General features: G+C 59.4%; 95 protein-coding genes and 1 pseudogene (1 of these 96 running past the window's edge). 39 read left to right on the forward strand and 57 right to left on the reverse strand.

Annotated elements, in window-relative coordinates; all coding sequences use genetic code 11:
* Window positions 1-185: 185 nt before the first annotated feature.
* Together BK667_RS31400 and tadA are read left to right on the forward strand one after the other, a co-directional pair.
* On the forward strand, window positions 186-1,562 hold the full coding sequence (locus tag BK667_RS31400; RefSeq protein WP_123599924.1) for a multicopper oxidase family protein: 1,377 nt from the start codon (window positions 186-188) through the stop codon (window positions 1,560-1,562).
* Window positions 1,562-2,056: a tRNA adenosine(34) deaminase TadA gene (tadA, locus tag BK667_RS31405; RefSeq protein ID WP_123599925.1), complete on the forward strand. Its 495-nt coding sequence runs from the start codon at window positions 1,562-1,564 to the stop codon at window positions 2,054-2,056. Before BK667_RS31400 ends, tadA begins: the two co-directional genes overlap by 1 nt.
* A gap of 169 nt (window positions 2,057-2,225) precedes the next feature.
* On the opposite strand, the gene cmoB is transcribed toward tadA, so the two are convergent.
* From cmoB to BK667_RS31450, 9 genes are all read right to left on the reverse strand, one after another.
* On the reverse strand, window positions 2,226-3,182 hold the full coding sequence (gene cmoB, locus BK667_RS31410; RefSeq protein ID WP_123599926.1) for a tRNA 5-methoxyuridine(34)/uridine 5-oxyacetic acid(34) synthase CmoB: 957 nt from the start codon (window positions 3,180-3,182) through the stop codon (window positions 2,226-2,228).
* Complete coding sequence (gene cmoA / locus BK667_RS31415; RefSeq protein WP_185058300.1) at window positions 3,179-3,958, reverse strand: carboxy-S-adenosyl-L-methionine synthase CmoA; 780 nt, start codon at window positions 3,956-3,958, stop codon at window positions 3,179-3,181. Before cmoA ends, cmoB begins: the two co-directional genes overlap by 4 nt.
* A gap of 165 nt (window positions 3,959-4,123) precedes the next feature.
* A complete protein-coding gene (locus BK667_RS31420) occupies window positions 4,124-4,765 on the reverse strand; it encodes a lysoplasmalogenase (RefSeq protein ID WP_123599927.1) in 642 nt (213 codons plus the stop codon).
* A 2-nt stretch (window positions 4,766-4,767) separates the two neighbouring features.
* Window positions 4,768-5,160 (reverse strand): protease inhibitor I42 family protein, encoded by a 393-nt coding sequence (locus BK667_RS31425; RefSeq protein WP_123509389.1) that lies wholly within the window; start codon window positions 5,158-5,160, stop codon window positions 4,768-4,770.
* A gap of 219 nt (window positions 5,161-5,379) precedes the next feature.
* The gene (locus BK667_RS31430; protein WP_123599928.1) at window positions 5,380-5,844 is read right to left on the reverse strand and encodes a hypothetical protein; all 465 of its coding nucleotides are present in this window, start codon (window positions 5,842-5,844) and stop codon (window positions 5,380-5,382) included.
* Between the two features lie 52 nt (window positions 5,845-5,896).
* Window positions 5,897-6,334: a hypothetical protein gene (locus BK667_RS31435; RefSeq protein WP_123599929.1), complete on the reverse strand. Its 438-nt coding sequence runs from the start codon at window positions 6,332-6,334 to the stop codon at window positions 5,897-5,899.
* Between the two features lie 192 nt (window positions 6,335-6,526).
* Entirely contained in the window at window positions 6,527-8,944 is a 2,418-nt protein-coding gene (lon, locus tag BK667_RS31440) for an endopeptidase La (protein WP_123509392.1), read from the reverse strand.
* 227 nt (window positions 8,945-9,171) lie between these two features.
* Window positions 9,172-11,583, reverse strand: a complete 2,412-nt coding sequence (locus BK667_RS31445; RefSeq protein WP_123599930.1) for a glucose/quinate/shikimate family membrane-bound PQQ-dependent dehydrogenase — start codon at window positions 11,581-11,583, stop codon at window positions 9,172-9,174.
* A gap of 209 nt (window positions 11,584-11,792) precedes the next feature.
* Window positions 11,793-13,175, reverse strand: coding sequence for a carbohydrate porin (locus BK667_RS31450; protein ID WP_123599931.1), 1,383 nt, complete (start codon window positions 13,173-13,175; stop codon window positions 11,793-11,795).
* A gap of 403 nt (window positions 13,176-13,578) precedes the next feature.
* On the opposite strand from BK667_RS31450, the gene BK667_RS31455 reads away from it, so the two are divergent.
* Both BK667_RS31455 and BK667_RS31460 read left to right on the forward strand, forming a co-directional pair.
* Complete coding sequence (locus tag BK667_RS31455; protein ID WP_123509395.1) at window positions 13,579-13,809, forward strand: VF530 family protein; 231 nt, start codon at window positions 13,579-13,581, stop codon at window positions 13,807-13,809.
* Between the two features lie 2 nt (window positions 13,810-13,811).
* The gene (locus tag BK667_RS31460; RefSeq protein WP_123599932.1) at window positions 13,812-14,456 is read left to right on the forward strand and encodes a Pr6Pr family membrane protein; all 645 of its coding nucleotides are present in this window, start codon (window positions 13,812-13,814) and stop codon (window positions 14,454-14,456) included.
* A 123-nt stretch (window positions 14,457-14,579) separates the two neighbouring features.
* Here BK667_RS31460 and BK667_RS31470 read toward each other — a convergent pair whose 3' ends face one another.
* Window positions 14,580-15,368 (reverse strand): siderophore-interacting protein, encoded by a 789-nt coding sequence (locus BK667_RS31470; protein WP_123599933.1) that lies wholly within the window; start codon window positions 15,366-15,368, stop codon window positions 14,580-14,582.
* The gene (locus BK667_RS31475; protein WP_123509398.1) at window positions 15,365-15,937 is read right to left on the reverse strand and encodes a PadR family transcriptional regulator; all 573 of its coding nucleotides are present in this window, start codon (window positions 15,935-15,937) and stop codon (window positions 15,365-15,367) included. Before BK667_RS31475 ends, BK667_RS31470 begins: the two co-directional genes overlap by 4 nt.
* Window positions 15,938-16,432: 495 nt before the next feature.
* Here BK667_RS31475 and BK667_RS31480 point away from each other — a divergent pair, with 495 nt between their 5' ends.
* The 6 genes from BK667_RS31480 to BK667_RS31505 all read left to right on the forward strand — a co-directional run bounded on the left by BK667_RS31480 (window position 16,433) and on the right by BK667_RS31505 (window position 23,411).
* Window positions 16,433-16,927, forward strand: coding sequence for a CS1 type fimbrial major subunit (locus tag BK667_RS31480; protein ID WP_123509399.1), 495 nt, complete (start codon window positions 16,433-16,435; stop codon window positions 16,925-16,927).
* A gap of 84 nt (window positions 16,928-17,011) precedes the next feature.
* Window positions 17,012-19,534 (forward strand): CS1-pili formation C-terminal domain-containing protein, encoded by a 2,523-nt coding sequence (locus BK667_RS31485; protein ID WP_123599934.1) that lies wholly within the window; start codon window positions 17,012-17,014, stop codon window positions 19,532-19,534.
* 5 nt (window positions 19,535-19,539) lie between these two features.
* Window positions 19,540-20,745 carry a hypothetical protein gene (locus BK667_RS31490; RefSeq protein ID WP_123599935.1) on the forward strand — a complete coding sequence of 402 codons (1,206 nt, stop codon included), beginning with the start codon at window positions 19,540-19,542 and terminating at the stop codon, window positions 20,743-20,745.
* 42 nt (window positions 20,746-20,787) lie between these two features.
* A complete protein-coding gene (locus BK667_RS31495) occupies window positions 20,788-21,531 on the forward strand; it encodes a molecular chaperone (protein WP_123509402.1) in 744 nt (247 codons plus the stop codon).
* 145 nt (window positions 21,532-21,676) lie between these two features.
* The gene (locus BK667_RS31500; RefSeq protein WP_123509403.1) at window positions 21,677-22,177 is read left to right on the forward strand and encodes a CS1 type fimbrial major subunit; all 501 of its coding nucleotides are present in this window, start codon (window positions 21,677-21,679) and stop codon (window positions 22,175-22,177) included.
* 22 nt (window positions 22,178-22,199) lie between these two features.
* Entirely contained in the window at window positions 22,200-23,411 is a 1,212-nt protein-coding gene (locus BK667_RS31505; RefSeq protein WP_123509404.1) for a hypothetical protein, read from the forward strand.
* An 83-nt stretch (window positions 23,412-23,494) separates the two neighbouring features.
* Here the strand turns inward: BK667_RS31505 and BK667_RS31510 are convergent, their stop codons facing one another.
* Window positions 23,495-28,195 (reverse strand): NEL-type E3 ubiquitin ligase domain-containing protein, encoded by a 4,701-nt coding sequence (locus BK667_RS31510; protein ID WP_259698288.1) that lies wholly within the window; start codon window positions 28,193-28,195, stop codon window positions 23,495-23,497.
* Window positions 28,196-28,631: 436 nt separating this feature from the next.
* Entirely contained in the window at window positions 28,632-31,742 is a 3,111-nt protein-coding gene (locus BK667_RS31515) for a transglycosylase domain-containing protein (RefSeq protein ID WP_123599937.1), read from the reverse strand.
* Between the two features lie 572 nt (window positions 31,743-32,314).
* Here BK667_RS31515 and BK667_RS31520 point away from each other — a divergent pair.
* Window positions 32,315-33,736, forward strand: coding sequence for an amino acid permease (locus tag BK667_RS31520; protein WP_123509407.1), 1,422 nt, complete (start codon window positions 32,315-32,317; stop codon window positions 33,734-33,736).
* Window positions 33,737-33,791: 55 nt separating this feature from the next.
* On the opposite strand, the gene BK667_RS31525 is transcribed toward BK667_RS31520, so the two are convergent.
* On the reverse strand, window positions 33,792-34,916 hold the full coding sequence (locus BK667_RS31525; RefSeq protein ID WP_123599938.1) for an OpgC family protein: 1,125 nt from the start codon (window positions 34,914-34,916) through the stop codon (window positions 33,792-33,794).
* Window positions 34,917-35,141: 225 nt separating this feature from the next.
* On the opposite strand from BK667_RS31525, the gene BK667_RS31530 reads away from it, so the two are divergent.
* The 8 genes from BK667_RS31530 to BK667_RS31565 all read left to right on the forward strand — a co-directional run bounded on the left by BK667_RS31530 (window position 35,142) and on the right by BK667_RS31565 (window position 44,513).
* A complete protein-coding gene (locus BK667_RS31530; RefSeq protein WP_375539194.1) occupies window positions 35,142-36,635 on the forward strand; it encodes a glucosyltransferase domain-containing protein in 1,494 nt (497 codons plus the stop codon).
* Between the two features lie 107 nt (window positions 36,636-36,742).
* Entirely contained in the window at window positions 36,743-37,117 is a 375-nt protein-coding gene (locus BK667_RS31535) for a GtrA family protein (protein ID WP_123599940.1), read from the forward strand.
* The gene (locus tag BK667_RS31540) at window positions 37,114-38,583 is read left to right on the forward strand and encodes a UbiA family prenyltransferase (protein WP_259698290.1); all 1,470 of its coding nucleotides are present in this window, start codon (window positions 37,114-37,116) and stop codon (window positions 38,581-38,583) included. The genes BK667_RS31535 and BK667_RS31540 overlap by 4 nt, the downstream gene beginning before the upstream one ends.
* Before the next feature lie 23 nt (window positions 38,584-38,606).
* A complete protein-coding gene (locus BK667_RS31545; RefSeq protein WP_123599941.1) occupies window positions 38,607-40,088 on the forward strand; it encodes a DUF8728 domain-containing protein in 1,482 nt (493 codons plus the stop codon).
* Window positions 40,078-41,397: an FAD-binding oxidoreductase gene (locus BK667_RS31550; protein ID WP_123599942.1), complete on the forward strand. Its 1,320-nt coding sequence runs from the start codon at window positions 40,078-40,080 to the stop codon at window positions 41,395-41,397. Before BK667_RS31545 ends, BK667_RS31550 begins: the two co-directional genes overlap by 11 nt.
* Window positions 41,394-42,134: an SDR family oxidoreductase gene (locus BK667_RS31555; protein WP_123599943.1), complete on the forward strand. Its 741-nt coding sequence runs from the start codon at window positions 41,394-41,396 to the stop codon at window positions 42,132-42,134. Before BK667_RS31550 ends, BK667_RS31555 begins: the two co-directional genes overlap by 4 nt.
* The gene (locus tag BK667_RS31560; protein WP_123599944.1) at window positions 42,131-43,093 is read left to right on the forward strand and encodes a lysylphosphatidylglycerol synthase transmembrane domain-containing protein; all 963 of its coding nucleotides are present in this window, start codon (window positions 42,131-42,133) and stop codon (window positions 43,091-43,093) included. The genes BK667_RS31555 and BK667_RS31560 overlap by 4 nt, the downstream gene beginning before the upstream one ends.
* Window positions 43,083-44,513, forward strand: a complete 1,431-nt coding sequence (locus tag BK667_RS31565; RefSeq protein ID WP_123599945.1) for a glycosyltransferase family 39 protein — start codon at window positions 43,083-43,085, stop codon at window positions 44,511-44,513. The genes BK667_RS31560 and BK667_RS31565 overlap by 11 nt, the downstream gene beginning before the upstream one ends.
* Window positions 44,514-44,555: 42 nt before the next feature.
* On the opposite strand, the gene BK667_RS31570 is transcribed toward BK667_RS31565, so the two are convergent.
* Window positions 44,556-46,175 carry an FMN-binding glutamate synthase family protein gene (locus BK667_RS31570; RefSeq protein ID WP_123599946.1) on the reverse strand — a complete coding sequence of 540 codons (1,620 nt, stop codon included), beginning with the start codon at window positions 46,173-46,175 and terminating at the stop codon, window positions 44,556-44,558.
* Between the two features lie 151 nt (window positions 46,176-46,326).
* Window positions 46,327-47,127, reverse strand: a complete 801-nt coding sequence (locus tag BK667_RS31575) for a helix-turn-helix transcriptional regulator (RefSeq protein WP_123599947.1) — start codon at window positions 47,125-47,127, stop codon at window positions 46,327-46,329.
* A 127-nt stretch (window positions 47,128-47,254) separates the two neighbouring features.
* Here BK667_RS31575 and BK667_RS31580 point away from each other — a divergent pair, with 127 nt between their 5' ends.
* On the forward strand, window positions 47,255-48,076 hold the full coding sequence (locus BK667_RS31580) for a carbon-nitrogen hydrolase family protein (RefSeq protein ID WP_123509418.1): 822 nt from the start codon (window positions 47,255-47,257) through the stop codon (window positions 48,074-48,076).
* Window positions 48,077-48,477: 401 nt separating this feature from the next.
* Window positions 48,478-49,803 carry an APC family permease gene (locus BK667_RS31585; RefSeq protein ID WP_123599948.1) on the forward strand — a complete coding sequence of 442 codons (1,326 nt, stop codon included), beginning with the start codon at window positions 48,478-48,480 and terminating at the stop codon, window positions 49,801-49,803.
* 115 nt (window positions 49,804-49,918) lie between these two features.
* On the opposite strand, the gene BK667_RS31590 is transcribed toward BK667_RS31585, so the two are convergent.
* The 5 genes from BK667_RS31590 to BK667_RS31610 are packed head-to-tail and all read right to left on the reverse strand — an operon-like array spanning window position 49,919 to window position 58,311.
* The gene (locus tag BK667_RS31590; RefSeq protein ID WP_123599949.1) at window positions 49,919-51,325 is read right to left on the reverse strand and encodes an ATP-binding protein; all 1,407 of its coding nucleotides are present in this window, start codon (window positions 51,323-51,325) and stop codon (window positions 49,919-49,921) included.
* Complete coding sequence (locus BK667_RS31595; protein ID WP_123509421.1) at window positions 51,322-53,133, reverse strand: DAHL domain-containing sensor histidine kinase; 1,812 nt, start codon at window positions 53,131-53,133, stop codon at window positions 51,322-51,324. The genes BK667_RS31590 and BK667_RS31595 overlap by 4 nt, the downstream gene beginning before the upstream one ends.
* On the reverse strand, window positions 53,130-54,089 hold the full coding sequence (locus BK667_RS31600) for a cytochrome-c peroxidase (protein WP_123599950.1): 960 nt from the start codon (window positions 54,087-54,089) through the stop codon (window positions 53,130-53,132). Before BK667_RS31600 ends, BK667_RS31595 begins: the two co-directional genes overlap by 4 nt.
* A 44-nt stretch (window positions 54,090-54,133) precedes the next feature.
* The gene (locus tag BK667_RS31605; RefSeq protein WP_123599951.1) at window positions 54,134-56,008 is read right to left on the reverse strand and encodes a putative bifunctional diguanylate cyclase/phosphodiesterase; all 1,875 of its coding nucleotides are present in this window, start codon (window positions 56,006-56,008) and stop codon (window positions 54,134-54,136) included.
* Window positions 56,005-58,311 carry a putative bifunctional diguanylate cyclase/phosphodiesterase gene (locus BK667_RS31610; RefSeq protein WP_123509424.1) on the reverse strand — a complete coding sequence of 769 codons (2,307 nt, stop codon included), beginning with the start codon at window positions 58,309-58,311 and terminating at the stop codon, window positions 56,005-56,007. Before BK667_RS31610 ends, BK667_RS31605 begins: the two co-directional genes overlap by 4 nt.
* 258 nt (window positions 58,312-58,569) lie before the next feature.
* Here BK667_RS31610 and nosR point away from each other — a divergent pair, with 258 nt between their 5' ends.
* From nosR to BK667_RS31630, 4 genes are read left to right on the forward strand one after another with little or no spacing between them, the layout of a single operon-like run.
* Window positions 58,570-59,940 (forward strand): response regulator c-di-GMP phosphodiesterase, NosR family, encoded by a 1,371-nt coding sequence (nosR, locus tag BK667_RS31615; protein ID WP_123599952.1) that lies wholly within the window; start codon window positions 58,570-58,572, stop codon window positions 59,938-59,940.
* Between the two features lie 19 nt (window positions 59,941-59,959).
* Complete coding sequence (locus BK667_RS31620; protein WP_123515146.1) at window positions 59,960-60,382, forward strand: NUDIX hydrolase; 423 nt, start codon at window positions 59,960-59,962, stop codon at window positions 60,380-60,382.
* A 24-nt stretch (window positions 60,383-60,406) separates the two neighbouring features.
* On the forward strand, window positions 60,407-61,045 hold the full coding sequence (locus BK667_RS31625; RefSeq protein WP_123515144.1) for a LysE family translocator: 639 nt from the start codon (window positions 60,407-60,409) through the stop codon (window positions 61,043-61,045).
* 2 nt (window positions 61,046-61,047) lie between these two features.
* Window positions 61,048-61,545, forward strand: coding sequence for a GNAT family N-acetyltransferase (locus tag BK667_RS31630; RefSeq protein ID WP_123599953.1), 498 nt, complete (start codon window positions 61,048-61,050; stop codon window positions 61,543-61,545).
* A 127-nt stretch (window positions 61,546-61,672) separates the two neighbouring features.
* Here the strand turns inward: BK667_RS31630 and metR are convergent, their stop codons facing one another.
* Complete coding sequence (metR, locus tag BK667_RS31635; RefSeq protein ID WP_123515140.1) at window positions 61,673-62,590, reverse strand: transcriptional regulator MetR; 918 nt, start codon at window positions 62,588-62,590, stop codon at window positions 61,673-61,675.
* A 119-nt stretch (window positions 62,591-62,709) separates the two neighbouring features.
* Here metR and metE point away from each other — a divergent pair, with 119 nt between their 5' ends.
* Entirely contained in the window at window positions 62,710-65,022 is a 2,313-nt protein-coding gene (gene metE, locus BK667_RS31640; RefSeq protein WP_123599954.1) for a 5-methyltetrahydropteroyltriglutamate--homocysteine S-methyltransferase, read from the forward strand.
* Window positions 65,023-65,101: 79 nt separating this feature from the next.
* On the opposite strand, the gene BK667_RS31645 is transcribed toward metE, so the two are convergent.
* Window positions 65,102-67,756 carry a hypothetical protein gene (locus BK667_RS31645; protein ID WP_123599955.1) on the reverse strand — a complete coding sequence of 885 codons (2,655 nt, stop codon included), beginning with the start codon at window positions 67,754-67,756 and terminating at the stop codon, window positions 65,102-65,104.
* A gap of 250 nt (window positions 67,757-68,006) precedes the next feature.
* Between BK667_RS31645 and BK667_RS31650 the strand changes: the two genes are divergently transcribed.
* Window positions 68,007-69,038, forward strand: a complete 1,032-nt coding sequence (locus BK667_RS31650) for an alpha/beta fold hydrolase (RefSeq protein WP_123515134.1) — start codon at window positions 68,007-68,009, stop codon at window positions 69,036-69,038.
* Window positions 69,039-69,417: 379 nt separating this feature from the next.
* Window positions 69,418-70,086, forward strand: coding sequence for a DsbA family oxidoreductase (locus BK667_RS31655; protein WP_123515132.1), 669 nt, complete (start codon window positions 69,418-69,420; stop codon window positions 70,084-70,086).
* A 284-nt stretch (window positions 70,087-70,370) separates the two neighbouring features.
* On the opposite strand, the gene BK667_RS31660 is transcribed toward BK667_RS31655, so the two are convergent.
* From BK667_RS31660 to BK667_RS31680, 5 genes are all read right to left on the reverse strand, one after another.
* On the reverse strand, window positions 70,371-71,759 hold the full coding sequence (locus BK667_RS31660) for a sigma-54-dependent transcriptional regulator (RefSeq protein ID WP_123599956.1): 1,389 nt from the start codon (window positions 71,757-71,759) through the stop codon (window positions 70,371-70,373).
* Window positions 71,749-73,518, reverse strand: coding sequence for a sensor histidine kinase (locus tag BK667_RS31665; protein WP_123600022.1), 1,770 nt, complete (start codon window positions 73,516-73,518; stop codon window positions 71,749-71,751). The genes BK667_RS31660 and BK667_RS31665 overlap by 11 nt, the downstream gene beginning before the upstream one ends.
* Window positions 73,519-73,631: 113 nt before the next feature.
* Window positions 73,632-74,510 (reverse strand): alpha/beta hydrolase, encoded by an 879-nt coding sequence (locus tag BK667_RS31670; protein ID WP_123515128.1) that lies wholly within the window; start codon window positions 74,508-74,510, stop codon window positions 73,632-73,634.
* A complete protein-coding gene (locus BK667_RS31675; protein ID WP_123515125.1) occupies window positions 74,507-75,901 on the reverse strand; it encodes an aspartate aminotransferase family protein in 1,395 nt (464 codons plus the stop codon). The genes BK667_RS31670 and BK667_RS31675 overlap by 4 nt, the downstream gene beginning before the upstream one ends.
* The gene (locus tag BK667_RS31680) at window positions 75,894-76,592 is read right to left on the reverse strand and encodes an HAD-IB family phosphatase (RefSeq protein ID WP_123599957.1); all 699 of its coding nucleotides are present in this window, start codon (window positions 76,590-76,592) and stop codon (window positions 75,894-75,896) included. Before BK667_RS31680 ends, BK667_RS31675 begins: the two co-directional genes overlap by 8 nt.
* Window positions 76,593-76,809: 217 nt before the next feature.
* On the opposite strand from BK667_RS31680, the gene BK667_RS31685 reads away from it, so the two are divergent.
* Complete coding sequence (locus BK667_RS31685; protein ID WP_123599958.1) at window positions 76,810-77,562, forward strand: MipA/OmpV family protein; 753 nt, start codon at window positions 76,810-76,812, stop codon at window positions 77,560-77,562.
* A gap of 124 nt (window positions 77,563-77,686) precedes the next feature.
* Here BK667_RS31685 and BK667_RS31690 read toward each other — a convergent pair whose 3' ends face one another.
* The 13 genes from BK667_RS31690 to BK667_RS31760 all read right to left on the reverse strand — a co-directional run bounded on the left by BK667_RS31690 (window position 77,687) and on the right by BK667_RS31760 (window position 91,324).
* The gene (locus tag BK667_RS31690) at window positions 77,687-78,088 is read right to left on the reverse strand and encodes a DMT family transporter (RefSeq protein WP_123599959.1); all 402 of its coding nucleotides are present in this window, start codon (window positions 78,086-78,088) and stop codon (window positions 77,687-77,689) included.
* A complete protein-coding gene (locus BK667_RS31695) occupies window positions 78,081-78,455 on the reverse strand; it encodes a DMT family transporter (RefSeq protein WP_123515150.1) in 375 nt (124 codons plus the stop codon). Before BK667_RS31695 ends, BK667_RS31690 begins: the two co-directional genes overlap by 8 nt.
* Before the next feature lie 343 nt (window positions 78,456-78,798).
* The gene (locus tag BK667_RS31705) at window positions 78,799-79,128 is read right to left on the reverse strand and encodes a GlpM family protein (RefSeq protein ID WP_185058304.1); all 330 of its coding nucleotides are present in this window, start codon (window positions 79,126-79,128) and stop codon (window positions 78,799-78,801) included.
* A gap of 8 nt (window positions 79,129-79,136) precedes the next feature.
* Window positions 79,137-80,465: a two-component response regulator AauR gene (aauR, locus tag BK667_RS31710; protein WP_123410319.1), complete on the reverse strand. Its 1,329-nt coding sequence runs from the start codon at window positions 80,463-80,465 to the stop codon at window positions 79,137-79,139.
* Entirely contained in the window at window positions 80,462-82,363 is a 1,902-nt protein-coding gene (aauS, locus tag BK667_RS31715; protein WP_123515111.1) for a two-component sensor histidine kinase AauS, read from the reverse strand. The genes aauR and aauS overlap by 4 nt, the downstream gene beginning before the upstream one ends.
* Window positions 82,364-82,541: 178 nt before the next feature.
* Complete coding sequence (locus tag BK667_RS31725; RefSeq protein WP_123599961.1) at window positions 82,542-83,276, reverse strand: amino acid ABC transporter ATP-binding protein; 735 nt, start codon at window positions 83,274-83,276, stop codon at window positions 82,542-82,544.
* A complete protein-coding gene (locus BK667_RS31730) occupies window positions 83,273-83,944 on the reverse strand; it encodes an amino acid ABC transporter permease (protein ID WP_123515109.1) in 672 nt (223 codons plus the stop codon). Before BK667_RS31730 ends, BK667_RS31725 begins: the two co-directional genes overlap by 4 nt.
* Complete coding sequence (locus tag BK667_RS31735) at window positions 83,944-84,690, reverse strand: amino acid ABC transporter permease (RefSeq protein ID WP_123515107.1); 747 nt, start codon at window positions 84,688-84,690, stop codon at window positions 83,944-83,946. Before BK667_RS31735 ends, BK667_RS31730 begins: the two co-directional genes overlap by 1 nt.
* Window positions 84,691-84,883: 193 nt before the next feature.
* Window positions 84,884-85,798 carry a glutamate/aspartate ABC transporter substrate-binding protein gene (locus BK667_RS31740; RefSeq protein ID WP_123599962.1) on the reverse strand — a complete coding sequence of 305 codons (915 nt, stop codon included), beginning with the start codon at window positions 85,796-85,798 and terminating at the stop codon, window positions 84,884-84,886.
* Between the two features lie 420 nt (window positions 85,799-86,218).
* Window positions 86,219-87,757, reverse strand: a complete 1,539-nt coding sequence (glpD, locus tag BK667_RS31745; RefSeq protein ID WP_123515103.1) for a glycerol-3-phosphate dehydrogenase — start codon at window positions 87,755-87,757, stop codon at window positions 86,219-86,221.
* A gap of 285 nt (window positions 87,758-88,042) precedes the next feature.
* Window positions 88,043-88,798 (reverse strand): DeoR/GlpR family transcriptional regulator, encoded by a 756-nt coding sequence (locus tag BK667_RS31750; RefSeq protein WP_007916700.1) that lies wholly within the window; start codon window positions 88,796-88,798, stop codon window positions 88,043-88,045.
* Window positions 88,799-88,893: 95 nt separating this feature from the next.
* Entirely contained in the window at window positions 88,894-90,399 is a 1,506-nt protein-coding gene (glpK, locus tag BK667_RS31755) for a glycerol kinase GlpK (RefSeq protein WP_123515101.1), read from the reverse strand.
* Between the two features lie 73 nt (window positions 90,400-90,472).
* The gene (locus BK667_RS31760) at window positions 90,473-91,324 is read right to left on the reverse strand and encodes an MIP/aquaporin family protein (RefSeq protein ID WP_054045218.1); all 852 of its coding nucleotides are present in this window, start codon (window positions 91,322-91,324) and stop codon (window positions 90,473-90,475) included.
* Between the two features lie 370 nt (window positions 91,325-91,694).
* On the opposite strand from BK667_RS31760, the gene ybaK reads away from it, so the two are divergent.
* Both ybaK and BK667_RS31770 read left to right on the forward strand, forming a co-directional pair.
* Window positions 91,695-92,165 (forward strand): Cys-tRNA(Pro) deacylase, encoded by a 471-nt coding sequence (gene ybaK / locus BK667_RS31765; protein ID WP_123599963.1) that lies wholly within the window; start codon window positions 91,695-91,697, stop codon window positions 92,163-92,165.
* A 15-nt stretch (window positions 92,166-92,180) separates the two neighbouring features.
* Window positions 92,181-92,963, forward strand: a complete 783-nt coding sequence (locus BK667_RS31770; protein ID WP_123599964.1) for a PhzF family protein — start codon at window positions 92,181-92,183, stop codon at window positions 92,961-92,963.
* A gap of 114 nt (window positions 92,964-93,077) precedes the next feature.
* On the opposite strand, the gene BK667_RS31775 is transcribed toward BK667_RS31770, so the two are convergent.
* Window positions 93,078-94,187 (reverse strand): ABC transporter ATP-binding protein, encoded by a 1,110-nt coding sequence (locus BK667_RS31775; RefSeq protein ID WP_123599965.1) that lies wholly within the window; start codon window positions 94,185-94,187, stop codon window positions 93,078-93,080.
* On the reverse strand, window positions 94,184-95,104 hold the full coding sequence (gene argF / locus BK667_RS31780) for an ornithine carbamoyltransferase (protein ID WP_123515094.1): 921 nt from the start codon (window positions 95,102-95,104) through the stop codon (window positions 94,184-94,186). Before argF ends, BK667_RS31775 begins: the two co-directional genes overlap by 4 nt.
* Before the next feature lie 406 nt (window positions 95,105-95,510).
* Between argF and plzR the strand changes: the two genes are divergently transcribed.
* The 3 genes from plzR (at window position 95,511) to grxD (ending at window position 98,480) form a co-directional block, all read left to right on the forward strand.
* Entirely contained in the window at window positions 95,511-95,801 is a 291-nt protein-coding gene (plzR, locus tag BK667_RS31785; RefSeq protein ID WP_054045204.1) for a PlzR type 4 pili assembly inhibitor, read from the forward strand.
* Between the two features lie 134 nt (window positions 95,802-95,935).
* Window positions 95,936-98,041, forward strand: a complete 2,106-nt coding sequence (locus tag BK667_RS31790) for a molybdopterin oxidoreductase family protein (RefSeq protein WP_123599966.1) — start codon at window positions 95,936-95,938, stop codon at window positions 98,039-98,041.
* A gap of 97 nt (window positions 98,042-98,138) precedes the next feature.
* Window positions 98,139-98,480, forward strand: a complete 342-nt coding sequence (gene grxD, locus BK667_RS31795; RefSeq protein WP_054045200.1) for a Grx4 family monothiol glutaredoxin — start codon at window positions 98,139-98,141, stop codon at window positions 98,478-98,480.
* A gap of 205 nt (window positions 98,481-98,685) precedes the next feature.
* Here grxD and bfr read toward each other — a convergent pair whose 3' ends face one another.
* Both bfr and BK667_RS31805 read right to left on the reverse strand, forming a co-directional pair.
* Window positions 98,686-99,159, reverse strand: a complete 474-nt coding sequence (bfr, locus tag BK667_RS31800) for a bacterioferritin (protein ID WP_017340571.1) — start codon at window positions 99,157-99,159, stop codon at window positions 98,686-98,688.
* 198 nt (window positions 99,160-99,357) lie between these two features.
* A complete protein-coding gene (locus tag BK667_RS31805) occupies window positions 99,358-99,576 on the reverse strand; it encodes a bacterioferritin-associated ferredoxin (protein ID WP_008057530.1) in 219 nt (72 codons plus the stop codon).
* Between the two features lie 313 nt (window positions 99,577-99,889).
* On the opposite strand from BK667_RS31805, the gene BK667_RS31810 reads away from it, so the two are divergent.
* Window positions 99,890-100,492, forward strand: a complete 603-nt coding sequence (locus BK667_RS31810; RefSeq protein WP_054045198.1) for a peroxiredoxin — start codon at window positions 99,890-99,892, stop codon at window positions 100,490-100,492.
* A 75-nt stretch (window positions 100,493-100,567) separates the two neighbouring features.
* Here BK667_RS31810 and rnt read toward each other — a convergent pair whose 3' ends face one another.
* Window positions 100,568-101,245 carry a ribonuclease T gene (gene rnt / locus BK667_RS31815; RefSeq protein WP_054045196.1) on the reverse strand — a complete coding sequence of 226 codons (678 nt, stop codon included), beginning with the start codon at window positions 101,243-101,245 and terminating at the stop codon, window positions 100,568-100,570.
* The gene (gene pyrC, locus BK667_RS31820) at window positions 101,242-102,288 is read right to left on the reverse strand and encodes a dihydroorotase (protein WP_054045193.1); all 1,047 of its coding nucleotides are present in this window, start codon (window positions 102,286-102,288) and stop codon (window positions 101,242-101,244) included. Before pyrC ends, rnt begins: the two co-directional genes overlap by 4 nt.
* Window positions 102,289-102,445: 157 nt before the next feature.
* On the opposite strand from pyrC, the gene BK667_RS31825 reads away from it, so the two are divergent.
* Window positions 102,446-103,354 (forward strand): flagellar protein MotY, encoded by a 909-nt coding sequence (locus BK667_RS31825; protein WP_123515088.1) that lies wholly within the window; start codon window positions 102,446-102,448, stop codon window positions 103,352-103,354.
* Between the two features lie 128 nt (window positions 103,355-103,482).
* Window positions 103,483-104,700 (forward strand): argininosuccinate synthase, encoded by a 1,218-nt coding sequence (locus BK667_RS31830; protein WP_008155574.1) that lies wholly within the window; start codon window positions 103,483-103,485, stop codon window positions 104,698-104,700.
* Between the two features lie 99 nt (window positions 104,701-104,799).
* Here the strand turns inward: BK667_RS31830 and BK667_RS31835 are convergent, their stop codons facing one another.
* Entirely contained in the window at window positions 104,800-105,459 is a 660-nt protein-coding gene (locus tag BK667_RS31835) for a hypothetical protein (protein WP_123599967.1), read from the reverse strand.
* 556 nt (window positions 105,460-106,015) lie between these two features.
* Here BK667_RS31835 and BK667_RS31840 point away from each other — a divergent pair.
* Entirely contained in the window at window positions 106,016-106,642 is a 627-nt protein-coding gene (locus BK667_RS31840; RefSeq protein ID WP_123515084.1) for a response regulator transcription factor, read from the forward strand.
* A gap of 43 nt (window positions 106,643-106,685) precedes the next feature.
* Here the strand turns inward: BK667_RS31840 and BK667_RS31845 are convergent, their stop codons facing one another.
* The 8 genes and pseudogenes from BK667_RS31845 to metG all read right to left on the reverse strand — a co-directional run bounded on the left by BK667_RS31845 (window position 106,686) and on the right by metG (window position 113,774).
* Window positions 106,686-106,865, reverse strand: a complete 180-nt coding sequence (locus BK667_RS31845; RefSeq protein WP_007898493.1) for a PA3496 family putative envelope integrity protein — start codon at window positions 106,863-106,865, stop codon at window positions 106,686-106,688.
* 106 nt (window positions 106,866-106,971) lie between these two features.
* Window positions 106,972-107,610: an endonuclease III gene (gene nth, locus BK667_RS31850; RefSeq protein ID WP_054613670.1), complete on the reverse strand. Its 639-nt coding sequence runs from the start codon at window positions 107,608-107,610 to the stop codon at window positions 106,972-106,974.
* A gap of 25 nt (window positions 107,611-107,635) precedes the next feature.
* Window positions 107,636-108,214 carry an Rnf-Nqr domain containing protein gene (locus tag BK667_RS31855; RefSeq protein WP_123599968.1) on the reverse strand — a complete coding sequence of 193 codons (579 nt, stop codon included), beginning with the start codon at window positions 108,212-108,214 and terminating at the stop codon, window positions 107,636-107,638.
* On the reverse strand, window positions 108,207-108,818 hold the full coding sequence (locus tag BK667_RS31860) for an RnfABCDGE type electron transport complex subunit G (RefSeq protein WP_123599969.1): 612 nt from the start codon (window positions 108,816-108,818) through the stop codon (window positions 108,207-108,209). The genes BK667_RS31855 and BK667_RS31860 overlap by 8 nt, the downstream gene beginning before the upstream one ends.
* On the reverse strand, window positions 108,815-109,807 hold the full coding sequence (locus BK667_RS31865; RefSeq protein ID WP_123599970.1) for an RnfABCDGE type electron transport complex subunit D: 993 nt from the start codon (window positions 109,805-109,807) through the stop codon (window positions 108,815-108,817). The genes BK667_RS31860 and BK667_RS31865 overlap by 4 nt, the downstream gene beginning before the upstream one ends.
* Before the next feature lie 802 nt (window positions 109,808-110,609).
* Window positions 110,610-110,984 (reverse strand): annotated as a pseudogene (gene rsxB / locus BK667_RS34120) (electron transport complex subunit RsxB); the annotation flags it as partial.
* A gap of 17 nt (window positions 110,985-111,001) precedes the next feature.
* Window positions 111,002-111,571, reverse strand: a complete 570-nt coding sequence (locus BK667_RS31875) for an electron transport complex protein RnfA (RefSeq protein WP_123599972.1) — start codon at window positions 111,569-111,571, stop codon at window positions 111,002-111,004.
* A gap of 151 nt (window positions 111,572-111,722) precedes the next feature.
* Window positions 111,723-113,774, reverse strand: a complete 2,052-nt coding sequence (metG, locus tag BK667_RS31880; RefSeq protein WP_123599973.1) for a methionine--tRNA ligase — start codon at window positions 113,772-113,774, stop codon at window positions 111,723-111,725.
* A 320-nt stretch (window positions 113,775-114,094) separates the two neighbouring features.
* Between metG and apbC the strand changes: the two genes are divergently transcribed.
* The gene (apbC, locus tag BK667_RS31890; RefSeq protein WP_123599975.1) at window positions 114,095-115,189 is read left to right on the forward strand and encodes an iron-sulfur cluster carrier protein ApbC; all 1,095 of its coding nucleotides are present in this window, start codon (window positions 114,095-114,097) and stop codon (window positions 115,187-115,189) included.
* A gap of 129 nt (window positions 115,190-115,318) precedes the next feature.
* On the opposite strand, the gene BK667_RS31895 is transcribed toward apbC, so the two are convergent.
* A protein-coding gene (locus BK667_RS31895; protein ID WP_123599976.1) for an SDR family oxidoreductase crosses the window boundary here: on the reverse strand, window positions 115,319-115,343 show its 3' portion. It continues 734 nt past the right edge of the window; 25 of the gene's 759 nt are visible here — the last part of the coding sequence; its start codon lies off the right edge, out of view; it ends in the stop codon at window positions 115,319-115,321.

The raw sequence follows: 115,343 nt of genomic DNA on the forward strand, positions 1-115,343 counted from the left end.
CTCCGCGTCCCATTCAAAGCCGAACGCGGAGCGTCCGTTGAGGCATTCCCACGCAGAGCGTGGGAACGATCACCTCTCCTGCGGCCATCCGCCGCCCCACCCTTACTGTTTCTCAACCGCAGGTGTATCGTATTCGCCTTTTGCGGGCCCCTGGCCTGTCGCTGATACGTGAGGTAGTTGAGTTCATGTCCTTTACCCGTCGACAAATACTCGGTGGTCTGGCCGGTCTTGTGGTGGTTGGCGTGGGGGCCGGTGGCGCGTCGCGTTACTGGCTGGGCAAGATGGCCGACGCCGACGCGGGCCACGACTACGAACTGATCGCCGCCCCGCTGGACGTCGAGCTGGTCGCCGGGCACAAGACCCAAGCCTGGGCCTTCGGCCCGTCGGCACCGGGCACCGAGTTGCGCGTGCGTCAGGGCGAATGGCTGCGGGTGCGCTTCATCAATCACCTGCCGGTCGCGACCACCATTCACTGGCACGGCATCCGCCTGCCGCTGGAAATGGACGGCGTGCCCTACGTCTCGCAACTTCCGGTGTTGCCGGGCGAGTACTTCGACTACAAATTCCGCGTGCCCGACGCCGGCAGCTACTGGTATCACCCTCACGTGAACAGCAGCGAAGAACTCGGTCGTGGCCTGGTCGGCCCGCTGATCATCGAAGAGCGCGAGCCCACCGGTTTCAAGTACGAAAAAACCCTGAGCCTCAAGAGCTGGCACGTCGATGATGAGGGCGCGTTCGTCGCGTTCAGCATTCCCCGTGAAGCGGCTCGTGGTGGCACGGCGGGGCGGCTGTCGACCATCAACGGCGTGCCACAAGCGGTGATTGACTTGCCTGCCGGGCAGATCACCCGCGTGCGCATTCTCAACCTCGACAACACCCTGACCTATCGCCTCAATATCCCCGGCGTCGAAGCGCAGATCTATGCGCTGGATGGCAACCCCATCGAACCGCGTCCGTTGGGCAAGGAATACTGGCTCGGCCCGGGCATGCGCATTTGCCTGGCGATCAAGGCCCCGCCGGCCGGTGAAGAGCTATCCTTGCGCAACGGGCCGGTGCGCGTGGGCACTTTGCGTTCGGTGGCCAACAGCGACGCCCCGACCCAATGGCCGCCCGCGCTGCCCGCCAACCCGGTGGCCGAGCCGGACCTGGCCAATGCCGAGAAACTCAACTTCAATTTCGAATGGGTGGGCTCGGTGTCGGTCAACGTCGATAACGGCAAACCGCCGAGCCTGTGGCAGATCAACGGCAAGGCCTGGGACATCACCGACAAGACCTGCGCCGACCGCCCGATTGCCAAGCTCGAAAAGGGCAAGAGCTACATTTTCGAATTGAAGAACATGACCCAATACCAGCATCCGATTCACTTGCACGGCATGAGTTTCAAGGTGATTGCCTCGAACCGGCACAAGGTCATCCCGTACTTCACCGATACCTACCTGCTGGGCAAGAACGAGCGCGCGCAAGTGGCGCTGGTGGCGGATAACCCGGGCGTCTGGATGTTCCACTGCCATGTGATCGATCACATGGAAACCGGCCTGATGGCCGCCATCGAGGTAGCGTGATGCGTCAGATTCGTCCCGCGGCGATCATCGACCGCAGCCGCGACCGCGATTTCATGCGCGAAGCCTTGGCCCTCGCCGCTAAGGGTGCGGCATTGGGCGAAGTGCCGGTGGGCGCGGTGCTGGTGCAGGACGGGGAAATCATCGGTCGCGGCTTCAACTGCCCGATCAGCGGCCACGACCCCAGCGCCCACGCGGAAATGGTCGCGATCCGCGCCGCCGCCCTGGCCGTCAACAACTATCGCCTGCCCGGCAGCACCCTCTACGTGACCCTGGAGCCGTGCAGCATGTGTGCCGGCCTGATCGTGCATTCACGGATTGCGCGGGTGGTGTACGGCGCCCTGGAGCCCAAGGCCGGGATTGTGCAGAGTCAGGGGGAGTTTTTTACCCAGGGCTTCTTGAATCACCGGGTGTTGTTTGAAGGCGGGGTGTTGGCGCAGGAATGTGGCGCGGTGCTCAGCGAATTCTTCAAGGCCCGAAGAGCCAGCAGAGACTGATCGTTCCCACGCTGATCGTTCCCACGCTCTGCGTGGGAATGCCGCCCGGGACGCTCCGCGTCCCTTCGCTGGCGTGACGCAGAGCGTCACAGGATGCATTCCCACGCGGAGCGTGGGAACGATCAAAGGTGCAGGTGATTTGTAGGAGCGAGGCTTGCCCGCGAAGCTTTTATTTACGGGCGACAATCACCGCGCGCATCGGCGCCGGCAGTCCTTCAACGGTCTTGCTGTGATCTTCCGGATCCAGGAAATCACTCAACGACTGATACTTCATCCATTCCGTCCCGCGCTGTTCCTCGACGGTGGTCACGCTCACATCCACACAACGAACATCGGTGAACCCGGCACGCCGCAACCACAATTCCAGCGCCGGCACCGACGGCAGGAACCACACGTTACGCATCTGCGCATAACGGTCTTCCGGTACCAGCACCTGCTGCTGATCGCCTTCAATCACCAGCGTCTCCAGCACCAATTCGCCGCCCTTGACCAGGCAATCCTTCAGCGCCAGTAAATGCTCGATCGGCGAGCGGCGGTGGTAGAACACGCCCATGGAAAACACCGTGTCGAAGCCTTCCATGTTCGGCGGCAGGTCTTCGAACGGGAACGGCAGGTGCCAGGCGTTGGGTTCGGACAGGTAACGCTGCACGGCCTGGAACTGGCAGAAGAACAGCCAGTTCGGATCGACGCCAATCACGCTGTCGGCCCCGGCGCCGAGCATGCGCCACATGTAGTAGCCATTGCCGCAGCCGACGTCGAGGATGCGTTTGCCCTTCAAGTCCAGATGCGGTGCAACCCGCGACCATTTCCAGTCCGAGCGCCATTCAGTGTCGACGTGCACGCCGAACAAATCGAACGGCCCTTTACGCCACGGCGACAAACCCATCAGCGCGGTACGCATCTGCGCACGGGTTTCATCGTCGCAATCGGTGTCCAGGGTCAGGCCGTTGAGCAAATCAACTTCACTCGGCTGGATCTTCGGCAACGCGTCCAGCGCACTTTGCCAGCGCTCCAGGTCGCCGTGGCCCTTCTCCATTTTTTTGTCGAGTTGCGCTTGCAGGGTGTTGGCCCATTCGGCCAGCGGGGTGCCGGCCAGACGGCGGGCGAGGGGGGACAGATCAATCATGGCAAGGCAATCAACGAGGCAAAGTTAAGACACTGGAACCACGGCACGACTTTCGAGAACCCGGCGGCCAGCAGGCGTTCGCGGTGTTCTTCGAGGCTGTCGGGCTTCATGACGTTTTCGATGGCGCTGCGCTTCTGGGCGATTTCCAGTTCGCTGTAGCCGTTGGCGCGTTTGAACGCGACGTGCAAATCGGTGAGCAACGCGTGTTCTTCGAGATCGTTGAAACGCAGCTTCTCCGACAGAATCAACGCGCCGCCAGGCAGCAACGACTGGCGGATGCGGCTGAGCAACGCGGTGCGCTGGTCAGGGGCGATGAATTGCAGGGTGAAGTTCAGCGCCACCACCGAGGCGGGCTGGAATTCGAGGGCGAGGATGTCGCCTTCGATCACTTCAACCGGCAGCAACTCCTGGAACATCGAGTCCTGGCCGTTGAGGTATTCACGGCAACGCTCGACCATCGCCGCCGAGTTATCCACAGCGATCACCCGGCAACCGTCGGTGCGCACGTGACGGCGCAGGGCTTGAGTGACGGCGCCGAGGGACGAGCCGAGGTCGTAGAGCACGCTGTGGGGCTGGGCGAATTGCGCGGCGAGCACGCCGAGGTTTTCGACGATGGTCGGGTAACCCGGCACCGAGCGCTTGATCATGTCCGGGAACACCCGTACCACGTCCTCGTTAAAGGCGAAGTCAGGCACCTGGGCCAAAGGCTGGGCGAAAAGGCGATCGGGTTCTTTGCTCACGGCGGTTCCAGCGGCGTAGGTGGAAAAGGCCGGCATTTTAGCCAAATTGACCGGGGGATGCGCGGGTTGTCTGATAAACCGCGTTTGCGATGATCGTTCCCTCGCTCTGCGTGGGAATGCCGCCCGGGACGCTCCGCGTCCCATCGCAAGCATGACGCGGAGCGTCACAGGATGCATTCCCACGCAGAGCGTGGGAACGATCTAGGCTAAACGCGGTTTCGGACCGAACGCCGACGCCGTAATCCCCCATTGCCCCACCCAATAACTGAGGATGATCACATAAGGCGCAGCCTCAAACGGCATCACAAACCGACTGATCCCGATCACGCTATCGGAAAACACAAACGCCACCGCGCCCGCCGCCGCCAGCCATGCCGAGCGCCGGGGCACATCGCTACCGAGCCTTGCCAATGCGCGCCAAAGCATCGCACTGATGGCCACGCCATAAACAATCACCGGCACCAGCAACGGCCCCAGTCCGTGGGAAATCAGAATCCCCAACAGCACCGCGCCCACCGCGACGGCCAGGATCAACGGCAACAGCGCCAATCGCCGGCAATCGCTCAAGTACGCTTTCAGATACGCCAGATGCGCCACCAAAAACGCCCCCAGCCCAAACACAAACAAATCTCCCGGCCACGCCAGCAACACGTCACCGAGCAGAGAGAAAATCAGGCCGAGGCTGATCCAGCGGCGGTACTCGGTGGGCGGCGCGTCGTGCAACCAGCCGAGCAGGGCCAATACCGGCAGCGGTTTGACCAACAGGCAAAGCAGCGCGGCATGCACGCTCAACCCATACAGAAAGGTCACCGCGCCCATCAGCGCCAGAATCAGCCAGCCCACGATCAGTTAACCGAAATCGCGCAGTCGAAGGTTTTCACCGCCGGCACTTCCGGCGCCCACGGCTGCGAGTAGGTCAGGCGCAAACGCCCGGTGCCCGTGGCGAAAGACTGGAAACGCCAAGTCGAAATCCCGGCGCTGCCGACGATTCCGGCGTCTTCCGGGTTGCTGTAAACCTCGGGGCTGAGGGCGCGCAACACACCACCGGCGGAATCCTGGACCGCCCAACGATACCCCGTGGTCGGATTGCTCGGCAGAATCAGAATCAGGTTTTGTCCGTTGTTCAGTCTGGCCGGGCATTCGCTTTGTTTTTCCACGGTCACGTTCTGTTTCGACGGCGTGGCGCAAGCGGCCAGCAGGGCGAGGCTGAGAGGGAGTAACAGGCGAGTGGGGGACATAAGGTCAGTGGCTCCGGCGTTCACTACGAACGGCGAGCATAACTGAAGTCGGGGGGAATACTAAATGTGCTGACGGCTTCAAAGGTCGCCGGAGCAACTCCGACGCCTTTGAGGCCAGGGACTATTCAATGGCGAGGTAAATATCGAAGTCAGCTTCAATGATAGTGTTCATCAGTAACTCCTGCTGATGGGGGCCAAAGGAGTAGGTGTAACGCTGTGTCAGATGGGACGGACCTGAAGGTGGATGTCGAAAGTTCCCTCTATGTCGAGATCGGGTTGCCCACTGTTTCGCCCTGTGAACTTGTAGTCCCCACGGTAAAGCTGATCGCTGGTGGCGGCCTGGATGGTGACCAAGCCGTTGATTGCTGCATAGTCGATAACGTCTTCAAGTCCATTTAAATCTGCATATTCAGTATAAGTTATGCGCTGGACCGGAGACTCAGGAGTGCCCACCGAATAAACACCAGGTTGTATGTTTTTCTTCATGCGCAGAGTCAGACGCTTTCGGCTTTGGAGCGTGTCTATGTTTGCCACGGTTGTAATGATGATGTCAGTTTCGGAGAACGCGTAACTTATGGCGTTGCTGGTAAGGAGCACTCTATTCGGTGACGCCTTGATTTCCGTCACGCCACTAACAGAAATCGCCGCTGCCAGTGCGTTGAAATCCTCTGATTCACTACTCATAAAAACCTTCCTTTCACTGGGTGAAAATAGTCGGGCAAGTGTTCAAATTGGGTTAATTCATTTCTTCGACATAGAACGTGAAGCTGCCCTTCAACTCGCGAGTTGCGTTGCCAATCCCGGACTTTACCGCCAGGACGAACTCTTTAACTTCATAGGTGCGTATTGGCGTTCCGGCGCCGGTCACATTTATCTCCAATACACCGGAAATGATGGAGTATTCATTACGTCTCGATTGTGCGCCGTCATAAGTAAGCTCTGTATAGCCGGCAGAGGAAAAAACTGAGCCTTGCTGAAGAGGGTATCTTCCGCTGCTGATGTGGTTAAGGAGCCCAAAAGATATTTGCCTCTCGCTGTTGGGGCGTCCGTGGTTGGTGTGAAACGCAAGCGCATAGTCGGGCAGGTCAATGCGGGCAATGGATAAGTCTGTCGATTCGAAAGTTACTCGATGCGCAGTATTGAAACTGATACTTCCGTTGAGAGTAGTGTCCATGAACTGGTTATTCCTACGGTAGGGCTGACGGGTGCCTGAAGTTTGGCCAATTCAGGTGCCGAGACCTACTGTCAGAGTTGACAGTTTTTTAGAATGATTTGATATAGGTTGGCAAACCTTTCGATTCGGAAATAAAAAATGGCCGGGGTTCAGACCGGCCATTTACTACATCGATACTTCTGTGCAACTGAATCAGAACAATATTTTCGCCACATCCGCAAAACGCTTGGCGAAGTGCACGGTAATCCCTTCCTTCAGATAGTCCGGCAATTCCTCGAAGCTGCCACGGTTCGGCTCTGGCAGGATCAGTTCAAAGATCTTCTGCCGCCGCGCCGCGATCACCTTCTCACGCACCCCGCCAATCGGCAGTACATGCCCGGTCAACGTCAGTTCGCCGGTCATGGCGATGCCTTTTTTCGGTGCCTGGTTACGGGCCAGGGACAGCAGGGCGCTGGCCATGGTCACGCCGGCGCTCGGGCCGTCTTTCGGGGTGGCGCCTTCCGGCACGTGGAGGTGGACGAAGGCTTCGTCGAAGAACTTCGGATCACCGCCAAACGACTTCAGGTTGGAGCTGACGTAGCTGTAGGCGATTTCCGCCGACTCTTTCATCACGTCGCCCAATTGCCCGGTGAGTTTGAAGCCACGGTTGAGCGTGTGAATCCGCGTCGCTTCAATCGGCAGGGTCGCGCCGCCCATGCTGGTCCAGGCCAGCCCGGTGATGACGCCGGTGCCGGACAGCACCTGCTCGTTGCGGAACACCGGATGACCGAGCGAGGCTTCCAGGTCTTTGGGGCCGATCTTGATCACGGCTTTCGGCTCGTCGATCAACTTGACCACGGCTTTGCGCACCAGCTTGCCCAGTTCTTTTTCCAAGTGGCGCACCCCGGCTTCACGGGCATATCCATCGATCAATGCTTTCAACGCGCTGTCGCTGATGCTCAGGCTGCCTTTCGACACGCCGGCCTTCTCCAGTTGCTTGGGCCACAGGTGACGCTTGGCGATGGCGATTTTTTCTTCGGTGATGTATCCCGACAGGCGAATCACTTCCATCCGGTCCAGCAACGGGCCGGGGATCGAGTCCAGGGTGTTGGCGGTGCAGACGAACAGCACTTTCGACAGGTCCAGGCGCAGGTCCAGATAGTGGTCGAGGAATTCGACGTTCTGTTCCGGGTCGAGGGTTTCCAGCAGCGCCGAGGCCGGGTCGCCCTGGTAGCTCTGGCCCATCTTGTCGATCTCGTCGAGCATGATCACCGGGTTCATCACTTCGACGTCTTTCAACGCCTGCACGAGTTTGCCCGGTTGTGCGCCGATGTAGGTGCGGCGATGACCCTTGATCTCGGCCTCGTCGCGCATGCCACCCAGGCTAAAACGGTAGAACGGGCGACCGAGGGATTCGGCGATGGACTTGCCGACGCTGGTCTTGCCCACGCCCGGCGGACCCACCAGCAGCACGATGGAGCCGCTGATCTCGCCTTTATAGGCACCGACCGCGAGGAATTCGAGGATGCGGTCCTTGATGTCATCGAGGCCTGCGTGGTGTTTGTCCAGCACCTTGCGCGCGTGCTTGAGGTCGAGTTTGTCCTCGCCATACACGCCCCACGGCACCGATGTCGCCCAGTCGAGGTAATTGCGGGTGACCGCGTACTCCGGCGAACCGGTTTCGAGGATCGACAGCTTGTTCATTTCCTCTTCGACGCGTTTCTGCGCCTGAGGCGGCAACACTTTGCCTTCCAGGCGTTGCTCGAACTGCTCGATGTCGGCGCTGCGATCATCCTTGGTCAGCCCCAGTTCCTGCTGGATGACCTTGAGCTGTTCCTTGAGGAAGAACTCGCGCTGATGCTCGCCGATCTTGCGGTTCACTTCGGCGGAGATTTCTTTCTGCAGGCGCGCAACTTCGACTTCTTTGCGCAGCATTGGCAGGACTTTTTCCATGCGCTTGAGCATTGGCACGCAGTCGAGCACTTCCTGCAACTCGCCACCGGTGGCGGACGTGAGCGCGGCGGCGAAGTCAGTCAGCGGCGATGGATCGTTGGGGCTGAAGCGGTTGAGGTAATTCTTCAACTCTTCGCTGTACAGCGGGTTGAGCGGCAGCAGTTCCTTGATCGCATTGATCAGCGCCATGCCGTAGGCCTTGACCTCGTCAGTCGGTTCGGTGGGCTGATGCGGGTATTCGACTTCCACCAGATACGGCGGTCGATGGTGCTTGAGCCAGGTCTTGATGCGCACCCGGGTCAGGCCCTGGGCGACGAACTGCAATTTGCCGTTTTCACGACTGGCGTGGTGCACCTTGACCAGGGTGCCGTACTCCGGCAGCGCGGCGGTATCGAAATGGCGCGGATCTTCCTGGGGCGTGTCCATATAGAACAGGGCCAGGGAGTGATGATCGGATTTGCTCACCAGGTCCAGTGTTTCAGCCCACGGTTCTTCATTGACGATCACCGGCAGCACTTGGGCCGGGAAGAACGGGCGATTGTGGATCGGGATGATGTAAACCTTGTCCGGCAGGTTCTGGCCAGGCAGGGCAAGGCCTTTACCGGTGGAATGGTGTTCGATGTGGTCTGTTTCGGCGTATTCGCTCGGGTCTTCAGGAAATTCTTGCTGGTCGCTCATGGGGCACCTGCGCAATGGGGTATGGGTCTTAGATGGGGCAGGTGGGGGGTGGTTTCAATGGCAATGGATATTTCAGGGTGTGTGTTCAGGGTTTTGACAGGTCATTGGCCTGAGGAATACCGCTCCCACAGGGGATCAGTGGTGTATTGAAGATTGCGTTCATTTCGCATCCACAAAAAAAGGCGACCCCCTCACAGGAGTCGCCTTCGTTTAACCGCCGCTAAAACTTACTCGGGCAGTTTGTAAGCGATCACATAGTCGCCCATTTTGGTGCCCAGCGAGCCGTGGCCGCCAACAACGAGCAATACGTACTGTTTGCCGTCCTTGCCGGTGTAGGTCATCGGTGTGGCTTGGCCGCCGGCCGGCAGGCGCGACTTCCACAGTTCCTTGCCGCTATTGACGTCATAGGCGCGCAGGTACTGGTCCAGGGTGCCACTGAGGAAGCCGACGCCGCCCGCGGTGACGATCGAGCCGCCCATGCTTGGCACGCCGATCGGCAGGCCGATAGGCACTGGCGAGCTGTCGCGGCTGGTGCCGTTTTTGCGCTTCCACACCACTTTGTTGGTGGTCAGGTCGATACCGGTGACATAGCCCCAGGCCGGGGCCTGGCACGGTACGCCGAACGGCGACATGAACGGGTGCATGGTCACGGCGTAGGGCGCACCGGTGTTGGGCTGGATGCCAGCGGTTTCGCTTTCGCGCTTGCTGTCAGCCGCCACTTCGGCGCGGGGGATCATTTTCGAGACGAACGCCATGTAGTTCGGGCTGGTGAACAGCAGTTGGCGAACCGGATCGACCGACACGCTGCCCCAGTTGAACACACCGACGTTACCCGGATAGACCAGGCTGCCCTGCAACGACGGCGGGGTGTACTGACCTTCGTAACGCAGTTCCTTGAACTGGATGCGGCAGAGCATCTGGTCGAACGGGCTGGCGCCCCACATGGCTTTTTCGGTCAGTTCCGGGGCCAGCAGGTTGAGGTCCGAACGGGCCTGGGTCGGGGCGGTATGGTCGCCCTTGACCGCGCCTTGTGGCACCGCAATTTCACGAATCGGCACAATCGGCGTGCCATCGCGACGGTCCAGCACATACAGGCTGCCCTGCTTGGTCGGTGCGATCACTGCCGGCTTCACGCCGTCGGCGGTTTTCAGGTCCAGCAGGGTTGGCTGGCTGCCGACGTCCATGTCCCACAGGTCATGGTGAGTGAACTGGTAGTTCCAGCGCACCTTGCCGGTAGCCAAATCGAGAGCAACGAGGCCGGCGCTGAATTTCTCGGCGCCTGGCATGCGGTCGCCACCGTACTGGTCAGGCATCTGGTTGCCCAATGGCAGGTAAACCATGCCGAGTTTCTCGTCGACGCTGGCCAGGGACCACATGTTCGGCGAGTTGCGGGTGTAGGTTTTGCCCGGTGCCAACGGCTCGGTTGCGTCCGGGTTGCCGCTGTCCCAGTTCCAGACCAGATGACCGTCATGCACATCGAACGCACGGATCACGCCGGAAGGCTCGTTGGTCGATTCGTTGTCGGTGACGTGACCGCCCATGATCACCAGGTCGCGGGTAATCGCGGCCGGGGACGTGGCGTAGTAACCACCGGCAGTGAACGGGCCGATGCCCTGAGTCAGGTCAACCACGCCGTTAGTGCCAAAGCCTTCGCAGACCTTGCCGGTGTCAGCGTTGATCGCGATCAGGCGTGCATCGGCGGTCGGCAGGTACAGACGACGCGGGCAGGCCTGGGCGACGGCTTTACCGGCTTCGGAGACAACGGCGGCCGAGGCGTTGCCTGCTTGGGCGTAGGCATTCTCGTCGTAGTAAGAGACGCCGCGGCAGGTCATGTGGGCGAAGCCCTTGAAGCCTACCGGGCTCTTGATCTGCGGGTCGAAGCGCCACAGTTCCTTGCCGGTGTCCGGGTCCAGCGCCAACACTTTGCTGTGAGCAGTGCAGGCATAGATCATGCCGTTGACCTTCAGCGGGGTGTTTTCGTTGGTCAGCTCCACCGGGTCATCGGCGGTCGGCAGGTCGCCGGTCTGGATACGCCAGGCTTCCTGCAACTTGCCGACGTTGGCCGGGGTGATCTGTTTCAGCGGCGAGTAGCGGTCACCGAATTCGGTGCGGCCATAGGCCTGCCAATCGCCGTCGGGCATGGCCGGGGCGGTGCTGGTCAGGTCGGTGGTGTCGCGGCCCAACTCGCCGAAGATTTCATTCGGATGGGTGAATTGACTGGCCACGGCAGTGGCGCCCGCCAACACCACCGCCACGCTCAACGCAGCGGTGCCCAACGGTGCGGCGCCATCGCGCAGCAACGGACGGCGGAACCACGGCAACAACAAAACCACACCCAGCGCAAACCACAGCGACAGACGCGGCACCAGTTGCCACCAATCGAGGCCGATTTCCCACAACGCCCACACGGTACTGGCGAACAGCACCAGTGCGTAGAGGCCCAGCGCCGCGCGACGGGCGGCAATCAACAACACGCCGCTCAGTGCGAAGCCGATACCGGCCAGCAGGTAATACAGCGAGCCGCCAAGCATGCTCAGCTTGATCCCTCCGGCCAGCATGGCCAGGCCCATTAGCAGAAGCAGGATGCCGAGCAGGCTCGGCAGCAGACGGCTTCGACTCAAAGCACCATCAGTGCTCATAGTGTGGTTCTCCGTGACGTTTTAAGTAGTCCCGCGCAAGTTCACTGTAGATGACGATCTGGCGTGGGCATGGTTCAGTTATAAAAGTGAAACTATCCCTGTAGGAGCGAGGCTTGCCCGCGAAGGCGTCGGCACATCCAACATTTATGTCGACTGACACGCCGTCTTCGCGGGCAAGCCTCGCTCCTACAGGGGGTGTGTGGTGTGGGTTAGAACGACGAGGTGATTTTGATCCCGCCAATCAGTGCGTCATCGACCTGGTCCACGCCACCGGGGTGACGGATGTATTGCAGGTTCGGGCGCACGGTCAGCCAATTGGTCACGTGCACGCCGTAATAGAGTTCGGCGCTGTATTCGGTGTCTTGCGGCGGCAGGAACGACGGATCGTCATAGTCGTAGACCGCGCGGGCCTGGTTGGTCGCCTCGGCGTTCTTGCGATAGGCCGGGTTAACGTGGACGCGGGCCAGGGCAAATCCGATATCGTCCTTGGCGCGGGCATCGAACAGGCCTTTGTAGACGACGCCAGCCTGGACGTAGTTGTCGATCGCATTGGTCTTTTTGTCGTGCATCGTGCCGTTGGCGAACACGCTCAAGCCACGGGAGTTGTCGCTGGCGCGGCTGGTGATCTGCTGCTGCACACCGAGCCATACACCGTGCTTGCTCGACGCGCTGCGGTAAGCCTCGCCACTCAGGGCGGCGGGCTGGCCATTACTGTCCTTGTAGGCGTCGGTAGCCTTGGCGTTGCTGTAGTAATAACCGGCGCGGTACTCGCCCGGCAGGCCATTGAGCTTGGGCGTCCACACCAACTCAATCGGCAAAATCGCGCCTTGGGTGCCGCTGCCGCTGAGCTTGAAACCATTGCCGCGATCCAGGTTGGATGGGTTCTGTTCGTAGGCGCCGACCTGCGCGTACAGCTCGGGGGTCAGGTGATATTTGACCCGCATCGCCCACTGACTGACCGGCCAGTTGTACCAGATGCCGCCGACCCAGTTGCCGACTTGCGAGCCGCAGAACGCCAGGTTCTGGAAGTCGCAGGGGAAGCTGTTGAAGTCTTCGCCTTCACCAAAGCGGCCGACCTTGATGTCGAGCTTCTGGTCGAAGAATTTCTGCTGGTACCACATCTGCGTCAGGCGCCAGGTTTGGCCACGGCCCCAGACTTCCTGGGCCGAAGTGAAACCACCGACCCGTGGATCGTTGATCCGGTCGTTGCTGATGTTGTTGCCGTTGCGTTCGGTGATGGTCAGCTGAAATTCAGCATCGTCCCAGCCCAGGATCTTCTGCAAATCCAGGTGCGTGCCGAGGCCGAACTGGTCGCTGTAGCGCGCCGTGCGATCGTGGTCATAGCCGCCGTGCAGGTTGCTGCCCATTTCGCCGGTGTAATCGACTTTGAAGTCATAGCCTTTTTCCGCAAGTTCGGTGCGCGTACCGTTCCAGTCGCCGAACATCCACTTCGAGTCGCTATCGAAGGCCGGGGCCGCGTGTACACAGGTAGCGAGGCCGAAGGCACTGAGGCCGCCGATCAGGTTCAGGGCTTTTCGGTGGGCCACAGGGGTGGAGACAGCGCTGTCTCGCGGAGTTGGAAAGTCGGGCATAAAGTAGAAATTCTTGATCTTTTTCTGGGGGGTGAACTGAACGCAGCGAGATGGAACGGGCAGTGAAGCGTTTCAGCTTAAGGACGGCAGGATAATGATCTGTAACAAAGAGAGAAAGCGCTTTTACTGACATGCAGCTTTTCGGATTTGGTAATAGTCGGCTGCGACCCGTTGCCACAGGAGATTAACCGGTAAACCAATGCACAACCTGTAGGAGCAAAGCTTGCTCGCGATGACGGCTCAACATTCAGCATGGGTGGTGACTGACCCACCGCCATCGCGAGCAAGCTTTGCTCCTACGGGTGGTGGTGATTGGCCTACAGTTAACGGAGCGCTTCCACCCAACCAAACCCTCGGCTAAGGTGCGCGGCTTCTTTATTCTTTCTTCGCGCAAAGGCCCGGCATGACCGAACAAAACACCAACCCGCTACACGGCGTGACCCTGGAACAGATCCTCAACGCCCTGGTTGAGCACTATGAATGGGCGGGGTTGGCCGAGCGTATCGATATTCGCTGTTTCAAGAGCGACCCGAGCATCAAGTCGAGCCTGACGTTCCTGCGCAAAACCCCGTGGGCGCGGGAGAAGGTCGAACGTCTTTACGTGAAGTTGATGCGCACCAAGCGTCCGGTCTGAACATGCTGATCCCCTCTGCTGCGAGGCGTCGTTGTATAGCCGTGACGGCGGTGCTGGGCTGGGTTGGCTTGACGGTGCAGATGTACCTGATTCTCGGCACCCGCTGGGAGATCGGCGCCAGCCTGCTGGGCGGATTGGTGAGTTTCTTCAGCTTCTTTACCGTGCTGAGCAACACGTTGGTCGCAGTCGTGTTGACCTGTGAACTGACCCCGCGCGAGTCGGTGGCGCGCCGCTGGTTTTTGCAGCCGTCGGTGAGCAGCGGCATCGCCGTGAGCATTGTTGTGGTCGCGCTCGCGTACAGCCTGTTGTTGCGCCATTTGTGGCATCCAGAAGGCTGGCAACTGCTGGCCGACGAGTTGCTGCACGACATCATGCCGCTGCTGTTTCTTATTTATTGGTGGTGCTGCGTGCCCAAAGGTACGTTGCGCTGGCGGCATATCGGTTGGTGGGTGATTTACCCGCTGGTGTACTTCGCTTATGTGCTGCTGCGCGGGCATGTGCTGAGTGCTTATCCGTATCCGTTCATTGATGTGGGGGCGCTGGGTTATCCACAGGTGTTTCTCAATGCCGGGGGGATATTGGCGGGGTTTGTTGCGATTGCGGTGTTGGTGGTTGGGCTGGATCGCTGGCGAAAACCGAGTAGGTGAACACTGAAGATCAAATGTGGGAGCGAGCTTGCTCGCGATAGCGGTGGTGCAGTCAACATGAATGTTGAATATCAAACCGCTATCGCGAGCAAGCTCGCTCCCACAGGATTTTCGCAGGGACGATTATTCCTCGTCGCTGCCCTCTGCCCGCCAGTAACCCACCGCTTTAACCAACTGCTCATCCAGCCCATGCTCATCGAGCAACACTCGGCGGATCTGCCGCGACACTTTGGTCTCAGTCGCCACCCAGGCATACAGATTGCCGCTCGGTACCTGCAACTCTTTCACCGCGTTCAGCAGGTTGTTCTGGCCGCCGTCGCGCAAGACCCAGATCACCTGCACCTGCGCCGCGCTTTGCAGCTTCTGTTGTTCACCACCGTTTTCCACCTCGATGATCACCAGCGCGCGGCGATTGGCCGCCAGCCCTTCCAGGCGTCGGGCGATGGCGGGCAGCGCGGTTTCATCGCCGATCAGCAAGTAGCTGTCGAAGATGTCCGGCACGATCATCGAGCCCCGTGGCCCGCCGATGTGCAGGAATTGTCCGGGCTGGGCCTGCTCGGCCCAGGTCGAGGCAGGGCCGTCGCCGTGCAGGACAAAATCGATGTCCAGTTCCAGCGTGTCCAGGTCGTAGCGCCGTGGCGTGTAATCGCGCATGGCCGGCAGCGGTTGATCGGTTTTACCGGCGCCCAGCACTAATGTTTCCAGCGCGGCGGTTTCTGCGGCGTTCTGTGGGAACAGCAGTTTGACGTGGTCGTCGGTGCCAAGGCTGACAAACCCCGCCAGCTCTGGCCCGCCGAGGGTAATGCGGCGCATGCGCGGGGTCAGGTCGACCACCCGCAGCACTTGCAACCGACGGCGTTTGATCTCGTGCATTACGCGGTGAATGGTCTGGTTTTCAAAAACGACATTCATTCGGCGTTCTCCTGTGCGGCTTGAACGGCAGGGCCGTCGACGATGGCTTTGGCGGTGTTATTGAGCAGGGCGGCGACGCGGATGATTTCTTCCGGGCTCCAGCGCCCGTGATGCAGTTGCAGGGCATGGCGCAGGTTGTGCACCGCTTCGTGGATTTCCGCCGGGCGATCATGGCCGCGCAGCGAACGTTTGCTGACGTCGATGCGCATCCGCACACCTTCCAGGGCGATCGCCTGATCGCTCAGGGATTGGCGCCCGGCGTCGGTCACGCTGTAGCGTTTTTTCCCGCCCTCGGCATCGCCGGTGATCATTTCGCTTTCTTCAAGGAAGGTCAGGGTCGGGTAAATCACCCCGGGGCTGGGGCTGTAGGCGCCGTCGAACATGCCTTCAATCTGGCGGATCAGGTCGTAGCCGTGGCAGGGCTGCTCAGCGATCAACGCCAACAACAGCAGCTTCAAATCGCCGGGGGCGAAGACCCGTGGGCCGCGTCCACCGCGTTCGCGGCCGGGGCGTTTCTCGAAGCCGTCGCGGCCGTCACCGTGTTCGCGGTGGGAATGATGGTCTCTCATTTATCAGCTCTCTCGTCATGTTTAGATACAACTTAAGATATATCTTTATCCAAAGGCAAGGCGTTTTCCGTGGGACGCTTCGGCGCACCGACGAGCGGTGAGGTTCGTTGTGCGCAGGGATTCAGCACGGTTGCGAATCTGAAATCGATATTTTCAAGATCAGACAGGTGTAACTTAGAAGTTAAAGTTATCACTCTATTAATACTTCGGTTTATAGTCTGGAAGTGCCTTTCGTGCCCTGTTTGCAGTTAAATAAGCTGTATGGTTTTTTTGATAAAACTGTCTGTAGGCAAGTGCTGACAGTTACCCATCGCTAATTGTCTTTTTTGATCTTTTTTCTGGCCTGTTGCGAGGCATCTAACTACATGTTCGTCGGAAGTTACTTGCTTACTTTCCGAGGGCGGTGGTGGATCATTCGCTGGCGTTGAAAGTTCAAGCCCCAACAGGGTTTGAACTTTCTATGAGCCACTTAATTGACAAGACAGGTACTTAAAGATGTTCAAGAAAATGACTGTTGCTGCACCATTGGCTTTGCTGGCGCTGACCTCTTCCATGGCATTCGCCGCCGGTGAAGCGCGTCACTCGATCAACATTGTCGCCCACGTACCGACCAATGGTTTCTACGTGGTGCCTGTCGATCCTGACCTGGTCAACAAGGACCAGCGCATGGATTTCAGCCCAAGCAGCGGCACCATGGAAGAAGTCCACGGCTTCTTTGATGTGCGCAACAACAACGGTTCGGTACACGCCAGTGTCGTGACCGCTCCCAAGCTGATGGCGGGTGCCAACACCATCGACTTGAAAGTCGAAATGAATGGCAAGGAACTGACCACCACCCCGCAAATGGTCGTGGGTGAGTCGGAGTCCGATGTGAACTATCGCGCGCCACTGCGTATCAGCGCCAAGGGTACGACTTTCCAACCCGGCGATTACACCGGTGTGGTGGCGATGATGTTTGATGCCGTCCCTCCAGTTGGCGGAAGTCGCTAACTTTCCCTTATTGGCATCAACCGGCGGGCAGACAGTTTTTTCTGCCCGCCGGACTTCCATTGTCTGTAATCAGAGTACGTGTTCATGTTCCCGATGACTCCCATCGCGGCTGCGCTTGCGCTGTTGTTTTGTGCCAGCGCAGTCGCGGATCCGGTTTCCGCCGGTACGACACCGAGAAGTCTGCTGGCCCAGGCCAAAGGCTTGCCGGCGGAATTCGAGGAGCACTTTTTCGATGTGCCCCTGGCGGTTCGCGTGGAACTCGATCAGCAGCCCTTGGGGGAGGCGATGATCGTGTTGTCCCGCGATGACCGCGTCACCCTGCTCGAATTTACCGACACCCGTGACAGTCGCTTCAGCGCCGCCGAGCGTGAAACCTGGGCGAGCTATCTCAAACCGGGTGTGGCTTTGGGCGGGTGCACTCGACAATGTCCCGAGCAACTGTTGGCGGTGCACTACAACCTGGAAAATTCGCTGCTGTCGATCCTCACCGAAAACGCTGAGCGTGACACCGAGGTCAAGCGTTACTACGACCAGCCCGAAGGGGGCAGCAGTGGCTTGATGCTGCGCAATCAGCTCAACCTCAACGGTGGTCAGGACCAGGACCTGGGCGGACGTTTCGGCCTGGAGGCCAGCGGCAGCCTGGGCAGTTGGAGCCAGACCCTCAACATGCAACTCGCCCGTCTCGGCGGCCCGGATGATCAGCTTTACCACGCGGTACACGAGCTCTACACCCAGCGCGAATTGCAGGGCACCTTCCTGCGCCTGGGCTATTTCACCCCCACTTCCGAAGGGCTGACCCGCCAACCGCGCACGTTCGGCAACAGCCCCGACACCACCGTCGGCGTCATGTATGGCAGCTCCGACAGCCTGGCGATCAACAACCCGGCGCCCAGCATCTATCCGATCTACGTCACGGCCAATCGCCAGGCGTCGGTTGAGATCTACCGCGATGGCTTGCTGATCAACACCCAATCGGTGCCTGCCGGCCTGCAAACCCTCGACACCCGGCCATTGCCCGGTGGCATCTATGAAGTGGAAGTGCGGCTGATCGAAGACGGCCAGACCACCTCCACCACCCAAGAGCTGGTCTACAAGCCCAGCAACTGGCGCAACCTCGACGAGCGTTGGCGCTACAACCTGTTTGCCGGCGAAGAAACCAAGCTGCTGAGCAACTGGGACCAGCAGGCCAGCGGCAGCGCGACGGCCGGGGCCTCGGTCAATTACCTGCTGCATCCGCGGGTCATCCTCGGGCTGTCGGCGCGCCAGATTCGCGAAAAAATGCAGTACGGCACGTCCATCGACTGGACCCTGGCCAATCAGCTCAGCCTGTTCGCCAACGTCTACCAGACCGAGGACCACGGCACCGGCGTCGATCTGCAAAGCCTGTACAACTACGGTTCCGGCAGTGTGGTAATCAGCCATAACCGCAGTTGGCTCGACACCACCGACACCTACGACGTGCTACCCGATGGCACCCGGGTGCGGCAACGCAATGTGTTTGTCGGCGAAACCAGCAACTCGTCCCTGGCACTCAACCATCGTCTGAGCAGCAAAAGTTCGATCAATGCCCGGGTGTCCCACAGTGAAGGCAACGTTGAAGGCTTCGGCCTGGACCTGGGCTGGACCCAGCGCACCGTGATGTTCGGCAGCGATGCCAATTGGCGCTTGTCGCTGTTTGATCGCCCCGGCAGTTTCAGCAGCGGCGATGATCGCAACCGCGGGGTCGACTTGAGCCTCAACCTGGCCCTGGGCGCGCCCGGCCAGCAGATCACCGGCAGCATCGGTTCGCGCACCGCCCGTGAAGGCGGGCGCGATAACAATGCGTCCCTCGGCTGGCGCAAGGATATGAAAGACCACGTACTGCAAAACGTCTCGGTCACCGCCCTCACCGACACCTACGGCTTGGGGATGTCCAGCCTGGCCAGCTTTCGCACTGACGCGGTCCGTGGCGACGGCTTTGTCCAGCGTTCGTCCTATAACAATAACTTCACCGGTGGCCTGAACCTGGACAGCACGCTGGCCATCGGCGGCGAGCAAATGGTCATGACCAGCCAGAGTGAGGTTCGCGGCGCCGGGCTGATCGTTGATGTGGAATCCGATATCGACGGCATCGCCCTGCGCGCCGATGATTTCAGCGGTGGCAGCGCGGCCTTGCGGGCGGGGCGCAACTTCATCCCGATCACCGCCTACCAGAATAGCTCCGTGAGCTTCGACTTCGAGGGCAACCACGTGCCGGCCGCCAGCATCGAGCCGCCGCGCACGCGCTATCACTTGAACAAGGGCGGCGTGGAGTACCGCAAGGTGCGGGTGATGCGAACCCTGACGGTGCTCGGTCGCCTGGTCAACGCCCAGGGCCAGCCACTCAAGGGCCACCACGTGATCAACCACGCCAGCCGTGGGGTGACCGAGGTCGACGGCTTCTTCTCCATGGAAATGAACGCCGGTTCACCGACCCTGGAAGTGCGTCAGGGCAACCAGCTGCTGTGCCAGTTCCGCCTCGACGCCAATCGTCATCGCAGCGAAAACAACGTGTTGATGATCGGTGACCTGCGCTGCACGCCGGACACCCTGGCCGACGTTACGCCGACTGATCAGAAGGCAGGTTGAGGCTTATGAAATGGTTTATGTACGGGTTGGCACTGGCACTGGTCGCCCCTTCGGCACAGGCGTTCAATCAGGAAATCAGGGCGCGGTTCTCGCCTGATCCGGCGCAGCCGCAAAAAAATGTCTTCATCAACCAGACGCCGAACAGTGGTTACTGCGCCACCTACCCTGAAGAGTGCAGGGTGAACGAAACGTTCAGCATCCGGGCACCGATCAATTTCGGACCCAGAGGCCCCATCTTCGCCACGACGGGCGTTTCAATCAGAGTACCGGCGTACTGGCGCCAAGTGACGGTCACCAACAGGGACACCCTGCACACAGAGACCGTTGAGGTGCGCATCAGCGGTATTGGCTCCAGATACCGCCTCAGTGATACGGCTGCCAACCTGGCGGGGGTCACCGATGATCGCGAAGGGCATCAGAAACTCTGGGGCGGGCAGAGTTGGGTTTACGCGCCCACCAACTGTCTGTACAGCGGCGTCGGTGCCTACAGCGCCGATTCGTACCAGTTTTTCTGGAAAACCCCGAGTGAGGGCAACTGCACCAAGGTGACGTCTTTCCGAATTCCGTCGATGTCTTTCGAGTCACTGGATTTCGCCTATGAACTGCGTACGCCCAACCCGTTGGGCATGTCCGGAGGTCTGTACACCGGTTCGCTCAACTATGTGCTCAACCCGGGCGCAGATTTCAACATCGGCAACATGCAACCCACTGACAGCAACCTGACCCTGGACTTCGTCCTCGACGTGCAACACACCCTGAAAGTCGACCTTCCACCCGGCGGTAATCAAGTGATTCTTGAACCTTTGGGGGGCTGGCAGGGCTGGCTGGACCGGGGGAGCAAACCCACCGCCCTGTTGCGCGACCAGACGTTCCTGATCTCGGCGTCATCGCGGTTCACGATGAAGCTGGAGTGTGAGTGGGAGCTGGTCAACGGTTGCGCAATTATCGATCGGCAGACGGGCATCGGCGGGGTGGTGAATGTCAGCGTCAGCCTGCCCCACGGGTTGGTGAACAGTAGCGGTCAGCCGGTCAGCCACCTGCCTCTCAACCGTACCGTGTCAGCGCCGTTCCAGCCCGGTTTCTACGTCGATCGCAAGCCGGGAACCCTGCATTTCGAGATGTCGGAACACAGCACCAGCCAAGTGGTCGGGGCCTCCGCAGGCCGGCCCTTCAAGGGCAACATCACGGTGGTCTGGGATTCGCAAGTGTGACGCTCGGGTGAGCCACTTTTAACTTTTATGAGGTTCGAAACGATGAAGCGTCTGTTGTTGATGTGGGTGGCCAGTGTGTTTGGTCTGACGGCGCAGGCCGGGCCGCAGATTAATGTCGGCACGGTGTACGACTATCTGGATGGCGATAAAAGTACGTATCTGAAGCGGGTGTTCAACAGCGGTGACAGCACTGCGTTCGTCAAGATCAACGTTTTGGAAATCCTCTACGACGCCGACGGCACGTCTCGGGAAGTGCCGATCCAGAGCACGGCGGACGGCACCTCGCGCCAAGGCGTCATGGCCAGCCCGGCGCGATTGATCGTGCCGGCCAAAGGCATGCAGGGCACACGATTGCTGTTCATGGGCGAGCGCGATAGCGAGCGTTATTTCCGCGTGCGTTTCGTGCCCGTGGTGCCGGAAAAGGAAGACGACTTCGTGATCAGCACCGAGGAGCGCGACGACTATAAAAAGAGTCTGTCAGCCGGGGTCAACGTGATGACCGGGTTCGGCACGATCTTTTTTGTGCGGCCCAAGGACGCCCGTTTCGACACGGCCATCAACGACACCGCCAGCCGTTATGAACTGCGCAACAACGGCAACACCGTGCTGGTGGTCGACGAGTTCAAAAGCTGTTCGCTGAGCGATGAAAACGACTGTGGGCCGACCACCAAGCACCATGTGCTGGCGGGTAAGTCCTTCGGTTTCGACAAGGAAAAGGGTCGTGAGTACCGCTTCATGGTGATCGAGGGCGACAGCAAGAAAGTGCTGAAGATCGCCAGTCGGTAGGCAGTAAAGGTGCAACCCCTGTGGGAGCGAGCCTGCTCGCGAAGAGGCCATCACAGTCGACATTGATGTTGCCTGAGCCACCGTCTTCGCGAGCAGGCTCGCTCCCACAGGGAATTGCAGTGTTAATTTCTTGTGGGTAACAAACATGATCAAGCAATGCATGGTCGCCGCACTGTTGGCTGCAACGGGGGCGGCGAGTTTCTTGGCGATAGCGGCGCGGGAGGAGCACACCTTTGAAGTCTCGGTGTTGATCCCTACGCGCGCGTTTTACGTCATTCCCTCGGAACCTGACTGGATTCAGCGCCAGCAGATTTTGCCTTGGGACGTCGCGACTTCAAGGCTGGGCAGCCTGCGCAAATATTTTGATGTGCGGCACGACACCAGCGCCATCGAGGCACGCCTGGAGTTGCAGCCGTACCTTTCCAATGGCCACGCGCCTGACAATATTGCGCTGCGTGTGCGCTTCAACGGCGTCGAACTGAGCCATGCCGTCGAGCCTCGGCTGGTGGTCTCCGCCGCCGACGCGGCGGTGGGTTCGCGGGTGCTGCTGGAAATCGAACCGCAACAGCCGCCCGGCGGTTATCGGGCCGGCGACTACTACGGCAATGTGCTGCTGTTGTTCAACGCCCGGGCGCCGGGCGGGTAAATCACAAGGCAGGTGAATACTTATGAAATTGTCCACATGTGGGATAGCGCTGTTGGTCGCACTGGCCATGCCTTCAGCGCAGGCGGTGAATAAAGAAATCAGGGCACTGTTCACGCCGGATCCGTCGCAGCCGCAAAAAAACGAATTTATCAATCAAACCCCGAGCAGCGGCTATTGCGCGACGTATCCGGATGAGTGCAGGCAAAACAACACGTTCAGTATCCAGCTACCGATTGTTTTCGGGCCGGGCGGCCCGATCGTGCCCCCTATGGGGATGTGGATCAAAGCGCCCGCCAACTGGCGGCAACTGAACGTGACCAACACCGTTACCCGTGAAACCGAAACCGTTGAAGTGCGCATAACCGGGATGGGCTCCAATTACATCCTGAGCGATACCGCTGCCAATTTGACGGGCGAGGCCACCGCACTCGAAGGGCACCGCAAGCTCTGGGGAGGGCAGAGTTGGGTCTACGCTCCGGCGAATTGTCTTTACAGTGGAGTAGGTGCCTACACCGAGACGACCTATCGCTTCTTCTGGAAAACCCCGGTAGAAGCCAACTGCACCAAGTTGACGTCTTTTCGAATTCCATCCATCTCGTTCAACACCATGGATTTCGCCTACGAATTACGCACGCCAAACCCGCTGGGTATGTCGAGCGGGCTCTACACCGGTTCGATCAATTATTTGGTCGGCCCCGGTGGGGATTTCAACATTGGCAACTTGCTGCCCGATGACAGCAACCTGACCCTGGACTTCGTCCTCGACGTGCAGCACACCCTGAAAGTCGACCTGCCACCGGGCGGCAATCAGGTGATCCTGGAACCCCTGGGGGGCTGGCAGAGTTGGCTGGATCAGGGGCGCACCCCCACTCGCCTGTTGCGCGACCAGACGTTCCTGATCTCGGCGTCATCGCGATTCACGATGAAACTGGAATGCGAGCTCGATCTGGGCCAGCACTGCGGGATCATTGACCGAGATTCCGGTTACGCAAGCCTGGTAAGAGTCAGCGTCAGCCTGCCCAACGGGCTGACGGACAGCAGCGGGCAACCGGTCAGGCGACTGCTGTTGGGCCGCGCGGTATCGGGCACGTTCCAACCGGGGCATTACGTGGATCGAATGCCGGGGACGTTGCATTTCGAAGTGCCGGAACTTGAGACTGCTTTTTTGATTCGCAACTCCAAAGGCCGGCCCTACAAAGGCAACATCACCGTGATCTGGGATTCGGAAGTCTGATCTAAGCAGCAACCCCGGCGGTTATCGCGCCGGGGATGACTGCGCCAATGTGTTGTTGATTAATGCGGTGGCACCCGACGTGTTTACAGCCCGTACTTTTGCAGCAGCATTCGGCTCAGGCTTCGCGCCAACTCGAGTTTCTCGTAGGCCAGTTCAACGGAACGTTGCGCGTAGTCCTTATCGGATATGGGTGCAGGTCGGGCTGAAGGATCGTGCAAGTCTTCGAGACGCTCCAGTCGCTGATTGTAGAGGCGATCATTGGCCTCGAACCGGTCAGGCCAGGTCTCACGCAGATACTCTTCCCAGAACGGTTGTTCGAGCATGCCATTGACCAGCCCGTCGCCGTTCTCTCTCTCCAGCACGGTATCGTAGGCCCGGTCGATGGCTTCCTCCGTCACGCCGGCAATTTCCCTGTAGAGCATGGAGTCCGATTGCCAGGGCAGGCCAAGGCGTTGCGCCAGTGCAGTCTGATAGGCCAGGTAAATTTCCACTTCTTCGGCCCGGCTGGGGCGCAACAGGGAATCGGCCAGGGCGATTTGGTTGACCCGGTCCAGACGTGTCGCGCCTTTGCTCAACGCTACCATCCGGGACTCCCGTTCGCCGGCGGACGTCGAATAGGCGTGCGCCTGGGACACAAGCGCCTGCACGCCCATGCGGTTGAAGATCTCGGAGCTGGCGTCCTCGCAGTTTTCCGGGTTCTCTGCGGTGCGGAACAGTTTTTCACGCAACGGCGTGTCCATGTCCATGGCATCGATCAGTTCCCAGACACGGCGCGACAGTTGCTCTCGTACCCACCCGCCGGCCCGGTAGTCCGCTGAGGTGGTCAAGCTGTCGATCAGTCTGAAAAAGCCATCGCTATTGGTTTCACTCATCAGGTTGTCCCAGGCTTCGGCCCGGTAATTGCCCAAACCGGGGGAGCGATTGCCCCACAGTGACGAGTCATCATTGAGCGGCCATTTGTCCCGTGCGTTTTGCGCCAGCGGCGCATAGAGGTTCTCGCGGGGCAAGCCCACCGAGCGGCGATACTCGTGCAATGCATGGCGGTGGGCATCCAGTAATTTGCTGGAGTCCAGTCGCGCACGCGCGACCGTCCACGCGTTATTCGAGCCTTTGATGGCCCGGGGAATGGTTCTGATCGGGTTGCCCGACAGATCGAGGAAAAATCCCCTGGGACGAAACTTGGCCAACAGCCCCTCGGGCCAGGCGTCGATGCTCGTGTAGGACAGGTTCAGTACCTTAAGGCGTGGCATGCGCTGCACATTCGGCGCCATCACCAGCGGGTTGTATTCAAGCCGCAGGGTTTGCAGTCGGGTCAGACGACCCAATTGCACCAAAGCCTCGTCGGTCAGGCGGATGCGGTTGTCGCTCAGGCGCAGGGTTTCGAGCACGGGCATGTTGCCGACTCCGGCCGGCAGGCCGGTCAGGCCGCAGCGTCGCGCGCTGAATTGGCGAAGCTGGGTGAAGTCCTGGAGCATCCCGTCCGAGCGTTGCGAGATCGTCATGCCATCCACATTCAACGTGGTGATTTGGTCGAGATAATCCTTGAGGTCCGGTAGCTTTTTCCACCAGCGTTCCAGGTTGTAATTGCGTAGATCGCTGGACAGGTCCAGCGCATAACCGCCCGCGAAATGCGTGCTGCGTTCATCGAACACCCACGGCCTGCGCTCGAAGCATTCCACCAGGCCTTCGGCGATGTGCCTGACCGCATCGGGCGCAATCGCAGCGTCGTCAGGCAGGGTCGCCGCCATCTGATCCTTCCAGATGCTGAGCACATTACGCAGTCTGTTCAGTGAGCGTTCGAGGGTTTTGACCACCTCTACCGCATCCGCATCCGCCGGCAGGGAGCGGACAAAGGTCTCAACCTCCCGCTCGTTGAGGTGCGGGTAAAGATCCTGAACCCGTTGCTCAATGGTCTTGGCGCCTTTGGACAGCAAAGGGCCGCGCAACAATAGCATCGTCTCCCACTGCGCCACCGGCCGGATCGGCGGTTCGAGCAGCGCGGTGCGACGTTCGGCCGGCACTTCGGATTTGGCCATCAGCCATTCCTTGAACCAGGCGCCCTGGCCGAACTGGTAACCGAGTTCAAGGCGCGACGCTTCGGGTATGGCGCGCAGGATCGATTCGTACAGGTTGTAGGGGCCGTGCAACTTGCGATTCTCGCGGTCACGTCCTTTGTAGCGTCCGTGCTCGTCTCGCACCAGGATTTTGACGGTGCTGGCGTCATCGGCGCCGACGCTACAGCGCAAGGGGCCATCGTAAGTGCCGAAACGCACTTCGATCCGCAGCCCGTTGAACGTGTCGCTATTAAGGCGCAACACGTTCAGGGCCAGGCGCTCGGTGTCGGGGGTTATTCGGGCCTTTTCATAGAAACCTTCGCAGGCTCTGGCCGCTCGGGTTTCAAACGCGCATTCGCGGGCCAAGGCCCTGAGACGCAGGGGAATGCGCTGCTGTTGGGCCAGTGTGTCCAGCTCGGTTTTTCCGGCGCCGGCCAGCAGCGTATCGGCGATGTCGGCTGGCAGGTCCGGGTAGGCAGTTTGCAAGCGCTGAACGTTTGCCTCGTTGCGGTATTCCCGTGCGCGGTACAGATAGTCCGACAGCTCGGGTTTGCGCTCCTCCACCCGTGCGGCCAGACGATCACGCAATGTTTGTACACGCTGATCCACCGGCAGGTTTGCACCGAGCAGGTCGCTCAGTTTCCCGTCGTCCAGAAAGCCCACTACTCGCTCCGGGAGCTTGCCCGCCGTCACATCGCCCAGACTGATGTTCAATGTCTGGCTGGCGGACGCCCGGGCATGGCCATAGGTGCGAAACATGCCGGTCAGGTCGGATCGCTCATACACGTTTAGCGCGTAATCCATTGGCCAGCCGGGCAGTTCCGTCACCAGTTGTTCAAACCAGACGGAAGACGGATCGAGGGCCGCGCCAGAGCGGATACGTTCGCGGGCCACACCGACATCCTTGAACGCCCTGTAGCGTGTGAGGGTGTCGTCCAGCAGCAACGGAGGCGGGGTTTGCTCGACGTGCATCCGGCGCAACGAACCCTCATCGGTGCCGCTGATGTAACGGATGTTTTCCAGTTGCTCGGCGGTAAAACCATCGGTGCGGTGGCCGAGCCGTTTCATCAGGGTTTCGGCGTCCCAGTCACGTGGATTCTCCCCCTCGAGCAGCCAGGCGCCATGCCCGTTACTGGCCACTTTCGGTGAATAGGCGTCGGCACGCCGGGGATGCAGAATGCGCTGCTCGCCGGTGTCAGGGTGTTTGTTCACCACGTAGAGACCATTTTCCAGCGGCAGGATGTGCCGGCCCTCATGCGCATGCAGGCCCGAGGCATCGGGCGTCGAATCCGCCGCCAAGGTGATGTGACGTTGCTCATACGGGCCAAGGTCAGGGTTCCACAGCACGCTTTTGCCGTCGGGCAGTTGTACCGGCGTCGTGCCTTCGATCAACGGTGACAATTTGAGCTTGAACTCGTTGCCAATGGCGCCACCGACCGCGAACACCGCCAGTTGAATCACATCGGTCACCACACCGATCACATGTTCGGCCGCCTCGGCCCACATGCCTTCGGCCAGGTCCACCACACCTTCAATCACATCGGTGGTCAGTTGATAGGCGGTGTAGGCCAGCATCAACTCGCCCAGACCGGGCACGAACGGTGTCACCACCATCAGGGCAACGTTGAAGATGTCGGAAAGGATTTTCTTGAAGTTGTCCCACCAGGCCCAGCGCGCGCGGCTGTCGGTATCGGCAGTGGAGACGGCAATCGCGCGGCCGTCGTTGAGGATCTTGTTCAGGGCTTTTTGGTACAGGTGCTCCCACAGTGGACGCGTGATCGGCTCGACAGAGAATTGCAGGTCGGGTTTTGACACAGGGATTTCCCGCCAGCTGGGGAGCGGATCGGTCGGTTGCCGCTCATGCCATTTCACCTGGCTCAGGCGTTGCTCCAGCCCGGCGAAAAAATGCCCGCGTTGTTGCTGGTCGACGAACTGGCTGAAGAACTGCTGATAGGTCGTGGCGCTGGACGGCAACAGCGTGTTTTCACGCAATTGCCGTGTGATCTCGGTCATGCAGTCGGTTGCCGACGGGTATTCCTTCAGCGGGTGCTCGGGGTCGTGGGGGACATACACCAGCACTCGACTGACGCCGCGATTCTGCTCAGGGACAGGGGTAAAAACGATGATGCCGGTCAGGGTGGTGTCCATCAGGCGCAAGTCACAGGCCTGCATGACTTTGCCGTCCAGGGTCAGGTTGGTCAGGCCGTGAATAAGACCCAATATCAGGCTGTGGGCGTTGGCGCTGATGTCTTTTTTCTTCAGTGCCACGTGCGCGGCGGCCTTGAGCGCGGCCTTTTGGCTGAGGCCGACCCGATGCTGCAAAGCCCCGGCGGCCACGGGGCTGGCAGGCAGCAGGTAATGTTCAAGATGGCGCTTGTAGCGGTTGCCGATATCCAGTTTGCGACACAGTGTCTGAAACTGTTTGATCGTCATTGTTTGTTTGAGCGGCATTATTTCAAAGCGCCCGTGTTGATCGGGGCGGGTAATAAACTCCGAGTCCGCTTCGAAGTGCTCGTTACGTGCAAAGTTGTGCAGTGCGGCATCCAGCAATGACACCGTTCGAGTGATCACGCCCTGGGATGTATCAATCACATACCAAGGCTGTTCTTTGGAAATATAGAGATGCAGGCAGGTTTCCCGGACGTTCAGGTCAAGTCCGTGTTGAATTCTGATCGCGGCCTTGAGCAAGGGCTCGGCAAAGGAATAAATATCCTTGAGTGACAAGAGCATTTGATCCAGCGCGTTCTGGGTATTCCAGGCCTCTATATTTGCGTCTTTCAGTGGCTGGCTGGCGCTGTCAAACCAAGGTGCTCGCCGCAGTCGGACATTGCCCAGCGCTTGTACTCGCTGCAACGAGGTCTGGGTAAAGCAGTCATTAATGCGGGCTTTGATAAAGGGGTAGTGCCTGCCTTTATTGTTAGATGAGTTGTCCGGATTGGCCAAGTTGTTTACTGTTTGTAACTCAAACATGGTGAATGGTCTTCACGTTTATGGGAGGGCTCTAAGCTAACCATTGACGTAAAGAATAAAAGTTCAAAACTCTGTTTCTATGGGGCGGTTAATAGTCTGTTATTGATTGAAAATGGCAATGTCGAAAGTATTTAAATACCACCATTGTCGTTAGTTCTGTTTTTGCTGTAGGAAAGCTCAATAGCGACGGCCGGCATCATCGCCCCGCGACCGTCGGTACCTGGCATTCGGTATTACGCCCCGGCTGCAGATATGGCGTCAGAATCGGCGCCATTCCTTTAAGCACTTGCACCGGCAACGCCGAAGTGAACTTGAACTGTTCCGCCGAGCGTCCCGGCACGAACGCGGTCAGCGTGCCGAAGTGATGCTCGCCGATGTAGAACACAAAGGTCGCGGTACGGTTGATCGATTTGGAGCTGAGGATCCGCCCGCCAGAGCCAATCGCTTCGATGCGGTTATCCCCGGTGCCGGTCTTGCCGCCCATGGCCAATGGTGTGCCGTCCGGTGTTTTGAAACTGCCGGAGACCCGTTTCGCCGTACCGGCATCCACCACATGGGACAAGGCTTCGCGCATGGCCGCGGCCACCTCGGACGGCATCACCCGTTTGCCGACGTTGGGGTCGTTGATCACCTGGGTTTCATACGGCGTATTGGCAGCGAAATGCAGGCTGTCGATGCGCAGGGTCGGCATGCGTATACCGTCGTTGAGGATGGTGCCGATCAGTTCCGCGAGCGCCGCCGGCCGGTCACCGGAACTGCCGATGGCGGTGGCCAGCGAAGGCACCAGGTGATCGAACGGGTAGCCGACTTTCTGCCAGCGCTGGTGAATATCGAGGAACGCCTCGATCTCCAGCATGGTGCGGATGCGACTGTCCCGGGCGCCCTTGTGTTTGCTCTTGAACAGCCAGCTGTAGACTTCCTGGCGTTCGAACTGACTGGCTTTGACGATCTCGCTCCACTTGGCGTCCGGGTGGCCCAGCAAGTAGCCGATCAGCCACAAATCCAGCGGGTGAACCTTGGCAATAAAGCCTTGGTCCGGCAGATCATAAGAGCCGGGGCCGTAGCTCAGGTAGAGCCGTTCAAGGCGTTCGTCGGTGAGTTTTTCGGTGAGCTTGGCGCCTTTGAGGTGCGCGCGCACGAAGGTGTTGAAGGCCGCCTGTTCGGCGTCCGGGTAGAGATAACGGTGCACGGCGGCCATGCGGATCGGGGTCGGGCGCATGCTGTCGAGGAAGGTATCCAGGCGCGCGTCGGTGTCCTTGTTCCGGTACTTTTTCCAGAACTTCAGCAGGAACGACGTGCCTTCTTTGTCCGCGAACGACGCCAGGTATTCCTGACGACGCGGGTCGCGGTCGTCCTTAAGCAACTCGGCGCTGCTGCTGGGGCCGGAGTAGGTGGTGTAGCGCACGATGTCGCGCATCAGCCGAATGAACGGCAGGTTGATCGACTCACGGATGGCGTCGCGCAGGGTCGGCATGCGGCCGTTGTCTTCGTTGCGGAAGTTGTGGAATACATGCAGGCCGCCACCGGTGAAAAACGCCTCGCCAGGGCTGGCCGAGTATTTGCGATCAAGGGCGGCGCCGAGCATTTTCGGCAGGCTGCGGTCGGTGTTCTGAATCAGGTAATCGACGACCCAACGGCTCAGGCGATCCTGATCGGGGACGTCGGTTTTTTTCAGCTCGGCCACGGTTTTGTCGCCGTACTTGTCATGCAGTTCGGAGATGATCTGCAAGTACGTGGTCAGCACGCGCATCTTGGCGGTGGAGCCCAGTTCCAGTTTGCTGCCTTCGTTGATGTCGAACGGCTGGTCGGTGCTGTCGGTCTGCACCCGTACGCGGGAGCCGTCCGGGGTCAGTTCGAACAGGGTGAAGCTGTAGCGCACCGCCGTGGTACTGGTGGGCGTCAGCAGGCGTTCACCGATCAGGCCGATTTGCCCGGCGAAGACCGGGTCGGCCAAGTGCTTGAGGTATTCGGTGGCCTGGGCCTGCAAGTCGCTTTGCAAGGTGCTGGTCGCGGACAGGTCGAGACGGTCGAGGTCATACAGCGGACGGTTGAGCATCGAGGCCAGGCGACTGCGGGCGGTGCTGATGCCTTTGTTGGTTTCGATCGGCTGGATGGTCGGTTGGGTCTGCCAGTCGCGGTAGGTCACTTTACTGGCCAGTGCGGCGGCGGCGAACTGCGCATCGATGACATTGTTCTGGGCGAGCAGGCGAATGTGGCTGTCAGTGAGGTCGGCCAGTTCTTCGTGGCCTTTGGTCAGGTAATGAGAAGGGCGGCGCTGGGCGATCATCAACGACAGCATTTCACGCAGGGCCAAGCCTTTTGCGGCCATGGTTGTTGGATCCGTGGCGGTGCTGGCCAGGGTTTCATTGGCCTTGTTGAAATCGGCGCCGTACCAGACCCGCAAACCTTCGGCCATGCCATGCACTTCACCGTGGCCGGGAACGGCCGACAGCGGCACGCTATTGAGGTAGTCGCGCACTACGTTCTGCCGTACCTGCAAAGTCTGCGGGCCGGGCTGATAGGCGCGCACGCTGGCGGAAATCATCTGCCGAATCTTCTCCGCGCCCGACACGGTCAAGCCATCGGGGGAGTGGCGGTATTTCTCAAGCTGCGTCGCCAACGTACTGCCGCCCGCCGACTGCCCCGGCAGGTGTATCAGCTTGGCCACCTGGGACCATGCGGCCATGCCGAAGCGAGGCCAATCCACGGCCGGATTCGCCAAAGGCTGTTTGGGATCCAGCAGGAAGCGGTTTTCGATAAACAGCAAGCTATTGACCACCACCGGCGGGATCGAGTCGAAGCTGGAATAGAGCTGCTGCGGGTATTTGAACTGATACAGCGGCGCAGCGCGGCAATCGGTGATCGACAGCCCGGCCTGGATCTTCTCCGAATACGGGACGAAAAAGCCTTTGTCGCTGTAGCTCATCAGCGCCGGTGAAAAGCGGGTTTGCGAGGCAATCACATAGTTGCGCTTGAGCAGCCGAGGCAGAAAATCCCCCATGGAGCTGTAGCCCAGACGCAAATCGAACGGGCCGGCACCGGGGTAGCGAATCGCGTCGCTGGGGCCGGGTTGTACCTCATAGCTCAGGGACGCGGCAAATTTGCTGACTTCCCGGGCCTGAAATTTCGAAGTGCGCATTTCCTTGGCGGCGGCCAGGCCCAGCACGATCAGGATAATCAGCAGCAACAGCCAGAACGCCTTCCAGCCGTGCTTGGTACGACGGGGTTTTTCAGGTAAAGGCGCATCATCCACACGTTCAGTCGGAACCACGGTTTTACTCGAATCGGATTGCCATAACGCGCCCATAGTCGACTGATCCATTCACGCAGATTGATCGGACTTGTCTGAAGCTTAGACGGTGGTTGGCGATGGTGAAAAAATTGTGAATAGAGAAATATCGAAATCGTCGTAGGAGCAAAGCTTGCTCGCGATGGCGGTCTTACATTCGATAAATGCATCGCCTGCCGATCCGTCATCGCGAGCAAGCTTTGCTCCTACAGGGGGTGATGCTTCCAATGTCTGTAATGGCCGGAATAGGCACTCCCAGTGGTAAATCCGACCTTCGTCGCAGCATGACGATGCACCAATGCTGTGCAATACTCAGCGCCGTTTTTACAGTGAATATTCCTACCAAACTCAGGTAATGCCCCTCCGTAAACACGGCTTTTGGCGAGAGTTGTGCCTGAATGTTGTGGTTTATAGAGTGAAAAACCCTGTCGGAAGCTTTTTATACTGCACGCCCCGCTGATCTTGCAGGTTTTGTCCTACAAGACGGGTTTGCCCATAAGGCAGGCCCGGTATCAGGATGCGCTGGCTTACCGGTCCGCGCTTCGTTTACTCGGTGGTCACATCCAATAACAAGACGAGGTTGTACCCCTATGCCAGCAGGCAATCATCTGCCCCAAGGCGAGACCGCTCAGGGCGGCCCGCTTAAACGCGAACTGGGCGAACGGCATATTCGTTTGATGGCACTCGGTGCCTGTATCGGCGTCGGCCTGTTCCTCGGTTCGGCCAAGGCCATCGAAATGGCCGGCCCCGCCATCATGCTGTCCTACATCATCGGCGGTCTGGCGATCCTGGTGATCATGCGCGCCCTCGGCGAAATGGCCGTGCACAACCCGGTCGCCGGCTCCTTCAGTCGATACGCCCAAGACTATCTCGGCCCCTTGGCCGGTTTCCTGACCGGTTGGAACTACTGGTTCCTGTGGCTGGTGACCTGCGTCGCGGAAATCACTGCGGTGGCGGTGTACATGGGCGTCTGGTTCCCCGACGTGCCGCGCTGGATCTGGGCGCTGTCGGCGTTGATCAGCATGGGCACGATCAACCTGATCGCGGTGAAGGCTTTCGGTGAGTTCGAATTCTGGTTCGCCCTGATCAAGATCGTCACCATCATTGCAATGGTCATTGGCGGTATCGGCGTGATCGCGTTTGGCTTCGGCAACGATGGCGTGGCCCTGGGGATTTCCAATCTGTGGGCCCACGGCGGCTTCATGCCCAACGGCGTGCAAGGCGTGTTGATGTCCCTGCAAATGGTGATGTTCGCCTACCTGGGCGTCGAGATGATCGGCCTGACCGCCGGTGAAGCGAAGAACCCGCAGAAGACCATCCCCAATGCGATCGGCTCGGTGTTCTGGCGGATTCTGTTGTTCTACGTCGGTGCGCTGTTTGTGATCCTGTCGATCTACCCGTGGAACGAAATCGGCACCCAGGGCAGCCCGTTCGTGATGACCTTCGAGCGTCTGGGGATCAAGACTGCGGCGGGCATCATCAACTTCGTGGTGATTACTGCGGCGCTGTCCTCCTGCAACGGTGGCATCTTCAGCACCGGCCGTATGCTCTACAGCCTGGCCCAGAACGGTCAGGCTCCCGCCGGTTTCGCCACGACTTCCAGCAATGGCGTGCCCCGTCGCGCGTTGCTGCTGTCGATCTTCGTGCTGTTGCTGGGCGTGCTGCTCAACTACATGGTCCCGGAAAAAGTCTTTGTCTGGGTGACGGCAATTGCCACGTTCGGTGCAATCTGGACCTGGGTGATGATCCTGCTGGCCCAGCTCAAATTCCGCAAAGGCCTGAGCGCCAGCGAACGGGCCGGGCTGAAGTTCAAAATGTGGCTGTACCCGATCAGCTCTTACCTGGCGCTGGCATTTTTGGTGCTGGTGGTGGGGCTGATGGCGTACTTCCCGGACACCCGCGTGGCGCTGTATGTGGGGCCGGCGTTCCTGGTGCTGCTGACGGTGCTGTTCTATGTGTTCAAGCTGCAACCGACCAATGCGACGCAAGGTGCGGTGCGTTCGGCTTCGTAAGGTTTGATGCCTGAAATGCAAAAGCCCCGGTCGTGATGATCGGGGCTTTTTCGTTTCAGGCTGTCGCGGGTATGGGTGATTGGGTCAGCCGCTTATTGAAATCCAGCCAAGCCCCCAACAATCCCATCAGCCCAACCCCCACCAGCGCCGTGAAAATCTGCATGGCAAAGGCGTCGTTGGTCATGGCGTTGATCATGTCCGCCAGGGGCGCCAGCAGCACGCCGAGGCAGAAGATTTCCAGCGAGTAACGACCCATGCGACAGCTTTGCTGCGCCCACCAGTTTTGGGTCCAGCTACGGCCGGGCAGCAACTTGGCGGTGACGTACGCCAGCGCCAGGAAATGCATCAGCCGTACCGGCGACAGGTCGGTCTTGCTGATCGGGTACAACAGGTTGCTCAGCCACGCCGGCATCACCGCGTCGTGAATTTCCGGCCAGCGCCAGGAGATCGTAATCACCCCGGCGAGCACCACGTACACCGCTGCACTGACAAACAATGGCTGGTGCATTAAAGACCGTGTGTCGGGCAATCGCGGACGCTGCCCGTGAATCGCCGCCGCGCCGCCGAGCACAAACAGCAATTGCCACACGACGGGGTTGAAATACCACACGCCATCCTTGATCGCCGCGAGGTTCCAGCCGAACCACGGCGCCAGCAGGTACACCGTCAACGACAGCGCCACCACCGCCCACGCCTTGCGCACCAACAGTGGCAGCACCAGCGGCAAACCGGCCAGCAACACGATGTACAACGGCAGCGGGTCCATGAGGTTCGGTTTGAAGCGCAGCAGCAACTCATCCGTCAACGCTTGCTGAGGGTTGGTGATGAAGTGGTGCATGCCCATTTCTTCCACCAGATCCCGGGTTTCCACATGGCTGTTGGCGAAGAACACAATGCCCATCAGCATCGCCAGCAAAAAGATATGCACCACATAGAGCACCCAGGTACGGCGCAGAATTTTCACACAGGCAATCAGATAGCCGTCGCGCTGGAGAATCTTGCCGTAGGCCAACACCGCCGCGTAGCCGGCCAGAAACACGAAGATTTCGGCGGCGTCACTGAAGCCGAAATTACGCAGGGTGATTTGCCCGAGAGGGTTGTGGGGCACGTGATCCCAGAAAATGAAGATCAGGGCCAGGCCTCGGAAAAAATCGATGCGGTGATCGCGTTCAGATGTCATGACTGAGGGCTCTTGAACGTGTTTTGAAAAGGAGTATTTCGCGGCGCAAAGGGTTGCGGGCCACAGATCGGCGGCGCAGGGTGGCGTGATTGGCCGTTAATTGCAAAGTGGGGGTATTACGGGATATTGCCCGTGATAGCCGTCTATCTTAAACACGGTGATTAACGCCTTGCAGCAGGATCAAAGCTTCACGGATTGAATGCAGTCATCCGAAGGGGCATCGACATGAGGATGGGCGATTGGCTCGACAGAGAACTCGGCGGCCGACGGGTCTGGCTGTGTTTTCTATTGGCGACCTTTGCCTACGTCCTGCCGCTGATCCTCGCGGATTATCCCTACATCGATGACAGCTGGCGCGCACTGGCCGCCGGCATGGGCTGGTCGGGGGAGGGCCGCTTGTTCACCCAGCTGTTCTACAACTGGCTGACGTTCAGCGGAGCGGCGCCGAACATTTTCCCTTTACCCTTGCTGATCGCCATCCTGGCCATGTCGTGGGCACTGACCCGCCTGACCTTCCACTACTTCGCCGAACCGACCCTGACCCACTGCCTGGTGGTGCTCGGCTTCTGGTACAACCCGTTCTTCCTGCAAAACCTGTCCTATCAATACGACGGGCCGGCCATGGCCCTGAGTCTGGTGGCGGTGATTTTCGCGATCACTTTTCGTAGTACTTCGCGGGTCCGGCAATTGGTCGTCCCGGCGTTGCTGATTGCCCTGGCGCTGGGTCTGTATCAGGTCAGCATCAATGTGTTTCTCGGCTTGTGTGCCCTGGAGCTGCTGCGCGCCGCCAGTGCCAGACTGCCCTGGCCCGAGTGCTGGCGGATGATCGGCTGGAAAGCCGCGCAAGTGGCGTTGGCCTGGCTGATCTACTTCGCCACGGCGGGGGCCTATATGAATCAGCAACGCACCTCTTTATTGAATGGGGAGGCGGCGCCACTGCTGCAAGTCGAGACTAACGCGGCCAGGGTGCTGGAAAAGGTCATGTTGCTGTTTCACGGTGGCTTCGGCTGGGTGTTTGCGGCGTTGTTGCTGTGTGCGGTGGCCGGTGGCGTCCTGCTCATCGAACGGCAGGACACGGGACCGAAGAGAGTTGTAATGGCGTGTCTGTGCTTATTGATCGTGCCGGTCGTAGTGTTTCTGGTGCCCGGCGCCGCGCTGTTTTTCCGCGACTTCAACGAAGGCGCCCGCACCCTGATGGGGTTTTCCGTGGTGCTGGTGCTGCTGTTCTACCTCAGCCATTTGGCGCTGGCGTCCGTGCATTCACGGCTGCCGTTGCTGTTGCTGATCCCGCTGCTGGCCATGCTTTCGCTGTCCTTCGCCTATGGCCGGGTGCTGGTAGTGCAGAAGACCTTCGCCAACACCGCGCTCAATGCCTTGAGCTACGACATCGCTTCCCGTCCGGCACTGCGCGATGCCAAACGCATTTACCTGTCGATCAGCTATTCCGATCACTGGCTGACAGGCGCGGCGGGTTCATTCAAGCAACTGCCAGTGCTGCATTACTTGCTGAACACCGACTACTACATGCTCGCCGAGAACTTGCCCAAGGCCGGCATCACCAATGTGGTGGCCGAGCGGGAGCGGCGCAATGCGACCCGGGTCGGGTATCAGGGGTTTGTGCCATTGGTGGATGGCCAGTACTACCGGATTTATCTGCTGGGGGATTACGGGTTTATCGTCATGAAGGAGCCGAGGTCGATTGTTGAACTGCAATGGTGACCGTTGGTCGGGAATAGGGGGCGACCTGTAATTTCTGACAGTAGACGGCACCCGGTAGTGATTTTAGTTTGAAGGCACCTGCAACGGCGACGCGGCAAGGAGCCGGCATGAAAGCCTTCTGGAAGGGGTTCTCCACTTACAGCGTCATCGGCGTGGCCAATGCGATCATCCATTGGCAGATTTTTTTCGTCCTCAGCACCGGTGCTGAACTCACCCAGGCCGCGAGCAACTTCGCGGCGTTTTGCGTTGCCGCCTCTTTTTCCTTTTATGTGAATGCGCTGTACACCTTCGATGCCAAGGTGTCGGTGGGCGTGTATCTGCTGTTCATTGGTCTTATGGGCGCCATGAGCTACGGCATCGGGCGCCTCGGCGATCTGTGGCGGTTTCCCGGTTTGCTGACGGTGACTGTGTTTTCACTGTTGAGCCTGGTGTGCGGGTTTGTCTTCTCGAAGTTCGTGCTGTTTCGTGGGCGTGAAACATGAACACTTCTCAGCGCCCGGCGCGCCCGTTGACACAACTGAACATGCCGTCCCGGCCCTTCGTCGTCGATCTGGACGGAACGTTGCTCAGGTCTGATCTGCTGTTCGAAAGCGCCATGGCCTTTGTTCATAGCCAGCCATTGCACTGGCTGAAGCCTTTGAGTTGGCTCAGTCATGGCAAGGCATATTTAAAAGAACAGTTGGCGCAGGCGACGGATATCGACGTCACCGTGCTGCCCTACGATCCCGATGTACTGGCGCTGATCGAGGCGCAACGCAAGGAAGGGCGCAAAATTGTGTTGGCTACGGCCAGTCATCATTCGCTGGCGACGCGGATTGCCGAGCATTTAAAGGTGTTTGATGACGTCCTGGCCACAAGCCTGGGGTGCAATTTATCGGGCACGAACAAGCGTGATTTGCTGGTGGCGATGTATGGCGAGCGAGGTTTTGATTACGTCGGCAATGCGCTTGAGGACTTGTCGATTTGGCGCGTGGCCGAGCAGGCCTACGTCGTCAATCCTTCGCCAGGCGTCGAGCTCGCCACCCAAAGCCTGGACAACGTGGTGCAAGTGGTTCGCTCGGGGGCGATGAGTGTCAGGGATTGGTACAAGGCGTTTCGCATCCATCAGTGGGCCAAGAACGCGCTGATCTTCGTGCCGCTGCTGGCCGCGCACCAGATTGGCAATCCACTACTGCTCTGGCACGGTCTGCTGGCCTTTGTGTTTTTCGGGTTATGCGCCTCCGGGGTCTATGTCATCAATGACCTTCTGGACCTGGAGGACGATCGAAGACATCCGCGCAAACGCTATCGACCGTTTGCCAGTGGGCAGTTGTCGATCAAGTCCGGCCTGATCGTTTTTCCCTGTCTGCTGCTCACGGCTTTTATCGGGGCCTGGTGGTGGTTGCCCTGGCGGTTCGTCGCCGTGCTAGCCACCTACTACGCGCTGACGCTGGTCTATTCGGCGGTGTTGAAACGGGTTATGGCCCTGGACGTGATTGCCTTGGCGCTGCTTTACACCTTGCGCATCATCGCCGGCGGTGCCGCGTTCGAACTGGAACTGACGGTGTGGATGCTGGCGTTTTCGATGTTCATGTTTTTGAGCCTGGCACTGGTCAAGCGCTACGCCGAACTCCAGGTCGCGTTGTGCAACGGCATCACCGGCAAAACCGGTGGCCGTGATTACTACCCGGCCGATCTGGCGATGCTCTCTTCCCTGGGGGCTGCTTCGGGTTACCTATCGGTGATGGTACTGGCGCTGTACATCCATGACAGTACGACCGTCGTGCTTTACAGCCATCCACAACTGATCTGGCTTGGCTGTCCGTTGTTGCTGTTCTGGATCACTCGTATCTGGATGCTGACCCATCGCGGCAGGATGAATGACGACCCGGTGGTGTTTGCATTGCGGGATCGTTTGAGTCTGGCGCTTGGCGTGATGTTTGGGCTGATTTTTTGGGTGGCGGCATGACGTTCGGGTATCGGGAAGCGGCGATGACTGATCGGTTGTCATCGTCTGATGGCGCTATCTTGCTGGGGATATTTATTTTTCCAGTCATGGTGTTATTCGTTTCAATCCTGCTGACGAATAACGGTGTGTTGATCTACACACTGGATGATCCGTACATCCATATGAAAATGGCCAGGAACATAATGTCTGGCCATTACGGGATTAACCTCGGCGAAAATGCTGCGCCTTCTTCAAGTATTATCTGGCCGTTCTTGTTGGCGCCTTTTTCCGTGTTGGGTAAAGGTTTCTTCTATGTGCCATTAGTGCTGAATGTCATCTTTTCATGGATGACTGTTCGGTTGCTCTTTCAACTATTGAGCAGCGTGGCACCTGGTTACAAAGCGATTATTATTTGTGGGTGGTGTCTGTCCACCAATGTCTATGGCGCAATCTTCAATGGGATGGAGCACAGCCTGCAAGTTTATTTAACGACGCTGATTGCTTGCGAAGTGGTCAGGCGAGAGTTTCTAGGGGCGACAAAGGTATCTTCTGTCTTTTATTTGGCAGCATTTGTTTTGCCATTAGTACGTTATGAGGGGGCTGCGGTTTCCCTGCCCGCGTTGGCTTATTTATGGGTAAACGGTGAGCGGAAGAAGTCGCTGGCATGTGGCGTGATGATACTGTTGGCGGTGGCTTCGTTTAGCCTGTTTTTGAAAGAGTTGGGGCTCGGTCTGTTACCCTCGTCGGTGCTTTCAAAGTCGGATATTTCCGATTTTTCATCACTGGCAGTGCATGCGCTGAATCAATGCAAAATGTATGGATGGGTGATTGTTGTAGTCATTGTTTTTTGTTGTTTTTTCTCAAGCAGAAAGTCATTGGTTATGCTGCTGTTGGGTGTGACCTTGCTTCATACGCTTCTTGGGAAAAGTGGATGGTATGGGCGTTACGAACTGTACTGGCTTTCATTTGTTGGTGTTTTTTTTATCGCGGCGTGTGTCAGGTGTCTAACGGATAAGTGGGTAGCGATATTGTTCGGTTTTATACCTCTGGCATTCAGTGAACTCGCCTATGTGACATTCAGTACGCCTTGGGCTTCGGCAAATATCTACAATCAACAATATAGGATGTCAATGATAGCCGCCCGGTTGGATGAACCGTTGGCGATCAATGATCTAGGGCTCGTTTCATTAATGACGGACCAGTATGTGTTGGACCTTGCAGGGTTGGGAAGCTACGAGGCCTTGCGACTAAGTCGAACGCAGCCGAACGCCCTTTGGGTGGGTGAGTTAATGAAACGTCAAGGTGTGAAATATGCCTTTATCTATGACGAGTGGTTCTCGGGGTTGCCGGATTACTTTATAAAAGTTGCTGAACTAAAGTTGGCTATTCCCAACATTTCGGCTGCGCAAGACAGCGTATCCCTGTACGCAGTAGATGCTCTGTCCGCGAAAAAGCTTAAAGGCGTATTGGTCGATTTTCGTATCAGGAATACCTCCGATCAATTCGAGATTGACTATGTCCAGTAGCCGGTTGGCGTCATGGGGACAATACCCCGCAGCGCAGCAAGCAGGTCATCCCTGCTACTGGCGTGGTGATTTGAAGCATCAGCTGCAGACGTTGGTCAACGATCACGGCACCACCTTGCCGTTTGGTAACGGCCGAAGTTACGGCGACAGCTGCCTCGCCAGCAGTGCGCATGTGTTGCATTTGCGCCCTCTGAATCGATTGATCGAAGCAAACTGGCAAACCGGCCAGATTTGCGCTGAAGCGGGGGTGACCCTCGGCGAGATTCTGCAAGTGTCGATCCCCCATGGCTGGTTTCTGGAGGTCACGCCCGGAACACGCCACGTGACCCTGGGCGGCGCACTGGCCAATGACGTGCATGGCAAGAATCATCACCGGCGCGGTACGTTTGCCCACTCTGTATTGAGCTTTGGCCTGCATCGCTCCACGCAACCGCCAATGACGTGTTCACCTTCGGAAAATCCGCAGTGGTTCGCCGCCACGATGGGCGGGTTGGGCCTGACGGGCATTATTAGTTGGGTGAGCATTCGTCTGCGCAGAATTCAGTCCAGCCGGGTCGAGACGGTTCGGGTGCGGTTTGACCATCTGCGCGAATTCTTCGCGTTGTCGGCGGAGTTGGACCCTTTGCACGAATATAGCGTGGCGTGGATCGATTGCCTGGCCAAGGGTCGCCAGCGAGGGCGCGGGGTGTTTACCGTTGGCGAGCACAGTGAAAACGGGCCGCTTCAGGTGGCGCCGACACGCTCGCTGAGCCTGCCGATCCGGCCACCGGTGTCCTTGATCAATCGGCTCTCAGTGAACCTCTTCAACCGCAGTTATTGGGCAATGCAACCGGCGACTCGGGTACACCAAATCGTCCCCTACAGCCCGTTTTTCTATCCGCTGGATGGCATCGAGCATTGGAATCGGGCCTACGGACGCAAAGGTTTCCAGCAGTTCCAGTGCGTGTTGCCCGAAACGACGGCCGAAGACGCCTTGGCCCAGCTCCTCAACGCGATTGCCCACAGCGGCACCGGGTCTTTTCTCGCGGTGCTCAAGCGCTGTGGCGATTTGACCTCGCCGGGGCTGCTGTCCTTTCCGATGCCTGGAACGTCACTGGCGCTGGATTTTCCTCAGAACACTGCGCTGACGAACACACTGCTGCCACGTCTGGACGCCATCGTCCGGGAGGCCGGTGGTCGGCTCTACCCGGCCAAGGACGCGCACATGAGCGGCCGCGATTTTCGCCAGGCTTACCCAGCCTGGGAACAGGTTGAAGCGCTGCGCGACCCGGCGCTGATGTCCCGTTTTTGGCAGCGAGTCATCCAATGAAAAAAATACTGATCGTGGGGGCCACCTCGGCCATCGCCAGTGCCTGTGCACGGCTCTGGGCGGAGCAGGGCAACGAGTTTTTCCTGGTCGCGCGTGATGTGCAGAAAATCCAGCAAACCAGCGCTGATCTGCTGGTTCGAGGCGCTGGCAGGGTAACGTCTCATGTGATGGACGCCACAGATATCGCCGCACATCCGGTCATGCTGGAGCGTTGCCTTCGCACCTTGCAATCGATCGACATCTGCCTGATCGCCCACGGCACCTTGCCGGATCAATTAGTGTGCGAACAAAACGTCGAGGTAGCGCTGGCGGAGTTTGCCCATAACGGTACGTCGGTGATTGCGCTGTTGACGCTTTTGGCTAATCAAATGGCTGCCCAGCGTTGCGGAACCCTGGCAGTTATTTCCTCGGTCGCTGGCGATCGAGGGCGTTCGTCCAACTATTTGTATGGTTCAGCCAAAGCCGCTGTTTCAGCCTTTTGCGAAGGGTTGCGTGCGCGCCTGTTCAAGTCCGGTGTGCAGGTGCTGACCATCAAGCCCGGTTTCGTCGATACGCCGATGACCCAGGGGCTGGCGTTGCCGGCGCTGTTGGTCACGCAACCGGAGGATGTCGCCCGACGCATCGTCGCCGGCATTGAGCACCAGAAGTCGGTGCTTTACGTGCCGGGGTTCTGGGCCTTGATCATGTGGGTAATTCGCGGGTTGCCGCAGTGGCTGTTCAAGAGGCTGAGCCTGTGAATCAGGAATTGTTCCTGTCCGGTTGGCGTTATCGGGTGTTGATCGGCTCGGTGGTTTGCTCGGCCCTGGCTTATCTCGGTGTTTCCCTGTGGGGCGGCTGGTCGGCGGTGAGCGGCGCAATGAGTCGGGTCGGGTGGCTAATCGCAGCTCAGATCGGTGTGTTGATCCTGACTGGTTACGGCCTGCGTTTCTTGCGTTGGCAGACCTACCTCTATGCCCTGGGACATTCGTTGCCGTGGCGGCCGAGCCTGAAAATCTACCTCGCCGGTTTTGCCTTGACCACGACACCAGGCAAGGCCGGCGAAGCATTGCGTGGGGTGTTGCTCAAACGCTGGGGCGTGCCTTATGCCAACAGCTTCGCGGCGCTGGTCAGTGAGCGTCTGTCGGACCTGTTGGCCATGGTGTTACTGGCCTTGTTCGGCTTGAGCGACCACCCGGAATGGCTCTCGATCATTGTCGTCAGCCTGGTGCTGGTGACCTGTGGTTTTTTGCTGGTTTCCCGACAAGAGCTGATGGACATAGTTGAGCAACGAATATCTCGTGGACGCGGCTGGACGTCCCGGGTATTACGCAGCGTTATTCAAGTATTGCTCCAGTCGCGCCGCTGCCACACCCCGCGACGCCTGATCGGTACAACGCTGTTGAGTCTGTTGGCCTGGAGCCTCGAAGCGCTGGCGTTTTACTGGATATTGAGCGCCATGGGCCTCGACGTCCCGTTGACCTTCGCGATGTTTGTTTATGCCATTTCCATGCTCGCAGGCGCGTTGAGCTTTATGCCGGGTGGGCTTGGCAGTGCGGAAGCGGTGATGGTCGCTTTGTTGATGTCCGGGGAGGTAGCGCTGCCGGATGCGATTGCGGCGACGGTTTTGTTGCGGTTGGTGACGTTGTGGTTGGCGGTTGTCTTGGGTTGTGCGGTGCTGATCAATACCAGCGGCAGGGTGATACAGGATGAAACTTAATCCAGGCAGACAGTGTGTAACGGTCTATGTGTCTTTGGCCGCCGCCTTGATATTTGGCAGTTATTTGCGACTGCGTAATATCACGGTGGACTCGCTGTGGCTCGATGAAGTATTCAGTCTCGCTACCAGTCATCCAGATAACAGCCTCCTTGAAGTTTGCCAGCGCACGCTGGTGGACGTGCATCCCCCTGCATATCAGATTGTTTTATGGGTTTTTTATAAGTTGTTCGGCTTTAGTGAGTGGGGTGGACGGTACCTCTCGGTTGTTTTCGGCGTCTTCTTGATTGCGGCTGTTTTCTGTCTTGGAAAACAACTTTTCAATTGTCGGGCAGGCCTGATATCTGCGTGGCTGGCAGCGATAAATTTTTACTTGATTACTTACTCTCAGGAGACACGTTCGTACGAGTTATTAGCGTTGTTGACGACCGTATCGTTTATCGCCTTCGTCAAGGCGGTGCGCACACGTGATCGGTTTCACATTGCTATCTATTCACTGGTGGCGACACTGTTAGTCAATACGCACTATTTCGGATTTTTGGTGGTGGCTGCTCAAGCGTTTTTAGTAGTCTGTACGTTATTGGAAAGGCCATTGGATAGACGGCTGTTGTACCGCTTTGGTTTGGCGGGGAGTTTTATATTGCTGAGCGTCGCACCCTACGTTTCATACGTATATTTTAATTTTCATCGACAGGGGTTTTGGCTCGCACCACCCAATGACCGGTTCTTCATTGAGCTGTTCAATTTGTATTTCGGAAATTTTACTTTGTCTGTGATCTACGCAGTGCTAGTGGTGGTCGGGGCTACGCGCTTGATCAAAGAAGAGCGAAATCGCGAAGCGCTTAGGTTATTTGTTTTCTGGATTGTGGCCTGTGCCATTATTCCTTACGTACGTTCGTTGTATATTCAACCTGTTTTGACCATGCGCAGTTCGATTGTTTTACTGCCCGCGTTGTTGGTGACCATTGCTTATGCCATCAGTCTCATTGACGATAGATGGACTCAGTTGGGGATTGCGGTGATTGTGCTGTGTTTTTCGATGACGCCATTGTTCACGGATAACAAACCGATATTTACCTACGCGAATCAACTAAAGCCCGTCAGTCAAATGCGCGACCTGGTTCATGAATTTATCGTTCGGCAAATCCAGGAGCCACTGTATGCGAGGCAGGCCATAGAGTTTAATCAGTACTTTAAATTGCTGGGTTCGCCAAAGAATGTCCGAAACGAGGACATGTTGAACAAGGACTTGTTATCGACACACCCTCCCGAAACTTTTTATTTTCTTGCCTCCCGCATAGCTCCGCTAGACGTAAAAACGTTTCTGAGCCGCTATCACATTCAATTACTCAGTGAAACGGAAGTAGGCGATTCACTCGCGCTAGAGTTTCGCTCACTTCCCCTGGAGGCTGAAAAAAAGTGACAGGGCAACAGCCGCATCCGGGTGCGGCTGTCGCTAGATGATCTACGCTGCAACCACTTCCCTCGGCTCAAAACTATCCGCCCGAGCCATCTGCCACATCCGCGAGTAAAACTCGCCATTCACTTCCCCGGTCAACAATTCCCCGGGCTTCAAGAACACATGCAACTGCGAGAACAATTTGATCTCAGTCGCCGACATACGCCGCACCAAATGTTTGGCCGACAATTGCGAAGGGTGCTCCAGCCCAGCAGCGGCAAGCATTTCAGCCAACGCCTTCAAGGTATTGCGATGGAAGTTGAACACCCGCTGAGCCTTGTCCGGCACCACCAATGCGCGTTGGCGCAGGACATCCTGGGTCGCCACGCCGGTCGGGCATTTGTTGGTGTGGCAGCTTTGCGACTGGATGCAGCCGATGGCAAACATGAAGCCACGCGCCGAGTTGGCCCAATCGGCGCCGATGGCCAGGACGCTGGCGATGTCGAAGGCACTGACGATTTTGCCGCTGGCGCCGAGTTTGATTTTGTCCCGCAGGTTCAGACCCACCAACGTGTTGTGGACGAACAACAGGCCTTCGCGCATCGGCACGCCGATGTGGTCGGTAAATTCCACGGGCGCGGCGCCGGTGCCACCTTCTTTGCCGTCGACGACGATAAAGTCCGGGAGGATGCCGGTTTCCAGCATGGCTTTGGCGATGCCCATGAATTCCCACGGGTGGCCGAGGCAGAACTTGAAGCCCACCGGTTTGCCGCCGGACAGTTCACGCAGTTGCTGGATAAAGTGCATCAGTTCGATCGGCGTGGAAAACGCGCTGTGGCGTGACGGCGAGATGCAGTCTTCGCCCATCATGATGCCGCGGGTTTCGGCGATTTCCTTGGTGACTTTGTGCTTGGGCAGGATGCCGCCGTGGCCGGGTTTGGCGCCTTGGCTCATCTTGATTTCGATCATGCGCACTTGCGGCGTCTGAGCCTGGGCGGCGAAGCGTTCCGGGTCGAAGCGGCCGTCGGCGGTGCGACAGCCGAAGTAGCCGCTGCCCAGTTCCCAGGTCAGATCACCGCCGTTTTCCCGGTGATAGGCACTGATGCTGCCTTCGCCGGTGTCGTGGGCGAAGTTGCCGAGCTTGGCGCCCTGGTTCAGCGCGCGGATGGCGTTGGCGCTGAGGGAGCCGAAGCTCATGGCCGATATGTTGAACACCGACGCCGAATACGGCTGGGTGCACTGCGGACCGCCGACCAGCACGCGGAAACCGCTCGGGTCACTCAACGGCGCCGGGCGCATGGAGTGGCCGATGAATTCGAAACCCGACTGATACACATCGATCAGGGTGCCGAACGGTTTGTCGGCGCTTTCATTTTTGGCCCGCGAGTAGACCAGCGAACGCTGGGCGCGGGAGAAGGGCAGGGCGTCGCTGTCGGATTCGAGCAGGTATTGGCGGATTTCCGGGCGAATGCCTTCCACCAGGTAGCGGATATTGCCGAGGATCGGGTAGTTGCGGCGCACCGCGTGGGGGCTTTGCAGCAGGTCGAACAGGCCCACGAGGCTAAGCACGCCGGTGACGGCGGTGATCGGCCAGAGCCAGTCGTGTTGCAGGAAGGGCAGGCTGGCGAGGGTGAAAATCACGCAAGCGGCAAAGAAGGCGTAACGGCTCAGGAGTGACAGGCTCATACGGTTTCCCTGGGTTCGGACTCGGTTGTGTTCAACACACGGTCCCTGTAGGAGCAAAGCTTGCTCGCGATGGCGGCGTGTCAGTCGACATTAGCCGTGACTGACACACCGCCATCGCGAGCAAGCTTTGCTCCTACAGGGCCGTGGTGTTTCAGGCATTTTGGGCCTGGAGGAATATCGAAAACAGCTCCGACTGGGACTTAATCCCCAGTTTGCTGTACATGTGTTTCTTATGGACTTTCACGGTTTCTACGGAGATTTCCAGCTTACGGGCGATTTCTTTACTGGAGCAACCGCTGAGCATCAACCTTCCGACGTCCAGCTCCCGGGCGGTCAATTGCGCGCCTTTGAGTTGCTGCACCGAGGCTTCCAGCTGTACCCGCCAATCGACCTGCGGTGGGGCGGGCACCAGGGCCACAACTTCGTTGATTTCATAGGGCAGGCGTTGGCGCAACAGGCCGAGTACCCACGGCTGGATCAGCGACAGCAGCGCGATCTGCTGACCGCTGAAACGCTGTTTGCTGCCCAGCGACAGGCACAGCGTGCGGTCGCCTTCGAGTTGGCAATTGAACTGGATTTCGTCGGCCACCACATTCAGACGAAAGTAGCGCTGGTAATACTCGGTCAGCTCGAAGTGCTCCGGCGCAACTTCCGACAGGCGATAGAGCCCGGTGCGCGATTGTTCGCGGCAGGCGATGTAGAACGGGTCGAGCAGGTACAAACCGCGCAGGTAATCCTGGAACAGTTGATCGGGACTGCCGTCCTCGCCGGGGCATTCGGCGAAGACCTGCGGGTGCTGGTCGGCGCTGAAAAGCAGCACCACCCAGCTGTCGAAATCCACGTATTGATCCAGTAATCGAACCAGCTGCGTCCAGAAATTCGGCTTGTCCAAGGCGTCGATCAGTTGCCCCACCGAGCGGTGCCAGGCGATGTCATCCAGCGAGAGTGTCATGCGTCTACCCCTATCGGGTTACCCCAGCCGCGTGATTCCCTGGCCGGTTGCTTGCTGCGCATACTGGCGCACAGACACCGACCGGGCAATCTTTCTGCATCCCCGGCGCCCATAACAAGGAATACCCATGAAGGTCGAACTCGCCCAATTGGCAGGCCGTGACAATGACACGGCTTACAACCTCGAACGCGCCCTGGCCGCGATTGCCGCCTGCGCCGCCGACACCCAGCTGATCATGTTCCCGGAAGGCCACTTGATGGGCTTCGCGTCGGAAGAGACCGTGGCCCAGGTTGCCGAGCCGCTGGACGGCCCGACCGTCAGCGCCGTGATCGCCGCCGCCCGTGAACGCAAGATCGCCGTGGTGGTGGGCATGGCCGAGAACGACAACGGTCGTTTCTATAACACCACGCTGCTGATTACCCCTGAAGGTATTGCCCTGCGCTATCGCAAGACTCACTTGTGGGCGTCGGATCGCGGTGTCTACGAGCCCGGCGACCGTTACGCCACGTGCCTGTGGAATGGTGTGCGGGTCGGCCTGTTGATTTGCTACGACATCGAATTCCCCGAAACCGCCCGTGCCCTGGCGCAACTGGGCGCCGAAGTGCTGCTGGTCACCAACGGCAACATGGACCCATACGGCCCGACCCACCGCACCGCGATCATGGCCCGCGCCCAGGAAAACCAGGCGTTCGCGCTGATGGTCAACCGGGTGGAAGCAGGGGATGGCGGCTTGTTGTTTGCCGGCGGCAGTGCGCTGGTGGATCCGCTGGGCACGTTGCTGTTCGAAGCCGGGCGGGAGGAGGGGCAGTTTGCGGTTGAGCTGGATCTGAATCAGCTGACCACGGCGCGGCAGGATTATCGCTACCTGGATGATCAGCGGCTGAAGTTGCCGGGGGAGATTGTTGAACATGCCAATGGATTGCGGGAACTGATTATTCCGGGGCGCTAGATAGTACGCGGGGTGTCAGTTGGAACCGCCCCTCACCCTAACCCTCTCCCCAGGGGGGAGAGGGGACTGACCGAGGTGTCTAGGCTGTTTGCTGCGACCTGGAATACCGAGCCGAACTCAGGTTTGAAATGAGAAATTCGGTCGAACACACATTTGAATGAAACACCCCGTCGAACACAGGATTCGAAACCCATGGAGATCTGCCCCCTTTCCCCTCTCCCCAAGGGGGAGAGGGGACTGACCGAGGTGTCTAGGCTGTTTGCTGCGACCTGGAATANNTGCCCCCTTTCCCCCTCTCCCCTCTGGGGAGAGGGTTGGGGTGAGGGGTGGCTTTTGACGTTGACGTAATTTTTGCCGAACTCGGCTCTGCCATAAATCTAATAAATTCGGAGTAGTCGCTCATGGCTCGTTTACAACGCACCCTGTCATTGGGTTCGGTGGTGCTGTTCGGCATCGCCTACATGACGCCGATCATTGTGCTCGGCACCTTTGGCATCCTCGCTCAATCCACCGCCGGCATGGTCCCGGCCGCTTACCTGGCGGCGCTGGTGGCGATGTTCTTCACCGCCATGAGCTACGGGCGCATGGCCGCCGCGTTCCCGGTCGCCGGTTCGGCCTACAGCTATGTGCGCAAAGCCATCAGCCCGAAACTCGGGTTCATCGCCGGTTGGGCGGTGTTGCTCGATTACCTGTTCCTGCCGATGGCGATCTGGCTGATCGGCGCGGCCTATCTAAACTCCGCGTTCCCGGCGGTGCCGCAGTGGATCTGGGTGCTGGCGTTCATCGGCATCACCAGCGCGATCAACATCATCGGCCTGAAACTGGCCAACGGCATCAACGCCTTGCTGATGCTGGTGCAAGCGCTGGTGCTGATCGCTTTCGTCGTGTTGTGCGTGCATTACATCGGCGGCGATGCAAGTACACCGCTGTGGACGATCAAACCGTTCTTCAACGGCGACATGCAAATGCCGCTGATCATGAGCGGTGCGGCCATCGCTTGTTACTCGTTCCTGGGCTTTGACGCGGTCAGCACCCTGACCGAAGAAACCCGCGACCCACGCCGCACGATCCCCCGGGCGATCATGCTGATTACCCTGATCGGCGGTTTGATTTTTGTCGGTGTGTCGTACTTCGTGCAGATCGCTCATCCGTCGTTCCAGTTCGACAACGTCGACTCGGCGGCCTACGAAATTGCCCGCAACATCGGTGGCGACCTGTTTGTGTCGATCTTCCTGATCGGCCTGATCGTCGGCCAATTTGCTTCGGGGCTGTCGGCCCAGGCCAGTGGTTCGCGGTTGCTCTTTGCGATGGGTCGCGACGGTGTGTTGCCCAAGTCGTTCTTCGGCACCTTGCATGAAAAGTTCGGCACACCGGTCAACAGCATCCTGCTGTGCGCAGTGGTGGCGTTGCTGGCGCTGAAACTGGACGTGACCACCTCGACTTCGTTCATCAACTTCGGCGCGTTCCTGGCCTTCAGCCTGGTGAACCTGTCGGTGATCTTCCATTACTGGATTGCTGGCGAGAAGAAAGGCCCGCGTGAACTGGTGCTGTTCCTGGTGTTCCCGTTCATTGGCCTGGTCGCTGATCTGTGGCTGATGGTCAGCCTCGATCACCTGGCGATTTACCTGGGCCTGAGCTGGCTGGCCATTGGCGTGGTGTACCTGGCGGTGCTGACCGGCGGCTTCCGTCGCCAGCCACCGGAAATGGATTTCCAGGAAGCCACGTAATCCCACGTAACCCTGTAGGAGCAAAGCTTGCTCGCGATGGCGGTATATCGGTCACTGTTAATGTTGATTGGCACACCGCGATCGCGAGCAAGCTTTGCTCCTACAGGGGGGGTGGTTAGCTCGCTAGTTTGGTCTGGTGGACGGGCAACTCAACCCTGAAGGTCGTGCCCGTCCCGACGACGCTGCGCACCGAAATCTCGCCATGATGCTTTTTCACGATCCCGTACGACAGTGACAACCCCAGCCCGGTGCCCTGGCCAATCGGTTTGGTGGTGAAGAACGGGTCGAAGATTTTCTGCAGCGTCTGCGGTTCAATGCCCGAGCCCGTGTCGGCGACTTCGATCCACACCGTTTCGCCTTCAAGCCCGGTGCTGAGGGTGATGGTGCCCCGTTCCGTGCCGATCGCCTGGGACGCGTTGACGATCAGGTTCATGATCACCTGATTGATTTGCGAGGGCAGGCACTCGATTTCCGGCAGCACCTGATATTGCTTCACCACATCGGCTTTGTACTTGAGTTCATTGGCCACGATGTTCAGGGTCGATTCGATGCCCTGTTGCAGATTGGCCCACTGCCATTCCTGGTTGGAGTCCACCCGGGAAAAGTCCTTCAAATCCTTGACGATCTGCCCGACCCGGCTGATGCCGTCCTTGGATTCCTTGATCAGCAGCGGAATGTCCTCGCGCAGGAATTCCAGTTCGACCCGTTCGCGCAGCACATTCAAGCGCTCGATCACTTCGGGTGACGTAATCGCTTCTTCGGCACCCCGATAGGCGTCGAGCATTTCCTGCAATTGCTTGAAATAGCCGTCCAGGCAACCAAGGTTGGACGAAATGAACCCGATGGGGTTGTTGATTTCATGGGCGACGCCGGCCGCCAGTTGCCCCAGCGAGGCGAGTTTTTCCGATTGCACCAGTTGCGACTCAAGCTGTTTGCGCTCGTCGATTTCCCGTTGCAACTCCACGCTGGCTTCCTTGAACTGCCGGGTCCGGCGTTCGACCATCTGCCCCAAATGATCCACCTGCACACTGGCCCGTTCGGTCATGTCCCATTTGGTCAGCAGGGTGTTGGCCATCTGCTGGACTTCAATGTTGTCGAACGGTTTTTTCAGGATCAGCAGCCGGTCATGGGCCTGCAAGCGGTCCAGCAGTTCATCCCACGAATAATCGGAATAGGCGGTGCACACCACCACTTGCAGGCGCGGGTCTTCCTGCCACAGGTGTTCGATGGTTTGCGCACCGTCCCAGCCGTCGGGCATGCGCATGTCGACGAAGGCCATGGCGTAGGGGCGTTGTTCCTTCATGGCGAATTTGAGTTTGCCCAGGCCTTCCTGGCCGCCGAACGCCGAGTCCAGTTCGAACAGCGCACTGGCGGATTTCGCTTCGGCGCCGAACAGCGTGGCCTCCATCTCGTCCAGCTCCACGTGTTGTGGCGGTGTCGGGGTGAGGATCTTGCGGAAATCCACGTGAATGGACGGTGTGTCATCGATCAACAAAATGCGTCGATTCGAAGGACTGCTCATGCGTCACCTGCTACGGTTTTCAGGGGAATTTGCAGCGTGAATTGTGCACCCTTGCCTGGCCCGTCACTGTGGGCGGTGAGGTGGCCGTTCATCTCGATGGCGGCCAGGGCGCAACTGTGCAGGCCGAAACCATGGCCTTCCTTGCGGGTGGTAAACCCGTGGGCAAAGATGCGCGTCATGTTTTCCTCGGGGATGCCTTCGCCGTCATCCTTGACGCTGACTTGCAGAATCGTGTCGTCGACGATTTTGACCCCCAGGGTCATCTGCCGTGGACGGTCGCTGAGATCGGACATCGCGTATTTGGCGTTGCTGATCAGGTTGATCAGGATCAGCAGCAAGCGGTGTTTGTCCCCCATGACCCGGGGGACTTCGCTGTACTCCTTGACCACCGTGACATGGTGCCGGGTCAGGGCGCCGGAGTTCATGCGCAGCGCATCTTCCAGCAGTTCGCTGATGTGCACCGGTTCCATCAGGCTGTTGGCACCGGCATAGGATTGCTGGGTGGCGACGATGTCCTTGATGTGGTCCACGCTTTTGGTCAACTGCGCCAGTTCATCGGTCATGCCCTGTTGTTCGAGGGCGATGGCGTCCACCAGTTGATTGAGGTAGCCGGGCAGCATTTTGCCTTTGGCGTCTTCGCTCAGAAAACTGCCCAGATCTGTGGGGTGTTCGTTGATCAGCTGCATTGCCTTGCCCAGCCCCAGGGCCTTGCTACTGCGCAGTTTGCGGGTCACCAAGTCAGCGGAGATGTTCACGCTGTTGAGCACGTTGCCGACGTTGTGCAACACGTTGGTGGCGATCTCGGCCATGCCGGCCTGGCGCGCGGTGTCGAGCAGCTCACTCTGGGTGTCCTTGAGTTCCCGGGTGCGTTCTTCGACCCGCAGTTCCAGGTCGTCGTTGGCGGTTTGCAGCGCTTTGTTGACGCGACTGATCTCGGTGAAGCTGCGCATCAGCCGAATCGCCAGGTACACCAACACCAATACCAGCAGCACCGAAAACACCAGCATGTAGAAGTGATAGCGCTGATAGATCACGTCGGCCTGCTGCTGATCCTGGTTCAACAGGCTGGTGATGTCGTCCAGGCGTTCAGCCACGGGGATGGCTTCAATGTTTTCCAACAGGCGGTTGACGATCGGTTGCTCGCGCAGGATCAGCGCAATGTGATTGCTCAGGATATCGATGGGCTCATGGAACGCTTCCGGCAGCCGCAGTTTGTTGACTCCGAGTTTGTTCAGGCCCACCAGGATGTCGGCGGCTTTGTCGTCGGAGGTGACCTGGGCGAATTCCAGGGCGCTGAGCAGCAAGTCGTAGGTGTCGGTGGCGATGTTTTGCAATTGCAGTTGATCGCCATCCGCCACTTGGGTCAGGGGTTGCTGGATGTCGTCCTCGGCGGTGGGCAAGAACGCGAGTGAGTTGCGCAGCACCGCGTTATGGGACTTGAACTGTTCCACCAGGCGGGTCTTTTCCTGAATAGCGGCCAGGTACGCATCATGGCTGGTGTTCCAGGCGGGCGAGTCGTTGCGGCCATGGTTCGACTCCATGCTATCGAACCGTTCCCACAACTGGGTCATCTCGGTCAGGGGCGAGACCAGCGGATCGTAGTTATGGCTGAGGGCGACCCGGGCCTTGAGAATCTCGGTTTCCCACTGCGCGTTGAGTTGTTTCATCCGCGCAATCACGTCCCGGGACTCGGTGTAGGTCGAGGTCTGGTCGGAGCTGGATTTGAGGTACAGGAACAGCAGGATCGAGGCCAGGGCCAAGGCCACCAGACTTAGCAGCGCCAGGCTGCGACGACGGGACATTTTCATAAAGGCTTGCCCTCCCACTCACCAGTCAGGGTCTTGAGGAATTGTATGATCAGGGCCTTGTCATCGGTCGAGGGCACGCGGCCGAGCTGGAACTTGAACATCACATCCACGGCCTCTTCGAGGGTTTTCGCCGAGGCGTCGTGGAAGTACGGCCCGGTCACGGCGACGTTACGCAGGCTCGGGACCTTGAACACGTTGCGGTCCTCTTCGTCCTTGGTCACCAGGTAACGCCCAAGGTCGGTTTCGGTGGGGTTGCCGCGGGCCTGGAAGTAATCGCCCATGACCCCGAATTTCTGGAACATGTTGCCGCCGATGTTCACCCCTTGGTGGCAGGAAATGCAGCCGTAGTCCTTGAAGCGCTGATAACCGTATTTTTCTTCGAGGGTCAGGATGTCGGTATTGCCTTGCAGGTACTGATCGAAGCGCGAGTTGCTGCTGAGCAGCGTGCGTTCGTAACTGGCCAGGGCATTTTGCACATTGTTCATGGTGACGCCGTCCGGGTAGGCGTTGGCGAAGGCGGTTTTATAAGTCGGGTCGGTGCTCAGCGTCTGCACCACATGTTCCCAGTTACTGCCCATTTCGCTGGGGCTCTGCACCACTTCGTGGACCTGGGTTTCCAGGGTGTCGGCCCGGCCATTCCAGAACTGCCGGAAGTTCAGGGTGGCGTTGAATACGCTGGGGGTGTTGATGGCCAATGGTTGGCCGTTGAAGCCGATGGAAAACGGCTTGTTGTCGGCGCCGCCACCCTCCAGTCGATGGCAACTGGCACACGACAGGCTGTTGTTGACCGATAAGCGGGTTTCATTGAATAGCTGGCGACCGAGTTCGACCCGCAGGGGATTTTGCTGCGGCACGGCGGGTAACGGTTTGAGCGGCTCGTCCAGCGGGGCGCCACTGGCGGTCAGGCAGATCGCCAACACAAACACCGCTAGGGCAAAGGCAGGGTTAGGCGACATCGGATGATTCCTTGGCGGTTGGCCTGCGTGTCGTTGCGCGTTGCTCATGCCTGGGCTGAGGGCAGGGGTTTCACGGACATCAAATAATGTGCAAAAGCATCCGGCGCCACAGCTTTGCTGAAGTAATAACCCTGGCCTTCCTCGCAGTGGTGAGCCTTGAGGAAATCCAGCTGTTCGAGGGTTTCGATGCCTTCGGCGATAACGGTCAGCTTGAGGCTCTTGCCCAGGCTGATGATGGCGCTGACCAGGGCGGCGTCGCTGCTGTCACGGCTCAAGCCGCGAATGAATGACTGGTCGATTTTCAGCACATCGATGGGGAACCGGCGCAGGTAACTCAGGCTGGAATAACCGGTGCCGAAATCATCGATGGCCAGGCGCACGCCCAAGGCCTTGATCCGGTTCAGGGCGGTCACCGTGGCATCGACGTTCTGCATCAACACGCCTTCGGTGATTTCCAGCTCCAGCTGCGTCGGTTCCATCCCGGTCTGCTTGAGGATCAGCTCGATGCTCTCGACAAAGTCGCGCTGGCGGAAGTCGATGGCCGACACGTTCACCGAGATGCAAATGTTCGGCAATCCGGCGGTCTTCCAGATGCACGCCTGGCGACAGGCCTGGGCCATCACCCATTTGGTCAACGGCACAATCAAACCGCTGTCTTCGGCCACTGCGATGAAATCCGATGGATACACCCAGCCTTGTCCCGGTTTTTTCCAGCGGATCAACGCTTCGGCGCCGACCACCTGGCCATTGCTCAGGTCCATTTTCGGTTGGTAATGCAGCACGAATTCGTTGCGTTCCAGAGCCAGGCGAATACCCGACTCAATGCTCTGCTGCTCCCGGGCGCGCTGGTTCATTTCATCGATGAAAAAACTGTAATCGTTGGGGCCGTTTTCCTTGACGTTGCGCATCGCCGTTTCGGCTTTCTTGATCAGTACGATGGCGTCCAGACCGTCCTCGGGGTAGATGCTGATCCCCAGGCTGGCGGTCACGCTCAGGTCGTGGCCGGCAATGTGTTGCGGTGCGCGGATGGCATTCAAGAGTTTTTCGGCGATGCCCTTGGTCTGCTGCGGGTGGCGCACATCGGCCAGGATCACCACGAATTCGTCAGAGCCGTAGCGAAACACCGAGTCGGATTCGCGCACCGTGGACACCAGGCTCTGGCCGACCCGTTTGAGCATCTCGTCGCCGGCCGGATGCCCCAGGGCATTGTTAATGCGCTTGAAGCGGTCCAGCCCGAGAAACATCACCGCCAGTTGTTTGTCATGACGGCGGGACAAGGCCAGGGATTGATTCAGGCGATCGCCCAGCAAGGTGCTGTTGGGCAATTCGGTGAGGATGTCGTACTGCAACAGGTGCGACACCTTGAGCAGCTCATGCACCCGGGCCTCGATGGTCTGCTCCAGGCTCAGTACTTTCATCGCCGCGTCCTGGGCCATCTGCCATTTCCAGGTCAGGGCGCTGGCCATCTGGCGGATTTCCAGGCTGTCGAAGGGTTTTTTCAGCACCAACAATTGGTCACCGAATTCGAGCCGTTCGGCCATGGCTTCCCAGCTGTAGTCCGAATACGCGGTGCACAGGGCGATTTGCAGGCTGGGATCGGCCTTCCACAACTCTTCGATGGTTTCCAGCCCATCCCAACCTGGTGGCATGCGCATGTCGGTAAACGCCAGGGCATAAGGGCGACCTTCGGCCCGGGCACGCTTGACCAGTTCCAGCGCTTCCTGGCCCTGGTACGCGGAGTCGAGCTGAAAGGTCAGCCGGTCCGGTTGCAGGGTGCCGAACAGCGCTTCTTCAGTGCCGGCCAGGGACTGTTCCTCTTCTGCGTCGGGGTCGAGGATTTTGCGGAAATCCAGATGGATCGACGGTGTGTCGTCGATGATCAGGATGCGCCGGTTGGTCCGCACGAAGGGTGTCTTCATCCGTTGTCCTCCGTGGACCGCGGCAAGTTGCCCAAGGCTGGGCCGGTTTCGCTGCCCGAGGGCACAATGCTCCCGGCTTTCAGCAGTTCGGCGGCTTGTTGGCTGCTGACCGCTTTGCTGAAGAAATACCCTTGGGCGTTCATCGGCGAACCTGTGGCCATCAGCGAACTGCGTTGCTCCTGGGTTTCGACACCTTCGGCAATGATTCCGATCCCTACGTCACGGGCGAAATTGATAATCGCGCGCAATGTATTCGCGCTCGCCGGGTCCTGGGCGGCAGTGTCAATAAAGGCCTGGGCGAGTTTCAGGTGGTTGACCTGATAGGTCTTGAGGTAATCGAACGACGAATATTCAGTGCCGAAGTCGTCGATGGCGATCTTCACCCCCAACTCCCGCAGGCGCGGCAGCACATCGTTGTGGGTCCATTTGGTCTGGGCCAGGGTCGCTTCGGTGACGTCGAAGCGCAGGTCCCACGGGCACAGCTCCCAGCGTGCGGTGGTGCGCAGCACGTCATAAATCAGTTCGGGACCACTCTTGAGCTGGGCCAGGGACAGCTTGATCGCAATCACCGGCGGCGCCATGTCCTCGTCACGCCACTGACGCATCTGCCGGCAGGCCTGGTCCAGCACCCAGTGACCGAGGGCGACAATGGTCCCGGTTTTTTCCGCCGCCGGGAGGAACGCCGGGCCTTCAAGCAAGCCGCGAGTGGGGTGGTTCCAGCTGACCTGGGCTTCCATGCCGAGGATCTTGCCGGTGCTCAGGTCGACTTCCGGCCAGTAATTCAGTTCCAGCTCTTCGTGCTCGATGGCGGATTTCAGGTCGCTGGCGATGGTCATGCGCTCGACCACCTCCTGATTGATCTCCTCGGAATGGAAGTGGTACTGGTTGCGGCCCTGCTCTTTGGAGCGATACAGCGCCATGTCGGCCTGGGTCAACAGGCTGTCGGCACTGAGGATGTCCGGGGTGCAACTGCTGATACCGATGCTGACCGAGGCCCGCACATCGTTGCCGTCCAGGGAGTAGGGCAGTACCAGCGAATCGCGAACCTTGGCCGCCAGCGCCGCAGACTGGGTCGGGTCGTTGACATCGAGTTGCAAGATCGCGAATTCATCACCACCGAGGCGTGCGACCACGTCGTTTTCGCGCACGCAGGCCTTGATCCGCCGCGCGACCTCTTGCAGCAACAGGTCGCCCACCGGGTGGCCGAGGGTGTCGTTGATGCGTTTGAAGTGATCCAGGTCCAGGTAAAAAATCGCGAACGCGGTGGCGCCCCGACGATTGGCCGCGAACGCCTGGTGCAACCGCTCGATCAGGGTCGCGCGGTTGGCCAGCCCGGTCAGCCCGTCGGTGCGGGCCAGCAAGGCGATTTTCTCTTCGGCGAGCCGGCGTTCAGTGATGTCGAGGATGATGCCTTCGACTTCCAGCAACCGACCTTCAGCGTCCCGCACCGGGATGTAGCGGTTTTCCACCCAGCGCCACGCGCCGTCGCCAGTGCGCATACGAAACTCGATGGACGCCCCCTGCGCATGCCGGTCCAGCACCCGTTCCATCGCACTGTCGACTTTCGCCAGGTCGTCCGGGTGAATCAGCTCCTTGGACCAATTGGCCGAGGCCACCAGTTTGGCCGCGATGTGCCCGTATTTGGTGATGTTGTGGGAAATGTACATCAGCGGGAACGACGGTTCGCCCCGCAGCCGATACAGAATCGTCGGGCTGTTCTGCACGATGATGTTGGCGTCGGACAGCTCCAGGGTGCGCGCTTCCACCGCTTGTTCGAGCAGGGACATCTTCAGTTCGGCGTCTTCGGTCATTTGCCATTTGGCGGTGAGCGCGCTGGCCATCTGGCGGATTTCGATGGCATCGAAGGGTTTTTTCAGGATCAGCAGGCGATCGCCCAGTTCCAGGCGTTCGTCGATGTCTTCCCAGGAATAGTCGGAATAGGCCGTGCACAGCGCCACTTGCAGCTTGGGGTCGACCTGCCACAGCCGTTCGATGGTTTCCAGGCCGTCCCAGCCCGGAGGCATGCGCATGTCAATAAAAGCCATGGCGTAGGGCATGTCGTTGGCCAGTGCCGTTTCGACCATGTTCAGGGCTTCAAGACCCTGAAACGCCGATTCGAGGGTGAAACTTTGCAGTGTGATAGCCGCCGTCGATCCGAAAAGGGCTCTTTCGGTGCTGTCCAGATCGTGGTCCTCGATGGTCTGAGGGCTGAGGATCTTCGCGAAATCCTGATGGATCGAAGCTGTATCGTCGACGATGAGGATGCGCCGGTTAACCCGTGCAAGCAGCGCATTCATAGGCATACGCCCCGGGCGACAGCGGTTCGAAACGGTCTGTTCATAGGGGCATCCTTTTCCCTGATCACCTGGCCGAACGGTCACAGAATGTGGATCCGAGTCAGCTCAGCATAGTCCTTTGTCTGGAGTTCGCTTGGGGGATTGGAATGAATGAGTTGAGGGCAGTGTCTGAAAATCATCTAGCCTGTAGATCAGGCTCCGACAAGAGTGGATGTTTGTCGTCGCCTGACACAGCGGTAGACCCGTTTTACTCGAGGTGACGCCATGGAAGAGCAACTCCCCACGACTTTGACCGATAGACCCAAGGTGTTGCTGGTCGACGACGAGGAATCAATCCTCAGCAGCCTGCGTCGTCTGTTGCGCGGCCAGCCCTACGACGTATTGTTGGCGACCAGCGGTGCCCAGGCCCTGGAAATCATGGCGCAACAGCCCATCGATCTGGTGATGAGCGACGCGCGCATGCCCAATATGGATGGCGCCACGTTGCTGGCTCACATCCATCAGCTGTACCCGACGACCACGCGCATCCTGCTGACCGGCTACGCCGACCTGCCGACGATCATCAAGGCGATCAACGACGGGCAGATCCACCGTTACATCAGCAAACCCTGGAACGACGAAGAACTGCTCCTGACCTTGCGTCAGGCGCTGGAACATCATCATTCCGAGCACGAACGCCGGCGCCTGGTGCAGTTGACCCGCCAACAGAACGACCAGTTGAAAACCCTCAACTCGACCCTGGAAAAACACGTCGCGGCGCGCACTTCCGAGCTGCAACAGACCGCCGACATGCTCGACCTGGCCTATGAAGAGCTCAAACACAGCTATGTCACCGGCACCGAAGTGTTCTCGTTGCTGGCCAATTTGCGTCTGCCGCCGGCCAAACAGACTAACCGCCAGATCATCGAACTGGTGCGGGTGTACTGCAAACTCCACGGCCTGGATGAGGGCACCAGCCGCGACCTGACCATGGCCGCCGCGCTCTACAACATCGGCAAGCTGAGCTGGACCGACAGCATGATGATCACGCCGTCGGACATGCTCCATCACATCGACCGCGACCGTTATCGCGAGTATCCGAAGCAGAGTGAGTCGCTGCTGATGACCCTCGACCCGATGAAGGACGCTGCACGGCTGATCCTGCATCACCAGGAACGCTGGGACGGCAGCGGCTTCCCCGACAGGCTCAAGGGCGAGGCGATTCCGTTCGGCGCGCGGTTGCTGAAACTGGCGGTGGACTTCATCGAATTGCAGCGCGGGTTGATCCTCGAACGGCAGATGAACAGTGACGAAGCGCTGGTGTATATCCGCAGCTATTCCGGGCGGCTCTACGATCCGGAGTTGGTGGAGGATTTCATTCAGGTCTGTGCCGCGTACCTCAGTGATGTGACGCTGGCCGACCCGTCGGTCAAAGTGCTGACCACCCGGGACCTGGCGCCGGGCATGATCCTGGCGCGCAACCTCAATGCCGACAACGGCATGCTGCTGCTCAATGCCGGCAAGGTGCTGAACGGTCCGCTGGTGGACAAGTTAATTGCCTTTGAAACCATGGAAGGCGCCAAGTACAGCGTCTTCGTGAAAATCCCTGAAGAAGTCGAAGCCTTGCTCCTACAGGTTATGCTTTTGGCCTTTTGACCTAGGCCAATCCAGATCCATGTCCACGTCCCCTCGCATCATCCACATCGCCGCCGCCCTGTTGATCGGCCCCGACGGTCGCACCTTGCTGGTACGCAAGCGCGGCACCGAAGCCTTCATGCAACCGGGCGGCAAGATCGAAGCCCATGAGCTTCCCGTCCACGCCCTGGCCCGCGAGCTGGAAGAAGAACTGAACCTGGTCATCGATCCAGCGCAGGCCACTTACCTGGGGCATTTTTCGGCACCGGCCGCTAACGAGCCCGGATTTATCGTACGGGCCGAACTCTTTCTGCTGACCATCGACTCAGACGTCTCCCCGGCGGCCGAGATCGAAGAGGTACGCTGGATCGACCCGGCCACCGACGGCCATCTCACGCTGGCGCCATTGACACGGGATGTGATCCTGCCGTTTTATCGAGCCTCGCTGACCACGATCGCCTGATCAAGACACCAAGGACTGCCCCCCATGATCCCGCTTCAAGACTTGTTGATCTTTGCCGCCGCCGCATTGTTGATGGTGCTGACGCCGGGGCCGAACATGATCTACCTGATCTCCCGTTCGATCTGCCAGGGGCGCAAGGCCGGGGTGACTTCGTTGCTCGGTGTGGTGGCGGGGTTTTTCGTGCATTTGTTCGCCGCCGCGGCCGGTTTGACCGCGGTGTTCCTGGCGGTGCCGATGGCCTACGAAATACTGAAATGGGCGGGCGCCTTGTACTTGGTGTGGTTGGCCTGGCAAGCGGTCAAACCCGGCGCGCGTTCACCGTTCGAAGCGCAGCAGTTGCCGCCGGATTCCTCGCGCAAACTGATCACCATGGGCTTTCTCACCAGCGCCTTGAACCCGAAGATTGCGGTGTTCTACCTGTCGGTGTTCCCGCAATTCATCAGCCCGGAACATGGCTCGGTGTTTACCCAGAGCATCATTCTCGGTCTGACCCAGATCAGCGTGAGTTTTTGCGTCAACCTGCTGATTGCGCTGTTCGCCGCGGGCATTGCGTCGTGGTTCGTCAACAACCCGACCTGGCTGGCGGTGCAACGCTACTTCATGGGGTTCGTGCTGTCGGCATTGGCGGTGCGGCTGATGCTTGAACAACGCAGGACGGCGTGATCATGTGGATTGAACGCCTGGACGCCAGCCATGCCCTGGACTATCGGGCATTGATGCTCGAAGCCTATGACCTGCATCCGCAAGCCTTCACCTCCAGCGTGCGCGAACGCGCCGCGATGCCGCTGGGGTGGTGGGAATCACGGTTGACCAGCAAGCTGGACGTGGTGTTTGGCGCGTTCGTGGAAGGCCAGTTATCGGGCATCGTTGGCCTGGCCTTCGAACCCCGGGAAAAGGCCCGGCACAAGGCAACGCTGTTCGGCATGTACGTGTCCGGCAAGGTTCGTCAACACGGGCTCGGCTTTGCGCTGATGCAAGCGGCACTGGCAGAAGCGCAAGACCATCCGGGCCTGAAGCTGATCCAGTTGACCGTCACCGCGGGCAATGACGCAGCGTTCAAGTTGTATCAGCGTTGCGGCTTTATCCAGTACGGGCTGGAGCCGTTGGCGGTGCGAGTGGGCGAGGACTACTTCGACAAAATCCACATGTGGCGCGAACTCTAAAACCACCACAATGATCGTTCCCACGCTCTGCGTGGGAATGCCGCCCGGGACGCTCTGCGTCCCATCCAGAGCCGAACGCGGAGCGTCCGATGAGGCATTCCCACGCAGAGCGTGGGAACGATCGGGGTTAGCGAACTGCGCTAACGCCGTCGAGGGTGGAAAACGACGTGTCCTTCGCCGTCAGCAAGAAATCCCGCATATACGGCGCATCCAGCATGTCCGCGCGAATTCCCGCGTACAGCGTCGCAAACAACCCTTTCTCACCCAGCCGCTTGGCCTTCACGTAACCCCGTGAGCTGTATTCATGCAGCGCCCAATGGGGCATGCCGCACACGCCGCGGCCGCTGGCCACCAGTTGCATCATCATCACCGTCAGTTCCGAGGTGCGGACCTGGGCCGGTTCGACATCCGCCGGTTCCAGGAAACGAGTGAAGATGTCCAACCGATCCCGCTCCACCGGGTAAGTGATCAAGGTTTCCGTGAGCAGGTCTTCCGGGACGATGTAGGCCTTGTTGGCCAAGCGGTGCTGATTGGCCACCGCCAGCATCGCTTCATAGGTGAACAACGGCACGTAAGTGATCCCGGCCAGTTCCAGCGGATCGGAGGTCACCACCAAATCCAGATCGCCCCGGGCCAGGGCCGGCAGCGGGGCGAAGGAGAAGCCTGAGGCCAGGTCGAGTTCAACTTCCGGCCAGGCGTCGCGGAACTGGTCGATGGTCGGCATCAGCCACTGGAAACAACTGTGGCACTCGATCGCCATGTGCAAACGCCCGGCAGTGCCGCCCGCCAGCCGCGCGATGTCGCGCTCGGCGCCACGCAGCAGCGGCAGGGTGGCGTCGGCCAGTTGCAGCAGGCGCAAACCGGCGCTGGTGAAACGCACCGGTTTGGTCTTGCGCACGAACAACGGCATGCCCATGCGTTCCTCCAATTCCTTGAACTGGTGGGACAGGGCCGACTGCGTCAGGTGCAGGCGGTCGGCCGCATCCACCAGGCTATCGGCTTCGCGCAAGGCGTGCAGGGTCTTCAAGTGACGGATTTCAAGCACCGGGGGCTCCATGAGGAAAACTTGTGATCAACACGAAAAGGTTGAGTTTGTCTCATGTTGGCTTGGGTGTCGACAATAGGCCCACGTTTTACACCATCTTTGAAAGGGAGAAATTCACCATGGCCCTGGCCCACACCCTTGGTTTTCCGCGCATCGGCGCTGACCGCGAACTGAAAAAAGCCCTCGAATCCTACTGGAAGGGCGATCTCGATCAGGACGCGTTGAAAGCCGTCGGCCGCCAACTGCGCGCCACCCATTGGCAATTGCAGAAAGATGCCGGCATCGATCTGCTGCCGGTGGGCGACTTCGCCTGGTACGACCAGGTGCTGAGCCATTCCCTGGCCTTCGGCGTGGTGCCCGAGCGTTTCGACAGCACCCTGGATGCCAGCGGCCAGCCGACCCTCGACACTTTGTTCGCCATGGCCCGTGGCGCGACCGCAGCCTGCTGCGGCGGTGAGCACACTAAAGCGCAATACGCCCAAGAGCTGACCAAGTGGTTCGACACCAACTACCACTACCTGGTCCCGGAATTCAGCGCCGATCAACCATTCAAGTTGAGCTGGGAACAGCTGTTCGACGAAGTCGCCGAAGCCAAAGCCCTGGGGCACAACGTCAAACCGGTGATCATCGGCCCGCTGACTTACCTGTGGCTGGGCAAGGCGAAAGGCAACGACTTCGACAAACTTGAATTGCTGGAACGCCTGCTGCCGGTCTACAACGAAATCCTCGGTCGCCTCGCCGAGCAGGGCGTGGAATGGGTACAGATCGATGAACCGATCCTGACCCTCGACCTGCCGCAAGACTGGAAAAGTGCGTTCGAACGCGCTTACCACATCCTGCAATACTCGCCGCTGAAAAAACTCGTGGCGACGTACTTCAGCGGCCTGGAAGACAACCTCGGTCTGGCCGTCAGCCTGCCGGTGCAAGGCCTGCACATCGACGCGGTGCGTGCGCCGGATCAACTCGGCCAAGTGCTGGATCGCCTGCCGACCTACAAGATTCTCTCGGTGGGTCTGGTCAACGGGCGTAACGTCTGGCGCTGCGAACTGGAACACGTGCTGGCGCAACTGCAACCGGCGCAAGAGCGGTTTGGCGACAATCTGTGGGTCAGCAGTTCCTGCTCGTTGCTGCACAGCCCGGTGGACCTGGAACGCGAAGACAAACTCGACCCGGAACTGAAATCCTGGCTGGCCTTCGCCGTGCAAAAGTGCGGTGAAATCGCCGTGCTGCGGGATGCCCTCAACGATCCGCAGTCGCCCAAGGTGCACGCCGCGTTGGCCGAGAGCCGCGCAATTCAGGCCAGCCGTGCGCAATCGCCGCGCATCCATAAAGCTGAAGTCCAGGCCCGCATCAGCGCTATCGGCGCCAAGGACAGCCAACGTCATTCGCCGTTTGCCAAGCGCATCGAGCAGCAACGTGCGCGCCTGCAATTGCCGGCGTTTCCGACCACCACCATCGGCTCGTTCCCGCAGACCGGTTCGATCCGTCTCGCTCGTCAGGCTTTCAAACAAGGCAAGCTGTCGGCCAACGATTACACCGACGCCATGCACAGCGAAATCCGTCATGCGGTGCAAGTCCAGGAACGCCTGGGGCTGGACGTGTTGGTGCACGGTGAAGCCGAGCGCAACGACATGGTCGAGTACTTCGCCGAGCAACTGGATGGCTACCTGTTTACCCGTTTCGGCTGGGTCCAGAGCTACGGTTCCCGTTGCGTGAAACCGGCGATCATCTACGGCGACTTGAGCCGCCCGAACGCCATGACCGTCGACTGGATCACCTACGCACAAAGCCTGACCGACAAGGTCATGAAAGGCATGCTCACCGGTCCCGTGACCATGCTGATGTGGTCGTTCCCGCGTGAAGACGTGTCGCGCAAAATCCAGGCGCAACAACTGGCCCTGGCCCTGCGCGACGAAGTGGTGGACCTGGAAAACGCCGGCATCAAAATCGTGCAAATCGACGAAGCCGCGTTCCGCGAAGGCTTGCCGCTGCGCCGGGCGCAATGGCAGGAATACCTCGACTGGGCGGTGGAAGCGTTCCGCTTGACGGCCTCCGGCGTGCGGGACGAAACCCAGATCCACACCCACATGTGCTACAGCGAATTCAACGACGTGATCGAATCCATCGCGGCCATGGACGCCGATGTGATCACCATCGAAACCTCCCGTTCGGACATGGAATTGCTCGAGGCCTTCAAAGTCTTCGACTACCCGAACGACATCGGCCCAGGCGTGTATGACATCCACTCGCCACGGGTGCCGGACACGGCCGAGATGGTCAAGTTGATGAGCAAAGCGGTGAAGCGTATTCCGGCCGAGCGGTTGTGGGTCAACCCGGACTGCGGCCTGAAGACCCGTGCCTGGCCGGAGACTGAGGCGGCATTGGTGAACATGGTGGCGGCGGCGCGGCAGTTGCGCAGTCAGTTGGCGTAATGACTGACGGTTGTTGATAACGACATGAAAGCCCGCTGAACCGGTGACGGTCAGCGGGCTTTTTTACGCTTATCGGTACTCAGGGCTCCCGGCTCAGAACAATCCATGGAATATCCAGCACATTGCCGCGTCCACCCTCCATGCCGCTTTCGAGGTGCAGCGTGACCTCGGGCGTGGGTGGCACAAAATGCAGGCTAAGCACATCGAGGACCTGATTATTCAATCGCAGGAAATCCGAAGCGTCGCCGGTGCTGGCACGCAGGCGAAGCAGTGGATGGAGGTCGCCGGGCGCCGATTGAACCACGGCGACCTGGAGCCGATAGGTGGCGCCGGGTTCGAGGTTGTTGAATGATTTGGACAAGATGTCGGCGGGTGGCGCGCCGGAGACGGTCTCGATCCTGAGTACGGAATAACGCCCGCCCGGCGCCTGGTAAAAGGCGAAAACACTCTTGAAGTCCGGTTCGTGCGGGGTCCAGCCTTGAAAGTCCGGGTAATCGAACACCGCTCGGTCCCGCGACAGACCTGGCCGGACCGTGAAGACGTACGGCGGTGAGGGTTGCAAGCCATCGATCGAGCGTGCCGTGATGACATGGCGCGCCACCGCAAAGGCTCGCGCAGGCACGATCCAGTTGCCATGCGCATCGACCGTGAACCGTCCGAGATTGCGCGCCCCCTCATACACAACCACCGGTTGCCCCGGTGACGCCTTGCCGCGAATAACGATGTTGTGTTGGTCGTAAGTCTCGCCGTTATGGGGGACCACCTGATCCCGCGCCGTGACGGTGCTGATGATCGGTGTCTGGGTCGGATTGTCTTGCGGGTCATGCACACCGGTGGGGGCGATCAACAGATGGGGGACTTGGCCACAGGCCCGTGCCCTGGTCTTTTTCGGCATCGGCGCGCAACGGCGCACGCCGCTGACATCCGAGTCGAAAACCACGTGCGCCGAGTAGGGCGCCATCGGGTCCGGGCCGTTTTTGAGCTGGTCCTGCACGGTATAGAACGAGGTAAATCGCGGACTGTCGCCAGCCTGCCGAAATTGTTGCGCCGTCAATGTGCGCACGATGCATTGCGGCTCGCCCGTCACGTACGGTAGCAGCTCACTGGGCGAGACCGTGAAGCGCACAATCAGGCTGCCCATTGTCAGTTCGATGACGTCGTACGCGCGGCAATAGGGGTAGCAAAAACTCACCTCGACGCCCAGCGCTGCACGATCGGCGTCCAGGCCGTTATCGATAACGTCTTGTGGCAGTTTCAGTTGCAGTTCCGAGTGCCCGGGATTGCAATCGCGGTCGCGGTTGCCGGGACGGATGGCGTTGTACAAGACCCTCAGCGGCGGGGCGCAGGTGACGGTGTTGTGGCTGACCCGGCTGACCGTGGCCTCCAGCAGGTTGACCCTGTCGTGCCTGAGTTCAAGCTTGGGGATTTTCATCTCAAGCCGACCCTTCACGGTGCCGGGCTGGATGATAAGGGTGTCGACGATGCGCCCATTGAGCAGCAGATCGACCACATCCAACGCCGCGGCCCCTGGCACCGGATTGATAATGACCCTGGCACCGTTGAGGCCGCTGTCATCGTAAATCCGCAGCGAAACCCCACAATCGGCGCCTTCCACCGCTTCAGTCGCGCCCAAAATAATCGGTTGGGCAATCTGCAAGACCGCGTTTTCGGCAGCGGCCGCTGGCTGATGGTGCGCCTCGCGGCCTCTAGGCGTGTGACCGACGATGAGTATTTCCGTGGACGGCAATACGTGCGCAGCGCCGTTGGCGTCGATGCGGGTGAAAAACAGCCGGGCGCTGCCACCGGCCAGAGCCTGCAGGGCATCATTGGCAATCTTGCAATCCAGCTTCGACTGGGTTTCCAGGAGGTGTTCCTGAATCAACACCTTCGACTTGCCCGTGCGATCCACGCCTCGCCAGAACAGTGTCAGCTTGTCTCCGGGGACGAAGCCTTGGGTGTCGAGGCTGACGTTGAGCGATCGGCTGCCCAGCCGGCTCAAATAGAAGGTGTGCTGCTCGTCGGCGCCGTCCACCGTCGGCAGTACCGGTTTTTCGGTGCCGGACTGGATCATTAGCACACGGCCCGGTGAACGATCCGAGGCCCAATTTTTCAGGTCGTCACACACCGTGTAATACAGAATGACCGCGCCGTCGCCGTTCCTGGCAACCTTGTCCCTGGACAGCGTAAATGTCAGGGGCTGTCCCACCTCGTCGACCGTTACGGTATGCCGCAACGCCCAGTCGCCGAACATCAGCGTGACGGCATCGTTCGGGCACATGCCCTCATAGGCCGGCACGATCACCGTTTCATCCTGTTGGCCGTTGAGGGTGGCCGAGGTGATCTGGGGCGGTGCCAACCGCTGATCGATTGCGCCGGGCAGACGGGTTTTGACCCGTACTTTCAGCGGAGCGGATCGCTCAAGGTTCACCCGGTAGGTCAGCGTGATCAGCCCTTCGGGTATCAGCGTCGCCGGGATGCATGGGGTAAGGGGCTGGCCGTCGTAATCCTTCTTGACCGGCAATACCAGAACCAGCCGCGTGTCGAGATACACCAACACACTGTCGCCAGGCTTGATGGCGTCGGGATCAATGGCGATTTGCAAGCCTCGATCCATGACCATGGCCAGATTGACGCCCACATCCGCACCGCTGACCGGAGTGATCGCGCCGGGGATTTCAAGCGCTGGGCGCGTGGTCGGTTCGTGATGGGCTACGAGGCGATTGTAAGTGTTCATGAACGCTGCCTCTGTGTATGCCCGGGTGGGCGATTGAATACACAACAGGGGGAGGCTGCCTACTGTCAGAAATAACAGGTCGGCGGGTGTTTCCGATGAGTGGTTGCAGGGTTTTACCGTGGGGAACACCGCGAGGCCAGGGACGACCGCTCGGCAATCTTCATCAAACTGTCACGCAACTGTGGCAGCGCGCTTGAACAAACTTCATCAGACTCGCGCTCTACTGGGGTTCTGCGTTTCGGTGTTTTTCATGCGTGCTTTTTTATTCAAGGCGGTTTTCTTGACCGCGCTGTTATTCAGCCTGCCGTCCTTGGCGGCTTCGCGATGCGATGTCAATGTTCCGACCGAGCACGTCGATCTGGATCAGGTGAGCCTGGCGTACCAGAGCATCGGTCGTGCGTCCGATCCGGCGTTGCTGTTGGTGATGGGCCTGGGAGGTCAATTGATCCACTGGCCGGACGAGGTGGTGGTTGCGTTGTGTCAGCAGGGCTTTCGGGTGATTCGCTATGACAACCGCGATGTCGGGTTGTCGACCTGGCGCCAGACGCCGGCCAACGCCAACCTGACCTTCGAAGTGCTGCGTTACAAACTCGGTTTGCCGGTGGCGGCGCCTTACACCTTGACCGACATGTCCGAGGACGCGTTGGGGCTGATGGACGCCTTGCACATCGAGCAATTCCACGTGTTGGGGGCGAGCATGGGCGGGATGATCGCCCAGCATATGGCGGCCATGGCACCGCAACGGGTCGAGAGCCTGACGTTGATCATGACCAGTTCCGGCGCCGAAGGTTTGCCGGCGCCGAGTGCGGCGCTGGTGCAATTGTTGTCGCGCCGGGGGGCGCCGAATCGTGAAGTGGCATTGGAGCAACAAGCGGATTTGCTCGCAGCCCTGAGCAGCCCGACCGTGAGCGATGACCGGCAAGTGCTGCTGCAACAGGCAGCGGCCTCGTACGACCGGGCGTTCAACCCCGAAGGTGTGAAACGCCAGATCATGGCAATCCTCGCGGAGCCGAGCCGAGTGGCGCTGCTCAACCAGTTGCGCGTGCCGACATTGGTGGTACACGGCACGGCGGACCCGCTGCTGCCGGTGATGCACGGCATACACCTGGCGGCGCACATTCGCGGCAGCCAGTTGAAACTCATCCCGGGCATGGCCCATCGCTTCCAGGAAGCGTTCAAGGCACCGTTGCTGGCGGCGGTGTTGCCGTACTTGCAATCCCATCGCGAAGACACCTCGCATTGGGCGCAGATTGAGCCGGTGGCAGCCCCCAATCTCCTGTAGGAGCAAAGCTTGCTCGCGATAGCGGTCTGCCTGCCACATCGATGGTGACTGACACACCCCAATCCCCTGTAGGAGCAAAGCTTGCTCGCGATAGCGGTCTGCCTGTCCCATTGATGCTGACTGACACACCCCAATCCCCTGTAGGAGCAAAGCTTGCTCGCGAAAGCGGTCGGCCTGTCCCATTGATGCTGACTGACACACCCCAATCCCCTGTAGGAGCAAAGCTTGCTCGCGAAAGCGGTCTGCCTGCCACATCGATGGTGACTGACACACCGCTATCGCGAGCAAGCTTTGCTCCTACAGGGCGAGGGCTGCAGTCCTGGGCCTGTCGGGTGTATCGTTCAGGTTTTCCGGTGCGATTGAGCCTGCGAGGTATGCGATGAGTAACTCCCTGAAAATCGATTTTGTCAGCGACGTGTCCTGCCCCTGGTGCGTCGTCGGCCTGTACGGCCTGACCAAAGCGTTGGACATATTGCGTGACGAAGTCCAGGCCGAGATCCGCTTCCAACCGTTCGAGCTGAACCCGAACATGGGCCCCGACGGCCAGAACATCACCGAACACATCACCGAAAAATACGGTTCCACCCCCGAGCAATCACAGAAAAACCGCGAGATGATCCGCGCCCGTGGCGCCGAGGTCGGGTTTGCCTTTCGTACCGACGGCAACAGCCGCATCTACAATACCTTCGACGCCCACCGCTTGCTCTACTGGGCCGGGCTGGAAGGGTTGCAGTTCAATCTGAAAGAAGCGCTGTTCAAGGCGTATTTCACCGATGGCGGCAACCCGTCGGACCCTCGGCAATTGGCGCAGATTGCTGAAAGCGTCGGGCTGGACCGGCAGCGGGCCGAGGCGATTCTGGCCAGCGACGAATACGTCAGGGAAGTTAAAGAGGAAGAGCAGTTGTGGCTGTCGCGCGGGGTGAGTTCGGTGCCGACGGTGGTGTTTAACGGCCAGTACGCGGTGACGGGCGGGCAACCGGTGGAAACGTTTGTCGGGGCGATCCGGCAGATCATGAGTGAGGCCAAGGGCGGTACCGTCAGCAACTGACACCGTCCCCGCGATCGTTCCCACGCTCTGCGTGGGAATGCCTCTGGGGACGCTCCGCGTCCAGTGACGCGGAGCGTCACGGGCTGCATTCCCACGCAGAGCGTGGGAACGATCATCAACGCGGTGACGGGTGGGCAACCGGTGGGAACGATCATCAAAGTCCTGAGTTCGACTCGGTCTTTCAGGTCGATGGAGCTCCAAGAACAACTCGGTCAGTCCCCTCGCCCCCTTGGGGAGAGGGTTAGGGAGAGGGGGGGGTTCCCAAGTCGTACACAAACCAGCAATCACCGCACAATCTTGTCCACATGAATCCCCAGTTTCTTCAGTCGATACCAAAAGCTGCGCTCGGAGATTCCGATCAGCTGCGCCGCCGCAGCCTGTACGCCGTTGCTCTGTTGCAGGGCCGCGAGGATGTAGGCCTTTTCAACTTCCGCCAGCGCCGCTTCCAGGTCCGCCGGCACACCGTTGTTTTCAATCAGCACGCCACTGTCGGCGGGCCGTGAGGCGAACAAATAAGCGGGCAGGTCTTCCTCTTCGATCACCGCCTGGGAAGCCACAATCGTCGCGCGTTCCACGCAGTTCTGCAGTTCGCGAATATTCCCCGGCCACGAATAATTGGCCATGGCCTGCAACGCCGCCGCGCTGAAACCACTGAAGCGTTTACCCGCCGCAGCACCCAGCGTGTTAGCGAAATGCCGGGCCAGCGGGGCGATGTCTTCGACCCGTTCGCGCAGGGCCGGCAGCGGGATCGGGAACACGTTGAGGCGGTAATACAGGTCTTCGCGAAACTCCTTGTTGGCCACCGCGTCCAGCAGGTTCTTGTTGGTGGCGGCGATCACCCGCACATCGACCTTGCGCTCACGGGGATCGCCCACCGGTTCGATCACTCGCTCCTGCAACGCGCGCAAGATCTTCGCCTGCAACGCCAACGGCATTTCACCGATTTCATCAAGAAACAGCGTGCCCTTGTCCGCCTGTTGAAAGCGCCCGACCCGGTCCGCCACGGCGCCGGTAAACGCGCCTTTGCGATGGCCGAACATTTCGCTTTCCAGCAAGCCTTCGGGGATCGCCGCGCAGTTCACCGCCACGAATGGCTTGTCGGCGCGGTTGCCATGTTTGTGGATCGCCCGGGCGACCATTTCCTTGCCGGTGCCGCTTTCGCCGGTCAGCAAAATCGTCGCGTTGCTTTCGCGCACCGAATCGATGGCGTGCAGCACCCGCCGAAAACTCGGGCTGTCGCCCACCAGGCTGTCGATCTGCTGGTGTTCGTCGAGTTCGGCGCGCATGCGCTGGTTGTCTTTGAGGATGTCGCGAAATTGCAGGGCCTTGCTGACGGTGATGTCCAGCTCATCGATATCGAACGGCTTGGCGATGTAGTCGAAGGCGCCGTTGCGCATCGACTGCACGGCGTTTTTCACCGTGCTGTAGGCGGTCATGACGATCACCGGCAATTGCGGAAAACGGCTTTTGATTTCCGCGAGCAATTGCGGGCCGTCCATGCCGGGCATGCGCCAGTCGCTGATCACCAGGTCGATGTCTTCGCACTCCAGCACTTTGAGCGCGTGCAGGCCGTTGCCGGCGGTGAACACCGTGATGCCGTTCTGACTCAGGGCCGAGGCCAGCAGGTCGCAGAGCTTGGGCTCGTCGTCGACCACCAGTACGTTATGTGTCATCGCTCGTCTCGTCGAAGTCGTCGCCATGGGTCGGAATGTACAGGCTGAAAGTAGCGCCGGCATCTTTTTCGCTGACGCAGTCGATGTGCCCGTCATGGTTTTCCATGATCGAAAACACCTTGGCCAGACCCAGGCCGGTGCCCGAGGCTTTGGTGGTCACAAACGGTGTGAAGATCCGTTCAAGCATGTCCGGCTCGATGCCCTGGCCGGTGTCCGCGACGCTGATGATGGTGTGGGTGGCATCGCGGTTGATGCCCAGGGTCAGGTGGCCGCCGTCGGGCATGGCGTCGATGGCGTTGACGATCAGGTTCAGCCCGGCCTGCTTGAGCTGGCGCGCATCGGCGTACAGGGTCGCGCCCGGTGCCTGATCGTCGATGTGCACCTCAATGTTATGGCTGGCCAGTTCCGGGGCGCAGAACCCCACCAGTTCATCCACCAACGGTCGCGCCGGTTGGGTCGAGCGCAGTGGCGCACTGGGTTTGGCGAAGTCGAGGAAATCGGTGATCAGGTCGTTGATGCGGCTGACTTCGCTGACCACGTATTCCAGGTGACGCTTGTCGGTCTCGGGCAAATCGGCGCGCCGGTGCAGCAGTTGGGTGGCGGTCTTGATGATGCCCAGCGGGTTGCGGATTTCATGGGCCAGGCCCATCGCGACTTCGCCCAGCGCGTGCAAACGGTCGCGGCGGCGCAGTTGCGATTCCAGGTGTTGCAACTCGCCCAGGCGTTCGCTCATGTGGTTGAAGGTGCTGCTCAGTTCCGCCAGTTCATCGCCGCCGGTGACGGGCAAGCGCTGGCGATAATCCCCGGCAATCACCGCTTGCACGCCTTTGGACAAGCCGCGCAACGGCTTGGTCAGCCGCTGGGACACCAGCCAGCCAACCGCCAGGGAAGCTGCCGAACTGAGCAGGAAAATCAGGATGAACAGGTTGCTCTGATTCACCAGCCCCATCAGGCTGGTATGGCGCAACAGGCCACTGAAAATCACGCCTTGGAGCTCGCCATTCTCATTGAGGATCGGCCGGTAGATACCGCTGAAACGACTGGTGAATTGCTCGGTCGGCTGCTTGGTGGTGCGCAGGATCTGTTCGATCTTCGCCGGGACTGCTGCGGGGTGGTCTTCGAAACGCTGGCTGGAGAAGATCTCCGAGAAGTCATCGCCCTTGGCCAGGTACAAGCGCAAATCCAGCGAATGCACATCGGAGACGCTGGTCAGAAAGCTGTTGTCGAGATAAGTGGCAATCACCAGTTTGTAATCGACGCCGTCCTGTTCGGTTTCAAAGGTCGAGACCACGGTGCCGGTCGCCACACCGCCGATTTGCAGGGTTTGCAGCACGGCTTTGGGCGCGGTGCTGATTTGGCGCACGATGTCATCGGCGGCGGTGCTGAACACCACTTTGTGATCGCTGTTGCGCACCAGGGCGACGACGTCGATGCCCATGGAATCGGCAATGTCGGTGGTCAACCGGTCGTGGCGCACCGACGACCTATCCACCGGCGGTTGGGTATAGCGCAGGAACAATTGCGCGGCCCGGGCGTTGTCCCGCAGGATTTCGCTGATCTCGTCCTCGACGATCTTGGTCGATTCCTGCAGCCAGATGCGCACGTTGCTGTCGAAAATCTGCGACAGCGTGGTGGCGGCCAGTTCCGCGGCGATCATGGTCGGGATCACGCTGACCAGCCAAAAGGCCAGGACCAGTTTGCGTTGCAGGCTCCAGCCGGAGAGGGCGAAGGGTCGGGCGTTGGCGGGTCGTTTGGTCATCAGGTTTCGCTTGTCGAACGCCATGGCGGGATTAATCGTGAGGCCTGGATCAATACAGTAGCCGACATTGCCCCGCCGGTGGCGGCCCGTCTGCAACCGGGTTCGCGACGGGTTCAGGCCAGTTGCCGATATTCCCGGCGCAGGGGTGGCGGGGCGCAGCGCTGCTGGATGAAACGTTGCTGGATAAAGTCCACGCTCAGTTCAATCACGCGCCGGTATTGCAGGTCGACGGTGATCATGTGATAGCAGTCGTCCAGCAACACCTTGACCACCGGCCCGCCGAGCTTGCGTTCCACGTAATCGGCGTTCCAGCGGCTGGTGATGTCGTCTTCGATGGAGTGCAGGACCAGCGTCGGAGTGGTGATCGATGGCATGCATTTTTTCACCACGGCGTTCAGCCGGTGCAGTTCGCGCACGGTGACGCCTTCCATGGTCAGCAAACCGGCGGCGCTGCTTTCGCCTTCTTTCATTTGGCGTTCGACGATGGCGCGCAGGCGTTCATTCTTGATGCCATAAGGCGGCTTTTCTTCAAAACGGCAAATGTGTACGCCAAATGGAATCTTCATTAACAACGGCGTGAGAAACGCCAGTTTGTGGATGCTCCAGCCGTCGTAGCGCAACGTTGTGGAGTACAGCAGCAAGCCTTCGATCTGCCCGGGGTGTTCGGCGGCCAGGTACATCGACAGCACCGCGCCCATCGACAAACCACCGACGAAGACCCGCTCGTGCTTGCGCCGCACGCCAACGAATGTATTGCGCGCGCTCTCGTACCAGTCCCGCCAGCCGGTGGCTTGCAGGTCGGCGTTGCCCCCGCAGTGCCCGGCCAGGGTCGGCACATAGACCGTGTGCCCGGCTTTCGCCAGGCCCATGGCCACCCGACGGAGTTCCGTCGGGGTGCCGGTGAGGCCGTGGATCAACACCACCGCGACCTCACCCGAGCCGAGAACGAAACCGGCGCTGCCTTCGCCCATGTCGATCTCTTGCGGGTTCATCGTTTCATGGCTCGATCAAGCAAACGGTCGAGCAGAGCAATACCCAGGTCGATTTCCGGGTAGCTGATTTCCAGCGACGGGGCCAGGGTGATCACGTTCTTGTAGTAACCGCCCACGTCGAGGATCAGGCCCAGGCGTTTGCCATCGATTTCGATGTCGCCCTTCATGCCTTCGTCGACCATGAAATCCAGGGTGGCCTTGTCCGGGGTGAAACCGTCCGGGCCGCAGATTTCGCAGCGCAGGGCCAGGCCCAGGCCATCGACGTCGCCGATGATCGGGTAGCGCTTCTGCAAGTCTTTCAGGCCTTCAAGGAAGTATTTGCCCTTGGCCATGACCATCGCGCCGTAATCGACTTCGCTGGTCATCTTGAACATTTCCAGACCGACCGCCGTGCCCAGCGGGTTGGACGCGAACGTGGAGTGAGTCGAACCCGGCGGGAAGATTTTCGGGTTGATCAGCTCTTCCTTGGCCCAGATGCCGCCCAGTGGATTGAGGCCGTTGGTCAGTGCTTTACCGAAGACAATCACGTCCGGTTTGACGTCGAAGTGTTCGATCGACCACAGCTTGCCGGTGCGCCAGAAACCCATCTGGATTTCATCGACCACCATCAGGATGCCGTGCTGATCCAGCACATGCTTGAGTTCGCTATAGAAGTTCATCGGCGGAATCACGTAGCCGCCGGTGCCCTGGATCGGCTCGACGTAGAACGCGGCGTATTCGCACTGGTTGGTTTTCGGGTCCCAGACACCGTTGTATTCAGTCTCGAACAGGCGAGCGAAATTCTTCACGCACTCGCTGCCGTACTCTTCCTTGGTCATGCCTTTCGGGCCGCGGAAGTGGTACGGGAACGGGATGAAGTTGGCGCGCTCACCGAAGTGGCCGTAGCGGCGACGATAGCGGAAGCTGGAGGTGATCGACGAGGCGCCGAGGGTACGGCCGTGGTAGCCGCCTTCGAAGGCGAACATCAGGCTCTTGCCGTTGGATGCGTTACGCACGACTTTCAGCGAGTCCTCGATGGACTGCGAACCGCCGACGTTGAAGTGCACGCGACCGTCGAGGCCGAACTTGTTCTTGGCATCGACCGCGATCATTTCCGAGAGCTCGATCTTGCCTTTGTGCAGGTACTGGCTGGCGATCTGCGGCAGGGTGTCGATCTGCTGTTTCAGCGCGTTGTTCAGGCGCGGGTTGGCGTAACCGAAGTTGACCGCCGAGTACCACATTTGCAGGTCGAGGTAGGCCTGGTCTTCGGTGTCCCACACGTAGGAACCTTCGCAGCGGCTGAAAATGCGCGGCGGGTCGATGTAGTGAACGGTGTCGCCGTAGGAGCAGTATTTGGCTTCTTTATCCAGAAGGATCTGGTCTTCGGCGGTAGCGATTCGAATATCAGACATGATGGAAGAGTTCCTGTGATTCGACGTTGAAAGAGGTGGCGTTGGCGCTGCTGGCGGCTGGCAACTTGGCCAGTAAGGCCTGGAGTTCGGCGAAGTTGTCGAAGCGCGCGTAGGCGATGCCGTTGCGCTCGCAGTGTTCGGCCAGGCGATCCTTGGCGAACACGAAATCGGCGCTGGCGGCGACGCACATGTCCGACTGACCGTCGCCGATCACCAGCACCCGTTTGCCCTTGGGCGTGGACTTGCATTTGCAGTTGCCGGAGGCGGCACGGCAGGCGTCGCTGGAGTACGGGAAGTCGATGCGCCAGCTCTCGTGGCCGAGTTGGCGCAAGCGGTTGGCGAGGATCGGCAGCAGGGTCACGTAGTTGCGCGCGAGGATCCGCGCAATGCCTTGCTCGATGCCGTCGCTGACCACTTCCAGGGTGGCGCCGAGGCCGATCACGTGGTCGACGAAGTCGGGGAAGTCCGGGTCTATTTCGATCGTGTCGAAGAACGCGAGCAGTTCGGTCGGCGTGGCCTTGACCAGCGAGAGCTGGCGGCTGAGGCATTCACGTGAACCAATGTCGCCTTGCAGCCACTCGTTTTCGATCGCTTCCCAGCTTGGGTCGGCGAACTGTTGGAGGATGCTGTCGATCACGTCGGTGCGGGTGATGGTCCCGTCGAAATCACACACGATATGCCAATCATTCATCTGATTACCTATTGGGCCGGGTGCGCTGTTTGCGCTTGCCAAAGGGGTAGAGCAGGGACTGTGCCAATCGGGTTTGGCCCCGTATTCGTGGGGTTGTGGCGGGGTTTTGTGTCGGCGAAGCTACAATTTTTGTAGGTTGCTACAAACAACATGAGTGCTTGCGCAGGGAAGGTGAAAAGAGGATTGATGCGCGCATGTCTTGTTAAGGAAATGCCTCATGTCGAGGATTACGGTTGCTCTGTTTGCGGCGCTGACATGCTTGTCAGCCAATGTTCTGGCCGATGGCATCACCGGGGAGGCGGGTGCGGGGTTGAGCTATCAGCCTCACGACCCGACGGGTAGTCGCCATGACATCCGGCCGGTGCCGTATCTCGATCTGGACTGGGGCGATGTCAGCCTCAGCACCGACGACGGGCTGACGTGGAGCGCGTTGAAGACCAACGGTTTCAGCGCCGGGCCGTTTTTGAATTACCTGCCGGGGCGCACCGCCAATGGCAGTTTGCAGGGTTTGCATGATGTGCCGGACATGGGCGTTGTCGGTGGGTTCGTGCAGTACGCACCGGCTGATTTCTGGCGAGTATTTGCTTCGGTTGGCGAGGCGGTCGGTGGGCCTGACGGTGTGGTCGGGCGGTTAGGTGGCGAGATCGGTTATCCACTGGGCGGCGGGGTGATTGGCAGCAGCAATCTGACCGCGCACTTTGCCGATGGGCAGCAGAATCAGGCGTTTTACGGGGTTAGTGCGGCAGCGTCGCAGGCCTCGGGCATTGCCCGCTACAACGCCGGCGGCGGGTTGCAGAACGTGGCGTTGACCCAGAGCTTCGAGTTTCCGCTGGCAGCCCATTGGTCACTGTTGACCAGCGCGAGCTGGATTCACCTGACGGGCTCGGCGGCGGACAGCAGCATCGTCAAACAGGTCGGGCAGCAGGATCAGGGGGAAGTGCAGGCGGCGGTGGCCTACAAATTCGATTGACCCTGACACCCTGACATTGATCGTTCCCACGCTCTGCGTGGGAATGCAGCCCGTGACGCTCCGCGTCACTGGACGCGGAGCGTCCCTTGAGGCATTCCCACGCGGAGCGTGGGAACGATCCGGTTCAGGTTTGTTCGCCCTCGGCCAACAACGCTATCCCGCCAATAATCACCGCCACACCCACCCAGTGCAGCAGGCTGATCTGCTCGCCCAGCCCCAGCCACGACCCCAGTAGCACTCCGACAAACACCAGCGAACTCAGCGGAAACGCCAGGGACAAACTGCTGCGCCGCAAAATCAGCATCCACACAAAAAACGCACCGATGCCGCAGCCCACCGCAAACAGTACGCCGGGGTCGACGATCACCGCTTGCAGCCAGTGAAGCGTGAAGGTCATCTGGCCCAACTGATCGCCGCCCACCTTGGTCGCAATCTGTCCGGCACTTTCCAGAATAATCAGCAGTGCCCAGAGCACCACCGTGCCCAGGCGCCCATGCAGCCAATCCATCGATTTCGAATCACGCATGGCCGGCACACACGAGCATGACGCCCACCGTAATCACCAGCGTGGCGAGCCAGCGTCGGCGGCTGACGGTTTCCCCCAGCACCACTTTGCCCGCCAGCACCACGCCGCAATAGGCCAGGGCCCCGGCCGGGAACAGCAGGCTAAGCGGCGCCCGGGACAAGGCTTCGAGCCAGACGAAAAACTCAAGCGTGTAGGCGCCGATCCCGCACCACAACAGCGGCGCATTGAATACCTGGCCCCAGAACGCGTTCAGCCGGAAACCGCCTTCGAGTTCCGGCAAACGGTCCAGGCCGAGTTTGAAACAGAGCTGGCCGATGACGTCCAGCACGATGGAAAAGGCGACCAGCAGGATGACGGTGAAGGTCAGGTCGGGATCTAGGATATGCACAGTCAGGATTCACCCTTTGGCGGACACTCCCGGACACCGGCGTCATCGAACATGAAGGCCGGCCGGGAGGGCTGCGGGGGTGAATGCAAGGGGCGGGCCAGCACCTGATGATCGTTCCCACGCTCTGCGTGGGAATGCAGCAAGGGACGCTCTGCGTCCCAGAAGCGGACGCGGAGCGTCCGGGGAGGCATTCCCACGCGGAGCGTGGGAACGATCAAACGTCCTGTAGGAGCGAGGCTTGCCCGCGAAGACGGACTATCAGCCGACATCAATGTTGCCTGACACACCGCTTTCGCGGGCAAGCCTCGCTCCTACAGGGGTGTCAGGTGTGCAGGCGAACCCAGACTGACACAAGCACGGTTGCGGCGATCAACCAGCCTACTGCCGCCACCGCCAGCGAAGCCTCCAACCGCATGCGGTCGACCATGACGTACAAGGTCGCCAGGTACACGAAATACGGAATGATCGACCACATGCCAAACACGATGGTGGTCTTCAGATCCTCTACCGAACGGCCCTTGCCGACGATGTAATGCGCGATCAACGCGAAGGTCGGAAACAGCGGCACCAAGCCTGCGATGTAATAGTTTTTGGTCTTGGCCAACGCGGCGAGTATCAACACTACGCCTGCGCCGAGTGCGGCTTTGAGAATCAGATCCATCAGTGGCTCAGCCCGTACTTTTTCACTTTGTCGAACAGCGTGGTCTTGGCCATCCCCAATTCCAGGCTGGCCTGGGTCAGGTTGCCGCCGCTACGCTGCAAGGCATCGTTGAGCAGGTTGCGTTCAAAGGCTTCCACCGCTTCGGCGAAGGCCAGGCCCTGGTTGCTGCCGCTGGCGCCAGACTTCTTGAAGGCCGGTAAACCAAGGGCGAAACGTTCGGCGACGTTGCGCAGTTCGCGCACGTTGCCCGGCCAGTCGTGGCTCATCAGGTTCGACAGCGTCTGGTTGTCCAGCTCCGGCACCGCGCGGTCGAAGCGCAGGGACGACTGCTGCAGGAAGTGTTCGAACAGTTGCAGGATGTCTTCGCGACGTTCGCGCAGCGGCGGCAATTCCAGGGTCACCACGTTGAGGCGGTAATACAAGTCGCTGCGGAATTCGCCCTTTTTGCTCGACTCGTCCAGGTCGGATTTGGTCGCCGCAATCACCCGGCAATCCACCGCCACGCTCTGGTTCGAACCGAGGCGTTCGAGGGTGCGTTCCTGCAACACCCGCAGCAGTTTGATCTGCAACGGCAAGGGCATGCTTTCCACTTCGTCGAGGAACAGCGTGCCGTTGTCCGCGTGTTCGATCTTGCCGATCCGCCGCTTGCCGGCGCCGGTGAAAGCATTGGCTTCGTGGCCGAAGATTTCGCTTTCGAACAGGTTCTCCGGGAGTCCGCCGCAGTTCAGCGCGACGAATTGCTTGGTGTGACGACGACTGAAGTCATGCAGGCAACGGGCGACCAGTTCCTTGCCGGTGCCGGTTTCGCCTTCGATCAGCACGTTGGCCGAGGTATCGGCGACGTTGGCGATCAGTTCACGCAGGTTCTGCATGGCTGGCGAGCGGCCGATGATCCGGCCTTCCAGGGAATCCCGTTCCGCGAGTTGCCGGCGCAACGAAGAGACTTCGCGAGCGAGGCTGCGTTGCTCAAGGGCGCGGCGGGCCACGTCCACCAGCCGTTCCGGAGAGAACGGTTTCTCCATGAAATCGTAGGCGCCTTTTTGCATCGCGCCGACCGCCATGGAGATGTCGCCGTGGCCGGTGATCAGCACTACGGGCAAGCTGCGGTCCCGGGCCTTGAGCCGGGTCAGCAGTTCCAGGCCATCGATGCCCGGCAGGCGAATATCGCTGATGACGATCCCGGCAAAGTTGTCGCCGACCCGCTCCAGGGCTTCTTCGGCGCTGCCCACGCCGACGCAGGGAATGTCTTCCAGGGTCAGCGCCTGTTGGCAGCCGAGCAGCACATGGGGGTCGTCTTCGACGATCAGCACACTAAGGTCGTTGTTCATATTGGCTCGGCGGGGGTGGGGCTTACCAACGGTAAACTGAGGACGAAAGTGGTACCACCGCTGGCCGGGTGCTCGACACCCAAGTGACCGCCGGTGGCCGCGGCCAGGCTGGCGGAGAGGGTCAGGCCGAGGCCCAGACCCTGTTCGCCGGGTTTGGTGGTGAAGAACGGTTCGAACAGATGCTTGCGCGCTTCGGCGTCGATGCCGTGGCCGTTGTCGCGCACCCGCAGGCGATATTTGCCGTCGTATTCCTCACCTTCCAGCCACAGCGCTGGCAATGGCTGCGATTGCATGGCGTCGAGGGCGTTGCCGATCAGGTTGACCAGAATCTGCTCCAGGCGGGTCTGGTCGATTTGCACTTGCGCGTCCTTGAAGTCACGGTACAGGTGCAGATGCGCGCTTTCCATTCGGCTGCCGAGCAGTTGCAACGCCGCGTCCACGGCTTTGCCCAGACTTGCCTGCCCCTTGTCATCGCCGCGCTTGGCGAACGAACGCAGGCTGGCGGTGATGCGGCCCATACGGTCGATCAATTCGTTGATGGTTTTCAGGTTGGTGCTGGCGACATCCAGTTGACCGCGCTCCAGGAAGCGCACGGTGTTGCCGGACAAAGTCCGCAGCGCGGCCAGCGGCTGGTTCAATTCGTGGGCGATGCTGGTCGACATTTGGCCGATGGCCGCCAGTTTGCCGGCCTGGACCAGTTCATCCTGGGCCCGACGCAACGTCTCTTCGGCCTGGCGTCGTTCGCGGATCTGACCCTTGAGCCGTTCGTTGCTGGCGCGCAAATCGGTGGTGCGTTCGGTAATCCGACGCTCCAGTTGATTGTTGGCTTCCTGCAAGGCTTCCCGGGCCGCGAGGCGGGTGGCGATGACCTTGCGCCGCTCGTTCCAGGCGATCAACAGGAACGCCACCAGGGCAAACGCCACCGCCACCAGAATCCCCTGGTTGATCGCTTCACGGCGCAAATCCGCCAGGGGCGTGAGCAGGGTGAAATTCCACGGCGTGTCGCTCAGGGGCCGGGTCTGGGCCAGGTAGGTGATATTTTGTTCGTCGGAAGCCAGTTCGCTGTTGGCGGGGAAGGTCAGTTTCTCCACACCTTCGGCCAGGGTTTCCCGGGCCAGCGGTTGCAATTCGTTCAGCGGGAACCAGTAGTACTGCAGGCTGCGAGCAAGTTTTTCCTTGGTTTCGTCACTCAGCGGCACCACTGATTTGAGTCGGCGCGCCGGATCGCTGGAGAGAATGATGATGCCGTTCTCATCGCTGACGAAGGCTTCCAGGCGTGCCCGCTGCCAGCGTTCTTCCATGGCTTCGAGCCGAACCTTGACCACCGCGACGCCGATGATCTTGCCGTGTTCTTCCAGGCCGTGGGCCAGGTAATAACCGGGTTCGCCGTTGGTGCTGCCGATGCCATAGAAGCGTCCCGGTTGGCCGCGCACGGCGTTCTGGAAGTAAGCGCGGAAGGACAGGTCTTCGCCGAGGTAACTGTCGACGTCGCGCCAGTTGCTGGTGGCGAGCACGCGACCGGTGGTGTCCATGACGTAGATGGCCCGACTGCGGCTACGCCGGTTCAGGCCTTCCAGGTAGTCGTTGACCGTTTGCCGGGTTTCCGGCGTCGGGTCGTCCAGCAACTTCGAAACACTGGATTCGAGTTCCAGCAGGCTGGGCAGGTAGGTGTACTTGCTGATCTCGCTCTCGACGGCGCGGGCGTGCAGTTCCAACTGACGCTGGCCGTTCTCGCTGAGGCTGCGAATCCCGTAGTGTTCACTGACCCAGAAGCCGATATAACCCAACCCGATCATCAGGGCGATGACCAGCGGCGGCAGGAACAGATGGCGTATCAGACGGGGTTTCACGGCGAGTGATGGCGGCGCTGCGCGATAGAGAGTGGGGTCGCATTTCATCACAGATGCCTTGGGTCAACCACAACACTTGTTCATGAGCCACCGCCGTCCCCTGTGGGAGCGAGCTTGCTCGCGATGAGGCCATTCCAGTCAACATCAATGTTGAATGTCAGTCCGCTATCGCGAGCAAGCTCGCTCCCACAGGGGATTGGTGTGGCTTCGGGCAAGCGCCCGGTGCTTAGTGCTGCAAAATCTTCTCAAGGAAGTGCTGCGCACGTTCGGAGCGGGCGCTGATGTCGCCGAAGAACTCCTCTTTCGGGCAGTCTTCGATGATCTTGCCCTGGTCCATGAAGATCACGCGGTCCGCCACTTTGCGGGCGAAGCCCATTTCGTGGGTCACGCACATCATGGTCATGCCTTCGTGGGCCAGTTGCACCATCACGTCGAGCACTTCGTTGACCATTTCCGGGTCCAGCGCCGAGGTCGGTTCGTCGAACAGCATGACGATCGGGTCCATGGCCAGTGCGCGGGCAATCGCCACACGCTGTTGCTGGCCACCGGAGAGTTGGCCGGGGTGCTTGTGGGCGTGGGCCGACAAGCCGACGCGCTCGAGCAGTTGCAGGCCTTTCTTGGTGGCTTCTTCCTTGCTGCGGCCCAAGACCTTGATCTGCGCGATGGTCAGGTTTTCAGTAATGGACAGGTGCGGGAACAGCTCGAAATGCTGGAACACCATGCCAACCCGCGAACGCAGTTTCGGCCGGTCGGTCTTCGGATCGGCGATGGAAGTGCCATCGACCACTACGTCGCCTTTCTGGAACGGTTCCAGGGCATTGACGCATTTGATCAGTGTCGATTTGCCCGAGCCGGACGGCCCGCACACCACGATCACTTCGCCTTTTTTGACCTCGGTGCTGCAATCAGTCAGTACCTGGAAGTCGCCATACCACTTGTTGATGTTCTTGATAGAGATCATACGGCAAACCTTTTTTGCAGACGCTTGACCAGCAGCGAGGCGGCAAAGCTGATTGTGAAGTACGTAAGCCCTGCGAAGATCAGGAACTCGTTGGAGCGACCGATGATGTCGCCACTGGCGCGCGAAGCGTTGAGGAAGTCCACCAGACCGACCGCGTACACCAGCGAGGTGTCCTGGAACAGGATGATGCTCTGTTGCAGCAACAGCGGGGTCATCTTGCGAAACGCCTGGGGCAGGATGATCAAACGCATCATCTGGCCGTACGTCATGCCCAGGGCTTGAGCGGCACCCATCTGGCCCTTGGAAATCGACTGCACACCGGCCCGCACGATTTCGCAGAAGTACGCGGCTTCGAACATCATGAACGCCACGATGCAGGAGGCGAATGCGCCGATCGGGGTGTCTTCGCCGGTGATCCAGCGCAGCACGAACGGCACCGCCAGGTAGAACCAGGTGATGACCAGCAGCAGCGGGATCGAACGGAAGTAGTTAACGTAGGCGCCGGCCACGTTCGACAGCAGTTTGTTGTGGGACAGGCGCATCAGCGCCAGGAGGGTGCCGAGGATGATCCCGCCGACGACGCCAAGCGCCATCAATTGCAGGGTCATGACCATGCCGTTCCACATGCCTGGCAGGGAAGGGATGATGCCCGAGAAGTCGAATTCCATCATTTACCCCCTAGGGAGATCAGGCCCGGGACCGCGACTTTCTTCTCGACCAGGCGCATCAGCAACATCAGGCTCATGTTCAGGGTGAAGTAAATCAGCGTGGCCAGGGTGAAGGCTTCGAACAGGTTGGCGGAGAACTCGGCGGTCTGCTTGGTCTGCGCAAGCAGTTCCATCAGGCCGATCAACGAGGCCACCGACGAGTTCTTGAACACGTTCAGGAATTCCGAGGTAAGCGGCGGAATAATGATGCGGTAGGCCTGGGGCAGCAGCACGTTCCAGTAGATTTGCGGCAGCTTGAAACCCATGGCGCGAGCGGCGGATTCCTGGCCCTTCGGCAAAGCCTGGATGCCGGTGCGCACTTGTTCGCAAACCCGGGCGGCGGTGAACAGACCCAGGCACACGACGACGCTCAGATAGGCCGAGGTGGTCGGGTTCAGGTCTTGCTTGTACCAGTCCTGCAGGTTTTGCGGCAGCAGGTCGGGTACCAGGAAGTACCAGATGAACAGCTGAACCAGCAGCGGCACGTTACGGAAGAGTTCGACGTAGCAGGTCGCGATGCCCGATACGACGCGGTTCGGCACGGTGCGCATGACACCCAGGATCGAGCCCAGCGTCAGCGCGATAATCCAGGCCACGACGGCGATGGCAATGGTCCAGCCCAGCCCGGAGATGAACCAGTCGAGATACGTCTCGCTGCCCACGCCGGTGGACTTGAAGAACACGCCCCAGTCCCAGTTGTAATTCATTAGGGTCTCCCCTCGGATCGATCAATGTACAAGTGCCCGCCTGGGGAAGCTCCGTTCCCGCCTGACTTTGAAAGCCAGGCACACACGAGCGGCTCGACAGCCACCGGTTCGAGTGTTTCCAAAATATGCCAGCAGGGAGTGACAAACCCCTGAAAGGGCAGTGGCCCTTTCAGGAGATAAGGTTAGTCAGGAATCAGGACTTCTTGTCGTCAGCCGCTTTATCGGTCGGATTGGCGATCAGGGCCTTGAGCTCGTCGCTCATCGGGAAGCTCAGGTTCAGGCCTTTAGGCGGGATTGGCTGCATGAACCATTTTTCGTAGATCTTGTTGATCTCGCCCGACTTGTAGGTGGCCACGATGGCGTCGTCTACAGCCTTCTTGAACGGCTCGTCGCCCTTGCGGACCATGCAGCCGTAGATTTCGTAGGACTGTGGAGTGCCGGTAACGGCCCAGTCATCGGCCTTCTTGGCCTTGGCGGCTTCACCGGCCAGCAAGGCGTCGTCCATCATGAACGCAACAGCGCGGCCCGATTCCAGCATCTGGAAGGACTCGCCGTGGTCTTTGGCGGAGATAACGTTCATGCCCATCTGCTTGTCAGCGTTCATCGACTTGAGGATGCGCTCGGACGTGGTGCCGGCGGTGGTCACGACGTTTTTGCCTTTCAGGTCGTCGAAGTCCTTGTACGCGGAGCCTTTCTTGGACAGCAGGCGCGTACCGATTTCGAAGATGCCGACGGAGAAGTCAACTTGCTGCTGACGCTCGACGTTGTTGGTGGTGGAGCCGCACTCGACGTCCACGGTGCCGTTCTGCACCAGCGGGATACGGGTTTGCGAGGTGACCAGGTTGTATTTGACCTGGAGGTTAGGCAGGTCGAGGTCTTTCTTGATGGCTTCGACGATCTTCAGCTGGATGTCGTGAGAGTAGCCCATCGGTTTGCCGGAAGCATCCGCGATGTAGGAAAACGGGATGGAAGCATCACGATGCCCGAGGGTGATCACACCGGACTCTTTGATCTTCTTCAGTGTGCCGGTGAGTTCGGCAGCGAAAACTGGAGTGCTAATCAGAGCGGCAGCAATGGCTGCGCCCAGGATATGGGGAACGATGCGCATCAAATTTTCCTCGACATTGTTTTTTTTATGGAGCCAGTTCGTCGGCCCTTTTGTGCTTCGAATGCGTGGTGGCACCTGAAGGGTGGGCACGACAATACATTCGTCCAAGAGTGTAGAGCATGACTCGTGCCAGGCCAGGCGGTACAGGTCAACCTATTGATTTGTAACGAAAATAAATATTTATGGCGCTGAATTTACGCTCTGGCTATCCGGTAAACCGAATCGGCTGGCGAGTCGTGTTCGGAAAACCGAATGCGCGTACCCCTGTAGGAGCGAGGCTTGCCCGCGAAGAGGGAGTGTCAGCCAACATTAATGCAGCTGACATACCGCTTTCGCGGGCAAGCCTCGCTCCTACAAAGGAGGTACGAAAAAGCCCCTGAATCTCACAATTCAGGGGCTTTCGTTTAACCGGATTCCCGATCAGGCCGCTTCGATCTTGCTGCGATTCTGCTCGACCTTGCTCAGGTAATCCGCCAGTTTCTGCTGCTCGTCCGGGGTAGTGAACAGCCCGAGTTTGCTGCGGCGCCACAGGATGTCGTGTGCCGTGGTGGCCCACTCTTCGCTGCACAGGTAATCGACTTCGCGGGTGTAGAGGCCGCCGCCGATGTGTTCGCCCAGGTCGCTGAGGTTTTGCACGCCTTCGAGCATGCGCCAGGTGCGGCTGCCGTAAGTGGTGGCCCAGCGGCGGGCGATTTCGGTCGGCACCCAGTCGAACGTGTCGCGGATCTTTGCGCACAGGGCTTGCGGGGTGGTCATGTCTTCGCCGCCGGGCAGGGTGGCCGTCGCGGTCCAGCTCGGCTTGATCTGGGTGAAGTACGGGGCCAGTTGCGCCAGCGCCGACTCGGCCAGTTTGCGGTAGGTGGTCAGCTTGCCGCCGAACACCGACAGTAACGGGGCTTCTTCACCGCTGCCGGACAACGCCAGGGTGTAGTCGCGGGTCACGGCCGACGGGTTGTCGGATTCGTCGTTGCACAGCGGACGCACACCGGAATAGCTGTGCAGGATGTCGTCACGGCTGATTTGCTTCTTGAAGTGAGCGTTGACCACTTTGAGCAGGTAATCGGTTTCGCCTTCGGTGATCGCCACTTTGGCCGGATCGCCGGTGTACTCGCGGTCGGTGGTGCCGATCAGGGTGAAGTGGTTCAGGTACGGAATGGTGAACACAATGCGCTGATCTTCGTTTTGCAGAATGTGCGCGTGTTCGCCTTCGTACAGCTTCGGCACGATCAGGTGACTGCCCTGGATCAGGCGGATGCCGTACGGCGAATCCATCTTCAGGTCGTCACGAATGAACTTGGCGACCCAAGGGCCGGCGGCGTTCACCAGCGCTTTGGCGCGGATCGAAAACAGGCTGCCATCGGCGCGTTCCAGGTGCAGGTGCCACAGGCCCTTGGTGCGACGGGCGCTGACGCAACGAGTCTGGGTGTGAACGTGGGCGCCTTTCTCGCGGGCGGCCATGGCGTTCAGCACAACGAGGCGCGCATCGTCGACCCAGCAATCGGAGTATTCGAAACCTTTGGTGATTTCGCTTTTCAGCGGGCTGTTCGGGCCGAACTTCAGGCTTTTCGAGCCTTCCAGTTTTTCCCGCTTGCCCAGGTGGTCATAAAGGAACAGACCGGCGCGGATCATCCACGCTGGGCGCAGGTGCGGGCGGTGCGGCAGCACGAAGCGCATTTGCTTGACGATGTGCGGGGCCTTGGCCAGCAGCACTTCGCGCTCGGCCAGGGCTTCGCGCACCAAGCGGAATTCGTAATGTTCGAGGTAGCGCAGGCCGCCGTGGATCAGCTTGCTGCTGGCTGAGGAGGTGTGGCTGGCCAGGTCATCTTTTTCACAAAGGAACACCGAAAGACCGCGACCGGCGGCATCCGCTGCGATCCCCACGCCATTGATCCCACCACCGATGACGGCGATATCGTAGACCTCGGCGAGAGGGGGCGTAGGCAAGGTAGAAGTGGGCATCGGCTGGCCTCGGGCTTTTATGATTTTCGATATTGGAATTCGAACATTAATGTTCATTTGCGAAAATGGTAGCCCATAAAGCCGCCCACAGCCAGTCAACTTCGATTGAAAATACTGATCGAAGGGCCGGGAAAGGAAAATTTACGAACATTCGCGCGCAGATCGTTCCCACGCTCTGCGTGGGAATGCATCAATTGACGCTCTGCGTCGGCTCTTGAGGCGGGATGCGGAGCGTCCCAGGCGGCATTCCCACGCGGAGCGTGGGAATGATCGGTGTCGAGGGGGTTAAACGACTTCCAGGCGAATCTTGTGCTGACTCAACAACTGCGCCAACGCTGGCACCGGCTGCTGATCGGTCACCAGGCAATCGATCAGGCTGATCGGCCCCAGGCGAATCATGGCGTTGCGCCCGAATTTGCTGGAGTCCGCCGCCAGAATTACCTGTCGGGCGTTGGCGATAATCGCTTGGGACACCCGCACTTCCTGATAATCGAAGTCGAGCAGGCTACCGTCTTCATCGATGCCGCTGATGCCGACCAGGGCGAAATCCACCTTGAACTGATTAATGAAGTCGACACTCGCCTGACCGACCACACCGCCGTCGCGCCGCACATTGCCGCCGGTCAGCAGGACATCGAAATCGTCCTTGGCGCTGAGCATCGAAGCGACGTGCAGGTTGTTGGTGATGATTTTCAGGTGATTGTGGTTGAGCAGCGCCCGGGCAATCGATTCGGTGGTGGTACCGATATTGATGAACAGCGAGGCGTGATCGGGAATCTGGGCCGCAATGGCTTCGCCGATACGCTGCTTTTCATCGCGCATCTGGTCGGCACGCATGGCGTAGGCGGTGTTTTCGACGCTGGAATCGTAGGCCGCGCCGCCGTGGTAGCGACGCAACAAATTGGCTTCCGCGAGCTGATTGATATCGCGGCGAATGGTTTGCGGTGTAACGACGAACAGCGTAGCCATTTCCTCGATGCTGACATAGCCGCGTTCGCGGACCAGTTCGAGGATTTGCTGCTGACGGGGAGGCAGATTCATGGGGCTTCCTTTGGGCTGCCGTGCAAAATTTGCCCATGATGCCGCAGGAATCTGCTCCCGACCAGTTAGAACCCTATTCGGATCCTGTTGTTGGCTTATTCAGCGCCTTCATGCGGTTCCCAATCGCGGGTGCGGCTAACCGCTTTCAGCCAGCCAGCGTAGAGTTTTTCCTTCGCGCTTTCTTCCAGGGCCGGTTCGAACTCGCGCTCGATCACTGCCTTGCCGCGCAATTCGTCCAGGCTGCCCCAGAAACCGCACGCCAGGCCGGCCAGGTAAGCGGCGCCCAGTGCCGTGGTTTCGCGCATTTGCGGGCGCTCAACCTGCGTGCCGAGGATGTCGGCCTGGAACTGCATCAGGAAGTTGTTTGCCACCGCACCGCCGTCCACACGCAGGGACTTGAGGCGTTCGCCGGAGTCTTGCTGCATGGCGTCGAGTACGTCGCGGGTCTGGTAGGCAATCGACTCCAGCGCTGCGCGGATGATGTGATCCACGCGCACGCCGCGAGTCAGGCCGAACAGCGCGCCACGGGCATACGGGTCCCAGTACGGAGCGCCCAGGCCAGTGAACGCCGGCACCAGGTACACGCCGTTGCTGTCCTTGACCTTGCTGGCGAAGTATTCGGTGTCGGTGGCGTCGGCGATGATCTTCAGTTCGTCACGCAGCCACTGCACGGTGGAACCACCGTTGAACACTGCGCCTTCCAGGGCGTAGGCCACTTCGCCTTTCGGGCCGCAAGCGATGGTGGTCAGCATGCCGTGCTTGGACTTCACGGCTTTATCGCCGGTGTTCATCAGCAGGAAGCAGCCCGTGCCATAGGTGTTTTTCGCCTGGCCTGGCTCGACGCACATCTGGCCGAACAGGGCGGCCTGTTGGTCGCCGGCGATACCGCCGATGGCGATGCCGCTTTTGGTGTGGCCGTAGATTTCCGACGACGATTTAACTTCCGGCAGCATTTCCCGCGGGATGTCGAGGATCTCCAGCATCTTCGCGTCCCACTCCAGCGAGTGGATGTTGAAGAGCATGGTGCGCGAGGCGTTGGTGTAGTCGGTGACGTGGACTTTGCCGCCGGTAAATTTCCAGATCAGCCAGCTGTCGACGGTGCCGAACAGCAGTTCGCCGTTGCGCGCGCGTTCACGGCTGCCTTCGACGTTATCGAGGATCCACTTGAGCTTGGTGCCGGAGAAGTACGGGTCAGTCACAAGGCCAGTGGTGTCGCTGATGTATTGCTCGTGGCCATCGCGCTTGAGCTGCTGGCAGATTTCGGTGCTGCGGCGGCACTGCCAGACGATCGCGTTGTAGATCGGGCGGCCGGTGGTCTTGTCCCAGACCACGGTGGTTTCGCGCTGGTTGGTGATGCCGATGGCAGCGACCTGGTCGTGGTGCAGACCGGCTTGCGCCAGGGCCTCGACCATCACGGCGCTTTGGGTCGCGAAGATTTCCATCGGGTCATGTTCGACCCAGCCGGCTTGCGGGTAATGCTGCACGAACTCGCGCTGTGCAGTGCAGACCACGTTCGCGTCACGGTCGAAAATGATCGCGCGGGAGCTGGTCGTACCCTGATCGAGGGCAATGATGTAGTTCTTATTCTGAATATCGGTCATGTCGATTGCCTTGGACGAAATAAGGAGTGAGGTCAGGCGCGGGATCAAAGGGCAGGATCACGCGCCAACGGTATCAAGAAGTTCTTGGTTTGCCGTCAATGGCCGGTGTTGCGTCCTTTGTAGCAGGTTCGGTGCCTGGCAGATGACGGGCAATCAGCCCGCGATAGGCCGCAGCGCCGAGGCAGGCACCAACAATCGGTGCAAAAATCGGAATCAGGAAGTACGGGATATCGCGCCCGCCGGTGAAGGAAATTTCACCCCAGCCAGTAAAGAAAGTCATCAGCTTAGGGCCGAAATCACGCGCAGGGTTCATCGCGAAACCGGTCAGCGGGCCCATGGAGCTGCCAATCACCGCAATCAACAGGCCGATCAGCAGTGGCGCCAGCGGGCCTTTCGGCAGGCCGTTGTTGTCGTCGGTCAGGGACATGATCACGCCCATCAGGATGGCGGTGATGATCACTTCAACCAGGAACGCCTGGGCTGTGGACAGGGCTGGGTGCGGGAAGGTGGAGAACACCGACGCCAGCTCAAGGCTGGCCTGGGTGCCACGGACCATATGGTGAGTTTGTTCGTAATCGAAGAAAAGATTGCTGTAGAGCGTGTAAACCAACAACGCTCCGCAGAACGCACCAGCGACCTGGGCGAGGATGTAGAAGGGCAGTTTACGTTTTTCGAAATCGGCGAAAATGCTCAGCGCGATACTGACCGCAGGATTGAGGTGAGCCCCGGAAACACCGGCGGTCAGGTAGATCGCCATGCTGACGCCAACACCCCAGATGATACTGATTTCCCAAAGCCCGAAGCTGGCACCCGCGACTTTGAGCGCGGCAACGCAACCCGTCCCGAAAAAGATCAACAGCGCGGTACCCAGGAACTCAGCCATGCATTGGCTCGAGAGTGGCGGTTGTTTCAAAGCAGTTGTCATCGAAAACCTCTTTTTTGTTGTTGTCTGGCGCTTTGTCATCTTGGTCAAAGCGCGATTTTCACCGAGTCAGGATCCCCATCCTGATTTTGGTTTACTGCCGAGTACTCCGTCGGGGTCATTCCTACAGTATTCGCAAACGAAAAAATATAGACAAGAAACGCCGCTGTCAAAGGTCGAAAGTGAACCATCAGTCATATTTAAACTATTCGCCTCATGAATGATCGTGTTGATGGCGTTTTGAGTTGCGTGCAAACCCATGCGGCAGGGCTTCGCCAAGCCTTTGAAATAGCGCCGCAATAGAGCCTTTTGCTGATCAATGTCCTAGAATCCGGCGCAGTGTTTTTCTTCTGTCGCCAAGCTTGGAGCTGCCATGACGCCCGCATTGGATTTGTTGAAAAAAGTTCGCGCCGAACATCGTGTGCACAGTTACGAACATGATCCGAAAGCAGCGTCCTATGGTCTGGAGGCAGCGGAAAAACTGGGGTTGGACCCGGCGCAGGTGTTCAAGACGCTGCTGGCGGCCAGTGAGAAAGGTGAATTGCTGGTGGCGGTGGTGCCGGTCGTCGGAAGTCTCGATTTAAAGCACCTGGCCCATGCGGCCGGGGTGAAAAAAGTCGAAATGGCCGATCCGGCGGCCGCTCAACGCGCGACCGGTTACCTGTTGGGCGGCATCAGTCCGTTGGGGCAGAAGAAGCGTCTGCGCACGTTTATCGATAACTCGGCGCAACCCCTTGCCAGCATTTTTGTCAGTGCTGGGCGGCGGGGGCTGGAGGTGGAATTGGCGCCCGCGGTATTGGCCGAACATACTCAGGCGAAGTTCGCCGACATTGGTCGCGCCTGAATCAGGGAGAAGGTTATGCAGCTCGAATTTCATCAGGTCGATGCGTTTAGTGATCGACCGTTCAGTGGCAATCCGGCGATGGTCTATCGGCTCGATGCCTGGCTGGCCGATGAGTTGATGCAGAAGATCGCCGCCGAGCACAACCTCGCCGAAACCGCGTTCGTGGTGCGTGAAGGTCAGGCCTGGCATATCCGCTGGTTTACCCCAACCACCGAAGTGCCGCTGTGCGGGCATGCCACCTTGGCCAGCGCGTTCGTGCTGTTTGAAATCTATAAGGAGCCGGCCGAACGCCTGGATTTCATCTGCAAGTCCGGCCCGTTGAGCGTCAGCCGGGAGGGCGGGCGGTTGTGGCTGGATTTTCCGGCGATTGTGCCGTCGGAAGTCGGCGTGACCCTGGATGTCGAGCGCGCCCTGGGTGTGGAAGCCGTCGATGTGCTGGGCTCGAATGAATTGTTGGTGGTGTTGGAATCCGAGCAAGCGGTGCTTGATTGCAGACCCGATATGGCAGCGCTGGCGAAACTGCCATGGCCAGGGGCAATCGTCACGGCCAGGGGCGGCAAGCATGATTTCGTGTCCCGGTACTTCGCGCCGGCGATTGGCATCAATGAAGGCCCGGTGACCGGCTCGACCCATTGCAGTCTGATTCCGTACTGGTCGAAGCGCTTGGGCAAGTCGAGCCTGATGGCGTATCAGTGCTCGGCCCGTGGCGGGGAATTGTTCTGCCGGCTGGAAGGGGAGCGGGTGAAGATCGGCGGGAATGCGACGTTGGTGGCGAGCGGAAAATTGTTGCTCGGGTGAGGTCTTTGTAGGAGCGAGGCTTGCCCGCGAAGGCGTCGGGCCTGCCAATGATGATGTCGATTGATACGACGCCTTCGCGGGCAAGCCTCGCTCCTACAGGAACAGGTCCGGGTGTTAGCTGGCGGTGCTGTACCGGCGGACGCCGGTTTCAACTGCCGGAATCTGCGCCGCCGTGCTTCCAGAAGCCTGGAACAACACCAGATGCTCAGCCGCCACCCGAATCCCCACTTGCGCACCGACCTGATGATCGGCATGGCTCGGGAAGATCGATTCCAGCTGCGCACCCGTCGGCATCTGCAAGCGATACAGCGTTGAGGCGCCAAGGAACGTCTTGCCGACGATCCGCGCTTTCAGCCCACTGTCCGGCGCATAAACGATGTCATCCGGGCGCAGCAACACGTCCACCGCGCCACCAATCGGCCAGGTGTAGGCACGATTGCCGCGTAGCTCACCCAATTCAGTCTGCACCGACTCCGGGCTGCTCAGCTGGCCGCGAATGAAGTAGCCCTGGCCAACGAAACTGGCCACAAACGGTGTCAGTGGTTCGTGATACAGGTTGTAGGGCGTGTCCCACTGCTCAAGACGACCTTCCTTGAAAACCCCCACATGATCGCTGACGGCGAAGGCTTCTTCCTGGTCGTGAGTCACCAGAATCGCACTGGTGCCACGGGCCTTGAGGATGTCACGTACTTCATGGCTGAGCTTGCGCCGCAGTTCGCCATCGAGGTTGGAGAACGGTTCGTCGAGCAGCAACAGTTGCGGCTCTGGCGCCAGGGCGCGGGCCAGTGCGACACGTTGCTGCTGGCCACCGGACAGCTCATGGGGGAAGCGCTTACCGAGGTTCTTCAGGTTGACCAGTTCCAGCAGCTCTTCGGTGACGCGATCCTTTTGCGGATGCTTGCGGATCCCGAAGGCGATGTTCTCGGCCACGCTCAGATGCGGAAACAACGCGTAGTCCTGAAACACCATGCCGATTCGACGCTTTTCCGGGGCCAGGGTAAAACCGGCGTTGGAAATGGTTTCGCCGCCGAGCTGGATTTCACCTTCGTGCACCGGTTCAAAACCGGCAATGGCCCGCAGGGTGGTGGTTTTGCCGCAGCCCGAAGAGCCCAGCAGGCAACCGATGTCGCCGGCGTTCAGATGCAGGTTGAGGTTCTGTACGACCCGCTGGTCTTGATAGCCGCAGGCAAGATTGCGCAGCTTGAGCAGTAGTGGCTGGCTCATGCGTGGTGATACGCCGGCATGACCAGAAACTCGAGCAAGGCCTTTTGTGCGTGCAGACGGTTTTCCGCCTGGTCCCAGGCTACGGAGCGCGGGTCGTCCAGCAGGTCGAGGCTGATTTCTTCGCCACGGTGGGCCGGCAGGCAATGCATGAACAGCACATCCGGCGCGGCCTGATCGAGCAGGGCGCGGTTGACCTGGAATGGCGCGAACAGCTTCAGGCGCTTGGCGGTTTCTTCTTCCTGGCCCATGGAGGTCCAGACGTCAGTGCTCACCAGATGCGCGCCACGCACGGCATCCTGTGGATCGCGGACGATGGTTACACGATCGCCGGCCTTGGCCACGAACTCAGGGTTGGGTTCATAACCTTCCGGGCAGGCGATGCGCAACTGGAAGTCGAACTGGATCGCCGCTTCTATATAGCTGTTGCACATGTTGTTGCCGTCGCCGATCCAGGCCACGGTCTTGCCCTGGATCGAGCCGCGGTGTTCGAGGAAGGTTTGCATGTCTGCCAGCAACTGGCACGGGTGCAGGTCATCGGAAAGGCCGTTGATCAGCGGGACGCGCGAATTGGCGGCGAATTCGGTCAGTGTGCTGTGGGAAAACGTACGAATCATCACCGCATCGAGCATGCTCGACATGACAATGGCGGCGTCGCCGATCGGCTCGCCACGGCCCAGTTGGGTATCGCGGGGCGAGAGGAAGATCGCCTGGCCGCCGAGCTGGATCATGCCGGCTTCGAACGAGATGCGCGTGCGGGTCGAAGACTTCTCGAAAATCATCCCCAGGACGCGGTTTTTCAGAGGCTCGAACAGTACGCCGCGGTTACGCAGGTCCTTGAGCTCAACGCCTCGACGGATCACGCTGACCAGCTCTTCGGGCGTGCAATCCATCAGGGAGAGAAAGTGCCTTGCGCTCATCATTGACTACCTTTTTGCAACAGACCGCAGATACTCAAAGCCTTGTTTAACTGAAAAACGGGCGAGACCTGCGGCGTAAGCCGCACGGGGCGACGAAATAGGGGAAGGCGCGATCTTATAATTAAATGTCGCGTCTTACCAATAGGGCTACGGTTTTTAGGGAAATTCAGAGGGGCTACGGGATGACCGAAGTAGCGCTTTTGAAGCCTGTTTCCGGATAGCAGCCCGTCATTTGTACACCGGGCCCATCTGGCATTGCAATCAAACGGGGCGGGGACGGCATCGAGGTAGTCGGTTTCTGACCTGTGATTCTTGCCATGTAGTGGCAATGTGTCTCGTCTGAAACATTTGCTAATGCAAAGTGCTGGGTTATAACTACTCCACGACGACGCAGGAAGCCTCCGGAATGGAATCGAAAGAACAGCAGTTAATGGAATTACTCGGCCTCACCGCCCGCTCCCTGACTCATCTCACGGCGTCCATGACCTCGATGTCCTTCGAGTTGATGCGCAGTGACGACGAAGTGACCAAAGCCGCCGGTCGACGCATGATCGATCGCATGGCCACCATCAGTGCCGGGCTTGATGAGCATTGGCGATTGATCGGCGAGCTCACCGGCGTGCATGTCGCCCACGAGCAGATTGAAACCATCCAGGAGATCCAGTTGCAGGCGCCGCCCCGGTTGCCACCGAACTGAGTCTGCACCGCCATCGGCTGGCCTGATGGCCGCCGATTCACAAGACGAACGTCGCTGGCGCAGCGCCGGTTCGCGCGCCATAGTTTTGTTCCCGTGGCAGACATTGCCCGCCCAGAACAAGACAGAGACTGGCCATGACCAAGACTCTCCATCACCGTGCCTGCCACCTGTGCGAAGCCATTTGTGGCCTGACCATCGAAACCACCGAGGCCGAAGGTCGGGTACAAATCACGTCGATCAAGGGTGATCCGCAGGATACGTTCAGTCGCGGGCACATCTGCCCTAAAGCGGTGGCCCTGCAAGACATCCAGAATGATCCGGATCGCTTGCATCAACCGATGCAGCGCGTGGGCAGCGAATGGCAGCCGATTGCGTGGGAAGACGCCTTCAACCTCGTAGCCGAACGGCTGGCAGCGATTCAGGAGCGTCACGGGCAGAACGCGGTGGCGGTCTATCAAGGCAACCCGAGCGTGCACAACTATGGGCTGATGACCCACAGCAATTACTTTCTGGGTCTGCTGAAAACCCGCAACCGGTTTTCCGCAACCTCGGTCGATCAGTTGCCCCATCACCTGACCAGTCACCTGATGTACGGCCACGGCTTGCTGTTGCCGATCCCGGACATCGATCACACCGATTTCATGCTGATCCTGGGCGGTAATCCGCTGGCGTCCAACGGCAGCATCATGACCGTGCCGGATGTCGAGAAACGCCTGAAAGCGATTCAGGTCCGCGGCGGCAAAGTGGTGGTGGTCGATCCGCGTCGCAGCGAAACGGCGGCGATTGCCGATCAGCATCTGTTCGTACGTCCTGGCGGCGATGCGGCGCTGTTGTTCGGGATGCTCAATACCTTGTTCGCCGAAGGCCTGACCCGCGACAGCCATCTACCGGTGGACGGTCTGGATGAGGTGCGCGAGGCGGTGGCGGGATTTACTGCTGAGGTCATGAGCCCGTTGTGTGCGGTGCCTGCCGAGCAGATCCGCCAACTGGCCCGGGACTTTGCAGCGGCGCCGACCGCGGTTTGCTATGGCCGCATGGGCGTCTCGACCCAGGCCTTCGGTACGTTGTGCCATTGGGTCGTGCAGTTGATCAACCTGGTCACCGGCAACCTCGACCGCGTGGGCGGTGCGCTGTGCACCGAGCCGGCGGTGGATTTGGTGGCGTCCACCTCGGGCGGGCATTTCAATCGGTGGCAGAGTCGGGTGTCCGGGCGTCCGGAGTACAGCGGCGAATTACCGGTATCGGCCCTGGCCGAAGAGATGCTCACTGGCGGGGAAGGGCAGGTGCGGGCGCTGATCACGGTGGCGGGCAATCCGGTGCTGTCCACGCCCAACGGTCGGCAACTGGAGCAAGCGCTGGACGGTTTGGAGTTCATGCTCAGCATCGACCTGTACATCAATGAAACCACTCGTTATGCCGACTTGATCCTGCCGTCCACCTCGGCCCTGGAAAACGACCACTACGACACCACGTTCAATATGTTTGCCGTGCGCAACGTCACGCGTTTCAACCGGGCGATCCTGGCCAAACCGGAAGGCGCGCTGCATGACTGGGAAATTTTCGTCGGTCTGGCCGAGGCGTTTGCCGCGAAGACCGGCAAGGAGCTCAAGCCGACCATTGCTCCGGCGCAGATGATCGACCGTGGCTTGCGGATGGGGCTGTATGGCGATGCTTCCGAGCACAAGCTGTCGCTGACGACCTTGTTCGATCATCCCCACGGCGTTGATTTGGGTGCGCTCAAATCCAATCTGGCGCCACGGCTCAAGACTCCAAACCAGCGTGTCCAGGCCGCACCGGCGCCGATCCTCGCAGACCTGGCCCGTTTCGCCGCCCTGCAGGCACCGGCCGCCGATGAGCTGTTGATGATTGGTCGCCGACATGTGCGCAGTAACAATTCATGGATGCACAACTATCACCGTCTGGTGAAGGGCAAGCCCCGTCATCAGTTGTTGATGCACCCGCAAGACCTGGCCAGTCGCGGTCTCACCGATGGGCAGCGGGTGCGGGTCAGCTCGCGGGTGGGGGTGATCGAAGTTGAAGTGATCGGCAGTCTGGATATGATGCAAGGCGTGGTCAGTCTTCCGCACGGTTGGGGCCATGCGCGGCCGGGTGTGCAGATGACGATCGCCAGCAGCCAGCCGGGGTCCAGCGCCAACGACCTGACGGATGAGTGTCAGCTCGATGAGTTGTCGGGGAATGCGGCGTTGAACGGCGTGCCGGTGACCGTGGCGGCGGCTTGATCGAGTCTGTCGGGGAGACCGAGCATGGCGCTCGGGTTTCCGTTACAATGCGCCACCGTGCCGACCCTTGAGTCGGAAAGTTCAGCCGAGGTGCTCCATGGATATCATCGAAACGATTAAAGAGCAGATTGCTAACAACACCATTCTGCTTTACATGAAAGGCTCGCCGAATGCCCCGCAGTGTGGCTTCTCCGCGAAAGCCGCGCAGTCCGTCATGGCTTGTGGTGAGAAGTTCGCATACGTGGACATCCTGCAGAACCCGGAAATTCGCGCCAACCTGCCAAAGTACGCTAACTGGCCAACCTTCCCGCAACTGTGGGTCGGTGGTGAGCTGGTCGGCGGTAGCGACATCATGACTGAAATGGCTGCTGACGGTTCGTTGCAGGCCACGATCAAAGCGGCTGTTGAAAAAGCGGCTGCTGCCAAGACCGAAGCCTGATCCGGCGTTCCCTACGGGGAGCGACCCGATCTGCTTCCTGTAGGAGCGAGGCTTGCCCGCGAAGAACGATGATGCGGTTTATCAGAAATACCGCGTTATCGTTCTTCGCGAGCAAGTATCGCTCCTACAGACGCAGGCAATAAAAAGCCCCGCGTCTCACAAGAGAGCGGGGCTTTTTAGTGTCTCGAGTTTAGCGAAAACTCACTTACTCTTCGCCCATCTGCGATTGCAGATAGTTCTCAAGACCGACTTTATCGATCAGGCCCAGTTGGGTTTCCAGCCAGTCGATATGTTCTTCTTCGGACTCAAGGATATCTTCAAGCAGTTCACGGCTGCCGAAGTCGCCGACGGTTTCGCAATGGGCGATCGCGACCTTGAGGTCCGCGTGACCGGTGCGTTCGATACGCAGGTCGCACTCAAGCATTTCCTGGGTGTGTTCGCCGATCTGCAGCTTGCCCAGGTCCTGGACGTTCGGCAGGCCTTCAAGGAACAGGATGCGCTTGATCAGCTTGTCCGCGTGCTTCATCTCATCGATGGATTCGTGGTATTCGTGCTTGCCGAGCTTGTTCAGACCCCAATCTTCATACATGCGCGCATGCAGAAAGTATTGATTGATCGCGACCAGCTCATTGGCAAGGATCTTGTTGAGATGCTGGATGACTGTAATGTCGCCTTTCATGATGGGGTCCTGCCCTGTATTAACTGACTATAAGGCAGAGTTTGAGCCGCGTATTTAAGGGTGTCAAACCTAAGTTATTGAAACTTATATGAAAATTAATCGGAATAAGAATGTTTGTGTTCCGCGTCTGGAGCCTAAGCGATTGATTTTCAGGCATAAAAAAACCGGACATTAGTCCGGTTCTTTGAAATACGGTAGTTACGCGGCAGTAAATTCAACAGGAAATGGAATCGCGGCCTGGGCGGTTTGCAGCTTGGTCAGGGTTTCGCGCACCACTTCCTTGGCAAGGCAGGCGCATTTACCACATTGACTAGCTACGCCGGTGGCCTGACGGACTTCCTTATAGCTGCAGCAACCTTCATAGATTGCATCGCGGATTTGACCGTCGGTGACGCCAGTGCAGAGGCAGACATACATAAGTGAGAACCGTCGCTGGTTGTGACTCAATTGCGATGGATCTTAATGTTAACGAGAATGATTGTCAAAGTGCTTTCTGAAAGCTTCGCGTTATAAGCGCCGATGGCTGACGAACGGTTTCCTGCATGGCATTGCGACAGTAACCGTAACAGTCCGAATTTAACCCGTCGCCGAAAATCCGTTAAGGACAGCTCAAAAACGCCGTGTATGATGGTCGGTCCTTGCGAAGGGGATCGTGTCACAGGGCTGTCGCTTGAGGGTGGCAGGCTGATGCGAATCCAGTTCTTCACGTTAATAGACCAGGAGATATTCAATGAGCGTACTCGTAGGCAAACAAGCCCCAGACTTCACCGTACCGGCCGTCCTCGGCAACGGCGAGATCGTAGACAGCTTCACTCTGTCGTCGGCCATCAAAGGCAAATACGGCCTGGTGTTCTTCTATCCACTGGACTTCACCTTCGTTTGCCCGTCCGAGCTGATCGCTCTGGACAACCGCATGGCCGACTTCAAGGCCCGCAACGTTGAAGTGGTTGCCGTGTCGATCGACTCGCATTTCACCCACAACGCATGGCGCAACACCCCGGTGAACAATGGCGGTATCGGCCAGGTTCGCTACACCATGGCTGCTGACATCAAGCAGGAAATCATGAAGGCCTACGACGTTCAGTCCGCTGACGGCGTTGCTTTCCGTGGCGCGTTCCTGATCGACGATAAAGGCGTTGTCCGCTCGCAGATCATCAACGACCTGCCACTGGGCCGTAACATGGAAGAGCTGATCCGTCTGGTCGACGCGCTGCAATTCCACGAAGAGCACGGCGAAGTTTGCCCTGCCAACTGGAAAAAAGGCGACAAAGGCATGACCGCTTCCACCGAAGGTGTTGCGGCTTACCTGACCGAGCACGCTGCGGCCCTGTAAGCCCAAGCGTCAGGCATAAAAAAACCGGCCGCGAGGCCGGTTTTTTTGTGGGCGGGATAAAAACCTTCGACCGGATCAGTCGTTGAAGTCTTCCCAGCCGCCCATTTGTTTCCAGCGATTGACGATGCCGCAGAACAGCTCAGCCGTCTTCTCGGTGTCGTAGCGAGCCGAGTGGGCCTCGCGACCGTCGAAGTCGATATCGGCTGCCTGGCAGGCCTTGGCCAGCACGGTCTGACCGTAAGCCAGGCCAGCGAGGGTTGCAGTGTCGAAACTGGAGAATGGATGAAACGGGTTGCGTTTCATGTCCAGGCGCGCGACAGCCGCGTTGAGGAAGCCCAGGTCGAAGCTGCTGTTGTGCCCGACCAGAATCGCCCGTTTGCAACCATTGGCTTTCAGGGCCTTGCGGATGCCGCGGAAAATATCGGTCAGGGCGGTTTCTTCACTTACGGCCATGCGCAGCGGGTGATCGAGCTTGATCCCGGTGAATTCCAGGGCCGCTGCTTCGATGTTCGCGCCTTCAAACGGTTCTACGCGAAAGAAGTAAGTGTGATCGGGATACACAAACCCTTTTTCGTCCATGGCGATGGTGGTCGCCGCGATCTCCAGCAGGGCGTCGGTGGCCGAGTTGAAGCCACCGGTTTCTACGTCGACGACAACCGGCAGGTAACCACGGAATCGGGCTGCCATTGGATGACGGGGACCGCCTCCACCGCCTTGACCGTCCTGTTCGTCGTCGAAATGGTCTTCACTCACGCGTGTTCCTCCAGCAGGCGCCAGCGCAGTTTTTCACCGGCGCGCAGCGGGATTACGGTCAGCTCGCCAAATGGCAGGCTGGTTGGGGCGGTCCACTCTTCGCGGACCAGGGTAATGCGATCGGTGTTCACCGGCAGGCCATAAAAGCGCGGGCCGTTGAGGCTGGCGAAGGCTTCGAGCTTATCCAGCGCGTTGCGCTGTTCGAAGGCTTCGGCATACATCTCGATCGCCGCATAAGCGGTGTAGCAACCGGCACAGCCGCAAGCAGCTTCCTTGGCGTGCTGGGCATGCGGCGCCGAATCGGTGCCGAGGAAGAACTTCTCGCTGCCGCTGGTGGCGGCGTCGAGCAGGGCTTCCTGATGGGTGTTGCGCTTGAGAATCGGCAGGCAGTAGAAGTGCGGCCGAATCCCGCCCACCAGCATGTGGTTGCGGTTGTACAGCAGGTGATGAGCGGTGATGGTCGCGCCAACGTTGGCCGGGGCCGCGTTGACGAACTGCACGGCGTCAGCGGTGGTGATGTGTTCGAACACCACTTTGAGCGTCGGGAAACGCTCAACCACACGACGCATGTGCTCATCGATGAAGATCTTTTCGCGATCGAACACGTCGACATCGCCACGGGTGACTTCACCGTGGATCAACAACGGCATCCCGACTTCGGCCATGGCCTCGATCGCCGGGAAAATCTTGTCGATGCTGGTGACGCCAGAATCCGAGTTGGTGGTGGCGCCGGCCGGGTAGAGCTTGGCGGCGTGAACGAAACCGCTGGCCTTGGCCTCACGAATTTCTTCGGGCTGGGTGCGGTCGGTCAGGTACAGCACCATCAGCGGTTCAAAACGACTGCCGGCCGGGCGTGCAGCGAGGATCCGCTGGCGATAGCCGTCGGCTTCAGCGGCGTTGCGCACTGGAGGTACCAGGTTGGGCATGATGATTGCGCGACCAAAGGTGCGCGCGACATCCGCAACGGTATTGGACAAAACAGCACCATCGCGAAGATGAATATGCCAGTCGTCGGGACGCAGCAGGGTCAGGCGGTCGGACATGAGGGGATTCCAGGCGGGTCAAACTGAGGGGAATGCTACCGGAAAAGACTCTCTCAGGCACTCGCTATCAAGTTTTGCAGCAAGCTTCCGATATCCATTAGGTATGCCGTAATCGTATGTGTCGGTCTTTTTGTTGTAGAAGCCAGTGGAGCCTCCCGTGCGCCAGCGTTATTTAGCCTTGCTCAGTGTGTTTGCCAGCCTTCCCGCGATGGCGCTCACTTTCCAGACCCGTCTGGAGAGCATTGAGTGGACGGTCGAAGGGGACAAGTTCGAATGCCGATTGGCCCAGCCGATTACCGATTTCGGTTCCGGTGAGTTCGTGCGTCGCGCGGGTGAGCAGGCGATATTTCGTCTTAAAGCCTACAACTCGGTGATTGGTGGTGGCTCGGCGACCTTGCTGGCCGCGGCCGCGCCATGGCAACCGGGCCGTGGTGATATCAATCTTGGCTCGGTAAACATCGGCAGTGGCAACGTGCTGTTCAACAGTTCGCAAGTGCAGGCCGGACGCCTGATCAGTGGCTTGATGGACGGTCGCAGCCCGGTGATTCGCCGCGCTTCGGGTGATGGCCGGGTGTCGGAAGTGCGTCTGCTGCCGGTCAAGTTCAGTAAGGCCTTCAATGATTATCAGGGCTGCGTGGCCAAGCTGCTGCCGCAGAATTTCGAGCAGGTAAAACAATCCGAAGTCGGTTTTCCCGGCGAAGGCGTCGATCTGGATCCGCAAGCCAAGGCCAAGTTGCAGGTCATGCTGGAGTTCATGAAGGCTGATCCGACGGTCAATCACATCGAACTCGACGGTCATTCCGACAACAGCGGCAATCGCCTGACCAACCGTGAACTGTCCCGTCGCCGGGCGCTGGCGGTGATGGATTTCTTCAAGGCCAATGGCATCCAGGAATCGCAGATCACCATGCGTTTCCACGGTGAACGCTACCCGCTGGCGCCGAACACCAATGCGTCCAACCGGGCGAAGAATCGTCGGGTCGCGGTACGCCTGGAGCGTGTCGCGCCTACCGAGAAACCGGCCCCGCAATCAGCCTCTGCCGCGAGTGCCGCACACACATCCTGACTCGCCGGTCATCGTCGCTCCCTCGTAAGAATCTGTCGCTTCGTCGTCATAAGCTGTCGCGCCTCTGTAAATTATTCCGTATGAGCGGTAGACTTCACGGCTTTCCGTAAACCCCGTGGAGTGATGGCATGGCGGACGTAAACAAGGTCGTTCTGGCGTATTCCGGCGGCCTGGACACTTCGGTGATCCTCAAGTGGCTGCAGGATACTTATAACTGTGAAGTAGTGACCTTCACCGCTGACCTGGGTCAGGGCGAAGAGGTCGAACCGGCCCGCGCCAAGGCGCAGGCCATGGGCGTCAAAGAAATCTACATCGACGATCTGCGCGAAGAGTTCGTGCGTGATTTCGTGTTCCCTATGTTCCGTGCCAACACCGTTTACGAAGGCGAGTACCTGCTGGGTACTTCCATCGCTCGTCCGTTGATCGCCAAACGCCTGATCGAAATCGCCAACGAAACCGGCGCTGACGCCATTTCCCATGGCGCCACCGGCAAGGGCAACGATCAGGTTCGTTTCGAACTCGGCGCCTACGCACTCAAGCCAGGCGTGAAAGTGATCGCTCCTTGGCGCGAGTGGGACCTGCTCTCCCGTGAAAAGCTGATGGATTATGCTGAAAAGCACAACATCCCGATCGAGCGCCACGGCAAGAAAAAATCCCCGTACTCGATGGATGCCAACCTGCTGCACATCTCCTATGAAGGCGGCGTGCTGGAAGACACCTGGACCGAGCACGAAGAAGATATGTGGAAATGGACCGTCTCCCCGGAGAAGGCTCCAGACAAGGCGCAGTACCTGGAACTGACCTACCGCAACGGCGACATCGTGGCACTGGACGGCGTCGAGATGACCCCGGCCACCGTGCTGGCGACGCTGAACAAGATCGGTGGCGAACACGGTATCGGCCGTCTCGATATCGTCGAGAACCGTTACGTGGGCATGAAGTCCCGCGGCTGCTACGAAACCCCTGGCGGCACCATCATGCTGCGCGCGCACCGTGCGATCGAATCGATCACCCTGGACCGCGAAGTGGCTCACCTCAAAGACGAGCTGATGCCTAAATACGCCAGCCTGATCTACACCGGTTACTGGTGGAGCCCTGAGCGTCTGATGTTGCAACAGATGATCGACGCGTCCCAGGCTCACGTGAATGGTGTGGTTCGCCTGAAGCTGTACAAAGGCAACGTGATCGTCACCGGCCGCAAGTCCGATGAGTCGTTGTTCGACGCCAACATCGCGACCTTCGAAGAAGATGGCGGCGCCTACAATCAGGCTGATGCGGCGGGCTTCATCAAGCTCAACGCCTTGCGCATGCGCATTGCTGCCAACAAGGGTCGCAAGCTGTTCTGACCTTTGCAGCGCTAGCTGAGGGTGTGGCCCTGTCGTCGACAGGGCCACAACTCTGAAAAATGCTTATCTCGATTCCATTCAAACACATACTTTTTCTGATCACGCGTCTAACCCGTGATCCAGCACCGTCACGCCTTGTGAGTTCAAGTTGTAGACAATGCAGAAGGTTTCGCAAGCGCCTTTGCTTTTGTGCTTCGAATACTTGAGTGCGCTTTCCTTCAGTACCTTCTCTGACTCGCCGCAAGCAAGAAACACGATCACCTTTGTGGGGTGACTCCGTGGTTCACAGATTTTCTCCATTAAGGTGGCGAACTCCACCGGCTTACCTATCCCGCGCGTATCAATGATGCTCAATCCCTTCATCGGCCCCGGCAGATACATGCTGTGTTGCGCCCGGATGCCTGTGAACAATTGGATCGGAATTGGCGCGTCCTGTGCACGCCAGAACCAGCTACGAAACCTCCTCACTCTGGTTGAAAACCCAGGGCCGGGAGGTCGCTCGGCGTTATCAATGACTTTTATGAAGTTCTTGTCTTTATCAAAGTCAGAGGGGGCGTAAAGCGATCGATAGTTGAAGTTGAGCGTGAGAAAAAAAAGAAAGAGTAAGTAAAACGGAAAACTGATTAAAAACCAGACGTAGAGTTCTCGTTCGCTATTATCGAGAAAGGGCAGGGAGACCGCTGCCGATGTTTCAGAAAGTGCTGCAAATATCGCAATAATCGTCAGCGGGTTCGTGATTCTTTTTTTGAATTTTTTCATGTTGTTTGCTCATGGGATAGGCTTTTTCTCGTGTGAATAAAGTGTGTGTAGGTCGGGTGGTTCAGGTTTAGTATTTTGTTGGTGAGTATCCGTTCTGTGCAAGTAGTCGTGGTGATATCAGCTAACTGTAGTTCTCGTGGTTTTTATATGTTGGATGTTCTTGTTTCAAAAGTTTATGTTGCGTGTTGCGTGCGAGTCTTTCGATGTGGGCAGGTATTTAACGGTTTGTATTCTGGTATGGATTTTGATACTGACAATATCGGTTACCTTTCAGCGTAGGCCTATAGGCAGAGAATGCTGGAACTGTTACGGGGCTGTCGGTTATACGTGGTGTTGGTTGTAAGTCGATACAAAAAAACGCACCTGACGTCGGGCGCTCTTAAGATTTCACGTTTTCAAACTCATTACTTTCAAGGTTTTTTTGTAGGAATTATCCGTGTTGCTTGTAGGGAATGTCTCTCGGTGTAGGTGCTTGGGGGGGGCGGCATGCCACGGGTGAAACGACTAGGCTATTGTGCGGGCTCTAAAAATTCGAACAGCGAAATTGGACTTGCCCATGAATAAAGTGCTGATCGTGGATGATCATCCCGTCATTCGTCTTGCGGTGCGTTTGCTAATGGAACGTCATGGCTACGAAGTCATCGCAGAAACTGACAATGGTGTGGATGCATTGCAACTTGCTCGTGAACATATGCCGGACATTGTCATCCTGGATATCGGAATACCGAAACTGGATGGGCTGGAAGTCATCGCGCGCCTGACATCGGTAGCATTGCCTTTGAAAGTGTTAGTACTGACTTCCCAGGCGCCGGGGCATTTTTCAATGCGCTGCATGCAATCGGGTGCTGCCGGTTATGTTTGCAAGCAACAGGACCTCACTGAATTGCTCAGTGCTATCAAGGCCGTATTGTCAGGCTACAGCTACTTCCCCAATCAAGCCTTGCATACCGTTCGGGCCAGTCTTGGCAATGCCAGTGAAGCCGATATGGTGGATCGTTTGTCGGGGCGGGAAATGATGGTGTTGCAACAGCTGGCCAGGGGAAAGACAAACAAGGAGATTGCCGATGGAATGTTCCTCAGCAACAAGACCGTCAGTACTTACAAAACCCGGTTGTTGTTGAAGCTCAATGCTCGCTCACTGGTGGACTTGATCGAACTGGCCCAGCGTAATGGCCTGGTATGACGCCACCTGGTAAAAAGCCTCCGTTTCGGGAGGCTTTCAGGTGTCATAAATCAAAATCGTAATCGGCCAATTGCTTTTGCAGTCGGCGCTCCTCCAGCAGATTGTCGATGGTGCGGCGCTTGCTCAGGTTGGTTTTTGCTACCTCAACCACCGGTTCAGCGTCATCGGCTTCAACGGGGGTGAAGTCGTCTTCTACGTCCAATTGCTCTTTGCCAGTGCTCATTTTGTTACTCCAGGCTAAGACTGCCTTTGGCGCTCCTTATATCGACATTCTCCCGGCGGGTAAAAAAGATTTTTTCAATCGGCATATCAATAAATCTAATAGCGCCTCAATCGTCCGAGGTCTTTTGCTTGTATTCGCACAAGTCCTCGATCCGGCAACTGCCGCAGCGGGGCTTGCGGGCCAGGCAAACGTAGCGCCCGTGGAGGATCAGCCAGTGATGGGAGTCGAGCAGAAACTCCTTGGGCACGAATTTCATCAGCTTGTTTTCCACCTCGACCACATTTTTGCCGGGAGCAATGCCGGTACGGTTACTGACCCGGAAAATATGGGTGTCCACGGCCATGGTCAACTGACGGAACGCCGTATTGAGCACCACGTTGGCGGTCTTGCGGCCGACACCGGGCAGGGCCTCCAGCTCTTCGCGGGTCTGGGGCACTTCGCCGCCGTGTTTTTCCACCAGCAGGCGACAGGTTTCAATCACGTTCTTGGCCTTGCTGTTGAACAGGCCGATGGTCTTGATGTACTCCGTCAGCCCTTCGACCCCCAGGGCATAAATCGCCGCCGGGGTATTGGCCACCGGATAGAGTTTCGCCGTGGCCTTGTTGACGCCGACATCGGTGGACTGTGCCGACAGAATCACCGCGATCAGCAGTTCAAACGCTGAGGAGTAGGCCAGTTCGGTTTTCGGTTCCGGGTTGTCTTCGTGCAGCCTGCGGAAGATTTCGTAACGTTTTGCGGCATTCATGGGTGATGCGTTTCCTCGTAAGCGGTCAGTTTGAGGGCGTTTGACGATGCCAGGCTTGCCAGCCGGCGATCAATAACCCCAGCAGAATGAATCCGCCGGGGGCGAGGGTAGCCAGGCGCAGGCCGCCGTCGGCAGTCAGAACAACGCCGGGCCAATCCAACCCGCCGGTCAGCCAGGACAGATGCGCAGCGAGAGTGCCGTTGCCGATGAGTTCGCGCAGCAGGCCCATGCCCACCATTAACGCGCCGAACAGGCCACACAGGCGCAAGCGATCAGGCCAAGGGCTGTGGAAAAAATCATTGCTGTCCATTACGACGCATTGCAAGGCGATCAGTCCGGCGTACAACCCCAGGTGTTGCTGCCATTGCAGCGACCAGGCTTGCCCGGCGAGCTCAGCGCAACTGGTTAGCGCGGCCGCCAGCATAACGCCGGCTGGCACACGTGCCCACGGGACGAGTCGGGCACGCAAAGGTCCCATCCCGGCGCCATACACAGCCATCACCGCCACGAACATCAGCCACAGGCCCAGGGCGGTCATCAGAGAGCCGGTGGCGCCGATCAGTGGCGCCAGCATCAGCGAGTTCTGCACAGAGGCCTTATTCATGGACGCTGCTCCCGACCCACTGTTGCCGATGTTCATCAAAGTAGCGCAAGGCCTCGTGAACGGCGTTGATTACCGCTCTTGAGGTGGTGGTCGCACCGGCCATTTGATCGAATTGTCCCTGATCCTTTTTCAGCGCCCAGCCAGTGTCAGCGGGATCAGTGCGCGACTTACCGGTGAAGAGGTGCAACCAGGCGTTCGGCCAGTCGGCGAGACGACCGCCCAGGCCCGGCGTCTCCGCCTGTTTGAGGGTTTTGACCCCGAGCAGTTTGCCGTTGGCGTCGATGGCGACCAGTAACTCGATGGTGCTGGTATAACCCACCGTCTGGCTACGCAGCAAAACGGCGCTGGGTTGGCCGGTCTTGGTTGCCAGGTAACCCCCCAGCAGTGTGCTGTTGGCCAGCGCAATGTTGTCGAGGGCCAATGGCTGTTCCAGTGGCTGGTTGTCGTAGCTGTCGGGCGGCAACATATCCAGCAGGGTGCGACTGTCGATCAGGCGTTGTTCAGTGGCAATCCGAGCAGCGCTGGTGTGATGCACAAGGTAAGTCGCGCCCATTCCCAGGCCGGCCAATAACACCAATGTCACAACGCTGGCCGCCCGGTTCATGGTGCGTTTCGCTCCTGCCGGGCGGCGACAAACCGCTCCAGCGCCGGTACGCAGAGGTTCATCAGCAGCACGGCGAAGGCCACGCCGTCAGGGTAACCACCCCAGGTTCGAATCAGATAAGTCAGCAGCCCGACGCCCACACCGAACATCAACCGGGCACCCGGGCTTTTAGCGCCGGACACCGGCTCCGTGATGATAAAGAAGGCACCCAGCATGCTTGCGCCAGTGAGCAAATGAAACAGCGGCGAACCATGGGAGTCCGAGCCCGAACCGTTCCAGCACAACAGGCTAATGATGAACAGGCTGGCGAGCATGCCGACCGGTGCATGCCAACTGAACACCCGTTGCTGCAGCAGAAAGGCGCCACCGGCCAGAAACGCCAGGTTGACCCATTCCACGCCACGTCCGCCGAAATGGCCGAACGCCGGGTTGCCGGCGAACAGCTCATCCATGGTCAGGCTTTTATTGATGCGCAGGCTGTCCAGCGCCGTAGCCTGGACCCAGGCATCCGGCGTCTGGCTGAAACTGAAACCGAAGATCTGCTGAAGGCCGCCGAGCAGGTCCATGCCATGGGATGACGGCCAATGGGTCATCGGCTGGGGGAAGGTCACCAGCGCCAGGGCGAAACCGAGCATGGCCGGGTTGAACGGGTTCTTGCCCACGCCGCCATACAGGTGTTTACCGAACAGCATCGCGGCGCTGGCCGCACTGACCGTCAGCCACCACGGACAATAAGGCGGCAACGCCAACGCCAATAGCGTCGCCGTGACCAAGGCACTGCCGTCGCTCAAGGTGGGTTTGAGCGGGCGTTGGCGCAGCTTCAGCACGGCAGCCTCGACGGCCAGTGCCGTCATCGCTGTCAGAATCAGATTGATCAAAACCCCCCAGCCGTACAGCCAAAACAACACCAGCATCCCCGGCACGGTGGCCAGCAATACCAGCTTCATGGCCTGCTGAAGGCGTTCGTCTACCGATTCAAGGGGCGACATAGGCCTCCACCAGACGTTCGGCTTCCAGCAGTCGGGCGCGGGCCTTGTCCATCAACTCGGCAGGCGTATCGGGATGTCGTTCAAGTTTGCTGACGTCCGCACGGGCGTAGGCCAATTCGGTTTTCAGCTGTCGAAGTTGGCTGTTGATCGGGCGTTTTTCGACGCGCATCAGGTCAGGTGCCGGTTGATCGCTGAGCGCTTCAGCCTCGTGCAAGGCCTGTTCGGCATTTTTCAATGCGAGCGCCAACGCTTCGATCTGTTCTACCGGAGCTTCGCTGGTCTGCGCTTTTTTCAGTTCGGCGCGGCGCATGGCTAACTGGATTTTTGCCCGTTTCAGCTCCGCGTCTTTCGCCGGGGCAACAGGCGCCGGGGCGGGTGGCGCGCTGCTTTCCAGTTGCGCCAACGCCTGCTCGGCGACTTCGAACTGTTGTTGCAGCACGATCAGTTGCGATTGCTGCTCGAAGGTCGGCGGATGCCCGAATGCCTTGAGCGATTTGTTCAATTGCGCCCGACTCATGGCCACATCGATCTTGGCCTTTTTCAGCGCCGCATCAGCCGTCGCCGCTTTCTGCGCGCGAACCCGCTCAAGGGCCGCCTGGACCGGATTAACCGCCATTTCGCTGGGTTGCGCGGCACGTTGCGCGCGGGCCTGACGTTCGGCAATTTTCTGTTGTACTTCCCGCTGCAACCGAGCGTTGCGTTGCTCGAAACGCCGCCGCGCCCGATTGCGCTTGGTGGCCCGGGCCCGTTGTTCTTCGAGGCTGAACGCCAGGCCGCCGACGATCGGCAGCACCGTGGCCAGCGGCAACGGGCGCATTTCGATGCAGTCCACCGGGCACGGCGCCACGCACAGGTCGCAGCCGGTGCATTCATCGACGATCACGGTGTGCATCAGCTTTGCCGCGCCAACAATGGCGTCCACCGGGCAAGCCTGGATGCATTTGGTGCAGCCAATGCATTCGGCTTCGCGAATGTAGGCAATCTGCGCCGGCGCCGAACCGCGACTGACATCCAGTTCCAGCACTGGCACCTTCAGCAGATCCGCGAGGGCAGCGATGGTTTCGCTGCCGCCCGGCGGGCATTTGTTGATCGACTCGCCGCTGGCGATGCCTTCGGCGTAGGGCTTGCATCCGGGGTGGCCGCACTTGCCGCATTGGGTCTGGGGCAAGAGGGCGTCGATGCGTTGAATCAGACTCATGTTTTGATCAGTCCACTGAATCCGAGAAAAGCCACTGCGATCAGTCCGGCGCCGATCAACTGGATCGGCAAGCCACGAAAGGGCAGGGGAACATCGTTATCACGTGTGCGCTGTTGCAAGTCGCAGAACAGGCTCAGCACCAGCCAGAAACCCAACCCGGCGCCGAGGCTCAGGGCGGTGGCGTGGAAAAATCCCTGGTCGTCCTGAGCGTTGAGCAAGGTCAGGCCGAGCACGCCGGCGTTGCCCAGCAGCAATGGCCAGAGGCCCTCGAATGAAAGTTTTGGAAGTGATCGCGACAGCAGCTTCAGCAGCGGGGCAATCAGCAAAACGCTCAGTGGCAGGAACACGAACAGGCGCAGGGCCGTGAGGTCCAGCGGCACCAACAGCCAGTGGTAGATTGCGTAACCGAGCAGGCCAACGATCAGCATCAGACTCGCCGTGGCAATGCCCAGCGCATGGACCTGCCGTTGTTCGGCACCCACCAGCGGATCGACGCCCAGCGGCCACTGCAACACGAGGTTGTTGATCAGGGCTGCGCTGATAAGCGTGAGAAGCAATTCGGTCATGACCTGGTTACCTAAGCGTCCGTATCCACATATCGTTGGGCTGATAATTACCCCTACAAAGTGAGGCCATGCATGAGAGATAGTATGGGCCAGACATGAAAATCCCACAGGCATGCCAGGCACGACTGTGGGACTTGTTCAGCGAAGTGCCTTACTTGATGCGCTGACCCGGCTTGGCGCCGCTGTCTGGGCTCAACAAGTAGATTTCTTCACCGCCAGGGCCGGCCGCCATCACCATGCCTTCGGAGATGCCGAACTTCATTTTCCGGGGCTTGAGGTTGGCGATCATCATGGTCAGACGACCATTGAGCTTGGACGGATCCGGATAAGCACTCTTGATTCCGGAGAACACGTTGCGTTGCTCGTCACCGATGTCCAGCGTCAGGCGCAACAGCTTGTCGGCGCCTTCCACGTGTTCGGCCTTGACGATCAGCGCGACGCGCAAATCGATTGCTGCAAACGCATCAAAGTCGATTTCCGGCGACAGCGGTTCCTTGACCAGCTCGCCATTGCCGGCCGGCGCAGTTTCGCCGGTATCGGTGGCGCTGGCGGTCAGGTCTTCTTTCGAGGCGTCGGTCATGGCTTGCACTTTTACCGGGTCGATGCGGGTCATCAACGGTTTGAACTCGTTCAACTGATGATTGCTCAGCAGCGTGGCGTGATCGCTCCAGGTCAGCGGCGCGACGTTGAGGAACGCCTCGGCATCGGCGGCCAGCAGTGGCAGCACCGGTTTAAGGAAGATCACCAGTTGGCGGAACAGGTTGATGCCCAGGGCGCAGATGGCCTGGACTTCGTCGTGCTTGCCTTCCTGTTTGTTCAGCGACCACGGCGCCTTGTCGGCGATCCAGGCGTTGGCGCGGTCGGCCAGGCCCATGATCTCGCGCATGGCGCGGGCAAAGTCGCGGGCCTCGTAGGCGTCGGCAATGCTTGGCGCGGCGGCCAGGAAGGCCTCGGTCAGTTCCGGCGCAGCGTTACCCGCCACCAGCACCCCGGCATTGCCTTTCTGGATGAAACCGGCGCAACGGCTGGCGATGTTGACGACTTTGCCCACCAGGTCGGAGTTGACCTTCTGCACGAAGTCTTCGAGGTTCAGGTCCAGGTCGTCGACGCCACGGCCCAGCTTGGCCGCGTAGTAATAGCGCAGGTATTCCGGCGACAGGTGGTCCAGGTAGGTCCGCGCTTTGACGAAGGTGCCCCGGGACTTGGACATTTTCTGGCCGTTGACAGTCAGGTAGCCGTGCACGTTGATACCGGTCGGCTTGCGGAAACCCGCGCCTTCAAGCATCGCCGGCCAGAACAGGGCGTGGAAGTTGACGATGTCCTTGCCGATGAAGTGGTACAGCTCGGCGGTGGAATCCTTGGCCCAGAACGCGTCGAAGTCCAGGTCCGGACGACGGGCGCACAGGTTCTTGAAGCTGGCCATGTAGCCGATCGGCGCGTCCAGCCACACGTAGAAATACTTGCCCGGCTCGCCCGGAATCTCGAAGCCGAAGTACGGCGCATCGCGGGAGATGTCCCACTGTTGCAGGCCGGCATCCAGCCATTCGGCGATCTTGTTGGCGACCGCGTCCTGCAGGGTGCCGCTGCGGGTCCAGGCTTGCAGCATTTCCTGGAAGTCCGGCAATTTGAAGAAGAAGTGCTGGGAATCCTTGAGCACCGGGGTGGCGCCAGAGATCGCCGACTTCGGATCCTTCAGGTCGGTAGGGGCGTAGGTTGCACCGCATTTTTCGCAGTTATCGCCGTACTGATCTTCAGTGCCGCATTTCGGGCAGGTGCCCTTGATGAAGCGATCGGCCAGGAACATTTTCTTTTCCGGGTCGAAGTACTGCGTGATCGAGCGCTGGGCGATGTGCCCGGCGTCGCGCAGCTTCAGGTAGATCTGGCTCGACAGCTCACGGTTTTCTTCGGCGTGAGTGGAGTGGAAGTTGTCGAAGTCCACCAAGAACTCGGCAAAGTCGGCGCTGTGTTCAGCCTGGACGTTGGCGATCAGTTGTTCCGGGGTGATGCCTTCCTTTTCTGCACGCAGCATGATGGCCGAACCGTGGGCGTCGTCGGCGCAGACATAGATGCATTGATTGCCGCGGTGCTTCTGGAAGCGCACCCACATGTCGGTCTGGATGTATTCCAGCATGTGGCCAAGATGGATCGAACCATTGGCATAGGGCAGGGCGCTGGTGACGAGGATCTTGCGTGGCTCGGACATGGGGCTCGGCTACTTGATGAAACGGAGGTCGGCCACTATAAAGCGCTGGCGCATATTTTTCACCCCCGAGGCCCAAGGGCTTATTGTTACAAACGTGCTTTTGTAGCGAGGGGGCTTGCCCCCGTTCGGCTGCGAAGCAGTCGTAAATCTGCAAGCGAAGGTGTCCCGGTCAGAAAAAAAGCTGGGGCGGCCCCGCCACCCAACGGGGGCAAGCTCCCTCGCCACAGGAAGCATTCCAGTCACAGTAATCTGTTCGCCACAAATCCGTGTCCGGCGTAGGATACCCGCCTGATTTTCCAGTCTTGCTATCGGAGTTGCCCATGAGCGCCGTCAATCGCGCAGCGGTGGAAGCCGTCCTTCGCCAATACACCGACCCTTACCTGAACCAGGACCCGGTCAGCGCCGGGTGCGTGCGCAACATCGAGATCCAGGGCGATCGCGTCAGCGTCCAGCTGGAACTCGGTTATGCCGCCGGTCTGTTCAAGAGTGGCTGGGCACAGATGCTGGAAATGGCCATTCAAGGCCTGGACGGCGTGGCGAGCGCTCGCGTCGAGATCACCAGCGTCATCGCCGCGCACAAGGCCCAGGCACAGATCCCGGGCCTGGCCAACGTCAAGAACGTGGTCGCCGTGGCCTCCGGCAAGGGTGGCGTGGGCAAGTCCACCACCGCCGCCAACCTGGCGCTGGCGTTGGCCCGTGAAGGCGCCAAGGTCGGGATTCTCGACGCCGACATCTATGGTCCGAGCCAGGGCATCATGTTCGGTATTCCAGAAGGCACCCGACCGAAGGTCAAGGATCAGAAGTGGTTCGTGCCGATCGAGTCCCATGGCGTCGAAGTGATGTCCATGGCGTTCCTGACCGACGACAACACGCCGATGGTCTGGCGCGGTCCGATGGTGTCCGGTGCGCTGTTGCAACTGGTGACCCAAACCGCGTGGGGCGACCTGGATTACCTGGTCATCGACATGCCGCCAGGCACCGGCGACATTCAATTGACCCTGGCACAGAAAGTCCCGGTGGCCGGCGCAGTGATCGTCACCACACCGCAGGACCTGGCCTTGCTGGACGCACGCAAAGGCGTGGAAATGTTCCGCAAGGTCAACATCCCGGTGCTGGGTGTGGTGGAAAACATGGCCGTGCACATCTGCTCCAACTGCGGACATGCCGAGCATTTGTTCGGTGAGGGCGGCGGTGTGAAATTGGCCACCCAGTATGGCGTTGAACTGCTGGCGTCGTTGCCACTGGCGATGGCCATCCGTGAGCAGGCCGATGGCGGCAAGCCAACGGTGATCGCCGAGCCGGACAGCCCGATTGCGATGGTGTATCAGGAACTCGCCCGCCATGTCGGCGCGCGAATTGTGTTGCAAGAAGCGGCGACACCAGCGATGCCGACTATCACCGTCAGCGACGATTAATCACAGAAGAAACACGATCCAGTGTGGGAGCGAGCCTGCTCGCGAATGCGGTGTAACAGTCAGCATATTTGTTGAATGTTCAATCGCCTTCGCGAGCAGGCTCGCTCCCACATTGGTTGTGCGATGACTTTAGATCCGCAACCCGCCATCCATC

The organism is Pseudomonas frederiksbergensis, assembly GCF_003732705.1.
Lineage (GTDB): Bacteria > Pseudomonadota > Gammaproteobacteria > Pseudomonadales > Pseudomonadaceae > Aquipseudomonas > Aquipseudomonas frederiksbergensis_F.

What these genes read in the sequence shown, in the direction of transcription:
- BK667_RS31480 (WP_123509399.1), top strand. Translation starts at nt 16,433, where the DNA reads ATGTTCAAGAAAATGACTGTTGCTGCACCATTGGCTTTGCTGGCGCTG.
- BK667_RS31435 (WP_123599929.1), bottom strand. Translation starts at nt 6,334, where the DNA reads ATGGACACTACTCTCAACGGAAGTATCAGTTTCAATACTGCGCATCGA.
- BK667_RS31455 (WP_123509395.1), top strand. Translation starts at nt 13,579, where the DNA reads ATGACCGAACAAAACACCAACCCGCTACACGGCGTGACCCTGGAACAG.
- BK667_RS31690 (WP_123599959.1), bottom strand. Translation starts at nt 78,088, where the DNA reads ATGCGTGATTCGAAATCGATGGATTGGCTGCATGGGCGCCTGGGCACG.
- BK667_RS31875 (WP_123599972.1), bottom strand. Translation starts at nt 111,571, where the DNA reads ATGACCGAATTGCTTCTCACGCTTATCAGCGCAGCCCTGATCAACAAC.
- BK667_RS31490 (WP_123599935.1), top strand. Translation starts at nt 19,540, where the DNA reads ATGAAATGGTTTATGTACGGGTTGGCACTGGCACTGGTCGCCCCTTCG.
- BK667_RS31760 (WP_054045218.1), bottom strand. Translation starts at nt 91,324, where the DNA reads ATGACAACTGCTTTGAAACAACCGCCACTCTCGAGCCAATGCATGGCT.
- BK667_RS31565 (WP_123599945.1), top strand. Translation starts at nt 43,083, where the DNA reads ATGAAACTTAATCCAGGCAGACAGTGTGTAACGGTCTATGTGTCTTTG.
- cmoB (WP_123599926.1), bottom strand. Translation starts at nt 3,182, where the DNA reads ATGATTGATCTGTCCCCCCTCGCCCGCCGTCTGGCCGGCACCCCGCTG.
- BK667_RS31655 (WP_123515132.1), top strand. Translation starts at nt 69,418, where the DNA reads ATGAGTAACTCCCTGAAAATCGATTTTGTCAGCGACGTGTCCTGCCCC.
- BK667_RS31835 (WP_123599967.1), bottom strand. Translation starts at nt 105,459, where the DNA reads ATGAAAAAATTCAAAAAAAGAATCACGAACCCGCTGACGATTATTGCG.
- BK667_RS31675 (WP_123515125.1), bottom strand. Translation starts at nt 75,901, where the DNA reads ATGTCTGATATTCGAATCGCTACCGCCGAAGACCAGATCCTTCTGGAT.
- BK667_RS31510 (WP_259698288.1), bottom strand. Translation starts at nt 28,195, where the DNA reads ATGCTCTTGTCACTCAAGGATATTTATTCCTTTGCCGAGCCCTTGCTC.
- aauR (WP_123410319.1), bottom strand. Translation starts at nt 80,465, where the DNA reads ATGAACAACGACCTTAGTGTGCTGATCGTCGAAGACGACCCCCATGTG.
- BK667_RS31660 (WP_123599956.1), bottom strand. Translation starts at nt 71,759, where the DNA reads ATGACACATAACGTACTGGTGGTCGACGACGAGCCCAAGCTCTGCGAC.
- BK667_RS31860 (WP_123599969.1), bottom strand. Translation starts at nt 108,818, where the DNA reads ATGAACCGGGCGGCCAGCGTTGTGACATTGGTGTTATTGGCCGGCCTG.
- BK667_RS31810 (WP_054045198.1), top strand. Translation starts at nt 99,890, where the DNA reads ATGAGCGTACTCGTAGGCAAACAAGCCCCAGACTTCACCGTACCGGCC.
- argF (WP_123515094.1), bottom strand. Translation starts at nt 95,104, where the DNA reads ATGAGCGCAAGGCACTTTCTCTCCCTGATGGATTGCACGCCCGAAGAG.
- BK667_RS31805 (WP_008057530.1), bottom strand. Translation starts at nt 99,576, where the DNA reads ATGTATGTCTGCCTCTGCACTGGCGTCACCGACGGTCAAATCCGCGAT.
- bfr (WP_017340571.1), bottom strand. Translation starts at nt 99,159, where the DNA reads ATGAAAGGCGACATTACAGTCATCCAGCATCTCAACAAGATCCTTGCC.
- BK667_RS31520 (WP_123509407.1), top strand. Translation starts at nt 32,315, where the DNA reads ATGCCAGCAGGCAATCATCTGCCCCAAGGCGAGACCGCTCAGGGCGGC.
- BK667_RS31555 (WP_123599943.1), top strand. Translation starts at nt 41,394, where the DNA reads ATGAAAAAAATACTGATCGTGGGGGCCACCTCGGCCATCGCCAGTGCC.
- BK667_RS31460 (WP_123599932.1), top strand. Translation starts at nt 13,812, where the DNA reads ATGCTGATCCCCTCTGCTGCGAGGCGTCGTTGTATAGCCGTGACGGCG.
- ybaK (WP_123599963.1), top strand. Translation starts at nt 91,695, where the DNA reads ATGACGCCCGCATTGGATTTGTTGAAAAAAGTTCGCGCCGAACATCGT.
- BK667_RS31680 (WP_123599957.1), bottom strand. Translation starts at nt 76,592, where the DNA reads ATGAATGATTGGCATATCGTGTGTGATTTCGACGGGACCATCACCCGC.
- pyrC (WP_054045193.1), bottom strand. Translation starts at nt 102,288, where the DNA reads ATGTCCGACCGCCTGACCCTGCTGCGTCCCGACGACTGGCATATTCAT.
- BK667_RS31485 (WP_123599934.1), top strand. Translation starts at nt 17,012, where the DNA reads ATGTTCCCGATGACTCCCATCGCGGCTGCGCTTGCGCTGTTGTTTTGT.
- BK667_RS31540 (WP_259698290.1), top strand. Translation starts at nt 37,114, where the DNA reads ATGAACACTTCTCAGCGCCCGGCGCGCCCGTTGACACAACTGAACATG.
- BK667_RS31630 (WP_123599953.1), top strand. Translation starts at nt 61,048, where the DNA reads ATGTGGATTGAACGCCTGGACGCCAGCCATGCCCTGGACTATCGGGCA.
- BK667_RS31685 (WP_123599958.1), top strand. Translation starts at nt 76,810, where the DNA reads ATGTCGAGGATTACGGTTGCTCTGTTTGCGGCGCTGACATGCTTGTCA.
- BK667_RS31605 (WP_123599951.1), bottom strand. Translation starts at nt 56,008, where the DNA reads ATGAAGACACCCTTCGTGCGGACCAACCGGCGCATCCTGATCATCGAC.
- tadA (WP_123599925.1), top strand. Translation starts at nt 1,562, where the DNA reads ATGCGTCAGATTCGTCCCGCGGCGATCATCGACCGCAGCCGCGACCGC.
- BK667_RS31475 (WP_123509398.1), bottom strand. Translation starts at nt 15,937, where the DNA reads ATGAGAGACCATCATTCCCACCGCGAACACGGTGACGGCCGCGACGGC.
- BK667_RS31450 (WP_123599931.1), bottom strand. Translation starts at nt 13,175, where the DNA reads ATGCCCGACTTTCCAACTCCGCGAGACAGCGCTGTCTCCACCCCTGTG.
- BK667_RS31740 (WP_123599962.1), bottom strand. Translation starts at nt 85,798, where the DNA reads ATGCGCATCGTTCCCCATATCCTGGGCGCAGCCATTGCTGCCGCTCTG.
- metG (WP_123599973.1), bottom strand. Translation starts at nt 113,774, where the DNA reads ATGTCCGAGCCACGCAAGATCCTCGTCACCAGCGCCCTGCCCTATGCC.
- BK667_RS31645 (WP_123599955.1), bottom strand. Translation starts at nt 67,756, where the DNA reads ATGAACACTTACAATCGCCTCGTAGCCCATCACGAACCGACCACGCGC.
- BK667_RS31600 (WP_123599950.1), bottom strand. Translation starts at nt 54,089, where the DNA reads ATGTCGCCTAACCCTGCCTTTGCCCTAGCGGTGTTTGTGTTGGCGATC.
- BK667_RS31585 (WP_123599948.1), top strand. Translation starts at nt 48,478, where the DNA reads ATGGCTCGTTTACAACGCACCCTGTCATTGGGTTCGGTGGTGCTGTTC.
- BK667_RS31445 (WP_123599930.1), bottom strand. Translation starts at nt 11,583, where the DNA reads ATGAGCACTGATGGTGCTTTGAGTCGAAGCCGTCTGCTGCCGAGCCTG.
- BK667_RS31750 (WP_007916700.1), bottom strand. Translation starts at nt 88,798, where the DNA reads ATGAATCTGCCTCCCCGTCAGCAGCAAATCCTCGAACTGGTCCGCGAA.
- BK667_RS31845 (WP_007898493.1), bottom strand. Translation starts at nt 106,865, where the DNA reads ATGAGCACTGGCAAAGAGCAATTGGACGTAGAAGACGACTTCACCCCC.
- BK667_RS31730 (WP_123515109.1), bottom strand. Translation starts at nt 83,944, where the DNA reads ATGGAATTCGACTTCTCGGGCATCATCCCTTCCCTGCCAGGCATGTGG.
- BK667_RS31515 (WP_123599937.1), bottom strand. Translation starts at nt 31,742, where the DNA reads ATGGGCGCGTTATGGCAATCCGATTCGAGTAAAACCGTGGTTCCGACT.
- BK667_RS31735 (WP_123515107.1), bottom strand. Translation starts at nt 84,690, where the DNA reads ATGAATTACAACTGGGACTGGGGCGTGTTCTTCAAGTCCACCGGCGTG.
- BK667_RS31865 (WP_123599970.1), bottom strand. Translation starts at nt 109,807, where the DNA reads ATGTCGCCCCTTGAATCGGTAGACGAACGCCTTCAGCAGGCCATGAAG.
- BK667_RS31855 (WP_123599968.1), bottom strand. Translation starts at nt 108,214, where the DNA reads ATGAATAAGGCCTCTGTGCAGAACTCGCTGATGCTGGCGCCACTGATC.
- BK667_RS31590 (WP_123599949.1), bottom strand. Translation starts at nt 51,325, where the DNA reads ATGAGCAGTCCTTCGAATCGACGCATTTTGTTGATCGATGACACACCG.
- BK667_RS31500 (WP_123509403.1), top strand. Translation starts at nt 21,677, where the DNA reads ATGATCAAGCAATGCATGGTCGCCGCACTGTTGGCTGCAACGGGGGCG.
- nosR (WP_123599952.1), top strand. Translation starts at nt 58,570, where the DNA reads ATGGAAGAGCAACTCCCCACGACTTTGACCGATAGACCCAAGGTGTTG.
- BK667_RS31625 (WP_123515144.1), top strand. Translation starts at nt 60,407, where the DNA reads ATGATCCCGCTTCAAGACTTGTTGATCTTTGCCGCCGCCGCATTGTTG.
- BK667_RS31400 (WP_123599924.1), top strand. Translation starts at nt 186, where the DNA reads ATGTCCTTTACCCGTCGACAAATACTCGGTGGTCTGGCCGGTCTTGTG.
- BK667_RS31580 (WP_123509418.1), top strand. Translation starts at nt 47,255, where the DNA reads ATGAAGGTCGAACTCGCCCAATTGGCAGGCCGTGACAATGACACGGCT.
- BK667_RS31430 (WP_123599928.1), bottom strand. Translation starts at nt 5,844, where the DNA reads ATGAGTAGTGAATCAGAGGATTTCAACGCACTGGCAGCGGCGATTTCT.
- BK667_RS31575 (WP_123599947.1), bottom strand. Translation starts at nt 47,127, where the DNA reads ATGACACTCTCGCTGGATGACATCGCCTGGCACCGCTCGGTGGGGCAA.
- BK667_RS31595 (WP_123509421.1), bottom strand. Translation starts at nt 53,133, where the DNA reads ATGAAAATGTCCCGTCGTCGCAGCCTGGCGCTGCTAAGTCTGGTGGCC.
- BK667_RS31670 (WP_123515128.1), bottom strand. Translation starts at nt 74,510, where the DNA reads ATGAACCCGCAAGAGATCGACATGGGCGAAGGCAGCGCCGGTTTCGTT.
- BK667_RS31550 (WP_123599942.1), top strand. Translation starts at nt 40,078, where the DNA reads ATGTCCAGTAGCCGGTTGGCGTCATGGGGACAATACCCCGCAGCGCAG.
- BK667_RS31495 (WP_123509402.1), top strand. Translation starts at nt 20,788, where the DNA reads ATGAAGCGTCTGTTGTTGATGTGGGTGGCCAGTGTGTTTGGTCTGACG.
- grxD (WP_054045200.1), top strand. Translation starts at nt 98,139, where the DNA reads ATGGATATCATCGAAACGATTAAAGAGCAGATTGCTAACAACACCATT.
- BK667_RS31775 (WP_123599965.1), bottom strand. Translation starts at nt 94,187, where the DNA reads ATGAGCCAGCCACTACTGCTCAAGCTGCGCAATCTTGCCTGCGGCTAT.
- metE (WP_123599954.1), top strand. Translation starts at nt 62,710, where the DNA reads ATGGCCCTGGCCCACACCCTTGGTTTTCCGCGCATCGGCGCTGACCGC.
- BK667_RS31725 (WP_123599961.1), bottom strand. Translation starts at nt 83,276, where the DNA reads ATGATCTCTATCAAGAACATCAACAAGTGGTATGGCGACTTCCAGGTA.
- BK667_RS31505 (WP_123509404.1), top strand. Translation starts at nt 22,200, where the DNA reads ATGAAATTGTCCACATGTGGGATAGCGCTGTTGGTCGCACTGGCCATG.
- BK667_RS31770 (WP_123599964.1), top strand. Translation starts at nt 92,181, where the DNA reads ATGCAGCTCGAATTTCATCAGGTCGATGCGTTTAGTGATCGACCGTTC.
- BK667_RS31840 (WP_123515084.1), top strand. Translation starts at nt 106,016, where the DNA reads ATGAATAAAGTGCTGATCGTGGATGATCATCCCGTCATTCGTCTTGCG.
- BK667_RS31545 (WP_123599941.1), top strand. Translation starts at nt 38,607, where the DNA reads ATGACTGATCGGTTGTCATCGTCTGATGGCGCTATCTTGCTGGGGATA.
- BK667_RS31790 (WP_123599966.1), top strand. Translation starts at nt 95,936, where the DNA reads ATGACCAAGACTCTCCATCACCGTGCCTGCCACCTGTGCGAAGCCATT.
- apbC (WP_123599975.1), top strand. Translation starts at nt 114,095, where the DNA reads ATGAGCGCCGTCAATCGCGCAGCGGTGGAAGCCGTCCTTCGCCAATAC.
- BK667_RS31535 (WP_123599940.1), top strand. Translation starts at nt 36,743, where the DNA reads ATGAAAGCCTTCTGGAAGGGGTTCTCCACTTACAGCGTCATCGGCGTG.
- glpK (WP_123515101.1), bottom strand. Translation starts at nt 90,399, where the DNA reads ATGACCGATATTCAGAATAAGAACTACATCATTGCCCTCGATCAGGGT.
- nth (WP_054613670.1), bottom strand. Translation starts at nt 107,610, where the DNA reads ATGAATGCCGCAAAACGTTACGAAATCTTCCGCAGGCTGCACGAAGAC.
- plzR (WP_054045204.1), top strand. Translation starts at nt 95,511, where the DNA reads ATGGAATCGAAAGAACAGCAGTTAATGGAATTACTCGGCCTCACCGCC.
- BK667_RS31650 (WP_123515134.1), top strand. Translation starts at nt 68,007, where the DNA reads ATGCGTGCTTTTTTATTCAAGGCGGTTTTCTTGACCGCGCTGTTATTC.
- BK667_RS31830 (WP_008155574.1), top strand. Translation starts at nt 103,483, where the DNA reads ATGGCGGACGTAAACAAGGTCGTTCTGGCGTATTCCGGCGGCCTGGAC.
- BK667_RS31530 (WP_375539194.1), top strand. Translation starts at nt 35,142, where the DNA reads ATGAGGATGGGCGATTGGCTCGACAGAGAACTCGGCGGCCGACGGGTC.
- BK667_RS31425 (WP_123509389.1), bottom strand. Translation starts at nt 5,160, where the DNA reads ATGTCCCCCACTCGCCTGTTACTCCCTCTCAGCCTCGCCCTGCTGGCC.
- aauS (WP_123515111.1), bottom strand. Translation starts at nt 82,363, where the DNA reads ATGAAATGCGACCCCACTCTCTATCGCGCAGCGCCGCCATCACTCGCC.
- glpD (WP_123515103.1), bottom strand. Translation starts at nt 87,757, where the DNA reads ATGCCCACTTCTACCTTGCCTACGCCCCCTCTCGCCGAGGTCTACGAT.
- BK667_RS31470 (WP_123599933.1), bottom strand. Translation starts at nt 15,368, where the DNA reads ATGAATGTCGTTTTTGAAAACCAGACCATTCACCGCGTAATGCACGAG.
- BK667_RS31525 (WP_123599938.1), bottom strand. Translation starts at nt 34,916, where the DNA reads ATGACATCTGAACGCGATCACCGCATCGATTTTTTCCGAGGCCTGGCC.
- BK667_RS31610 (WP_123509424.1), bottom strand. Translation starts at nt 58,311, where the DNA reads ATGCCTATGAATGCGCTGCTTGCACGGGTTAACCGGCGCATCCTCATC.
- BK667_RS31620 (WP_123515146.1), top strand. Translation starts at nt 59,960, where the DNA reads ATGTCCACGTCCCCTCGCATCATCCACATCGCCGCCGCCCTGTTGATC.
- cmoA (WP_185058300.1), bottom strand. Translation starts at nt 3,958, where the DNA reads ATGCCGGCCTTTTCCACCTACGCCGCTGGAACCGCCGTGAGCAAAGAA.
- lon (WP_123509392.1), bottom strand. Translation starts at nt 8,944, where the DNA reads ATGAGCGACCAGCAAGAATTTCCTGAAGACCCGAGCGAATACGCCGAA.
- BK667_RS31570 (WP_123599946.1), bottom strand. Translation starts at nt 46,175, where the DNA reads ATGAGCCTGTCACTCCTGAGCCGTTACGCCTTCTTTGCCGCTTGCGTG.
- BK667_RS31665 (WP_123600022.1), bottom strand. Translation starts at nt 73,518, where the DNA reads ATGACCAAACGACCCGCCAACGCCCGACCCTTCGCCCTCTCCGGCTGG.